This window comes from Streptomyces sp. NPDC002669, assembly GCF_042889165.1.
In the GTDB taxonomy this organism is placed as follows: Bacteria; Actinomycetota; Actinomycetes; order Streptomycetales; family Streptomycetaceae; genus Streptomyces.
In genome coordinates this window covers 1-94521 of record NZ_JBIAQQ010000033.1, presented here as the reverse complement: position 1 = coordinate 94521, position 94521 = coordinate 1, and the positions used below count along the sequence as shown (strand labels likewise).

73 protein-coding genes, 2 pseudogenes and 1 riboswitch are annotated in these 94521 nt (G+C 72.1%); of the genes and pseudogenes, 30 read left to right on the top strand and 45 right to left on the bottom strand.

The window, feature by feature from the left end; all coding sequences use genetic code 11:
• Positions 1–397: 397 nt before the first annotated feature.
• Both ACFYW1_RS34050 and ACFYW1_RS34045 read left to right on the top strand, forming a co-directional pair.
• On the top strand, positions 398–1843 hold the full coding sequence (locus ACFYW1_RS34050) for a glyceraldehyde-3-phosphate dehydrogenase (RefSeq protein ID WP_389002196.1): 1446 nt from the start codon (positions 398–400) through the stop codon (positions 1841–1843).
• A 208-nt stretch (positions 1844–2051) separates the two neighbouring features.
• Positions 2052–3416 carry a protein kinase gene (locus ACFYW1_RS34045; RefSeq protein WP_389002193.1) on the top strand — a complete coding sequence of 455 codons (1365 nt, stop codon included), beginning with the start codon at positions 2052–2054 and terminating at the stop codon, positions 3414–3416.
• A gap of 25 nt (positions 3417–3441) precedes the next feature.
• Here ACFYW1_RS34045 and ACFYW1_RS34040 read toward each other — a convergent pair whose 3' ends face one another.
• The gene (locus ACFYW1_RS34040; RefSeq protein ID WP_389002190.1) at positions 3442–4068 is read right to left on the bottom strand and encodes a TetR/AcrR family transcriptional regulator; all 627 of its coding nucleotides are present in this window, start codon (positions 4066–4068) and stop codon (positions 3442–3444) included.
• A 139-nt stretch (positions 4069–4207) separates the two neighbouring features.
• Between ACFYW1_RS34040 and ACFYW1_RS34035 the strand changes: the two genes are divergently transcribed.
• On the top strand, positions 4208–5686 hold the full coding sequence (locus ACFYW1_RS34035) for an amidase (protein WP_389002187.1): 1479 nt from the start codon (positions 4208–4210) through the stop codon (positions 5684–5686).
• Between the two features lie 36 nt (positions 5687–5722).
• Here ACFYW1_RS34035 and ACFYW1_RS34030 read toward each other — a convergent pair whose 3' ends face one another.
• On the bottom strand, positions 5723–7357 hold the full coding sequence (locus ACFYW1_RS34030; protein ID WP_389002184.1) for a beta-N-acetylhexosaminidase: 1635 nt from the start codon (positions 7355–7357) through the stop codon (positions 5723–5725).
• A gap of 205 nt (positions 7358–7562) precedes the next feature.
• Positions 7563–8714: an ROK family protein gene (locus ACFYW1_RS34025; protein ID WP_389002181.1), complete on the bottom strand. Its 1152-nt coding sequence runs from the start codon at positions 8712–8714 to the stop codon at positions 7563–7565.
• 80 nt (positions 8715–8794) lie between these two features.
• On the opposite strand from ACFYW1_RS34025, the gene ACFYW1_RS34020 reads away from it, so the two are divergent.
• The 5 genes from ACFYW1_RS34020 (at position 8795) to ACFYW1_RS34000 (ending at position 15314) form a co-directional block, all read left to right on the top strand.
• A complete protein-coding gene (locus ACFYW1_RS34020) occupies positions 8795–10045 on the top strand; it encodes a Gfo/Idh/MocA family protein (RefSeq protein ID WP_385597430.1) in 1251 nt (416 codons plus the stop codon).
• 70 nt (positions 10046–10115) lie between these two features.
• Entirely contained in the window at positions 10116–11378 is a 1263-nt protein-coding gene (locus ACFYW1_RS34015; protein ID WP_385597433.1) for an ABC transporter substrate-binding protein, read from the top strand.
• Between the two features lie 4 nt (positions 11379–11382).
• The gene (locus ACFYW1_RS34010) at positions 11383–12339 is read left to right on the top strand and encodes a carbohydrate ABC transporter permease (protein ID WP_389002176.1); all 957 of its coding nucleotides are present in this window, start codon (positions 11383–11385) and stop codon (positions 12337–12339) included.
• Entirely contained in the window at positions 12336–13202 is an 867-nt protein-coding gene (locus ACFYW1_RS34005; RefSeq protein ID WP_385597439.1) for a carbohydrate ABC transporter permease, read from the top strand. Before ACFYW1_RS34010 ends, ACFYW1_RS34005 begins: the two co-directional genes overlap by 4 nt.
• 42 nt (positions 13203–13244) lie before the next feature.
• Positions 13245–15314, top strand: a complete 2070-nt coding sequence (locus tag ACFYW1_RS34000; protein WP_389002173.1) for a right-handed parallel beta-helix repeat-containing protein — start codon at positions 13245–13247, stop codon at positions 15312–15314.
• Positions 15315–15418: 104 nt separating this feature from the next.
• On the opposite strand, the gene ACFYW1_RS33995 is transcribed toward ACFYW1_RS34000, so the two are convergent.
• Together ACFYW1_RS33995 and ACFYW1_RS33990 are read right to left on the bottom strand one after the other, a co-directional pair.
• Positions 15419–17062, bottom strand: coding sequence for an amidohydrolase (locus ACFYW1_RS33995; RefSeq protein WP_389002170.1), 1644 nt, complete (start codon positions 17060–17062; stop codon positions 15419–15421).
• Between the two features lie 110 nt (positions 17063–17172).
• Positions 17173–18597 (bottom strand): purine-cytosine permease family protein, encoded by a 1425-nt coding sequence (locus ACFYW1_RS33990; RefSeq protein WP_389002167.1) that lies wholly within the window; start codon positions 18595–18597, stop codon positions 17173–17175.
• Between the two features lie 165 nt (positions 18598–18762).
• Between ACFYW1_RS33990 and ACFYW1_RS33985 the strand changes: the two genes are divergently transcribed.
• The 3 genes from ACFYW1_RS33985 to ACFYW1_RS33975 all read left to right on the top strand — a co-directional run bounded on the left by ACFYW1_RS33985 (position 18763) and on the right by ACFYW1_RS33975 (position 22120).
• Positions 18763–19368, top strand: a complete 606-nt coding sequence (locus ACFYW1_RS33985; protein ID WP_389002164.1) for a TetR/AcrR family transcriptional regulator — start codon at positions 18763–18765, stop codon at positions 19366–19368.
• Between the two features lie 284 nt (positions 19369–19652).
• A complete protein-coding gene (locus tag ACFYW1_RS33980; protein WP_389002161.1) occupies positions 19653–20111 on the top strand; it encodes a hypothetical protein in 459 nt (152 codons plus the stop codon).
• 122 nt (positions 20112–20233) lie between these two features.
• Positions 20234–22120, top strand: coding sequence for a serine/threonine-protein kinase (locus ACFYW1_RS33975; RefSeq protein ID WP_389002158.1), 1887 nt, complete (start codon positions 20234–20236; stop codon positions 22118–22120).
• 86 nt (positions 22121–22206) lie between these two features.
• Here ACFYW1_RS33975 and ACFYW1_RS33970 read toward each other — a convergent pair whose 3' ends face one another.
• From ACFYW1_RS33970 to cynR, 7 genes are all read right to left on the bottom strand, one after another.
• Positions 22207–23409, bottom strand: coding sequence for a cytochrome P450 (locus ACFYW1_RS33970; protein WP_389002155.1), 1203 nt, complete (start codon positions 23407–23409; stop codon positions 22207–22209).
• Positions 23410–23479: 70 nt separating this feature from the next.
• Positions 23480–24535: an MDR family NADP-dependent oxidoreductase gene (locus ACFYW1_RS33965; RefSeq protein ID WP_389002152.1), complete on the bottom strand. Its 1056-nt coding sequence runs from the start codon at positions 24533–24535 to the stop codon at positions 23480–23482.
• Positions 24532–26256 (bottom strand): phytoene desaturase family protein, encoded by a 1725-nt coding sequence (locus ACFYW1_RS33960; RefSeq protein ID WP_389002149.1) that lies wholly within the window; start codon positions 26254–26256, stop codon positions 24532–24534. The genes ACFYW1_RS33965 and ACFYW1_RS33960 overlap by 4 nt, the downstream gene beginning before the upstream one ends.
• 46 nt (positions 26257–26302) lie before the next feature.
• Complete coding sequence (locus tag ACFYW1_RS33955) at positions 26303–27985, bottom strand: phytoene desaturase family protein (RefSeq protein WP_389002146.1); 1683 nt, start codon at positions 27983–27985, stop codon at positions 26303–26305.
• Positions 27975–37427, bottom strand: coding sequence for an amino acid adenylation domain-containing protein (locus tag ACFYW1_RS33950; protein WP_389002143.1), 9453 nt, complete (start codon positions 37425–37427; stop codon positions 27975–27977). The genes ACFYW1_RS33955 and ACFYW1_RS33950 overlap by 11 nt, the downstream gene beginning before the upstream one ends.
• A gap of 177 nt (positions 37428–37604) precedes the next feature.
• Positions 37605–38546, bottom strand: a complete 942-nt coding sequence (locus ACFYW1_RS33945) for a sterol desaturase family protein (protein ID WP_389002140.1) — start codon at positions 38544–38546, stop codon at positions 37605–37607.
• Positions 38547–39002: 456 nt separating this feature from the next.
• Positions 39003–39905, bottom strand: a complete 903-nt coding sequence (cynR, locus tag ACFYW1_RS33940) for a transcriptional regulator CynR (protein ID WP_389002137.1) — start codon at positions 39903–39905, stop codon at positions 39003–39005.
• Positions 39906–40027: 122 nt separating this feature from the next.
• Between cynR and ACFYW1_RS33935 the strand changes: the two genes are divergently transcribed.
• The 3 genes from ACFYW1_RS33935 (at position 40028) to ACFYW1_RS33925 (ending at position 41807) form a co-directional block, all read left to right on the top strand.
• Entirely contained in the window at positions 40028–40633 is a 606-nt protein-coding gene (locus ACFYW1_RS33935; RefSeq protein WP_389002134.1) for a carbonic anhydrase, read from the top strand.
• A gap of 100 nt (positions 40634–40733) precedes the next feature.
• On the top strand, positions 40734–41204 hold the full coding sequence (cynS, locus tag ACFYW1_RS33930; RefSeq protein ID WP_389002131.1) for a cyanase: 471 nt from the start codon (positions 40734–40736) through the stop codon (positions 41202–41204).
• A 105-nt stretch (positions 41205–41309) separates the two neighbouring features.
• Positions 41310–41807, top strand: coding sequence for a nucleoside deaminase (locus tag ACFYW1_RS33925; RefSeq protein ID WP_389002128.1), 498 nt, complete (start codon positions 41310–41312; stop codon positions 41805–41807).
• A 28-nt stretch (positions 41808–41835) separates the two neighbouring features.
• Here the strand turns inward: ACFYW1_RS33925 and ACFYW1_RS33920 are convergent, their stop codons facing one another.
• Positions 41836–43332, bottom strand: a complete 1497-nt coding sequence (locus ACFYW1_RS33920) for a glutamate synthase subunit beta (RefSeq protein ID WP_389002125.1) — start codon at positions 43330–43332, stop codon at positions 41836–41838.
• A gap of 253 nt (positions 43333–43585) precedes the next feature.
• Between ACFYW1_RS33920 and ACFYW1_RS33915 the strand changes: the two genes are divergently transcribed.
• Both ACFYW1_RS33915 and ACFYW1_RS33910 read left to right on the top strand, forming a co-directional pair.
• On the top strand, positions 43586–44176 hold the full coding sequence (locus ACFYW1_RS33915; RefSeq protein ID WP_389002122.1) for a lytic polysaccharide monooxygenase: 591 nt from the start codon (positions 43586–43588) through the stop codon (positions 44174–44176).
• A gap of 278 nt (positions 44177–44454) precedes the next feature.
• Positions 44455–44673, top strand: a pseudogene (locus tag ACFYW1_RS33910) (substrate-binding domain-containing protein); the annotation flags it as partial.
• A 68-nt stretch (positions 44674–44741) separates the two neighbouring features.
• Here the strand turns inward: ACFYW1_RS33910 and ACFYW1_RS33905 are convergent.
• From ACFYW1_RS33905 to ACFYW1_RS33890, 4 genes are all read right to left on the bottom strand, one after another.
• On the bottom strand, positions 44742–45614 hold the full coding sequence (locus tag ACFYW1_RS33905; protein ID WP_389002119.1) for an EamA family transporter: 873 nt from the start codon (positions 45612–45614) through the stop codon (positions 44742–44744).
• Between the two features lie 161 nt (positions 45615–45775).
• Entirely contained in the window at positions 45776–46429 is a 654-nt protein-coding gene (locus ACFYW1_RS33900; RefSeq protein WP_389002116.1) for an HD domain-containing protein, read from the bottom strand.
• A gap of 72 nt (positions 46430–46501) precedes the next feature.
• On the bottom strand, positions 46502–47566 hold the full coding sequence (locus ACFYW1_RS33895; protein ID WP_389002113.1) for an NAD(+)/NADH kinase: 1065 nt from the start codon (positions 47564–47566) through the stop codon (positions 46502–46504).
• Positions 47567–47692: 126 nt separating this feature from the next.
• Positions 47693–49090 (bottom strand): APC family permease, encoded by a 1398-nt coding sequence (locus tag ACFYW1_RS33890; RefSeq protein ID WP_389002110.1) that lies wholly within the window; start codon positions 49088–49090, stop codon positions 47693–47695.
• 347 nt (positions 49091–49437) lie between these two features.
• Here ACFYW1_RS33890 and ACFYW1_RS33885 point away from each other — a divergent pair, with 347 nt between their 5' ends.
• The gene (locus ACFYW1_RS33885; RefSeq protein ID WP_389002107.1) at positions 49438–49740 is read left to right on the top strand and encodes a hypothetical protein; all 303 of its coding nucleotides are present in this window, start codon (positions 49438–49440) and stop codon (positions 49738–49740) included.
• 135 nt (positions 49741–49875) lie between these two features.
• On the opposite strand, the gene ACFYW1_RS33880 is transcribed toward ACFYW1_RS33885, so the two are convergent.
• Positions 49876–50466, bottom strand: a complete 591-nt coding sequence (locus tag ACFYW1_RS33880) for a TetR/AcrR family transcriptional regulator (protein WP_389002104.1) — start codon at positions 50464–50466, stop codon at positions 49876–49878.
• A 95-nt stretch (positions 50467–50561) separates the two neighbouring features.
• Here ACFYW1_RS33880 and ACFYW1_RS33875 point away from each other — a divergent pair, with 95 nt between their 5' ends.
• Complete coding sequence (locus tag ACFYW1_RS33875; RefSeq protein WP_389002101.1) at positions 50562–51719, top strand: FAD-dependent monooxygenase; 1158 nt, start codon at positions 50562–50564, stop codon at positions 51717–51719.
• Positions 51720–51731: 12 nt separating this feature from the next.
• On the opposite strand, the gene ACFYW1_RS33870 is transcribed toward ACFYW1_RS33875, so the two are convergent.
• The 3 genes from ACFYW1_RS33870 to ACFYW1_RS33860 all read right to left on the bottom strand — a co-directional run bounded on the left by ACFYW1_RS33870 (position 51732) and on the right by ACFYW1_RS33860 (position 54072).
• Positions 51732–52223, bottom strand: coding sequence for a transglycosylase SLT domain-containing protein (locus ACFYW1_RS33870; protein WP_389002098.1), 492 nt, complete (start codon positions 52221–52223; stop codon positions 51732–51734).
• Positions 52224–52227: 4 nt separating this feature from the next.
• Positions 52228–52414, bottom strand: a riboswitch (cyclic di-AMP (ydaO/yuaA leader).
• A gap of 366 nt (positions 52415–52780) precedes the next feature.
• Entirely contained in the window at positions 52781–53452 is a 672-nt protein-coding gene (locus tag ACFYW1_RS33865) for a DUF305 domain-containing protein (protein WP_389002095.1), read from the bottom strand.
• A 98-nt stretch (positions 53453–53550) separates the two neighbouring features.
• Complete coding sequence (locus tag ACFYW1_RS33860; RefSeq protein WP_389002092.1) at positions 53551–54072, bottom strand: hypothetical protein; 522 nt, start codon at positions 54070–54072, stop codon at positions 53551–53553.
• Positions 54073–54193: 121 nt separating this feature from the next.
• Here ACFYW1_RS33860 and ACFYW1_RS33855 point away from each other — a divergent pair, with 121 nt between their 5' ends.
• Positions 54194–55456: an APC family permease gene (locus tag ACFYW1_RS33855; RefSeq protein WP_389002089.1), complete on the top strand. Its 1263-nt coding sequence runs from the start codon at positions 54194–54196 to the stop codon at positions 55454–55456.
• A gap of 47 nt (positions 55457–55503) precedes the next feature.
• Here ACFYW1_RS33855 and ACFYW1_RS33850 read toward each other — a convergent pair whose 3' ends face one another.
• Together ACFYW1_RS33850 and ACFYW1_RS33845 are read right to left on the bottom strand one after the other, a co-directional pair.
• Positions 55504–56055, bottom strand: a complete 552-nt coding sequence (locus ACFYW1_RS33850; RefSeq protein ID WP_389002086.1) for a DinB family protein — start codon at positions 56053–56055, stop codon at positions 55504–55506.
• A gap of 82 nt (positions 56056–56137) precedes the next feature.
• Positions 56138–58138, bottom strand: coding sequence for a heavy metal translocating P-type ATPase (locus ACFYW1_RS33845; RefSeq protein WP_389002083.1), 2001 nt, complete (start codon positions 58136–58138; stop codon positions 56138–56140).
• A gap of 102 nt (positions 58139–58240) precedes the next feature.
• On the opposite strand from ACFYW1_RS33845, the gene ACFYW1_RS33840 reads away from it, so the two are divergent.
• Positions 58241–58645, top strand: coding sequence for an ArsR/SmtB family transcription factor (locus ACFYW1_RS33840; RefSeq protein WP_389002080.1), 405 nt, complete (start codon positions 58241–58243; stop codon positions 58643–58645).
• Positions 58646–58681: 36 nt separating this feature from the next.
• On the opposite strand, the gene ACFYW1_RS33835 is transcribed toward ACFYW1_RS33840, so the two are convergent.
• The gene (locus ACFYW1_RS33835) at positions 58682–59506 is read right to left on the bottom strand and encodes an alpha/beta fold hydrolase (protein ID WP_389002077.1); all 825 of its coding nucleotides are present in this window, start codon (positions 59504–59506) and stop codon (positions 58682–58684) included.
• A 57-nt stretch (positions 59507–59563) separates the two neighbouring features.
• On the opposite strand from ACFYW1_RS33835, the gene ACFYW1_RS33830 reads away from it, so the two are divergent.
• The 3 genes from ACFYW1_RS33830 (at position 59564) to glpK (ending at position 62656) form a co-directional block, all read left to right on the top strand.
• Positions 59564–60043: a MarR family winged helix-turn-helix transcriptional regulator gene (locus ACFYW1_RS33830; RefSeq protein WP_389002074.1), complete on the top strand. Its 480-nt coding sequence runs from the start codon at positions 59564–59566 to the stop codon at positions 60041–60043.
• A gap of 168 nt (positions 60044–60211) precedes the next feature.
• A complete protein-coding gene (locus tag ACFYW1_RS33825) occupies positions 60212–61057 on the top strand; it encodes an MIP/aquaporin family protein (protein ID WP_389002071.1) in 846 nt (281 codons plus the stop codon).
• Positions 61058–61138: 81 nt separating this feature from the next.
• Positions 61139–62656 (top strand): glycerol kinase GlpK, encoded by a 1518-nt coding sequence (gene glpK / locus ACFYW1_RS33820; RefSeq protein ID WP_389002068.1) that lies wholly within the window; start codon positions 61139–61141, stop codon positions 62654–62656.
• Positions 62657–62716: 60 nt separating this feature from the next.
• On the opposite strand, the gene ACFYW1_RS33815 is transcribed toward glpK, so the two are convergent.
• The 7 genes from ACFYW1_RS33815 to ACFYW1_RS33785 are packed head-to-tail and all read right to left on the bottom strand — an operon-like array spanning position 62717 to position 74400.
• Positions 62717–64990: a M20/M25/M40 family metallo-hydrolase gene (locus tag ACFYW1_RS33815; RefSeq protein ID WP_389002065.1), complete on the bottom strand. Its 2274-nt coding sequence runs from the start codon at positions 64988–64990 to the stop codon at positions 62717–62719.
• Positions 64987–66741 (bottom strand): amino acid adenylation domain-containing protein, encoded by a 1755-nt coding sequence (locus ACFYW1_RS33810; RefSeq protein ID WP_389002062.1) that lies wholly within the window; start codon positions 66739–66741, stop codon positions 64987–64989. Before ACFYW1_RS33810 ends, ACFYW1_RS33815 begins: the two co-directional genes overlap by 4 nt.
• The gene (locus ACFYW1_RS33805; RefSeq protein WP_389002059.1) at positions 66738–70034 is read right to left on the bottom strand and encodes an amino acid adenylation domain-containing protein; all 3297 of its coding nucleotides are present in this window, start codon (positions 70032–70034) and stop codon (positions 66738–66740) included. The genes ACFYW1_RS33810 and ACFYW1_RS33805 overlap by 4 nt, the downstream gene beginning before the upstream one ends.
• Complete coding sequence (locus ACFYW1_RS33800; protein ID WP_389002056.1) at positions 70031–70846, bottom strand: class I SAM-dependent methyltransferase; 816 nt, start codon at positions 70844–70846, stop codon at positions 70031–70033. The genes ACFYW1_RS33805 and ACFYW1_RS33800 overlap by 4 nt, the downstream gene beginning before the upstream one ends.
• 9 nt (positions 70847–70855) lie before the next feature.
• A complete protein-coding gene (locus tag ACFYW1_RS33795) occupies positions 70856–71929 on the bottom strand; it encodes an ornithine cyclodeaminase family protein (RefSeq protein ID WP_389002053.1) in 1074 nt (357 codons plus the stop codon).
• A gap of 51 nt (positions 71930–71980) precedes the next feature.
• Complete coding sequence (locus tag ACFYW1_RS33790; RefSeq protein ID WP_389002048.1) at positions 71981–73207, bottom strand: MFS transporter; 1227 nt, start codon at positions 73205–73207, stop codon at positions 71981–71983.
• 2 nt (positions 73208–73209) lie between these two features.
• The gene (locus ACFYW1_RS33785; RefSeq protein WP_389002045.1) at positions 73210–74400 is read right to left on the bottom strand and encodes a pyridoxal-phosphate dependent enzyme; all 1191 of its coding nucleotides are present in this window, start codon (positions 74398–74400) and stop codon (positions 73210–73212) included.
• A 352-nt stretch (positions 74401–74752) separates the two neighbouring features.
• On the opposite strand from ACFYW1_RS33785, the gene ACFYW1_RS33780 reads away from it, so the two are divergent.
• Both ACFYW1_RS33780 and ACFYW1_RS33775 read left to right on the top strand, forming a co-directional pair.
• Positions 74753–76786 (top strand): transglycosylase domain-containing protein, encoded by a 2034-nt coding sequence (locus tag ACFYW1_RS33780; RefSeq protein ID WP_389002042.1) that lies wholly within the window; start codon positions 74753–74755, stop codon positions 76784–76786.
• Entirely contained in the window at positions 76783–78084 is a 1302-nt protein-coding gene (locus tag ACFYW1_RS33775; RefSeq protein WP_389002039.1) for a hypothetical protein, read from the top strand. The genes ACFYW1_RS33780 and ACFYW1_RS33775 overlap by 4 nt, the downstream gene beginning before the upstream one ends.
• Positions 78085–78132: 48 nt before the next feature.
• Here ACFYW1_RS33775 and ACFYW1_RS33770 read toward each other — a convergent pair whose 3' ends face one another.
• Positions 78133–78684: a TetR/AcrR family transcriptional regulator gene (locus tag ACFYW1_RS33770; protein ID WP_389002036.1), complete on the bottom strand. Its 552-nt coding sequence runs from the start codon at positions 78682–78684 to the stop codon at positions 78133–78135.
• 97 nt (positions 78685–78781) lie between these two features.
• Here ACFYW1_RS33770 and ACFYW1_RS33765 point away from each other — a divergent pair, with 97 nt between their 5' ends.
• Both ACFYW1_RS33765 and ACFYW1_RS33760 read left to right on the top strand, forming a co-directional pair.
• Positions 78782–79432, top strand: a complete 651-nt coding sequence (locus tag ACFYW1_RS33765; protein WP_389002033.1) for an FMN-dependent NADH-azoreductase — start codon at positions 78782–78784, stop codon at positions 79430–79432.
• On the top strand, positions 79429–79749 hold the full coding sequence (locus ACFYW1_RS33760) for a DMT family transporter (protein ID WP_389002030.1): 321 nt from the start codon (positions 79429–79431) through the stop codon (positions 79747–79749). Before ACFYW1_RS33765 ends, ACFYW1_RS33760 begins: the two co-directional genes overlap by 4 nt.
• Before the next feature lie 99 nt (positions 79750–79848).
• On the opposite strand, the gene ACFYW1_RS33755 is transcribed toward ACFYW1_RS33760, so the two are convergent.
• The 10 genes from ACFYW1_RS33755 to ACFYW1_RS33710 all read right to left on the bottom strand — a co-directional run bounded on the left by ACFYW1_RS33755 (position 79849) and on the right by ACFYW1_RS33710 (position 89967).
• Entirely contained in the window at positions 79849–80043 is a 195-nt protein-coding gene (locus ACFYW1_RS33755) for a hypothetical protein (RefSeq protein WP_389002028.1), read from the bottom strand.
• A 150-nt stretch (positions 80044–80193) separates the two neighbouring features.
• Positions 80194–81093: a phosphatidylinositol-specific phospholipase C/glycerophosphodiester phosphodiesterase family protein gene (locus ACFYW1_RS33750; protein WP_389002025.1), complete on the bottom strand. Its 900-nt coding sequence runs from the start codon at positions 81091–81093 to the stop codon at positions 80194–80196.
• 299 nt (positions 81094–81392) lie between these two features.
• Positions 81393–82085, bottom strand: a complete 693-nt coding sequence (locus ACFYW1_RS33745; RefSeq protein ID WP_389002022.1) for an ABC transporter ATP-binding protein — start codon at positions 82083–82085, stop codon at positions 81393–81395.
• Positions 82078–82995 carry an ABC transporter ATP-binding protein gene (locus ACFYW1_RS33740; protein ID WP_389002202.1) on the bottom strand — a complete coding sequence of 306 codons (918 nt, stop codon included), beginning with the start codon at positions 82993–82995 and terminating at the stop codon, positions 82078–82080. The genes ACFYW1_RS33745 and ACFYW1_RS33740 overlap by 8 nt, the downstream gene beginning before the upstream one ends.
• A 62-nt stretch (positions 82996–83057) precedes the next feature.
• On the bottom strand, positions 83058–83927 hold the full coding sequence (locus ACFYW1_RS33735) for an ABC transporter permease (protein ID WP_389002019.1): 870 nt from the start codon (positions 83925–83927) through the stop codon (positions 83058–83060).
• A complete protein-coding gene (locus ACFYW1_RS33730; RefSeq protein WP_389002199.1) occupies positions 83920–84885 on the bottom strand; it encodes an ABC transporter permease in 966 nt (321 codons plus the stop codon). The genes ACFYW1_RS33735 and ACFYW1_RS33730 overlap by 8 nt, the downstream gene beginning before the upstream one ends.
• A 23-nt stretch (positions 84886–84908) precedes the next feature.
• A complete protein-coding gene (locus ACFYW1_RS33725; protein ID WP_389002016.1) occupies positions 84909–86513 on the bottom strand; it encodes an ABC transporter substrate-binding protein in 1605 nt (534 codons plus the stop codon).
• A gap of 171 nt (positions 86514–86684) precedes the next feature.
• Positions 86685–87818: an acyl-CoA dehydrogenase family protein gene (locus tag ACFYW1_RS33720; protein ID WP_389002013.1), complete on the bottom strand. Its 1134-nt coding sequence runs from the start codon at positions 87816–87818 to the stop codon at positions 86685–86687.
• Positions 87815–89002: an acyl-CoA dehydrogenase family protein gene (locus ACFYW1_RS33715; protein WP_389002010.1), complete on the bottom strand. Its 1188-nt coding sequence runs from the start codon at positions 89000–89002 to the stop codon at positions 87815–87817. The genes ACFYW1_RS33720 and ACFYW1_RS33715 overlap by 4 nt, the downstream gene beginning before the upstream one ends.
• Complete coding sequence (locus ACFYW1_RS33710; RefSeq protein ID WP_389002007.1) at positions 88999–89967, bottom strand: NADPH:quinone oxidoreductase family protein; 969 nt, start codon at positions 89965–89967, stop codon at positions 88999–89001. The genes ACFYW1_RS33715 and ACFYW1_RS33710 overlap by 4 nt, the downstream gene beginning before the upstream one ends.
• A gap of 819 nt (positions 89968–90786) precedes the next feature.
• Here ACFYW1_RS33710 and ACFYW1_RS33705 point away from each other — a divergent pair.
• Positions 90787–90939, top strand: coding sequence for a hypothetical protein (locus ACFYW1_RS33705; protein WP_389002004.1), 153 nt, complete (start codon positions 90787–90789; stop codon positions 90937–90939).
• A 40-nt stretch (positions 90940–90979) separates the two neighbouring features.
• Here ACFYW1_RS33705 and ACFYW1_RS33700 read toward each other — a convergent pair whose 3' ends face one another.
• On the bottom strand, positions 90980–91315 hold the full coding sequence (locus ACFYW1_RS33700; RefSeq protein ID WP_389002001.1) for a hypothetical protein: 336 nt from the start codon (positions 91313–91315) through the stop codon (positions 90980–90982).
• Positions 91316–91559: 244 nt separating this feature from the next.
• Positions 91560–92085: pseudogene (locus ACFYW1_RS33695) on the bottom strand (AMP-binding protein); the annotation flags it as partial.
• 539 nt (positions 92086–92624) lie between these two features.
• On the opposite strand from ACFYW1_RS33695, the gene ACFYW1_RS33690 reads away from it, so the two are divergent.
• Positions 92625–93383, top strand: a complete 759-nt coding sequence (locus ACFYW1_RS33690; protein WP_389001998.1) for a sulfite exporter TauE/SafE family protein — start codon at positions 92625–92627, stop codon at positions 93381–93383.
• An 81-nt stretch (positions 93384–93464) separates the two neighbouring features.
• Here the strand turns inward: ACFYW1_RS33690 and ACFYW1_RS33685 are convergent, their stop codons facing one another.
• The gene (locus tag ACFYW1_RS33685; protein ID WP_389001995.1) at positions 93465–93743 is read right to left on the bottom strand and encodes a metal-sensitive transcriptional regulator; all 279 of its coding nucleotides are present in this window, start codon (positions 93741–93743) and stop codon (positions 93465–93467) included.
• Between the two features lie 97 nt (positions 93744–93840).
• Here ACFYW1_RS33685 and ACFYW1_RS33680 point away from each other — a divergent pair, with 97 nt between their 5' ends.
• Positions 93841–94413, top strand: a complete 573-nt coding sequence (locus ACFYW1_RS33680) for a rhodanese-like domain-containing protein (RefSeq protein ID WP_389001992.1) — start codon at positions 93841–93843, stop codon at positions 94411–94413.
• Positions 94414–94521 lie beyond the last annotated feature (108 nt).

The following is a 94521-nucleotide window of genomic DNA, read 5'->3' as shown; positions in this document are numbered from 1 at the left end:
GTGTCCGGCCGGTCCGGCGGTTTCCGCGATGACAGCCATGGTTAGCGGCGGTCCCGGCGGCGGTCAACGATGTGACGTACTACCCGAATACGGAGCAATGTCCGAAATAGGGGTTTTGGTGGCTCTTCGGAGCCTTCGGAGAGGGCTCATCGCTACTAAGCACCTTGGTATGTGATCCAGCTCCTATGGGTGGCATCACATCCGGGAGGCCGATTCGGGGGCATTCGAGCCCCTTTCACGGCACCCCTCCGGCACCCCTGACACCTGCCGCCCCGCGCGTCCCGCCCGGCGGGCACCCCCGGACGCACCCCCGGTGCGACCCGGAACGGGGCCACCTGGATGATCAAAGCGCCGTGTGGTTACCATATGAGCGCCGCCTAGCTCGAAAGATAAACCTGTGACTGTCAATGACGACTCGTTCACCAGCTGGAAAAACCGCGAGGAGATCGCGGAGTCGATGATCCCGATCATCGGGAAACTTCACCGGGAGCGGGACGTGACAGTCCTGCTGCACAGCCGCTCCCTGGTGAACAAGTCGGTGGTCAGCATCCTCAAGACCCACCGATTCGCCCGGCAGATCGCCGGTGAGGAGCTCTCGGTCACCGACACCCTGCCGTTCCTGCAGGCCCTCACCACCCTCGACCTCGGCCCCTCCCAGATCGACATCGGCATGCTCGCCGCGACGTACGGGGCCGACGACCGCGGTCTGTCGGTGGCGGAGTTCACCGCCGAGGCCGTCTCCGGTGCCACCGGCGCCAACAAGATCGAGCGCCGCGAGGGACGCGACGTCGTCCTGTACGGCTTCGGCCGCATCGGCCGCCTCGTGGCCCGTCTGCTGATCGAGAAGGCCGGTTCCGGCAACGGCCTGCGGCTGCGTGCCATCGTCGTCCGCGGTGGTGGCGACCAGGACCTCGTCAAGCGCGCCTCGCTGCTGCGGCGCGACTCGATCCACGGCCAGTTCAACGGCACGATCACCGTCGACGAGGCGAACAGCACGATCGTCGCCAACGGCAACGTGATCAAGGTGATCTACGCCAACGACCCGTCGGAGGTCGACTACACGGCGTACGGCATCAAGGACGCCATCCTCATCGACAACACCGGCAAGTGGCGCGACCGCGAGGGCCTCTCCAAGCACCTGCGCCCCGGTATCGACAAGGTCGTCCTGACGGCTCCGGGCAAGGGCGACGTCCCGAACATCGTGCACGGTGTCAACCACCACACGATCAAGCCGGACGAGCAGGTCCTGTCCTGCGCCTCCTGCACCACCAACGCGATCGTCCCGCCCCTGAAGGCCATGGACGACGAGTTCGGTGTCCTGCGCGGTCACGTGGAGACGGTCCACTCGTTCACGAACGACCAGAACCTGCTGGACAACTACCACAAGGCCGACCGTCGCGGCCGCTCCGCGCCGCTCAACATGGTGATCACCGAGACCGGTGCCGCCTCCGCCGTCGCCAAGGCCCTGCCGGACCTGAAGGCGCCGATCACGGGCAGCTCGATCCGCGTCCCCGTCCCGGACGTCTCGATCGCGATCCTCAGCCTGCGCCTGGGCCGTGAGACCACCCGCGAGGAGGTCCTCGAGTACCTCCGCGACGTCTCGCTGAACTCGCCGCTGAAGCGCCAGATCGACTTCACCACCGCCCCCGACGCCGTGTCCATGGACTTCGTCGGCTCGCGCCACGCGTCGATCGTCGACGCCGGCGCCACCAAGGTCGACGCCGACAACGCGATCCTCTACCTGTGGTACGACAACGAGTTCGGCTACTCGTGCCAGGTCATCCGCGTCGTCCAGCACGTCTCCGGCGTGGAGTACCCGACCTACCCGGCCCCGGCGGTCTGATCCCGTCGCCCGGGGGCGCGCTCCGATGCGCGGCACCCAGGGAGGAGCACCGGCAAGTGCCCCGTATCCGTCCGGCACACGACGGGTACGGGGCACTGTCGGTATCCGCCGGCGGCGGGCCGGGGGATCATGCGACGGTGAGGAAGCCCGCACGGAGGGGCCGGCCGTCCGCCGGGCCCCACGATCCCCGCCGAGGAGACACCGCCCGATGACGCCTCCCGCCACTGTCACTCTCTCGCTCGTCAAGGGCCGTCTCGACCCCGCGGAGTACGTGTTCGACGAGCGGACCACCTGTGTGCTCGGCCGCGGCAAGGACTGCTCGCCGCGGCTGCCGGACGACGACCACCACAGCACGGTCTCCCGCCACCACTGTCTGCTCGACATCAACCCGCCGGACATACGCGTCCGCGACTTCGGCAGCCTCAACGGCACCTACGTCAACGGCCGGAAGATCGGTCAGCGCGAGAAGCACCAGACCCCGCAGGAGGGTGCCGCACGGGTGTTCCCGGAGTACGACCTGGTCGACGGCGACGAAATCCGGCTCGGGGACACCGTCCTGCGGGTCGCTGTCCGGGTGCCGCGCACACGGTCGCTCCCCGAGTGCGTGAAGTGCGGGCGTCCGGTGGGCGGGACGGGGCACCGGCCGGGCGACCACCTGTGCGAGGACTGCCGGTCCGAGCCGTCGGGCGCGATCCGGCACCTCCTGGACCTCGCCCGCGGCGGACGTCGCGAACTCGCCCCCATCGCCGGGTACACGGTGCTACGGGAGCTGGGCCGGGGAGGAATGGGGGCGGTGTACCTGGCCCGCCACGAGTCCGCGGGGAAGGAGGTGGCGCTGAAGGTGATGCTGCCGAAGGTGGCGGCGAACGCCGACGCGCGGGCCCGTTTCCTGCGCGAGGCGGAGCTCACGGGGGCGTTGCGGCATCCGAACATCGCCGCGCTGTACGACTCCGGTTTCGCCGACGGCATGTTCTACCTCACCACCGAGTTCTGCACCGGCGGCAGTCTGGACCACCTGTTGCGGCGAAAAGGGGGCCGGCTCCCGGCGGCGGAGGCCGTCCGCTTCGCCGTCCAGGTGCTGGAAGGGCTGGAACACGCCCACGGGCAGGGTGTGGTGCACCGCGACCTCAGTCCCTCCAACATCCTGCTGCACGTGAACGCGGACGGTTCCACGACGGCGAAGGTCTGTGACTTCGGCATCGCCAAGGCCTTCGACGGGGCGGGGCTCAGCGGTCTCACCCGCACCGGCGCAACCGCGGGGAAGCCGCATTTCATGCCCCGTCAGCAGGTCGTGAACTTCAAGAAGGCGCCTCCGGCCGTGGACGTGTGGGCCCTGGCCGCCTGCCTCTACCAGTTGCTGACCGGGCGCACCCCGCGGGACTTCCCGCGCGACAAGGACCCGTGGCAGGTCGTCCTGCAGTCGCCCGCCGTCCCGGTCCGGCGTCGGGAGCCGGGCCTGCCGGCCGCCCTCGCCGAGGTCGTCGACGAGGCGTTGCGCGAGCAGCCGGAGATCGGCTTCCGCAACGCCGCGGATCTGCGGGAGGCCCTCCTTTCGGCGGCGCCCCGGGGGTGAACCGGTCGGGGCGCGGCGGCGCCGTTCATGACGGTCCGGCCGCCCGGAGGCCTTCGAGGGTGTCCCGCATTCCCCGTACCAGTGCGGCCAGGCCGGTCTCGAAGGCCAGTTCGCGGTAGTCGGGGGGAGCGTTCAGCAGGGGTTCCAGCCCCGGTACGCGTCCTTTCCCGGCCGGCAGCCCGGCCCGGGGCGAGGCGTCGAGGTCGAGGGCCGAGCCGATGACGAAGTACTCGACGGAGCGCACCACCGGCAGCAGGTGTTCCTCCGGCCATCCGGCGGCGCGCAGGACGGCGAACGCCCGCGCGTAGCCTTCGAGCACCGGCAGGGCGCGGACCGGTCTGGAGGCGATCAGCGGCACCGCACGCGGATGCGCGGCGAAGGCGGCGCGGCAGGTTCGGGCCCACCGGTCCATCACGTCCGTCCAGGGCCGGTCGTCGGCGACGAGTTCCATCTCCCCGACGATGAGTTCGTGGATCCCGTCGACGATCTCGTCGCGCCCCGAGACGTAGTTGTACAGCGACGGTCCCTTGACGCCGAGCCGCGCGGCGACGCGCGTGGCCGAGAGCGCCTCGGGACCTTCCTCGTCGACCAGTGCGAGCGCGGTCCGCATGATGCCCTCGCGGGTCACCAGTTGGCGCGGCGGCCTGCCCATCCCCTGCTCCTCCCTCACCGTTGGCCGTCCGCCGGTGCGCGTCGGGGCCGTCGCCGGCCGCCGGGGCTTGGCAGCGGGCACCGGCCAGTGTACGTTTCGGTCGCGTAAAACTACGACCTATAGTTTTATGGAGGCTGTGATGGACTACCCCGAGTACCGGGCCCAGGACGCGGTGGGCCTTGCGGAGCTGGTCGCCCGCCGCGAGGTCTCGCCGACGGAACTGCTCGATGCGGCCGTGGCCCGCGCCGAGGCGGTCGACGGCAGGCTCAACGCGATCGTCCGGCCGATGCACGACCTGGCCCGGGAGCGGGCGAAGGAGCCCCTGACCGGGCCGTTCGCCGGAGTTCCGTTCCTGATCAAGGACTTGTCTCAGGACTACGCCGGACTGCCGACCGGCAGCGGGAACCGTGCCCTGCGCCGCCTCCCCGTCGAGCGGCACAGCGAGGTGGTCGGCCGGTGGCTGGACGCCGGGCTGGTGATCTTCGGCAAGACCAACACCCCCGAGTTCGGCGCGAAGGGCATCACCGAGCCGGAGGCGAACGGCCCCACCCGCAATCCCTGGGACCTCGGCCGCACCCCGGGCGGCTCGTCCGGAGGGACGGCGGCGGCCGTGGCGGCGGGCATCGTGCCCGTGGCCGGCGCCAACGACGGCGGCGGGTCCATCCGCATCCCGGCCGCGTGCTGCGGCCTGTTCGGCCTGAAACCGGGACGCGGCCTGGTACCGGCCGGGCCCGCGGTCGCCGAGCACCTGCACGGTGCCGCGACCGACGGCGTCATCTCGCGCAGCGTCCGCGACAGCGCGGCGATGCTCGACGTGCTGACCGCGCGCCCCGACCCCGCCGGGCCGTACCTGCACGCCCGCCCCGAGCTGCCCTACGCCGAACTCGCCCGCCGACCGCGGAAGCTGAGGATCGGCTTCACCACCCGCTCCCCCATCGACACCGAGGTCGATCCGCAGGCGGTCGCCGCGGTCGAGGACGCCACCGCCCTGCTCCGCGGCCTGGGTCACGACGTCGAGCCCGTCGAACCGCGGATCGACCAGCGGCAGCTCGCCCTCGACTTCCTGGCCATGTGGACCACTCAACTCGCCCACACCGTCGACGGGATACGCGACGCCACCGGCGCCGGACCGGAGGACTTCGAGCTCGACACCCACCTCCTGGCCGCCGCCGGCCGCGGTCTGAAGGCCCCGGCCTACTACGCCGCCCACGACCGCTGGAACATCTACAGCCGGCAGCTCGCCGCCTTCCACGCCGACTACGACCTGCTCCTCACCCCGACCCTGGCCCGGCCGCCCGTCCGGATCGGGGAGTTGGACACCCCGCGCCCGGTGCGCGTCGCGGCCCGGTTCCTGATGCGCCTCGGACTGCTGGGCGCCCTGGCCGGGACCGGGGCGTGGGAGCGGGCGGTGATCGCCAACCTCTCGGCGACCCCGTACACCCAGCTGGCGAACATCACCGGCCGTCCGGCGATGAGCGTCCCCACCCACCGCACTCCCGAGGGGCTGCCCCTCGGGATCCAGTTCGTCGGCCCGCTGGGCGGCGAGGGGACCCTCCTCGCCCTCGCCGCCCAGATCGAGGCCGAGCGTCCCTGGGCGCACCTGGAACCGCCGCTCTGAGCACCGGAAACGCGCACGAGCGCGCCGGGCGGCGGCTCAGGTACGGATGGCCGCCACCCGTCGGTTCATGTGTTCCTCGCGCTCGGCCCTGGTCGCGGGCGCGCCCACGAGACCGGGGCGCGTCTGCCAGGGCAGCGGACCCGTCCGCGCCCGGTACTCCACGCCGATCGCGTCGAGCCGGGGCAGGTGCGCCCCGTACAGCCGGGTGCGGAACTCGTCGAAGTCGCGGCGGCCGGGCCCGCACCACAGCGCCTCGGCGACCGCGCACAGGCGCGGGAAGGCGTAGTAGTCCACCATGCGGGGCGTGTCCACGTGCTCGGTCCACAAATTGGCCTGCCCGCCGAGCACCCGCGCCGCCTGTTCCCCGCTCAGCCCGGCCGGGACCGGGTCGAAGGCGTAGGCGTCCTCCAGCGTCACGGGGACGGATACCGGGATCGGCTCGTCGGGGTGCTCCGACTGGCGGTAGTCGAGATAGACCTGGTCGTCCGGGCAGGACACCACGTCGTAGCCCCGGCGTGCGGCGGTGACGGCACCGGTCATCCCGCGCCAGGAGGCCACCACGGCTCCCGGCGGGAGTTCCCCCTCCAGGATCTCGTCCCAGCCGAACACCCGCCGTCCGCGCTCGGCGACATGGGCGGCGACGCGGGCGACGAACCACGCCTGCAGGGCGTTCTCGTCGGCCAGTCCGCGCTCGGCCATGAGCTGTCGGGTGCGCGGGTCGTTCCGCCACTGCTCCTTGGGGCACTCGTCGCCGCCCACACCGATGAAGGTGCCGGGGAAGAGGGCCATCACCTCGTCGAACACCTCGCGGAAGAAGTCGATCGTGGACTCCTCCGTGTTCAGGACGTGGGGGCTGACGCCCCAGCGCGTCATGACCTCCACCGGTTCCCCCGTCACGCCCAGTTCGGGGTAGGCCGCGACGGCCGCCTGGGAGTGGCCGGGGACGTCGATCTCCGGTACGACCGTGATGCCGTGCTCCGCCGCCCTGGCGACGATCTCGCGGATGTCGTCCTGGGTGTAGAAGCCGCCGTGCGGCCGGTCCTCGGTCAGGTCGTCGATCGTGGAACCCAGTTGGGACGTCCTGCGCCAGCCGCCGGTCCCGGTGAGCCGCGGGCGGCTCAGGATCTCCACGCGCCAGCCCTGGTCGTCGGTGAGGTGGAGGTGGAGGGTGTTGAGGCGGTGCATCGCCATCAGTTCGATGAAGCGCAGCACCTCCCGCTTGGGCAGGAAGTGCCTGGCCACGTCCAGCATGACACCGCGCCAGCGGAAGTGCGGCGCGTCCTCGACGACCGCCCCGGGCACGGCCCACCGCTCGTCGGTGATCCGGGCGCGGCGATAAATCCGGGGCGGCAGCAGTTGCAGCAGCGTCTGGCAGCCGTGGAGGACCCCGCCCGGGTCCCCGCCCTCGATACGGACGCCGGTGGGGCCGGACTCCAGGCGGTACGCCTCGGCCCCCAGTTCCGGGCGCAGCGTCAGGACGATGCCCGGCCCGGACTCCTCCTCGGTGACCGGCAGGGGCAGTCCGGTCGCGGGGCGGAGGGCCGACTGCAGCCAGACGGCGGCCGTGGCGAGGGGGGCGGGGGCCGTGATCGCGGTGGCCCGGTCGAGGAGGAATTCCCCCGGGGCGGTACGGGCCGTGACGGGCCGGGGCAGCACGGTGGGGGACGTCACTTCCGCTGTTCTCCTTCTCGGTTTCTCGGCATCCCGGCGTCTCGGCTTCCCGGCTTCCCGGCTTCCCGGCCGGGGCGGCATCGCGAGCGACACGGACCTCACATATACAAATTGTTTTATTAAGACCGGGCGGTCGCGCGGGGCCGGCCCGGAGCCGTTCCGGGCCGAGCGACCGCACCGGGCCGGTGGAGCGTTCCGGACCGGGTCAGGACGACGGACGGGGCAGCTGCGTGTCGACGTCGTACAGCCGGGCGTCCACGTGGTCGAGGGCGAGCCGTACGGCCCCCAGCACCACGGCCCGGTCGGAGAGGGAGGAGACCGCGAGCGCCGGGGGTTCCAGGCACAGCGGGTCGAGGTGGCGCCGCAGCGGTTCCAGCAGGACGTCGCCGGAGCGGGAGACCCCGCCGCCGATCACGACGAGCTCCGGGTCCAGGGCCAGGACCAGGGCGGCGATGCCCTCGGCGAGGTCGTGGGCGTACTGCTCGACGGCCCAGCGGGCGGCCGGTTCGCCGGTGCGGGCCCGGGCGAAGACGTACTCGGCCGCCTCCTGGGGCAGGACGTCCGGCGGCATCTTCGGATAGCCGGTCAGATGCGTGGTGGCCCGGTGCCAGCCCACCAGGGGCAGTGCCCCTATCTCACCGGCCGCTCCCCCGCGCCCCCGGTGCACCCGGCCGCCGATCAGCAGGCCGGCGCCGGTCCGCACCCCGGACAGTACGAAGGCCACGTCGTCCACGCCCCTGGCCTCGCCGATCCAGCCCTCGGTGAGCGCGGCCAGATTGCAGTCGTTCTCCACCAGGACCGGGCAGTCGAAGTCGGCACCCATCTCACCGGCGAGGTCCAGGCCGTCCCACTCGGGCAGGCCGACGCAGCGCTTGACCCGGCCGTCGCGGCCGACCACGCCCGTGGTGCCGACACAGACGGCGGCGAGCCCCTCCCGCCCGACGTCGGCCGACTCCAGCGCGCCCGCGGCGGTCGCGCGCACGGCGGCCAGGCGCTCTGCACGCCCCGCGTCCGCGCTCACCCGTTCGGTGCGGGTGGCCACCACGGTGCCGTCGAGATCGGCGACGGCCGCCCTGATGCTGTACGAACCGATGTCGATCCCGAGCACGTGGGCGCCGGTGGAGTGGAAGCTGAACAGCCTGGCCGGACGGCCCATGTGACCGGGCTGCGGCGGCAGTTCCTTCAGCCAGCCCGATCCGATCAGCTCCTCCGTCAGGCTCTCCACCGTCGGGCGGGACAGGCCCGTGCGCCTGGTCACCTCGGTGAGGCTCAGCGGACCCTGGCCACGCAGGGCGCGGAGCGTCGTGACCAGGTTGATACGCCGCAGCCGTGAGGTGTCGCCTCCGGAAACCGTCACCGTCAACTCCCTTGACAGACTCTGTGCACGAGAAATAAAAACAGCTTGCATTAGTAAGTCGCAAGCCCGAGGGGGTATTTGTGGTCACTGTCGCCATCATCGGGGCGGGGCTGCGCGGCATGAGTTACGCCCGTCGCGCCCTGGAGACCGGTCTGGCACGTGTCGTGGCCGTGGCCGAGCCCGATCCGGAGCGCAGGCGGAACATGGCCGCAACGCACGACGTGCCGCCCGAGAACGTCTTCGCCGACTGGCGGGAACTGCTCGCCCGGGACCGGCTGGCCGACGCGGCGGTGATCTCGACGCAGGACAGCATGCACCGGGAACCGGCGGTGCGGGCGGCGGAGCTGGGATACCACCTGCTCCTGGAGAAGCCGATGGCGCAGACCGAGGAGGAGGCCGCCGCGATCTCCGAGGCCGCCGAGCGCAACGGCGTCCTGCTCGCCGTCTGCCACGTCATGCGTTACACCCCCTACACCATCAGGCTCAGGGAGCTCATGGGTGAGGGCCGGATCGGCGAGGTGATGAACATCCAGCACCTGGAGCAGGTCGGCTGGTGGCATCAGGCGCACTCGTTCGTGCGGGGCAACTGGCGCAGCCAGGACGAGTCCGGTCCGATGCTGATGACCAAGGCGTGCCACGACCTCGACTGGATCGTCCACGTCAAGGGGGCGCTGCCCACGCGGGTCTCCTCGTTCGGCAACCTGGTGCACTTCCGGCCCGGGAACCGGCCCGACGGGGCGGCCGACCGGTGCGTGGAGTGCCCGGTGGAGTCCACCTGCCCGTACTCCGCCAAGCGCATCTACCTCGACTGCCTGGGGGACGCGGAGAAGGAGTTCTGGCCGCTGTCCGCGGTCACCTCCGACCACACGGAGCGGGGCGTGCTGGCGGCACTGCGCGAGGGCCCGTACGGCCGGTGCGCGTACGCCTGCGACAACGACGTGGTGGACACCCAGGTGGTGACCATGGAGTTCGCCGACGGCACCTCGGCCACCTGCACGGTCACCGCGTTCGCGGCCCTGGAGCACCGCAAGACCCGGATCTTCGGCACCCGCGGCTCCATCGAGGGCGACGGGGTCGTCCTGCGCGTGCACGACTTCGTGACCGACGAGGTCACCGTCATCGACACCGGTGCGTGCGAGGACCCCACGGCCGCCACCGGGCACGGCGGCGGCGACGCGGCCCTGTTCGACGCCTTCGTCGACGCCATCGCCAAGGACGCCCCCTCCCTGGTGCTCACCGACGGCGCCGAGAGCCTGGCCACGCACCGCGTGGTCTGGGCCGCCGAGCGGGCCCGTCGCACCGGCACCGTCGTCGCGCTCCCGCCGGCCTGAACCCCGACCGGCGCGACCCGCCCACGGTCTCCCCGCAGCCACCCGTCCCCCTCATGAAAGGCACACCCCCGTGCGCAAGTTGACAGCCCTGCTCACCGTCGGAGCTCTCGCCCTGAGCGTAGGCGCCTGCGGCAAGAAGAACGGTTCCGCCTCCTCGGACAAGGAACTCGTCTACACCTCCTCCTGGGGTGCCGACGAGCCGCAGGGCAAGATCATCAAGTCCCTGGCCGACGACTTCACCGAGGCGACCGGCATCGAGGTGGATCTGAAGTTCGTCGGCCGCAAGGGCACCGACACCCTCCCCACCGAGATGAACGCGGGCCAGGGACCGGACCTGTTCGACACCTCCACCGACAGCGTCGGCCCCTTCGTGGCCCAGAACCTCGCCGCCCCGCTCGACGACGTCCTGGCCATGAAGGTGCCGGGCGAGGGCAAGCCGGTGCGGGACGTGCTGCCGCACTCCGTCCAGCAGGCGTCGAGCGCCGAGGACCACGTGCGCTTCATCGCCCACACCGTGATCTCCACGGCGGTGTGGTACGACGCGTCGAAGCACCCGGGCCTCGCCCCCAGGACGTGGAAGGAGTTCATCGCCTACCTCGACGAGGCGAAGAAGGAGGGCCGCACACCGCTCGGCCAGGACGGCACCGTCAACTTCTACAACGCGTACTGGTTCTACTCGGCCCTGGTCCGCTCCGAGGGCGCCGGCAGCCTCGGAGCCCTGGCGAAGGACCCGGCGGCCTGGGACCGGCCGGCGGTGCTGGAGGCGGCCCGGAAGGTGGAGCAGCTGGCCGACGGCGGCTACTTCCAGAAGGACTTCATGGCCACCAAGTACCCGGCCGCGCAGGACGCCTGGGCCCAGGGCACGTACGACCTGAACCTCAACGGCACCTGGCTGGCCGCCGAGACCGGGGCGAAGCTGGCCGAGGGCACCGAGGTCGCCTCGTTCCAGCTGCCGGCCGGCGGCAAGGACTCCGTGGAGGTCGGCGCGCTCGGCTGGGGCGTCAACGCCAAGGGCCGCAACACCGAGGCGGCCAAGAAGTTCCTCGCGTTCGCGCTGCAGAAGAAGTACGGGGAGAAGATCTCCACGGTCGCGCACAACATCCCCGCGCGCCCGGACGTCCCCGCCCCCGACTACCTGGCGGGCGTCCAGAAGGACGTCGCCGGGGCGAAGCACACCCACCGGACCTACGACGACATGGCCTCGGACAAGAACTGGTGGAACAACGTCTTCCTGCCGCTGGACGACCAGTTGCTCTCCGGGAAGATCGACGCGGAGACCTTCGTGCGGGACGGCAAGAAGAAGGTCACCGACTACCTCGCGGACAAGGGCTGATCCGGTGGGAACGGCAACGCTCACCCCGCCCGCGGAGGCAGCCCGGCCCGCTACGGGCAAGCGGCCGGGACAACGGGTGCGGCCGGCGCGCGAACGGGCCTTCTGGCCCTTCCTGCTGCCCGCGCTGATCGCCTACTCCGCGCTCTTCGTCCTGCCGTCGCTGTTCGGCGTCTGGGTCAGCTTCAACAAGTGGGCGGGCCCCGGCTCCGCGATGACGTGGCACGGTCTGGGCAACTACCTGGAGCTGGCACGCAGCGAGGCGTTCCGCACCTCCTTCGTCAACACCTTCGTGCTGGCCTTCGGGGGCGGGGTCCTCGTCTTCGGCTTCACCTTCCTGTCCATGATGGTGCTGCGGCAGGCCAGGGGGCGCGCGTTCATCCGGTCCGTGATCTTCCTGCCGATGATCGTCTCGGTGATCGCGGTCGGGGTCGCGATCGGCTTCCTCCTCAACCCCGACGGCGCGGTCAACACGGTCCTGGGCTGGATCGGCGTCGAGGGCCGGCCGTGGCTGGGCCCGGACATGGTGTTCAAGTGCATCGTGGCCGGTCTCGTCTGGTCGAGCACGGGCTTCTACGTGGCGCTGATGATGTCGGCCGCCGACTCCGTCCCGCCCCACCTGTACGAGGACGCCACGCTGGTCGGCGCCACCAAGTGGGAGCAGTTCCGGCACATCACACTGCCGCTGACCTGGGACGTGTTCGCCGTGTCGGCCGTGCTGTGGGTGGTCAACAGCCTGAAGGTGTTCGAGATCGTGATCGCCTTCACCACGGCGGGCACCCCGGCCAGCCCCCCGGTCCAGGCCCGCACCGTGGCGGTCCAGCAGTACGCCAGCGTGGCCGGCAACGGCGTGCCCGAACTGGGCTCGGGCGCCGCCATGGGCGTCGTGATCCTGATCGTCACGGCGGTCCTCATCGTACTGACCCGGCGTGTCACCCGCCGCGAACGTGTGGAGCTGTCATGAGGCGCCTGTTCGGCGACATCCTGGTGCCGCGTGCGACGACCGTCGCGCTCTGGGCCTGGGTCGTCTTCAACCTCGCGCTGGTCGCCTGGGTCGGCCTCCAGTCGCTCAAGGACCCCGGGCAGGTCTGGCTCTCGCCGTTCGCGCTGCCGGACAGTCTCGAATGGGGCAACTACTCCGCCGCGTGGAAGGCGGCCGGTTTCTCCGCCGCCGCGCTCAACAGCACCGTCCTGACGGTGGTCGGGGCCCTGCTGATCGTCGCACTGTCGGCCCCCGCCGCGTACGTCCTGGCCCGCTCCGACCGGCGCGCCGCGGGCCGGCTCACCGGGTACTTCGCAATGGGGCTGAGCATCCCGGTCCAGACGATCGTGATCCCCATCGTCGTGATCAAGCTGTCCGTGTCCACCTTCATGATCGACTGGGTGACCGGCTGGTGGGACAACCGCATCACGCTCCTGGTATTCCAGGTGGTGCTGTCGCTCCCGTTCGCCGTGTTCGTCCTCACCGGCTACATGCGCTCGCTGCCGCACGAGATCGAGGAGGCCGCCGAGCTGGACGGCGCGGGCCCGCTGCGCGCCTTCGTCCAGGTCGTGCTGCCGGTGGCCAGGCCGGGCGTGACGACCGTGCTGGTCCTCAACGTCATCGGGCTGTGGAACGAGACGCTGCTCGCCCTGTTGATCACCCCCACCCCTGAGGAGCGCACGCTGCCCGCGGCCCTCCTCAGCCTCTACGGCTCCATGCAGTACAGCTCCGACTGGGGCGCCCTGTTCGCCGGAATCGTGATCCTGGTCTATCCCATGATCGTGCTCTACCTCTGGCTGGGCCGCCGCATCGTCGAGGGCATGACTGCGGGAATCGGCAAGTGACGCAGATACAGAGACCGGCAATCCATCCGGAAGGACCGAGCCTTGCGTACTTCGCGTACACCGCACGTCCCGGGTGCCCCGCGCACCCGGCGCAGGAGCCTCATAGGAGTGCTCCTGGCCGCTCTCGTGCTCCCGCTCCCCGCGGTGGCGGCGGGGCCCGCGCAGGCGGCCCCCGCCCCGCACCGCGACCGGGCGGTGGGCACCACGTACTACGTGGACGCCGCATCCGGCAACGACGACGCGTCGGGCCGGAACGAGGCGGCCGCCTGGAAGTCCCTGGCCAGGGCCAGCCAATTGACGCTGGGCCCCGGTGACCGGCTGCTGTTCAGGGCCGGTCAGCGGTGGAAGGGCCGGCTCGACGTACGGGGCGCGGGCGCGGTGGGCAACCCCGCGTTCATCGGCTCGTACGGCAGCGGCGCAAAGCCGCTGATCGAGGGCGGCGGCACGACCGACGTCGCGGTCAGACTCGACAACGTCCACGACCTCACCCTCGACGGGCTGGAGGTGACCAACTGGAGCGACAGCACCACTCCCCGCTCCGGTGTGAACCTGTTCGCCAAGGACGCGGGCAAGCTGTCCAACATCACCCTGCGCAACCTGAACATCCATGACGTCGACGGCCCCGGCGGCAGCACCGTCAGCTCGGCGGGACTGCTGATCTCCATCCGCGGCAACCGGACACCCACGTACTTCGACAACCTGGTGGTGGAGAAGAACGAGGTCAGCAAGGTCCGTTCGTACGGGATCATCAACTGGTCCACCTGGTCCCGGCGCAACGGCATGACCAGCCTGTACCCGGTGGAGACCGGCATCCCCGACAGCGAGGTCGTCACCTGGACGCCCAGCACGAACGTCAGGATCCGCGACAACTACGTCCACGACGTGACGGCCGGCGGCATCACCCCCATGCACACCAGGGGGGCCGTCGTCGAGGGCAACCGCGTCCACAGGGCCGCCACCGGCCGGCTCAACCTCAAGGGCGGCAACGTCGGCATCTGGTGGCAGGGCAACGACGACCTGCTCGTGCAGCGCAACGAGGTGTCGGGCACCGGCTTCAACGGGCCGGGCACCGACGGCCACGGCTTCGACGCGGACGCCGACAACAACCGCAGTGTCGTCCAGTACAACTACAGCCACGACAACGACGGCGGGTTCTTCATCACCGTCTCCTTCAAGGGCGCGCCGACCAAGGACACCGTGGTCAGGTACAACCTGAGCAAGGACGACGGCTACGAGGTCTTCAGCCTCTCCACCGAGACGTCGGGCACCGACATCCACAACAACACGGTCTGCGCGAGCGGCCGGGTCGTCACCGTCCACCCGCCCTACACCGGGGCCGGCGACTATCCGCTCGGCAGGATCGTGCACATCTACAACAACGCGAGCGGCATCGAGATCCGCAACAACATCTTCTACAACCGGACCACCGCCGGCTACGACACCGCCAACAACACCGTCTACGACTCCAACCTCTACTGGGGCACCGACGCGCCCGTCGCCCCCTCCGGCGACATCAACGCGATCAAGGCCGACCCGAAGCTGGTCTCCGTCGGCACCGACCCGGCGGGCTACATGCTCCGGGCCGACTCCCCCGCGAGGGGACGCGGCGCGGCGGTGGCGCAGGGGCTGAAGGACTACTTCGGCAACCCGGTCCCGGGCACCGCTCCCGACCGCGGCTTCCACCAGTTCACCGGGGCGCCGTACCTCCCGGTCGTCACCACCTCGTACGCCACGCTCGGCAACAGCCATCCCTACCGGATGGCCGACGGGAACACCTCGACCGCCTGGAGCAGCGTGGCCGAAGGGATCGCCTTCCCCGGCACCATCGACGTGGACTACCGGCAGCCCGTCAGCATCGGTTCCGTCACCCTGCACACCGCCTTCGCCACCGGCCAGGGCATCAAGCAGGTCGACGTGCAGACGTGGAACGGCTCGTCATGGGTGACGCAGGCGGCCGGGCAGCAACTGGCCTGGTCCGGCAACACCTCGGCCGTCGAGCAGCGCACGATCACCCTGCCGCAGCGGGTGACGACCGAGCGCCTGCGCCTGACGGTCCGTGACGCCCACCTCCAGTGGGGCAACTTCGCGGTCTACGAGATCCGGGCCGCCTGACCGGCGGGGCGGTCCGCGCGGCTCCCCCGGGCCGTGCGGACCACCCCGCCCCCGACCGCCCGCCCCGCCCCGTCTCCCCGCCGGCGGGGAGACGGGGCGGGCGGTCAGACCTCGTGCTCGACGACGCCCGCGACCACGACGGTCAGGGCGACGGTGCCGGGGATGTCCTCGGGATCGGCGCGCAGGATGTCGCGGGAGAGGACCACGAAGTCGGCGGCCTTGCCCACGGTGAGCGAACCGCGTTCGTCCTCCAGGAAGTTGGCGTACGCCGAGCCCATCGTGTAGCCGTGGACGGCGGCCTCCACGCTGATCGTCTCCTGCAGCATCCAGGGCTCGCCCCCGCCCAGCGGGCGCCGGGTGACGGCGGTGTGGATGCCGATCATCGGGTCCATCTCGGCCACGTTCCAGTCGCTGGAGAGGGCGAGGACGGCCCCGGCCGCGTGCAGGCTGCGCAGGGGCCATGCCTTGTGCCAGCGGTCGGCCCCGACGTTCCGCGCCCAGTCCTTGCCGGGGCCAGCGACCTCCGGGGCGCTGTGCCGGGGCTGCATGCACGCGACCACGCCCAGTTCGGCGAAGCGCGGGGTGTCCTCGGGGTCGAGGCATTCGACGTGGACGATCTGGTGGCGGGCGTCCCGGGGCCCGTTGACGGCGCGGGCGTGTTCGACGGCGTCGAGCACGGTGCGGATGCCGCGGTCGCCGGTGGCGTGGACGAAGCACTGGAAGCCGCGGGCGTCCAGCTTCGCCAGCAGGCCCGCGAACTCCTCGGGCGGGTAGAAGGTCTCGCCCCGGTGGTGGCGGCAGCCCGCGTAGGGTTCGAGGAGGGCCGCGGTGCGCGGCTCGACGACGTCGTCGATGTAGAGCTTGAGCGGTCCGACCCGGACGCGGTCGTCGTCGTGGCGACGGGCGGCGGCCGCGAAGTCGTCGAGGTCGGCGTCCGTGGTGCCGCGCGGGTGGAAGAGCGCGGCGACGATCCGGGACCTGAGCCGGCCCTCGGCGCGTGCCCGGTCGAAGAGGGCGAGGTCGTCGAGCGAGTTCTGGGGTTCGACGACCGTGGTGATGCCGAAGCCGATGGCGTCGTCCAGGGACTTGGCGAGGCGCCCGTACTGCCGGTCGGGCGAGGCCCACGGCAGGCCCAGTTCCCGCAGGGCGCGGTGGCCGTCGCGGGAGAGCCCCCTGACCGCGAAGTCCTTGATGAAGCCGGTGGGTTCGCCGGTGGCGGGGTCGGTGACGGCCCGCCCGAAGGGCAGGTGGGTGTGGTCGCGGTCGATGCCGAGCCGGCGCAGGCCGGCGGTGTTGACCCAGGCGGTGTGCACGTCGTAGCTCAGGACGAAGGCGGGCACGTCGTTGGTGGCCGGGTCGAGGTCGGCGGCGGCCGGCATCCGGCCGTCCGGGATCGCCGAGTAGTCGAAGGCCTCGGCCTCGATCCACTCGGCGTCGGGGTGGGCGGCGTGCCAGGCGCGGACGCGGGCGTGGACCTCGTCCAGGGTGCGGGCGCCGGACAGCTGGACGCAGGCGTCGTCGGAGCCGAGCCGGACGTGGTTGTGGGCGTCGATGAAGCCGGGGAGGACCAGTTTCCCGCCCGCGTCGATCACCCGGGTGTCCGGGCCGGTCCACGCCCCGGCATCCGTGTCGGGTCCGAGCCAGGCGATGCGGCCGTCCACCACCGCCAGGGCCTGTGCCTCGGGAAGGGCCGGGTCGACGGTGTGGATGCGGGCGTTGCGCAGGACGAGGTGTGCGGGGACGGCCATGTGAGGTGGCTCCTCCTGGTGCGGTGGTGCTGTCGGATCGGTGGTGCGTGGGGAGGCGGACGGACTCCGCCGCCCGGTCGGTGCGGGTCTTCGGGGCGGGAGACGGCCGTTCAGGCCGTTTCGGGGCGGGCGGTGTGCGGTGCGACGGTGCGGCGGGCGAGCGGCCAGTAGACGAGCCCCGAGACGACGGAGCCGAGCAGGGTCAGGTCGGCGCCGCCCAGCGGGGCGACCAGCGGTCCGGTCCACAGCTCGGAATCGCAGGTGAGGGCGGCGAAGAGCATGCCGGCGAGCAGCGCGGCCAGACCGGCGGGGTGGTAGCCGGACCGGTACCAGTAGGCGCCGTCCGGCCCGGCGTGCAGCGACGGTGCGTCGTAGCGGCAGCGGCGCATCAGCATGTCCGTGAGGAACACACCGCCCCAGGGTGCGAACACGATGATCAGCAGGGAGAGGAAGGACAGCAGCGAGCTGGTGAAGTCGGCGAGGAAGAGCGCGCAGAGCGAGCCCGCCGCGGTGACGGCCGCGCTGATGACGATGGCCTTGGAGCGGCTCCAGGGGACGCCGAGGACCTGGAGGTTCAGGCTCGACGAGTAGAGCGTGACGATCGAGTTGGTGACCGAGCCGCCGAGGACGAGGGCCAGGAAGAGCGTCTGGAACCATCCCGGCAGCAGCCGCTCGGTGCCCGCCACCGCGTCGGTCATGTCCGTCCGGGTCGCCGCGGCCACCCCGGCCACTCCCAGGGCGACCGACGAGATGAAGCCGCCGAGGGCTCCGTACCAGGTCAGCGACTTCATCGAGGTCGTCCTGGGGAGGTAGCGGGTGTAGTCGGCGGGCATCGGGACGTACGAGAACGGACCGGCCAGCATCACGACGAGGGCCAGGCTCCATCCGGACGCCCCGGGCTGCGCGGCGCCCCCGCCCGTGTCGGCGCCGGGCAGCAGGAACACCAGGAGCGCGGCGAAACCGACGGCGAGGACGTACGCGATCCAGCGTTCGGCGAACTGGACGGTGGCGTGGCCCCACAGGGCGACGGCGAAGGTCAGCGTGAGCGTGACCAGCAGGGCGAGGGCCCGTCCGGTGCGGCCGGACTCCCAGCCCAGGTCGGCGAAGAACGCTTCGAGGGCGAGGGTGCCGACTACGGTGTTGAGGATGGTGTAGCCGATGCTGACCACCCAGTTGAGCATCCCGGCGGGCCAGTTTCCCCGTACGCCGAAGGGGGCCCGGGAGATCACCAGGGTGGCGGTGCCGGTACGGACCCCGCTCAGTCCCGCGGCGCTGATGGCGAAGAACGCCAGTCCGCCGATGACGACGACGCCGGTGGCCTGCCAGAAGGACAGGCCGAAGGCGACGGCCAGGGCTCCGTTGATGACGTAGGTGAAGGTGAGGTTGGACCCGAACCAGAGCCAGAACAGGTCCTTCGCGCTCCCGTGCCGGTCCTCGTCGGGGATCGGGTCGATCCCGTGCGTCTCGACCTGGAAGACCTGGTCGGCGGCGTCCGGCGCGCCGGGCGCTCTCGCGGCCGTGTCCTGGTGCGTCATGCGCTCTGCCCCTCGTCCATGCGTGCTCCGGGGAATCGGAACAGTACTTTGAATGGCGTTCTAATTTAGAACGGCATTCAAGATGTGGTTCCGGGAGCCCGTCAAGACCTCCGCCGAAATCGGCCGCTAAGGTCGTCACCTGGCCGACCCGAGAGGAGACGTGGCGTGGCGGCGACGGCGCGACGGCGTGACGGGCACCTGGCCCGGGAGCGCATGCTGGAGGAGGCGATGACGGCCATCGCCGAGGACGGTCTGGCCGCACTCACCATGTCGGCGCTGGCCAAGCGCCTCGGCACCAGCGGCGGCCACATCCTCTACTACTTCGGCAGCAAGGACCGGCTGCTCCTGGAGGTGCTGCGCTGGAGCGAGGACGCGCTCGCCGAGGAGCGCCGGGAACTGCTGTCCGGCCCGGCCGACCCGGAGCGGGCGCTGGAACTCTTCCTGGCGCTGTACCTTCCCCGCGGGCCGCGCGATCCCCGCTGGACGCTGTGGATCGAACTGTGGGCGCGCACGGCGTCGAACGAACCGCTGCGGCAGGCCCAGGCCGAGATCGACCGCGGCTGGCAGGAGGATCTGGCGGCGCTCCTCGCCGAGGGAGCGCGCCGGGGCCGCTTCGCCGCGGACCTCGACACGGCGGCGCGCGCCTCCGAACTCCTCGCCCTGCTCGACGGGTTGAGCACCCGGGTCGTCCTGGGCCAGCACGGCGCGGACCGCGGGAGCGCACTCCGCACGGCCCTGTCGGCGACCGCGCGGCTGGTGGAACGCGACTGAACCGGCCCCGGGGCCGCGAAGGTACGCACCGGCACCGCCGCCACGCCACACCCGGCACCCCCGCCTCCACCGATCGGGCGCCATTCATAACCGTTTCGCCCTTTTATCACCCATACGGGTGGTGCATCCCCGGGTGGGGCCCTATGGTCGATTCAGGAACGACGGCTGGAAGAAGGGGGCCGCGACCGACGGCTGCTCCTGCCGGGCGGTCCCGGAGCACACGGGGCCCCTAGGGCACGCACGACGACGGCGCGGTCCCGAAGCGAGGCGGCCGAGGAGCCGACATGCAAAGACGCAAGCTCAGGACAGGTCTCATGCTGTGTGCCGCCACAGCCCTCGCGGCTGCCGCGCCGGTACCGGCTTCCGCGGCGACCTCCCCCGCCGCGGCCTCCACCAGCCCGTCCGCACGCGTGGTGGCCGTCGACTGCACCTGGAACCCGCAGGTGCGCCCCGGCGACTTCCTGCTCGCCTGCGGGGACGGCAACAACCGGCTCGTCGACATCCACTGGTACTCCTGGGGTCCGACGTCCGCCGTGGGCCGTGCGCTCGATGTGGTGAACGACTGTCAGCCCTATTGCGCCGCAGGCAAGTTCCACTCCTATCCGGTCGTCGTGCGACTGGATCACCCCCGAGCGTGGCAGAAACACCCGGAGCTGAAGCAGTTCACCCAGCTCGAACTCGTCTACACCGACGGCACTCCGGCCCAAACCGGCCGGGTCGTGACGCACCAGCTCTGGGACTGACCCCTCCCCTGCGCCTCCCGCCCTCCCGCGATGGTTGCCCACCGCACCGGAACACGCTTCGACGGCCCGTCCTTGTATAGGGTGCCGTTCGATATCGGTGTTCCACAGGGGAGACGTAAGTGATGAGTGGTCAGCAACCGGCCTCTGGAGGCACCCCCCAGGTCTTCCAGCCGCTCGCCGGAGACGACCCGACCACGATCGCCGGATACCGGTTGGCGGCCAGACTGGGCGCCGGCGGCATGGGCAAGGTGTATCTGTCGTACACGCCGGGCGGACGACCCGTCGCGATCAAGGTGATCCGTCCCGAATTCGGGGAGGACGCCGAGTTCCGCCGCCGGTTCGCCCAGGAGGTGCGGTCCGCGCAGCGTGTGCAGGGCCTGTTCACGGCGCCGGTCATCGACGCCTCCACCGATGCCGCGCAGCCGTGGCTGGCCACCGCGTACGTGCCGGGCCCGTCGCTCGCCGACGCCGTCGTCGCGCACGGGGCACTGCCCGTCGAGACAGTGGTACTGCTGATCGCGGGCATGGCCGAGGCGCTGCACGTCATCCACGGGGCGGGCATCGTGCACCGCGACCTCAAGCCGTCCAACGTGCTGCTCGCGGCCGACGGTCCCCGGGTCATCGACTTCGGCATCGCCCACGCCGCCGACGCGACCTCGCTCACCGGCAGCGGCGTCACCATCGGCACGCCCTCGTTCATGGCGCCGGAGCAGGCCGCCGGGAGCCGGGTGACCCCGGCCACCGACGTCTTCGCGCTCGGCCAGGTCGCGGTGTACGCGGTGACGGGGTCTCCCGCCTTCGGCGAGGGCACCTCGCACGGCGTGCTCTACCGGATCGTCCACGAGGAGCCCGACCTCGGCCGCGTCCCGGAGCGGCTGAAGGAGCTGGTCAGCCGCTGTCTCGACAAGGATCCCGCGGCCAGGCCGTCGATCGCCGAGGTCATCGAGCTGTGCCGGTCCGCGAACGCGGAGACGGTGCTGCGTCGCCCCGAGGACTGGCTGCCCGCCCCGGTCAGCGCCGACATCACGGTGCGCACGGCTGCTCCCGCTCCGGTCCAGACCCCGCCGCCCCCGGCCTCGGCACCGTCCGTGGCCCACCCGCCCACCGCTCCCGCCGCTCCCCCGGCCCACCCGCCGACCGCGCCCGCAGCGGCGGCAGCCGCCCATCAGCCCACCGCGCCCGCCACGCCGGCACCTCCCGCCGGCGCCCCGACACAGGGGTACGTCCCGCCCGTGGCGCACCAGCAGCCCCATCCGCAGCCCCCGTACCCCACGCCCGCTCCGTCCCAGGTCAACGCCTACGCCCCGACCCAGATGGGCGCACCCGCGCAGACGTACCCCGGCCATCCCGGCCATCCCGGGAACGGCATGCCTCCCGCGCCGCAGCCCGCGAAGGGCGGCAAGCGGGGGCTGCTCATCGCCGTCGCCGCGGTGCTGGTCCTGGCCGTCGTGGGCGGCGGCACCGCGTACACGCTGCTCAAGAACAAGGACAAGGACAAGGAGACACAGAGCGGCTCCGCCCCGAGCAAGTCGGGCACCCCGGGCAAGGGGGCCGGCGCGGGCGGCGGGTCCGGGTCCGGTTCCGATTCCGGGCAGGCCGCCGAGCAACAGCCGAAGGTCGCGGACTACAACGGCATCAACCTCACGGCCGGCTACCACCTGACGCTCGGCGACGACCCCGTCCGCCCCCAGAAGGGCGAGGACAGCGGGTACGAGCTCTCCTACGACACCGGCGGGTACCTCGACGCCGAGACCACGGGCGGAAGCCTGGTGCTGCTCGACCCGGGGCAGGAGGGGTCGCTCGAGACCTGCCGTGCGGAGACCCGGTTCACCGAGACCGTCTATCTGGAGAAGATCTCGACGGGCCGGCAGCTCTGCGTCACGACGGGTACGGGGCACCTCGGCCTCGTGACCGTCAAGGGGCTTTCCGGCGAGGACTCGCCCAGCACGTACATGACGCTGGACCTGAAGGTCTGGCGCAACGCCGCCGTCAGCGGCTCGGGAAGCTGACCACGGCCCGCGCGGCGTTCTCACGTCCGGGGCGTGCCCCGGACGTGAGAACGCCGCTCCCCCGTTCCGTCACCCGGTGACCGCGCTCACCAGGTGACCTCGATCCGCCGGGGGCTGCGGGAGGTGGTGCCCCGATTCCACTCGACCGCGTCGGCCGGCCCGGCCAGCCGCATCCGGGGGAAACGGGCGGCCAGCCGGTGCAGGGCCAGCTGGAGTTCCGTCCGGGCCAGCCAGGCCCCCAGGCAGTAGTGGGCCCCGGCGCCGAACGACAGGGTGGGCGCCGCCAGCGGGGCGAAGAGGTCGTCGAACGGCCGGGGCGGGAACACGGCGGGATCGCGATTGGCCATGCCGCAGTCGGCGAGCACCACCGAACCCGCCGGGATCATCACGCCGCCGACCCTCGTGTCGGCGGCGGCGTATCGTGCGGTCCCCCGGTCGTCGCCGAGCGGTACCAGGTGCAGCAGCCGCTCCGCCAGCGCCTCGGCGGCCTGTTCGTCGGAGCCGAGGCGGGACCAGGTCCCCGGCCGTTCGCCGAGCAGGTAGAGCAGCGAGTTGCCGAGCATCGTCATCGTGCTGTCGTGGCCGCCGACGACCAGTCCGCACACCAGGTCCACGAGCTGGCCCTCCGGGATGCCGCCCTCCTCGTCGGCGGCCAGGACCAGCACACTGGTGAGGTCGTCGCCCGGCTCCTTCCTGCGCTCGGCCAGCAGCGCCGCGCCGAAGGCGGCGAACTCGGCGAGCGCCTCGCGCATCTCCTCCTCGGGATGGGAGCCGTCCGAGAAGGCGTACAGGGTCCAGTGGCGCAGCCGGTCCCGCGCCCCGGTGTCGAGGCCCATCAGTCTGCTGATCACCGCGACCGGCAGCGGCAGGGTGAAACCGGACACCAGGTCCACGGGGCGCGCCCGGTCGGTGAGTTCGTCCAGGCACTCCTCCACGATCTCCGCGATCCAGGGCCGCCAGCGGGCCACGGCCCTCGGGGTGAACGCTCGCCGCAGGGTACGGCGCAGACGCAGATGGTCCTCGCCGTCCTGGTTGAACATCAGGTCGAGGCTGCTGACCAGGCCGGTCTCGCCGGACAGGGACGGGGCGTCCGGCGAGTGCAGCGCCGCGCGTCCGAACCTGCTGTCGGTCAGTACCTTCCGTACGTCGGCGTACCGGCTCACCAGCCAGGCCGAGGTCCCGTCGGGCAGTTCGACGGGGCGGGGCGGGCCGGGCGGGTCGAACACGAGGCGGTGCAACGGGAGCGTGGGCGGGCCGGTGCGCGTGCGGGAGTCGGCGGGGCAGGACACGAAACCTCCTGGCTTGCACGGGAACGACGGTCTGCGGTGAGTGGACGGGAGGGGGTGTTCCGGGCCCGGGTCAGAGCTCGACGAGCACCTTGCCCCGGCTGGCCCCGGTGTCCTGGTAGAGGCTGCGGTAGGCGTCCGGGATGTTGTCGAAGCCGTGGTGGAGGGTGTGCCCGCAGCGCACCTCGCCCCGTCGCACCAGGCCGCCGAGTTCGTCGTGGAGCGCCCGCCAGTTCTGTTCGGTGAACCATTCCAGCGAGAAGATCCCGCGTACGTGGGTGCGCGGGAACATGATGTGCGGGAGCAGTCGCGGCCCCGTGAAGTCCCGGCCCACCTGGGTGGCCCACTGCCAGCACACGGCCACCTGGCTGCCGACGTTGAGCATGGAGAACACGGCGTCGGTGACGGTGCCGCCCAGGTTGTCGAAGTACTTGTCGACCCCGTCCGGCGCCGCCCACAGGAGTGCGTCGCACACCGCGTCGTAGCTGTCCCCGTGGCGGTAGACGACGACCGCGTCGAATCCCAGCTCCTCCAGGTAGTCCGCCTTCTCCGTCGTCGAGGTGGTGCCGACCACCCTGGCACCGGACAGTTTGGCCAGCTGGCCGACCAGCGAGCCGACGGAGCCGGAGGCGCCGCTGACCACGACGGTGTCCCCGGGGCGGACCGACATGAACTTGGTGAGGGTGCCCCAGGCCGTCATCCCGGGACCGCCCATGACGCTCAGCGCGGTGGGCAGCGGCAGCGCCTCGTCGAACCAGCCGGGGTCCAGCCGCCGGTAGGCCGGGAAGACCATGGGGAACGTCCCGGTCTGCCAAGGTGTGGCGGCGCCGTTGCTGACGAGGTGGGTGCGCCAGCCGCCGAAGCCCTGCACCAGGTCACCGGGCCGGTGGGCGGCCAGCGGCCCCGCCTCCAGCACCTCCATGATCGAGTCGGCCCCCATGTGCGCCCCGAGCGGGGTGTCCAGCGCGATGCCCTGGAGATAGGGGTCGACCGATACGTAGCGGGTCCTCAACAGCATTTCGTCGGGGGCGAGTTCGGTGTCGATCTCCTCCTCCACCTGCCCGTAGACCCGCCCGATGTCGGGGACGCCCTCGATGTGCTCGCGCACCACCCATTTCCTGGCCCTCATCCTGTTCCCTTCTTCTCCGCGAGGACCGGACGGCCCTCGGTGGCGGACCGCGCGGCCTGCCGGGGGCCCACCGGAACGACCAGGTGGGTGGGGGGCGGCCCGCTCTCGTCGACGGACGCGGTGAACGTCCGGCCGTCGTCCCGGCAGACGAACTGCATGACGTGCCGGCCGGCCGCCGCCGCGCGGATCAGGCCGCCCGTGGTCGCCCATACGCCGGACTGGTAGAAGTTCCGCAGTCCCGGCAGGCCGGGGCCGTGTTTCTTGATGAGCTTCTCCAGCGTCTCGCCGCTCTCCACGAAGGGCTGCCAGCCGAGCACCGTGCCGTCGTAGTTGCCCGTGTAGCGGACCTGGGTGAGCGGGCTGGACACGTCGCGCACGGCGATCGCGTCCGTGATGCCGGGGTGCTGCCGTTCCAGGAACGCGACGAGTGCCTCGCGGGCGCGGCGCTTGGCCGCGTAGTAGCCGCGACCGTGGCGCACCGGCAGGGTGTGCAGTTCCTGTCCGCCGCGGCTCCGGGTCACCTGTTCCGGTCCCTCGTCCAGGGCGCGCCAGGGGGCGATGTCGCAGAAGTAGGTGACGTAGGCGATGCTCGTTCCGCCCGGGGAGAGTTCCGGGTAGTGCCTGCTGCGGAACTGGACGTTGACACTGGGATGCCTGATACCGGTCAGTTCGGCGGCTTCCGCCTCGTCGAGCAGATAGGTGGTGCAGGGGTCGGCGTCGGGGAAGTCGCGGCGCAGGCCGAGGAAGAGGGTGAAGTAGCCGGGGAACACCATGCCGGGCTGTTTGATGGTCCGGGTGTAGAGGTGGCGGTACGCCTCGTTGAGGTAGCGCCCCTTGAGCAGGTCCATCATCGTGGTGCGTCCGTCGCAGGCCGAGACGACGATGTCGGCGCGCAGTTCGCGCCCGTCGCTGAGCCGTACCCCCACGGCCCGGTCGTCCTCGACGAGCACCTCCTCGACCTTGGCGTTGTACGTCACCTCGCCGCCGAGTCCGAGGTAGCGCCGCTCGATCGACCGGGCCAGTCCGAGCGATCCGCCCTCGGGGACGCCCGCGGAGAGGTTGGCGTGCGAGGCGAGCTGGAAGTGGAACGGCAGTACGGGGAAGGCCGGGTGCTTCTCGTACAGGATGAAGTTGAACGCCTCGCGCAGCAGGGGGTCCTTGAACCTGGCCGAGTAGTCGGTCATCAGGGTGCTGATGGTCTTGCGCACGACGTTGAAGTACGGGATGAACGAGGCCAGCATGCGCCAGCGTTCCAGCGGCGGCATCAGTCCGACGGGTTTGAGGAACGGGTAGACGGCGAGGCATCTGCGGAAGGCGCGCAGCTGTTTGCAGAAGTCGCGGACGAGACCGGCGTCGGCGGGCGAGATCTCCGTGAGGTGGGCCTGGAGCCGGTCGGGGTCGGAGTAGAAGTACACGGACCGGCCGCACCGGCCGCGCACGACGTTGAACACGTCGAAGTGCCGCACCTCCTTGCCCTGCAGCGCGCCGAGCTCCAGCCAGATCTGGTGCATCTCGTTGCCGGGGCCGCTGCCCAGGAGCCAGCTGACGCAGGGGTCCAGGGTGAAGTCGCCGCGGTCCCAGGCCGTGCAGCAGCCGCCGGGCAGTTCGTGCATCTCCAGGACGTGGGTCCGGTAGCCGTTCATCCGGGCGTAGCAGCCGGTGGACAGGCCACCGAGCCCCGCGCCGATGATGATCATCGACTCGCGTTCGGATCGCGGCATGGATGTGTTCTCCTCGGTGGTCATGTGCGAAGGTCCCCCGCGCGGCTCATGTGTGGATGTCCCCGCGTGCGGACCATTTGTCGAGCTGGGGCAGCCGGCCCAGCTTTCCGGGGTGCCAGGGTTCGGTCGCCGGGCTCTCCGACGCCGTGAATCCGCGCCCCAGCTCGTCGCAGAGGTACTGGACGACGAAGCGGCCGGTGGAGGCGGCCCGGATCAGGCCGCCCATGCCGACCCACTGGCCCGCCATGGAGAATCCGCGCAGGCCGGGCAGGCGCATGCGGTCCTTGCCGACCAGCTTGGCCGCGATGTCGTCGGCGTCGGAGAACGCCTTCCAGGCCAGGATGGAGCCGTCGTGGTTGCCGGTGTAGCGCCGGGTCGTCGCCGGGGTGGCGATGTCGACCAGTTCGATGCGCTCGCCGGTGCCCGGCATTCGGCGTTCCAGGAACTCCCTCACGAATTCGGCGACTTGGCGTTTCCTGGCCCGGTAGTCCTTGCGGTCGGCGGCGCGCAGGTCCTTCCAGTACTCGAAGTCGCTGAAGTAGGTGCAGTGGATGACCGATCTTCCGGGCGGGGCGAATCCGTCCGAGTAGTCGGAGCGCAGCTGGACCACCACGCTGCCCTGGAGGGCGCCGGGCAGTCGCGCGGCGTCCTCGGGCGGGAGCAGGTAGGTGGTGCTGTGGGCGCGGTCGGGTCCCAGATCGCCCTCGATGCCGACGAAGGCCGAGACCACGGCGGGGAACAGGGTGCCGGGGCGGTGCAGCAGTTCGTTGTACAGCTTGTCGATCCGCGGCCCGGTGTAGCGGCCCTGGAGCAGGCCGTGGATCGTGGTGTGGCCGTCGCAGGCCGAGACGACGTGGTCGGCGTAGTACTTCCTGCCGTTGCGCAGTTCGATCCCGACGGCGCGTCCGTCCTCGACCAGGATCCGTTCGACCCGTGCCCGGTAGCTGATCTCCCCGCCGAGTCCGGTGTAGCGTTCCTCGATCGACCGGGCCAGGCCGAGTGAACCCCCTTGGGGGAAACCGGCGTTGTGGTGGTGGGCGCCTGCCATGTTGAACAAATACGGCAGGAGTGGGAAGCCCTCGGGGTCCTGGAAGAAGATGTTGCGGAACGCCCGGCGCAGTAGCGGGTCCTGGAAGCGGTCGGCGAATTCGTGCATCGGTGTCGCGGCCGTGCGCCAGAACAGGCGGAAGGCGGGCAGGACGGTGCGCAGCATCGACGCCCGCTCGCGCACGGTGCGCAGTGCGGGGGCGGTCAGGAACGGGTACAGCTCGATGTCGAGGAACCGGCGCAGGTCGCGGCAGAACGAGCGGATCGGCCGGGCGTCGGCGGGCGAGAGTTCGAGCAGATGCCGCTCCAGGCGGTCCGGGTCGTTGTAGAAGACCACCTCCCGCCCGGTCTCGTCGACGACCCGGTTGAACATCTCGAAGTTGGTGATGCTCTTGCCGTCGAGCGCCCCCAGTTCGCGCCACACCTGGTTGGCCTCGTTGCCGGCGGCGGTGCCGATCAGCCATTCGATGCAGTAGTCGAAGATGTAGCCGTCGCGCGACCAGGCCGTGCAGCAGCCGCCGGGCAGTACGTGTTTCTCGAAGATGCGGGACCGCATCCCGTTCATCTGCGCGTAGCACCCGGTGGACATCCCGGCGACGCCCGCGCCGATCACGATGACGCGGGGACTGTCGCCCTTCCCCCCTTCCCGGGTGCTCCACGGGTCGGCCGTCTCAACGGACATCGCTCGCGCCCTCCCGGATGATGCCGCGCACCAGCTCGGCGTTGCGGGCCACGTGCTTGGGGTCGAGCATGTCGGCGTGGATGCCCGAACCGCGCAGCACGGCCGTCGCCGTGGTCGAGCTGCCGTGCCAGGTGCCGCGTGCGCCGGCGGCGTAGAGATCCGTCTTCTCCTCGTCCGTGACGACGCTGACGGTCGCGGCCACCTCGCCGAGGTTCGGTGTGCGCCCGCAGAAGGCCAGGTATTCCGCGGCGTGGTCGAGGGTCTCGCGGGCCACGGCTTCCGATCCGGTGTGTTTGCGCAGGTGGTCGGCGAGTTCGGCCTCGAAGACCTCGATGTGTTCGTGACCGGGTTCGTAGGTTTCGAGGATCCGGTACGAGTCCAGCACGATCACGTGGGCGACCTCGCGTCCGCGGCCCTCCAGTTCCTTGGCCACCTCGAAGGCGAGGTTCCCGCCGAGCGAGTAGCCGAGCAGCACGCACTTCCCCTCGGGCCGGTGGGACTCGACGAGGTCTGCGTAGCGGACCACCTTGTCCGTGCCGGGGACGTAGTTGAAGGCGATGAGCCGGTACTCGGGGAGCCGGTGCGCGAACTCCCGGTAGACGAGGCCGTGGCCGCCCGCGGGCGGGAAGCAGAACACGGTGGGTTCCCGGTCGCTGTTGAAGCTCAGGCAGGGCAGGTCGTCGAAGTCGCCACCGGTGGCGAGGCGTTCCACGGTCGCGGCCATGCCATGCAGGGTGGTGACCCGGTACAGCAGGCTGACGGGGATGCCGACGCCGAATTCCTTGCGCAGCCGGTGGATGAGCTCGATCAGTTTGATCGAGCTGCCCCCGACCTCGAAGAACTCATGGGCCAGGCCGACCCGTTCCAGGCCGAGCATTTCCTTCCAGTGCCGGGCCATGCTCACTTCGAACGGTGTGCTGAGCGTCTCCTCGGGTTCGTCGTCGGCGTCGGGCCGGGGTTCGGGCAGGGCGGCGAGGTCGACCTTTCCGTTGGCGGTCAGCGGCAGCCTCGGCAGGGCGGTGAAGTGGGCGGGAACCATGTGGGCGGGCAGGAGGTCGGCGAGGTGCCGGCGCAGCGCGCGCCGGTCCAGTTCCGTGCCCGGTGCCGGTACGCAGTAGGCGCAGAGCATTTCCTCGCCCCGGGCGTCGGGGCGCACCGTGACGACCGCGCCGGCCAGTGCGGGCCATTGGGCGAGATGTGCCTCGATCTCGCCGATCTCGATCCGGTGGCCGCGGAGCTTGACCTGGCCGTCGATGCGACCGAGCAGGTGGATCCGGCCCTCGGCGTCCCAGCGGGCCGCGTCGCCGCTGCGGTAGAGGCGTTCGGGGGCCGCACCGGGTTCCCGGCTCAGGGTGCGGGTGACGAAGCGGTCGGCGGTCAGTTCCGGGTCGCCGGCGTAGCCGAGGGCGACGCCGTCGCCGCCGATCCACAGTTCGCCGGGCACGCCGGGCGGTACGGGTTCGCCGTGGCGGTCGAGCACGTGCAGCGTGCTGTTGCCCAGGGGCCGTCCGACGGGCACCGTCCGTCCGGGTTCCAGGTCGTCGAGGGGGCCTTCGAAGAAGGCGCTGTCGATGGTGGCCTCGGTGACCCCGTAGGAGTTGAGCAGCCGGGTGTCCGGCCCGCACAGCGCGCGCAGCCGCCGGTACTCCCCCGCCTTCCACACGTCGGAGCCGACGATCAGCAGGCGCATGAAGTCCAGTCGCCGTCCCTCGCGTTCGCAGTGGTCCATGAGGCCGCGCACGACGGCGGGCACGAACTCGGCGCAATCGACGTGTTCCTCGCGCATGGTGGTGTACAGGCGCTCGGTGTCGAAGAGCAGGTCGCGGTCGACCAGGACCAGGCTGCCGCCCGAGCACAGCGCGCGCACCACGTCGCCGGTGAAGACGTCGAAGGACGGGGCGGCCATCTGGAGGTGCACCCGCGCGTCGTGGCCCAGCCGGTACTCCTGGTGCCAGGCCCGGTAGGCCGAGGCGAGGCTCCGGTGGCTCACCTGCACGGCCTTGGGGAGGCCGGTCGAGCCGGAGGTGTTGATGATGTACGCGGGCGTGTCGAGGCACGCCTCGTCGTCGGCGGGCCGTGTGGTTCTCGGCCCGTCCTCCCCGAGGGGTGCCTCGTGCAGTTCCCGCAGTGTGAGGGTCCGGGCCGGGAGTCCTGCCATCCGGTTCCGGCAGGTGTCGTCCTCGACGACGACGAGGGTGACGTCCGCGCCGCGTACCGTGTGGGCGAGGCGGTCGGCCGGGTGGTCGGGCGGCACCGGGAGGTACGCGGCACCGGTCTTGAGCACCGCGAGCAGGGCGACGACGAGGTCCGGCGACTTCTCCAGGCAGAGCGCCACCACGGAGCCGCTGCCCGTGCCGAGTCCTCGCAATCGGCGGGCCAGCTCCCCGGACCTGCGGTCCAGTTCCGCGTACCGCATCCGGTGGGGCGCACCGTGGCGGGTCGGAACGGTGAGGGCGACGGCGTCCGGGCGGGCGGCGGCGACCTCGCCGAACAGCCGGTGCACCGGGCGCGGGCGGTCCACCCCCGGCCGGCGTGCCGCGGCGTTTCGGGCACCGCTCCATTCGCCGACCAGCAGCTCGCGCTCCCGGGATTCGAGCATCTCCAGTCGGCTGGTGGGACGGTCGGCCGGTGCCGTGGTCATGCTGTCGAGCAGGGTGGTGTAGTGCGCCGCCATCCGCCGCATGGTCTCGGGCAGGAACAGGTCGGTGTTGTACTTCAGCACGCAGTGGAAGCGGTGGTCCGCCTCGTCCTCGTACACGGAGAGCGTGACATCGAACTGGCCTTCTTCTTCGGGGAGTTCGATGTACTGGAGCCGGTAGCCGTACTTCTCGGTGGCGACCTTGTGGGTGAGCAGGATGAACATCGCCTGGAAGACCGCGGAGCGGCTCGGGTCGTGCTGGAGTCCGAGCTTGTCCACCAGCAGGACGAACGGGTACTCCTGGTTGTCCAGTCCGCCCAGCACGGTGGTCCGCACCTGTTGCAGCAGCTGGGCGGTCGTCGGGTCGCCCGACAGGTCCGCGTGCAGTGGGAGCGGGTTGACGAAGTAGCCGTAGACGGAGGCGAAGTCCTGCTCGGTCCGGCCGGTCACCGGGCTGCCCACGATGACCTGGTCCTGGCCCGAGTAGCGTTGCAGCAGCAGGTAGTAGGCGCTCAGCAGCACCATGAACGGGGTCACGTCGTGCTCGCGGGCCAGTTCGTGCACCCGGGCGCTGAGAACGGTGTCCAGGACGAAGAACTCCGACGCCCCGTTGTGCGTCTGCACGGCGGGCCGGGGTTTGTCGACGGGCAGTTCCAGGGTCGGCACCTGGGCCGGCAGGTGGGAGCGCCAGTAGTCGAGCATGCGCGGGGCCGCGGGGCCGGCCAGGAAGCGGTTCTGGGCGTTGAGGAAGTCGAGGTAGCGCGCGGTGACGGGCGGCAGCGAGGGTGCCTGTCCCTGGCGCAGCCCTTCGTACACCGCGAGGAGTTCCTCGATGAAGGTGAACGTCGAGATCGCGTCGGAGACGATGTGGTGGACCGCTTTCATGATCACCCAGCGGTCTCGGCCGCGCTTGAAGAGACGGAAGCGGAACAGCCGGTCGTGCTCCAGGTCGTAGGGCCTGCGGTACTCGGCCACGATCGTGCTGTGGATGTCCTCCCACTCCTGGTCCTGCACGTCGAACAGCGCGACGTCCGGTTCGGTGTCCGAGGAGACCTGTTGCAGCGGGACGCCGTCCACCGTGAGGAAGTTGGTCCGCAGAGCGGGATGGCGGATGACCATGCAGTGGACGGCCTCGAACATCAGGTCGGGGTCGAGCTCGACCCGGACCTCGACGGCGCCGCCGATGTTGTACGCGTAGCCGTCGGGGTTGAGCTGCCGGAGGAACCACAGGGCCTTCTGGTTCTGCGTCAGCGGGTGGCGCAGTTCGTCCTCGAACACCTCCACCTCGCTCGCGCCGTCCCCGCCCGCCTCGTGGGCCACCGCCTCGGCGAGGCCGTCGTGGAGCTGCTGGATCAGTTCGCCGACGGGGGTGCCGCTGAGCAGTGCCACCACGGGCGGGGCGACGCCGAGTTCGGAACCGAGCCGGGCGCGCAGCTCCATCGCCAGCAGAGAGTCGAGCCCCAGTGCGTTGAGCCCTGCCTGCGGGTCGATCCGTTCCGGTCCGGTCCGCAGCACCGAGGCGGTCAGGGTGGTGAACCGTCCGGCCACCAGGGCCAGGCGTTCCGGCCCGTCCGCCGCGCGGAAGAGATCGAGGATGCCCTCGCCCGCCCCGTCGGTCTTCCCTGCCGGGGCCGTCCGCGCCAGCTCGGTCACCAGCGCGGGCGGCGTCGCGTACCAGGCCAGGAACACCGGCCAGTCCACGACCGTCGCGACGAGCAGCTGGGGCCGGTCCTGGCCGATGACGCGTTCCAGGACCGCCATGCCGACGTCGGGGGCGAGTGAGCTCATCCCCCGGCTGTGGAGGTAGTGCCCGACCAGTCCCAGTTCCTCGATCATGCCGGTGGCCCACGGCCCCCAGTCCAGGCTCAGTCCCGGCAGGCCGAGCGCCCGGCGGTGCTGGGCCAGCGCGTCCAGGAACGCGTTCCCCGCGGCGTAGTTGGTCTGGCCCGCCGTGGTCAGCAGCGAGGCGATCGAGGCGAACAGGACGAAGTGGTCCAGCGGTTCGTCGCGCAGATGACGGTGCAGCAGGTACGCGCCGAGGGCCTTGGGGTCGTGGGCGTCGGCGAACGTCTGCCGGTCCATGTCCGCGACGAGGGTGTCACGGACCTGGCCCGCGAGGTGGAACACCCCGCGGACCGGCAGCGGGTCGGTGCTGCGGTGGGTCTCCAGCCAGGAAGTGAACGCGGCCTCGTCGGTGATGTCGAGCGGGGCCAGGACGACCCGGGCCCCGAGTGCCTCCAGTTCCCTGACGAAGGCCGCGGCACGGCCCGGGGCGCCGGTGGGGTCCAGGTCGCGCCAGGCGGAACGCTCCGGCAGCGCGGTGCGCCCGATCAGGATCAGGCTGCGCGCCCCGCGTCGCACGAGCGTCCGGCAGAGCAGTCGGCCGAGCGCTCCGAAGGCGCCGGTGACGAGGTAGTTGGCATCGGTGCGCAACCGCAGCGGGAGGGGGTGGGTGAGCCCTTCGGCCTGCCGGATCCTGCTGGTGAGGCGGTTCGCGCCGCGCAGCGCGATCTCCTCCTCGTCGTCGCTCAGCAGTTCCCGCAGCAGGGCCCGCGCCTCGGCGCGGTGCCCGTCCTCGCCCCGCGTGCCGGGGTCCAGGTCGATCAGCTTGCCGCGGTGGGAGGTCAGTTCCTGGTGCCTGAGCACCCGGCCGACGCCCCAGGCGGGTGCTCCCAGGGGTTCCACCGTCTCGCCGGGTTCCACGGGCTGCGCGCCGCGGGTCACGATGTGCAGCCGGCCCGTCGCACCGCGGCGGAGCAGCGTCCGGGCGAGTGCGATCAGTGAGTACGCGCCGGTCCCGCTGTGCCGTACGAGGTCCTGCGGAGTGGCGTCGTCGAGGTGCGGCAGGTCGAGGTTCCACAGGTGGACGACGGTGCCCACGGGCGTCGTGCCCTCCTCGCCGTCGGCCAGGTCGGCGAGGAGCCGCTCCAGGTCGGCGGCGGAGTCCGGGGCGACGGTGAACTCCCGTCCGTCGTCGCCCTTCCGGTACGCGTCTCCCGGACGGACCAGGCGGCAGCGTTCGCCGCGCTCGGTGAGCAGGGCGCTCAGGGCGTCGCCGACGCCCCGGCCGTCGGCGAAGACCAGCCAGTCGCCGTCGGTGGGCGCCTCGTCGACGCCGGTCGCGGACGGGGCCGCGTTCCCGTCACCGTTCCCGTCTTCGGTCCGGTCCGGTGCGAAGGGCCTGTCGATCCAGACGGTTTCGGCGAGCCAGGAGTCGATCGTGCCGAGGCCGACCGCGGTGGACGCCTTCTCCACGTCGGCGGCGCGGAAGCCGTGGATGGTGCCGAGGGGTTCACCGTCGTCCGTGTGGACGGTCATGTCACCGACGAGTTCGTCCGCGTCCTCGCGGGTCACCGTCGCGTGCACCCAGATCGGCCGGTCCCCCACCGGGGCCAGGCACATCTCGTCGATCGACAGGGGCAGGCGGATGCCGGAGGGCGGTCCGTCCGCCGTCTCCCCGGCCCCGTCGTCGGCGAGCCGGGTCGCCAGCAGCGACTGGAAGCAGGCGTCGAGCAGCACGGGGTGGATGTGGTGTCCGGCCGCGTCGTCGCCGATCGCCGCCGGCGGGCGGAGCCGGGCGAGCACTTCGCCGGAGCCGATCCACACCTCCTCGATGGCCCGGAACGCGGGGCCGTAGTGGTAGCCCAGGGCGGCCAGTGCCGTGTAGCAGTCCTCACCGCTCAGCCTGCGCAAGGCGCGTGCCCGCAGGGCCTCGGTGTCGGCCGGGGGTCCGGCGGGGCGCGGTTGTCCGGAGCGCACGACGCCACCGGCGTGCACCGCCCGGTCGCTCTCGTCCTGTCCGGCCGACGCGATCGTGAACGCCGCGTTCTGCGACGAGAGGGTCAGGCGCACGTCCCGGGCCTCGCCCTCGGGCAGGAACAGGGCCTTGCGGAACTCGATGTCCGTCAGCACGGCGTGGGTGCCGCCGGTCAGGGAGCGGACGGCCTGGGTGGCCATTTCCAGGTACCCGGCCGCCGGGAAGACCACCGTGGACTGGATGCGGTGGTCGTCGAGGTAGGGCAGTCGCTCGGTGTCCAGGGTCGCGTGCCAGGTGGGTTCGGTGTCCGTCGTGCGACGGCCCAGCAGGGGGTGGTCCACCCGGCCGAGGCGGACCTGGGCGACCGGTGCGGGCTCCGTCCAGTAGCGGTCGCGCCGCCACGGGTACCGGGGCAGGGTCACCGGACTTCCCGCCGGGTGGAGGGTGTCCCAGGCGATGGGGACGCCGAGGTTGTGGAGTTCGGCCAGTGAGGTGGCGAACCGTTCCGGTTCGTTCTCCTGGCGGCGGATCGAGGGCAGGGTCCGGACGGTCGTCCCCCGGTCCTCCAGGCACTCCCGGATGGAGTGGGCGAGCACCGGGTGCGGGCCGATCTCCAGGAACAGCCCGTATCCGTCGTCGGCGAGCCGGTCGACGGCGGCGCGGAAGCGCACCCGGTCGCGGACGTTCTTCCACCAGTAGGCCGCGTCCAGTTCGGTGCCGTGCGCCGTGCCCTCCTGTCCGGTCAGGTAGACCGGTACCGTCGCCGCCCGGGGGGTGATCCCGTCCAGCGAGGCCAGCAGCTCGTCCTTGATCGATTCCATGCCCGCGCTGTGGTAAGGCACCTGCACCGTCAGGAACTTGGCGAAAACCTGCTCCGCTTCCAGCTCCCGGGCCAGTTCGGCCAGTGCGTCCCGGTCCCCGGCCAGGGTGACCGCCGACGGGCTGTTGACCGCCGCCACGGACACCCGGTCCCCGTACGCGGCCACCCGGCGCTGGGCCTGCGCCTCGGGCAGGCTCACGGCGAGCATGGTGCCCGTTCCCGTCAGTTTCTGCTGGAGCCGGCTGCGGTGCAGCACGATCCTGACCGCGTCCTCCAGGGTGTAGACCCCCGCCTCGTAGAAGGCGGCGGCCTCACCGGTGCTGTGGCCGACCACTGCGTCGGGCCGCACGCCGTAGTGGCGCCACATGGCCGCCAGTCCCACCTGTACGGCGAAGTTGGCGGGTTGTGCGAGCCAGGTCTCGCCCATGCGCGAACCGGACTCGTCGGCGTTCATCTCCTCGATCAGGGACCAGCCCGCGATCGAGCGGATGATCCGGTCGCAGCGGGCGACCGTGTCCCGGAACACCTCGTCGCCCTCGAACAACTGGCGTCCCATCCCCCACCACTGCGGTCCCATTCCGGTGAAGACCCAGACCAGGCCGCGTTGTTCGGCGTCGAGCCGTCTGCCGTGGGTGATGCCGGGGCGCGGTTCCCCGGCAAGGAACGCGGCAAGCCTCTCGTCCAGTTCGGCCCGCGAGGAGTACACGACGGAGAGCCGCGACTCCAGGTGCTGGCGGCGCCGGGCCAGGGTGTGGCCGAGGTCGGACAGCGACACCTCGGTGCCGTTCTCCCCCGCCAGTTCGCGACGGATCCCGGCCGCCACCTCCGGCAGCGCCTCCGGGGTGCGGGCGGTCAGCGGAAGGATGTTCCAGACCCGCGCGTCGGGTTCGCCCGGCCGCGCGTCCCGTACGGGCGCCTCCTCCAGGACGACGTGCGCGTTGGTGCCGCCGAAGCCGAACGAGTTCACCCCGGCCCGTGCGGGACCCTCGTGCTCGGGCCACCGGGTCGGCTCGACCGGGATGCGGTACGGGGACGTGGCCTGGTCGATGGCGGGGTTGACCCGGTCCAGGTTGATGTGGGGCGGGATGAGGCGGTGCTTGAGGCAGAGCACGGTCTTGATCAGCCCGGCGATGCCCGCCGCCGATTCGGTGTGACCGATGTTCGCCTTGACCGAGCCCACGTAGCAGGCGGCGTCCGGCCTGCGGCCCTCGGCCAGTGCCCGGCTCAGGGCGTTCGCCTCGATGGGGTCGCCGACGGGGGTGGAGGTGCCGTGCGCCTCCACGTACTGGAGGTCGCCGGGCGTGATGCCGGCCTCGCCGCAGACGCGCCGGATGAGGGAGACCTGGGCGTCCGCGTTGGGCACGGTGATGCCGTTGGTCCGGCCGTCCTGGTTGACCCCCGCGCCGAGGATCACCGCGTGGATCGGGTCGCCGTCGCGCAGGGCGTCGTCCAGGCGCTTGAGGGCGACGATCCCGACGCCCTCGGCCCGTACGTAGCCGTTGGCCCCGGCGTCGAACGCGCGCGAGCGGCCGTCGGGGGACAGAAAACCGCCCTTCGTCTCGGCGATGGTGTATTGCGGCGCCATGTGCAGCAGCACCCCGCCGGCCAGTGCGAGGTCGGTCTCCCGCTTGTGGAGGCTCTGGCAGGCGAGGTGCACTGCCACCAGGGAGGAGCTGCACGCGGTGTCGATCGACAGACTGGGGCCGCGGAAGTCGAAGCAGTACGAGAGACGGTTCGAGACCATCGTCATCATGGTGCCGGTGGCGGTGTGCGAGGCCAGCGAGGAGAAGCCGAGGTCGGAGAACTGGAGAATCTTGTAGTCCAGGGTGAACGCCCCGACGAACACTGCGGTGTTGCTGCCGGCGAGTTCCGCCGGACGCTGACCGCCGTCCTCCAGCGCCTCCCAGGCGACCTCCAGCAGTTTGCGCTGCTGGGGATCCATGTGGTCCGCCTCGCGCGGACTGATGCCGAAGAAGGCGGGGTCGAACTCGTCGAAACCGTCGATGTATCCGCCCCGGCCGCCGATCAGCCGTCCGGGTTTCTCCTTGTGTCGGCTGCCGAGCGTTCCGACGTCGTAACGGTTCGGCGGTGTCGCTGTGATGCAGTCCTTGCCCTCCATGAGATTCTGCCAGTACGTACGGGGGTCCGACGCACCGCCGGGCAGGCGGCAACCCATGCCGATGATCGCCACTTTGTCGCTCACAGAGGCACTGTTCACGTCGGGCAAGGTCGTACTCCTCAAGTCATGGCGCCGCTGCACGGCACGGATACGGGAAGAAGGGGCGCGAGAAACGGTGTGGATTTCCGGGCATTGCGAATGCGCGGCCGTGCGGGCTCGTGGAGCCGTGTGGCCGTGCACCGGTGCGGTCCCGGATCCGTGCGGTTTCCCGTGGGAAGGGGTGGTTCAGGAAGAACCGGCCCCGCCCCTCTTCACACGGCGCAGGGGATGGAGAAGGCTGGCGACGATCTCCCCGGTACGGGGGAAGGTTGCTGGGTCGCCGAGTCCGACGGCGACCGGTTCACGGCCGGGCCGCCAGGTGTAGCTGTCGAAGGCGTGGTCCCAGATCGACAGATCGGAACCGTAGTGGCCTGCCTCGGACAGGTCGGTGCTGTGGTGCAACCGGTGCTGCTCGGGGCTGGCGAAAACGTGGTTGAGCCGACCGATGCGTACGTCGATGTTCGCGTGGACGAAATATCCCTGAGCGGCCACGAAAAGCCCGACGACGAATACGGATTCACGGGAGAAACCGACCAGCGCCAGGGCCATCTGGACAAACCCCTGGGCGAGGACGATATCAAGAACATGGTTGACGCCGTTATTGGCGACGTTAACTTTTTCCGGCACGTGATGCACACCGTGGAATCGCCACAGTATCGCATTCGTGTGACCGAGCCGGTGCACCAGATAACTGGCGAGTGAACCGGTCAACAGCGCTCCGGGAATCTCCACCCAGAGATTGAACCTCGGCTCGTCCGGGGATATAAGGGAAATCATCGTGGAGACCAGATATTGCGCGAAGGCACTGGCCACCATCGTCAGTACGAAATAGATGCCGTACCAACGCCACTCCCTGGGGCTGGGATGCCAGGCGCGCCGGTACGGAATCAGGCGTTCGAGAACGGTGAGATACCCGATGACGCCGAGCAGGAAGAGCGGACTCACCCGATCGGGATCCCAGTCGAGACACAGCGCCGTGGCGGCCACCGAGACCGCCCCCACCAGCAGGAGCGGGTATCCCGACACGCGCAGGACCGCGCACGCCGGCGACGGGGGTCCCCCTGCCCCGAGGGCGGCACCGGAATCCGATTCCGGTTCACCGCCGGGCAGCGGCTCACGATTTTCCACTCACAGCACCTTTACGAAAGGAACCAGCACAGAAGGGCGCGGACCGGGAAGGAGGCGGCCTTCGCCGCCCCGGGGCATGCCGGAACAGCGCGTCGGCCGCCGCCTGTCGCACACGGATGAATCCTGGTCCGCTCGGATGGCGCGAGCCGCCCCACGAGCCCGTGGACCCGAGTGCGACCGCCGGGCGAACCCGCCCTACTAATTTTTCCCCGATCGCCGACCTCAACCGTCGAATTCAAGCCTCCCGCCGACACCCCGAAGCACCCGCGGCAAGAATCATCAATCCATTCGATTCCCCGCGAACGGAGCGGGGTCGACCAGTGAATCGTAAACCATAGAATTCGTCACGAATATTATCGTTAATAATACTGATCTGCTTTTTCTTTTCGGCTTCCGAATTCCCTCGACCCTGCCGGGGCGGCGCCCGCGTCGGGCCGGGGCGCACACGGCACCGCGTCAGGCCGAGGCGTAGCCGCGGGCGCGCACGAGGTCGCGCGCGAGGCGGGTGAAGGCCCGGGCGGCGGCGCTCCGGTAGGCACCTTCGCGCCGCAGGAGGGTGACCGTGCGGGCGGGCAGGGCGGGGTCGAGCGGAACGGGGACGAGCCGGGGGTTGTCGTGGGTGATGGCGTCGGGCAGGACGGTGACCAGCGGGGTGCGTTCGACGATCTCGGTCAGGGCCTGGACGGAGTTGGCCTCCACCACGATCCGCGGCTCGATCCCGTGGGCCGAGAAGTAGGCGTCGATGTGGCCGCGGGTGGCGAAGTCGCCGCTGAGGAGCGCGAGCCGGTGTTCCGCGAGCTCCCGGACCGGCAGCGGCCGGTCACGGTCACCGGCGTGGGGAAGCCCGGTGACGAGGCCGAGGGTCTCGGTGAACAGCTCCGCGGCGCCGATGCCGGGCAGATGCGGCCCGTGGAAGGCGATCCCGAGATCCGTCTCGTCGGCCAGCAGCCCGGCCTCGATGTGGTCCTGGGTCATCTCCCGGAGGGTCAGGGTGATGCCGGGGTGCCTGGCGTGGAGTTCCGCGGTGAGCGGGCCGACGAGGTAGGCGGTGAAGGTGGGGGTCACCGCCAGCCGCAGATGCCCCCGGGACAGGTCGGCCACGTCCATCACGGCGCGCTCGGCGGCCGCCAGGTCACGCAGCGCGCGGCGCGCGTAGTGCACATAGGTCTCGCCCGCGTCGGTGAGCCGTACGGTGCGGCCCGTGCGGTCGAGCAGCTGTACGCCGACGGCGCGCTCCAGTTGCTTGATCTGCTGGGAGAGGGTCGGCTGGGAGATGCGCAGGTCCTCCGCGGCACGGGTGAAGTTGGCGTGTTCGGCGACGGCGAGCAGGTAGCGCAGGTGACGGAGTTCCGGAGCCATGGCAGAACTATAGATGTCATCGATAGCATTCATGGTTATTGCGTCTTGGACGCTATAGGTGCAGGTCGTGCATGGTGGATCTCGTCAGCCTCACCGGCCGGCAGATTCCGAAGGGAGTGACCATGCACGATCTGAGCGAGGGCATCGCGCGTTTCCAGCAGGATGTCTTCCCGGCCAAGGCGGAGCTCTTCGCCCGCCTGGCCGGCACCCATCGGCCCACGACGCTGTTCATCGGCTGCTCCGATGCCCGTGTGGTGCCGGAGCTGATCACGCAGAGCGAACCGGGAGAGCTGTTCGTCATCCGCACGGCGGGCAACCTCGTCCCCGCCCACACTCCCGGACCGGACGGTGTGGCGGCCAGCATCGAGTACGCAATCGCCGTCCTCGGCGTCACGGACATCGTGGTGTGCGGGCACTCCGCCTGCGGAGCGATGACCGCCCTGGCCGAGCGCCACGACCTCAGCGACGCACCCGCGATCGCCGGCTGGCTGCGTCACGCGGACGCCTCCGTGGCCCGCACCACCGCCGTCGAGTCGGGGGCCGCGAAGGTGGCGGCGCTGGTGCGCGAGAACGTGCTCAGCCAGCTGGCGAACCTGTCCACCCACCCCTCGGTGGCGCGTGCCACGGCCTCCGGCTCGCTCACCCTGCACGGCTGGGTCTACGACATCGCCACCGGCACCGTCGACCGGCTCGGCACCGTCGGCCGGCCCGCGGCCCTCACGGCCTGACCCCGCCCCCGCACACGGCTCCCGTCATGGAGCCGCACCCCCGAACCCGCCGTTCCGTCCCGTTCCGGCGAACGGCACACCCCGAAAGGAAAACCCTCCCATGGTGCACGCACAGTTCGACGCCACCGCCCGCCAGGACCTCGCCGCCAAGGCCGTCGCGGCCAAGACGCGCAAGGACGTGTCGTGGCAGCAGATCGCCGACGCCGCGGAACTGTCGGTCGCCTTCGTCACCGCCGCCGTGCTCGGTCAGCACGCGCTCCCCGAGGCATCGGCCGTGGCCGTCGCCGAGCTGCTGGGTCTGGACGAGGACGACGCGGCGCTGCTGCAGACCATCCCGACCCGTGGCTCCATCCCCGGCGGCATCCCCACCGACCCGACGATCTACCGCTTCTACGAGATGCTCCAGGTCTACGGCACCACGCTGAAGGCCCTGGTCCACGAGCAGTTCGGGGACGGCATCATCAGCGCGATCAATTTCAAGCTGGACGTCAAGAAGGTCGCCGACCCCGAGGGCGGCGAGCGCGCGGTGATCACCCTGGACGGCAAGTACCTGCCGACCAGGCCCTTCTGATCCGGCCCGTCCGACAGACAACGGGGCGGTCCGCGCCGACGACGTCGCCGGGCCGCCCCGCCCTCACCGGGCGCCTTCGCGCCCGTTCTCCCGGAAGGAAATCCCGTGGACTTCGCACAGCGCACCATCGGTCTCGCCCGGCGCAACGTCGACGAGGGCGGCCGGCCGTTCGCGACCGTCATCGTCAAGGACGGCAGGGTCCTGGCCGAGTCGGCGAACAAGGTCGCCCAGAGCGGCGATCCGACCGCGCACGCCGAGATCCTCGCCATCCGCGAGGCGTGCCGGAAACTGGGCACCGAGCACCTGACCGGCACCACCATCTACGTACTGGCCCATCCCTGCCCGATGTGCCTCGGTTCCCTCTACTACTGCTCGCCCGACGAGGTCGTCTTCCTCACCACCCGCGAGGAGTACGAGCCCCACTACGTGGACGACCGCAAGTATTTCGAACTCGACAACTTCTACGAAGAGTTCGCCAAGAACTGGGACGAGCGGCGCCTCCCGATGCGCCACGAGCCGCACGAGGCCGCGGTCGACGTCTACCGGGCGTGGCAGGAACGCAACGGCGGCGAGCGCCGCGTGGCGGGCGCCCCGACGGCCTGAGCCACCGGCCACCCGACCGTTCGCACAGTCAGGCGGTCAGGGGCCGGTCCGCCGGGGCGATGGGCGCCGGCAGCACCGTGGAGCCGCTCAGATAGCGGTCCGCGGCGGCAGCGGCGGACCGTCCCTCCGCGATGGCCCACACCACGAGGGACTGACCGCGCCCCGCGTCCCCGGCGATGAAGACCCCGTCCGCCACGGCGCCGGGCGTCGTCGTCGGCCCGGCCGCGAAGCCCGCGTCCCGGGCGAAGTTGCCCCGGTCGTCCAGGGTGAGGCCGAGCTGCCGCATCAGTCCCGTGCCGCGTTCGGGGCCGTGGAAGCCGAGGGCGAGCAGGACCAGGTCCGCCGGGATGCCGCATTCGGTACCCGGAAGTGGTCTCCTGGTTCCTCGCTCCACCTCCGCCAGGCGCAGCGCGCACACCCGGCCGGTCCGGTCCCCCTCGAAGCCGAGGGTGGCCGAGGAGAAGACCCGGGGGTCCGCACCGTCCCGTCCCCGGGCCTCCTCGTGGGCGTGGGACACCCGGTAGACCTTCGGGCGCACGGGCCAGGGCTCGGTGTCCCGCCGGTTCTCCCCCGGCTCCGGGTTGATGTCCAACTGCACCACGGACGCGGCCCCTTGGCGCAGGGCGGTGCCCATGCAGTCCGAGCCGGTGTCCCCGCCGCCGATGATGACCACGTGTCTGCCCTCGGCGGTGACGCCCGGCGAGGGGTGGTCGCCCTCGGCGATCCGGTTGGCCAGGGTCAGATAGTCCATCGCCTGGTGGACGCCGCCCAGTTCGCGCCCCGGGACGGGCAGTTCCCGCCGCTCCCCCGCGCCCACGGCGACGACGAGCGCGTCGTGCCGTGCGGCGAGTGCGGCGGCGTCGAGGTCGACGCCTATCTCCACCCCCGTACGGAATTCGGTGCCCTCGGCCCGCATCTGCCCGATGCGCCGGTCCAGGCGGTGCTTTTCCATCTTGAAGGCGGGGATGCCGTAGCGCAGCAGCCCGCCGACGCGGTCGGCGCGCTCGTAGACGGTGACGGTGTGGCCGGTGCGGGTGAGCTGTTGCGCCGCGGCCAGACCGGCGGGGCCGGAGCCGACGACGGCGACGGTCCTTCCGCTGAGCCGGGCGGGCGGGCACGGCGCGGCGTATCCGCGTTCCCAGATCTGGTCGGCTATCGCCTGCTCGACGTTCTTGATGGTCACCGGGGCCGCGTCGATGGTGAGCACACAGGCGTCCTCGCACGGTGCGGGGCAGAGCCGTCCCGTGAACTCCGGGAAGTTGTTCGTCGCGTGCAGCCGCTCGGCGGCCGCCCGCCAGTCCTCCCGTCTCGTGTACGCGTTCCACTCGGGGATGAGGTTTCCCAGGGGGCAGCCGTGGTGGCAGAACGGTATGCCGCAGTCCATGCAGCGTCCGGCCTGCTCCCGGACGAGAGGGAGGAGCGCCTGTCCCGCGTGGACCTCGTTCCAGTCGCCCAGCCGTTCTCGGACCGGCCGTGCCGGGACGGGCCGGCGGGGGAATTCGAGGAAACCGTGCGGGTCGGTCATGGCCGCCTCCATCGCTCACTCGCGGTGTGCAGGCGTTTTTGTCAGCGTACGCCCACTCCGCCGACCGGCACACCGCGCCGGTGGCGCCCCTCCGGTCCGGCCGGGGCGGTTACCGGCGGGTCGCACGACGACGCATGACTGGTATGGACATGACCATTCCCCCTGACTAGTCTCGAAGTTGGTCTAGACCTAGTGGAGTGGAAGTGTGTCCCCCACTCGCCTCTCAGCGCCCACACCTCCCCAGGAGCGAAGCATGCGCAGAAGGATCGCCTCGTTAGTACTCGGTCTCGGGATCACCGGGGCCTCCCTCCTCGTCACCACCGGCAGCGCGCAGAGCCACGGCTACACCGACGCCCCCATCAGCCGTCAGCAGCTGTGCGGCAACGGCACCGTGCGCAACTGCGGCCAGATCCAGTGGGAGCCGCCGAGCGTCGAGGGTCCGAAGGGCTTCCCCGCCCGCGGCCCGGTCGACGGCACCATCTGCGCCGGCGGCATCGGCCGGTTCTCCGAGCTCGACGACCCGCGCGGCGGCAACTGGCCCGCCACCCAGGTCACCGCCGGGCAGAGCTACACCTTCCGCTGGCGCATCTCGGCCCGGCACGCCACGACCGACTTCCGGTACTACATCACCAAGGACGGCTACGACCCCACCAAGCCCCTCACCCGGGCCGACCTGGACCCCCAGCCGTTCCTGACGGTGCCCTTCGGCGGCCGGCTGCCGACGTCCACCGTGACCCATGCCGGGGTCCTGCCGCAGAAGTCGGGCAAGCACCTGATCCTCGGCGTCTGGACGATCGCCGACACCGGCAACGCGTTCTACGCCTGCTCCGACGTCACCTTCTGAGCCCGGTCCACACTCGCGCGATCCTCTGTCCGGGGCGGGCCCGCCCCGGACAGAGGATCGCCGACGTACGGGGTGCGGACGTTCGGGCCGACGGGCAGTACCGGGCATCGCCGCGTGCCCGGTGCTCGCCCGTCGTCCCGCTTCCCGGCCGGCCGCGCCGGTCGCGGACGCTCCAGGGCACGGGCGGCCGACACCGCCGCCACGGGGCGCGAGGAGGGGCCGTTGGCCTCGCTCGCCGAGGCCGGGCCGGCTCCCGCGGCCGACACCCTCCGGGGTGACTGGAGCCGTACCCGGAAGGCTGCCGCCTGATCGATTCCGGCACCCGGTGCGGCGCCCTCTTCCGCGGCAACGACCAGAGCGCGCTCGGCGCGGAACCGGCCCTGCTGGAGTCGGGCAGGCGGATCCCGGACGAGGTCGCGCTGGTCGGCGTGGACAACGGGGAGCAGGTGATCAGCGACCGGCACACCCGCCATCTCACCACCATCGACATGGGATTGGCCGCGCCGGGCGGCGCGGCGACGGCCGGGCAGCGGCCCGGGGCCCGAGCAGGGCCCGGCTCCTGTGGTCATTCGGCGGCGGCGAGCCGGGACTGCGGTCCGAGGGTGACGAGCGCGATCCCGCCGCAGCACACCGCCAGGAGCAGCAGCTCGGCGGGCGAGGGGGCGGGCGCGGTGCCCAGCGCCCAGTCGCCCAGTCGCACGGTGAAGGGGACGGCCAGCTGCACGGCGGCCGTGAAGACCGGTCCGCGGAGCAGGATGAGCCGGTGCTGCACGAGGTAGGCGGGCGCGTAGACGGCCGCGCCCAGCACGACGATGCCGCCGGTCGCGGCGGGTGTCGGGGGGCGGGCGATCAGCGCGGGCAGGGCCATCGGGAGCAGCAGACAGGTGGCGGCCGCGAGCAGCACGGGCAGCACGGCGAGCGGCGGCAGCCCCGACAGCCGTTCCTTGTACAGGAAGCCGTACACGGCGAAGGCCGCGGTCGCCGCCGCCACGAGCAGCAGCCCCGCCCCGTCCACGTCGCCCGCGTCCGCGCCGAGCGCCGCGTACCCGGCCGCCGCCGCGCAGGCCAGCACCGCCCCCGCCGCCTTGCGCGGCCCGGACCGTTCGGCGAAGAACAGTGCGCCGACCGCCACCGAGGCGCACGGCATCAGCGCGACGACGAGGTTGGTGAGCGAGGTACCGATGCGCGGGATGGCGAGGAGGGTCCCTGCCGCGTACCCGGCGAATCCGAGCAGGCCCAGCAGCCAGACGGTGCCCGGCCGGGCGGCGGCCCTGCGCAGGTCGGCCCGGCCGTCCGCGGTGGCGGCGGCGACGGCGGTGAGGACCGCGCAGCACACGGCGGTCCGGCCCACGGCGACGATCAGCGGATCGGTCCCGGTGACCAGGGCGCCGGAGAGCAGCCAGGTGCCGGAGAGCAGCAGGACGAGGACGGCCGGCATCGCGTGACCCTTCCGTGGGTGGCGGGGAACGCGGCGTGGTGGGGGCCGAACTCACCGGCCCCGCACGGCCGTTCCTCCGCGCCGTCCGTCGCTTTCCTGTAGGCGCCAACTATAACGACGGGTGTCGGCCTCGTCCGGGTCGCGCGGTCCGCCCGTCCCGGTCACTCCGGCCAGGCGGAATGCAGGATGGTGTCCACGAAGTTGCCGCGTTCGAACCCGGGTGTGTACCGCTCCAGGACATCGGCCTTCACATTGCCGAACGTGGTATCCGGCTTGCCTTCGATTCCCTCGGTGAAGGCCCTGAGGATGCGCCGTTTGAAGTCGGGCCGGGGGTGGAGTGCGACGATCGCGGCCCGGTCCGCCTCGTCGAGGTCGTCGTACCCGATGCCCAGCACGTCGTACTCCACACCGGCCGTCACCAGCGCCACCTCGGGTTCCATGAACGACGGAATGCCCGGTGTCGTGTGGAGCGCGATGGCCGTCCAGACGCGCCGGACGCTGTCCTCGGGCACCCCGTGCCCCTGCAGGAACCGTCGCGCCTCGTCGGCGCCGTCCACCTCGAACCGTCGCCCGCTGTCGCGGAACTCCTCGCCGAGGCCGAGGTCGTGGAACATGGCCGCGACGTAGAGCAGCTCCGGGTCGAAGCTCAGCCCGCCCCGGCGGCCCCGCAGTCCGCCGAAGAAGTAGACGCGGCGGGAGTGGTGGTAGATCAGGTCGTCGGTCGTGTCGCGCACCAGCTGGGTCGCGGCCGAGGCCAGTGCGGTGTCGGGAACCGGCACGGCGGTGAAGGCGGAGGGATCGGTGCTGTCGGGCATGAGAACTCCTTGGTCGTACGGCTTCGTCGTACGGCGGTTTCGGCCTCGCGGGCCCGGTTCGCCGGGCGGTCCTCAGTCCCTGGCCGCCGGGGAGAGATGGAGCTGGGCCAGGTCGTGCGGGACCGGTCCGTCGGGGCGGAAGAGCGGTGCGCTCTCGCCGTCGGCGGCCGTGGCCGGGGCGTCGGTGAGGCGCAGGCGGGCACGCAGCCGTCCGTAGAAGTCGTTCGGGCCGAGCCTGACGACTCGCAGGCGGCGCGGTGCCGCGTACACGCCGAGCCAGTCCCCGGCGACCAGTACGCCGCGCAGCTGGCCGTCGATGGTCACCGCGGCCTGTCCCGAGTGGGGCAGGACCCGTACGGCGACCGGTTCGTCGGCCGCGGCGACCACGGTGCGGTCGAAGGTCATGTGTGCCGCCACGGGAGTGAAGAGGACGGCGTCCATGCGCGGCGAGACCACCGGGCCGCCCGCGGCGAAGCTGTACGCGGTCGAGCCGGTGGGGGTGGCCATGATGACCGCGTCGGCGGAGTACGAGGCGAGGAGCCGGCCGCCGATGTAGACGCCGAGGCTCACCTGCCGGTCGCGTGCGAGCTTCTCCACGACGACGTCGTTGAGCGCGGTGACGTCCAGTGCCACGCCCCAGCCCTCCGCCGTGGCCTCCTCGACGGGAGCGATCTGCGGAGGCGGCAGCACGGGGCGCTGTCCGTAGGCCATCAGGGCATCGACGTCCGGGGGCACTTCGAGCACCCGGGAGGCCCGCATGGTCAGGGTCATGCGCTGCTCGATCTCCGCCCGGTCGCGGTGGACGGCGTCGAGCGCCCGGACGACCTCCCCGGCGGGCACCTCGGTGAGGAAGCCGACCCGGCCCAGGTCGATCCCGAGGACGGCACCGCCGTTCTTGGCGGCGATCCTGGCGCCGCGCAGGAACGTCCCGTCGCCGCCGAGCGTCACGACGAGATCGGGGTTGCCCGCGACCTCGGCCTCCTCGCGTCCGCCGCGTCTGCGCGTGTCGTCGCGCCACACGTCGATGTCCGTGCACGGGACGCCCTCGCGGGCGCACCAGTCGCGTACGACTTCCGATGCGACGACGGCTTCGGGACGGCCCTGGTGAACGACGACTCCGACCCGCTCGACACTCATCCCGCCACGCCTCCCGTGTTCCGACGACGTCCTCTCCCCACTGTGCGGGCATCGGGGGGATGCCCGCCCGTCGGCGGGAACTCCTCGCCGACGGCCGGGCACCGCACAGAACGCGTCCGGGGAGGGTCAGACCCGCGCGTCCTCCGGGATGCTGACCGTCCAGTGGGTCTCCTTGCGGGGCCGCAGGTAGAACGCCCAGTAGAGCGTGGCGACCGCGGTGATGCCGCCGGTCCACAGCAGGTACTCGGTCTCCTGCTGGGTCAGGATGTACGCGAGCACGACGATCAGCAGCACGGGGACCGCGGGCCACAGCGGCATGCGCCAGGCCGGTGCCTCGCGGTGCGCGCCCCGGCGGCAGAGCAGGGCCGCGACGGCGACCAGCAGGTACATGGCGGTGACGGAGACGCCGGTGACGCCGTACAGGGTGTCCAGGTTGACGAAGCACAGGGCGGCGCCGGGCACGCCGACGATCAGGGTCGCGACCCAGGGGGAGCCGAACCGGCCGAGCCGGGACAGGGCCCGGTTGACCGGCGCGGGCCATGCCTTGTCGCGGGCGGAGGCGAACAGCACCCGCGAGTTCTGGATGACCATCACGATGCCCGCGTTGATGATGGCGAGGGCGACGCAGAGGCTGACGAAGGTGCCGACGGCGGAGTTGGACCAGGCGGCGACCATGGTGTTGAGGTCGCCGGAGGTCAGCGCCTCCAGGTCCGGTGCGCCCAGGGTGATGGCGATGACGGGGACGAGGATGACGGCCGTGGAGATGGCGAGGGTGGCGAGCACGGTGCGGGCGACGTTGCGCCGCGGGTCCTCCAGCTCCTCGGAGAGGTAGACGGCCGTGGAGAAGCCCTGGGTGATGAAGAGGGCGATCGCGAGTCCGGAGATCACCATCATGGCCGTGACGTTCGACGTGCCGCCGTCCGGCTGGGCGACCGATCCGTGCACCAGCGCGGAGGCGCCGCGCTCGGAGTGCGCGAAGCCGAGCACGGCGACGACGGCCGCCGCGATCACTTCGAGGACGAGGAAGATGCCGGTGATCCACGCGTTGGCACGCAGGTCCAGGAGGCCGGCGAGGGTGGCGAGGAGCATGACCCCGGCGCCCGCGACGGGGGCGGGGATGTGCACGACGGGCGCGAGGTAGTCGGCGGTCCCCATGGCGATGACCGGGGGCACGATCATCACGACCAGCAGCGAGAGCACGAAGACCAGCCACCCCGCCAGCCGTCCCGCCATCGTCGACACCATGGCGTACTCGCCGCCGGCGCTCGGGATGAGGGTGCCGAGCTCCGAGTAGCAGAAGGCGACCGCGATGCAGAGCAGCGAGCCGATGGCGATGGTGAGGGCGGTGTACGTGCCGAGACTGGAGAACAGGTCCGGCACGACCACGAAGAGGGTCGAGGCGGGCGTCACGCAGGAGAGCGTGAGCAGCGTTCCGCCCACGACGCCGATGGAACGCTTGAGCTTCTGTGGGGTGGGGCCGGTCGCTGGGGCGAGCGCCTGGGGAGCGCTGAGCGTGTCGGTCATCGTGCGGTTCCGATCAACAGTGATGGTGTTCGAGCGCGGGAGCGGTATCGCCTCCAGACGAGGACGTGATGAGTGGTTTCGGCGCTCCCAGCGCGACATGCAATCCCGACGAGTTCCGTAGGTCAAGAGCTGTTCACCTTCGGAATTCGTTGCCGTGGAGCATCGATCCGGCGTTTTTGCGCTAACAGCGCTTCTTTTCCCGGGGGTCGGCGGGTACGGGAACCGTAGCCGTGCCGGGAGGATTGTTCCGCCCGTATCCGAATGCCGGAAGGCGTGGGGGCGGCCGGGAACGCGGGGCACGACGGCCGCGGGTCGCGCATCGGCCGTCTTGGTGCCAGCCTGGAGTCATGGCTTGGGCGTCGTGGACGACTCGTAGTGTGTTCTCCGGGCACGGTGGCGTGCTCACGGACGAGGTCGGTGTCCTGTCGGGGGATCTGACCGTTCATACGACCTGGGCGGACGACACGGCCCAGATCACCGTGCAGTACACCGGCGCGATCGACTGGTTCACCATGTCGGGCAGCCCCGTGCCGTGCTGTTCGGAGGAGGACAGCCGGCACCTCCACGAGATGGCGGTGCGGGCGGTCCGGGAGGGCGGCGCGGCGACCGTCCCCGCGTCGCCGGGCAGGGAACCGGGACCGGTCGGATAGCTCTTTCGGGACTGCCCGCGGGCCCACCGTCCCGGACCGCTCCTGGCGGGACACGTCGGCCCGGCCGCCGTACGCCGCGCAGGGCCGGGGTTCCACGGGGCCGGGTTTCGCCGGGAGTTCCCCGGGCCGGGAGTTTTACGGAGCCGAAGGTTCACCGCCCGCTGCGGGCTCCCGCAGGGCGGCGGCGACCAGTCCCGCGATCTCGTCCCCCGGCACGTCGCCGCCGCTCACCAGCCGGTCGAAGACCAGCCCGTCCACGCAGGCCAGCAGGGTGAGGGTGCGCCCCTCGGCGTCCGCCACGCCCCGTGCGTCCAGGAACTCCCGCACGATCTCCCGGGCCGCGTTCCGGCGCGGTACGAGGATCTCGCGCAGTTCCGGATGGCGCACGCTCTCGACCGCGCACGCGTAGCGGGCGAGCGACCGTCGCCGCCCCTCCCCGGTGAGCCGTCCCGCGACGAACGCGGCGAGCCCGTCCGCGAGTTCACCGGGGGTCCGCGGCACCGGGGTCCGCTCCCCCGCCGTTCGCAGCTCCGCCTGGTCCCGTTCGACGAGCCGCCGGACGAGGCCGGTGAGCAGGGCACGGCGGGTGCGGAAGTAGGCCGAGGTGGTGCCCGGGGGAAGGCCCGCCGCCCGGTCCACGGCCCGGTGGGTCAGTCCGCGCATCCCCTCGTCGGCCAGCACCTCGATGGCCGCGTCGGCGAGAACGGTGCGTCGATCGGTACTCATCCCCTCTTTCTACACCTGTAGAGGCGGCGTAGCACTCTCCTTCTACAGGTGTAGAAGACCGAGTGCGTGGCGGTACGGCGCGGAAGAGGGGCGGCATGGGCGGCAGTGCGGTGGTGGTCGGCGGGGGCATCGGCGGGCTGGCCGCCGCGATCGGACTGCGCCGGGCCGGCTGGAGGACGACCGTCGTCGAACGCGGCGCCGGACCGGACGACGCGGGCGCGGGCATCTCCCTGCATGCGAACGGCATCCGCGCACTGGACGCCCTCGGGGTCGGGGCCGCGGTGCGCGCGGCCGCCCGGCCCCAGTACACCGGCGGCACCCGCACCCCGGACGGACGTCTGCTGGCACGCATGGACGGGGCGGCGCTGGAGCGCGAACTGGGCACCCCGATCATGGGCATCCCCCGGGCCGTGCTGCACCGGCTGCTGCGCGCGGCGCTGCCCGCCGGGGTTCTGGTCACCGGGGCCGAGGTGACCTCGGTCGACCGCTCCGACGCCTCCCGGGTCCGGCTCGCCGCGGGCGATGCCGTGCTCGACGCGGATCTGGTCGTGGCCGCCGACGGCGTGAACAGCCGCCTGCGCGCACAGCTCTTCCCCGAGCACCCCGGTCCGGTCCACAGCGGTTCGACGGTGCTGCGCGCCATCACGGAGTCGCCGGTGGAGCTGGACACCGACTTCGAGCTGACCTGGGGCCGGGGGGCCGAGTTCGGCCACATCGTGTTCGCGGACGGCCGGGCCGAGTGGCACGCGGTGTTCAACTCGCCCGCCGGGGTGCGTCATCCGGACCCGCTCGCCGAGGTCCGCCGCCGGTTCGGCGACTGGCACGACCCCGTTCCGGCCCTGCTGGCGGCGACCCGGCCGGGCGCCGTGCTGCACCACGACGTCAACGAGCTGGTCACCCCGCTGCCCTCCTACGCGGTCGGGCGGGTCGCCCTCCTCGGCGACGCCGCCCACGCGATGACCCCGAACCTCGGCCAGGGCGCCTGCCAGGCGCTGGAGGACGCGGTGTCGCTGGCCGCCGCGCTCCGCGCCGGGCCCTGCGTGGAATCGGCGCTCCGCCGTTACGACGCCGAGCGCCGCCCCCGCAGCCAGTCGGTCGCGAGGGCGGCCCGTCGGGCCGGCCGGATGGGGCAGCAGCTGTCGCATCCGGTGGCGGTCGCACTGCGCGACGCGGCGCTGCGGCTGGCCCCGTCGCGGGTCACCGTCCGCGCCGTCCTGCGGCACGCCGACTGGACGCCCCCGCGGCCGGACTGACCGGGCGGTACGTCAGTAGGCCCCGTTGACGTTGTCGATGGAGCCGTACCTGGCGGCGGCGTAGTTGCACGCCGCCGTGATGTTGGCGACCGGGTCGTAGCTGTCCATCGACGTACCGGGCACGTGGTAGGCGCGGAACGTGGGGTCGATGATCTGGAGAAGCCCCTTGGAGGGTGTGCCAGCGGCGGCGTTGGAGTCCCAGTTGTTGATGGCCCGGGGGTTGCCGGAGGACTCGCGCATGATGTTGCGGTGGATGCCCTCGTAGCTGCCGGGGATGCCGTGCCGGGCCATGACGGCCAGCGACTCCTTGATCCAGCCGTCCAGGTCGTTCGTGTACGTCGCGGACTGCGCGACGGCCACGCCGGTGGACTGCGCCGGTGTCGCCGACGCCGTTCCGGCGACGGCGAGCGGGAGCACGAGGGCGGCCACGCCCGTGCCCACGGCGATGAGGCCCCGGACCTGCGGGACGGGCCTGCGACGACGGTACGCGCCCTTTGCGAGCATGGTGAATTCCTCTCCGTCGCCTACGAGGTGAGCTGTCGGGTTCGGGCTGGAGATGCCCGGCCGCACACGTATGCGGCTTCACCCCGAGCCGTTCCGGATACCGGACCGGCGGCTTGCCTGGGTCCCCCGTTCCTGCCGTGCACGAGTGAGTCGGATTGCCGGACGGCGGCAGGATTCGGCGTTCCGTCCGGATTGACGGTGACCGTAGGCGAGAAACACCGAAAGGAACAAGACCTCGAATTCCGCACGCAATTCATTCGCAAGATCGAATGGCAGAGAATTCAGTAACGCACTTCACACCGAACGGCCGAATTCCCTTGCGGGGAAAGGGAACCGGCCCGTGCGGGTCGACATCGCGGGCAGCAGGCGTGATACGCGCCACTTAATCACAAAAGGTGCATTTCCAATGCCATCAAAGCTGGGCAAAAGGTATAGAAACTCCCCTATTGCCCAGCAAGTGAAACGGGGCAGAACGCCCGCGAGTTCACGCGTTCCTCGCCCGGATGAGGAACGCGGGGAGTGCGGCCCCGCTCGGCGGGGCCGCACTCCTTTCGGGATCAGAACCTTTCGAGGATCTTGTTCATCTGCTCGATCTCGGCGGTCTGGGCCGTCACGACGGCCTCGGCGAGCTTCTTCGCCTCGGCGTTGTCGCCCTTCTTCTGCTCGTCCTCGGCCATGGTGACCGCGCCCTGATGGTGGGCGATCATGAGCTGGGCGAACTTCTTGTCGAAGTCCTTGCCCTTGGCCGCCTTCAGGTCGTCCATGTCCTTGTCGGACATCATTCCGGGCATTCCCGCACCGTCCGAGCCGTGATCCATTCCGGGCATGTCACCCATCGGGGCTTCCGGCAGCGGCTTGCCCCACGACTTCAGCCAGCCCTTCATCGTGTTGATCTCGGGGTCCTGGGCCTTCTCGATCGCGGTGGCCAGCTTCTTGATCTCGGTGTCGGCGGCACGGCCGTCGGCCAGCTTCGCCATCTCGATGGCCTGCTGGTGGTGCGGGATCATCTCCTGCGCGAACTTCACGTCCGCGTCGTTGAACGCACCGCCCCCGGCGGCCGGCGCGGAGGCGCTGCCGGATCCGTGGTTCATGCCGGGCATGGACGAGCCGTCGGACTTCGTGTCGTCGGAGGAGCCGCACGCCGTGAGCGCCAGGGCGAGGGCGGCGACGGTACCGGCGGTCGCGAGTACGCGACGGCGACGGACAGCGGGGGACAGGGAAACGCGCATGCTGGGTTCTTTCCAGGTGGACGCGCCACGTCGGTGGCACGCGGAACGAATGGGCCGTCCGACCGGTCCGGCCGCGGTGGGCCCGGACCGGCGGCCCCTCACGTCCGCGCGACACACACCTGGAGCAGCAGGTCCCTGCCGCCGAACGGCGGCCCCCGTCGTTCCGGACCGCGCACGGCCGCGCGGCGCCCGGTGACGCCCCGGGCCGCCAGGCCCACCAGGCCCAGCGCGAGGAGCAGCGGCAGCACCCGGTCGCGGGTCTGGGTGAACACGCACGACTCACCGCTCGCCGAGGACAGGTCCCCGGCCGCCCGGACGGTGCCGCCCCCGTGCCGCGCGGCGGCATGACCGGCCGGCTCCATGGCTGCGGTTGCGTGACCGGCCGTCTCCATGGGCTCGGCGGGCAGCGGGCCGGACGGCTCCCGGGCCGTCGTCATCGCGTCGTGGCAGCCCCCGGCCGCTCCGACCGGGGCGCCGTGCATGAGGAACAGCCCGCACAGGACGGCGCACAGCACGAGCAGCCGGGACGCTCCCGGTGCACGTGTCGGTCCGCGGTCCACGGCTGCCTCGAACTCCTCGGTCGTACGGGTCCTGCGGTACGGGCCCGACGATACCCCCACCGGGTTTGCCCGTCCCACCGCACCCCCTGCCGGACACCTTGCTCGGCTACCGTGCCCCCGGATCGAGCGCCCCGGCCGTCCGCGGACCTCCCGCACGGGGTGACCGGCAGGGAGTGGAACGATGAACGCATCGGCGGGAACAGGCGGGTTGAGGCGCCGTCTGGGCGTGTTCGACGCCGTGGTGATCGGCCTGGGCTCGATGATCGGGGCAGGCGTCTTCGTCGCGCCGGCGCCCGCCGCGGGCGCGGCCGGGTCGGGTCTGCTGATCGGCCTGGGCCTGGCGGCGGTGGTGGCCTACTGCAACGCGACGTCCTCCGCGCGGCTGGCCGCCCGCCACCCGGAGTCCGGCGGCACCTACGTGTACGGGAGGGAGCGCCTCGGCGACTTCTGGGGTCACCTCGCCGGTTGGGGCTTCGTCGTCGGCAAGACGGCTTCCTGCGCGGCGATGTCACTGGTCGTCGGTTCCTACGTGTGGCCCGGCCGGGAGCACGAGGTGGCCGTCGCCGCGGTGGTGGCGCTGACCGCCCTCAACTGCGTCGGTGTGCACAGGTCCGCCCGGCTGACCCGGGTGGTCGTCGCCTTCGTCCTCGCCGTCCTCGCGGCGGTGGTCACCGCCGGGCTCGGCGGCGGCACCGCGGACGCCGGGCGCCTGGCCGTCGGTGCGGACGCCACGGCCGGGGGTGTGCTCCGGGCGGCCGGTCTGCTGTTCTTCGCGTTCGCGGGCTATGCGCGGATCGCCACGCTCGGGGAGGAGGTCCGCGACCCGCGGCGCACCATCCCCCGGGCGATCCCCCTCGCACTGGGCATCGCCCTGTTCGTCTACGCGGCCGTCGCCGTCACCCTGCTCGCCGTCCTGGGCCCCGACCGCCTCGCCCATTCCCCGGCGCCGCTGGCCGAGGCCGCGCGCGCTGCGGGGGCGCCCGGTCTGGTGCCCGTGGTCCGGGCCGGTGCGGCCGTCGCCGCGCTCGGCTCACTGCTCGCGCTCGTCCTGGGCGTTTCACGCACCGTCCTGGCCATGGCCCGTGACCGTCATCTGCCGCACGTCCTGGCCGCGGTGCACCCGCGCTTCGGCGTCCCCCACCGGGCGGAGCTCGTCGTGGGTGCCGTGGTCGCCGTGGTCGCCGCCACCGCGGACGTCCGGGCAGCGATCGGCTTCTCGTCCTTCGGCGTCCTCGTGTACTACGCCGTCGCCAACGCCGCCGCCTGGACGCTCGGCCCCGACGAGGGCCGGCCGCCCCGCGCCGTGCCCGTCATCGGTCTGACGGGCTGTCTGCTGCTCGCCTTCGCGCTGCCGTCGGCGTCGGTCGTCCCCGGTGTCGCGGTGCTGGTGGCCGGGGCCGTGGCGTACGGCGTGCGCGGGGCCCTCGGGCGCGCCCGTCGGTGACGGGCTCCGGCGGGACGGGCCGCCCGCCGGACCGTCGGGCGCGGTCGTCAGCGCGGCGGGTCCTCCCCGACCAGGCCGTCCACCGACTCCCGGATGAGGTCGGCGTGGCCGACGTGCCGGGCGTACTCCTCGATCATGTCGATCAGGATCCGTCGCACGCTGGGCGATTCGCCGCCGGGCGTGGTGTACCGGCCCAGGCTTCCCGGGCCGCCGTCGGCCAGTGCCCCGGCGACCAGGGCGCGGGAGCGGGCCACGGCGTCCTGCCAGAGCGTCAGCAACTCCTCGGGGGTGTCATCGGCTGCCGATGTCCAGTCCCAGTCGGGCCGGGCCTCCCAGTCCACGGCGTCCCACGGCGCTCCCGGTTTCCGCGCGAGCAGCAGCCGGGCGAAATGCGTGTCCTCGACGTGGGCCATGTGCTTGAGCAGCCCGCCCAGGGTGACCGTGGACGAGCCGAGGGTGGCCCGCAGACCGGCCGCGTCCAGCCCTCCGCACTTCCATGCCAGGGTGGCCCGCTGGCGTTCCAGCGAACCGATGAGGGTGGCGGCCTCGTCGCCCGCGAGCGGGGGTTCCGGGAAGACCGATGCGTTGTCATCACTCATGGCGGGCAGGGTACGTTCCCGCACCGACAGTCCGGTGATCCCCGGCCCGCCCGCCCGGTGGCCCACGGTGTTCGGCGGTGGATCAGGCGGTGGCGCCATCGCTCCGGCGAAGGGCGTCCGCCTCGCGGGTCCAGGCAGCGTCGCGCAGCAGGCGCAGGCCGTTGAGTCCGACGAGGACCGTGGAGCCCTCGTGCCCGGCGACGCCCAGCGGGAGCGGCAGCGTGCCCACCAGGTCCCAGATGACGAGTCCGGTGATGAACACGCCCGCGATCACGAGGTTCTGCACCACGAGGCGGCGGCAGCGGCGCGAGAGGGCCACGGCGGTGGGTACGGCGGCGAGTTCGTCGCGGACGACGACGGCGTCGGCGGTCTCCAGGGCGAGGTCGGAACCCGCCCGGCCCATGGCGATGCCCGTGTGGGCCGCGGCCAGCGCCGGGGCGTCGTTGACCCCGTCGCCGACCACGAGCACCTTCCGGCCGGCGCCCTCCAGTTCCTCGACGGCGTGGACCTTGTCCTGGGGCAGCAGGCCGGCCCGGACGTCGTCGATCCCGGCTTCGGCTCCCAGGCGGGCGGCGGCGCGCGGGTTGTCGCCGGTGAGCAGTACCGGCGCGCTGCCGGTGAGGCCGGTGAGGCGTTCGACGGTGGTGCGGGCGTCCGCGCGCAGGCGGTCGGCGATGCCGAGGACGCCGACGGGTGTGCCGTCGAGGACGACGAGCACGGCGGTGCGGCCGTCCTCCTCCAGGCGTGCGGCGAGTTCGGCCGCCTCCTCCTCGTGGCCGGTGGTGGTGACGGGCAGCCGGGCGGGGGCTCCGACGGCGACCGTGCGGCCGTCCACGGTGGCGGTGACGCCGGTGCCGGGTGCCGAGGCGAAGTCCTCGGCGGCGGGCAGGTCGAGCCCCCGGGTCCGGGCGGCTTCGGTGACGGCGCGGGCGAGGGGGTGTTCGCTGGGGTGTTCGGCGGCCGCCGCCAGGGCGAGCAGGGCGTCCTCGGTCAGGCCCGGGCCGGCGAGCGGGCGGATGTCGGTGAGGCGGGGAGTGCCCTCGGTCAGGGTGCCGGTCTTGTCGAGGGCCACGGCGTCGACCTGGCCGAGGCGCTCCATCACCACGGCCGACTTGATCAGCACCCCGTGCCGTCCGGCGTTCGCGATCGCGGAGAGCAGCGGCGGCATGGTGGCCAGGACCACGGCGCACGGCGAGGCGACGATCATGAAGGTCATCGCCCGCAGCAGCGTCGGCTGCAGGGCCGCGCCGAAGGCCAGGGGCAGTGCGAACAGGGCGACGGTGGCCGCCACCATGCCGATCGAGTAGCGCTGCTCGACCTTCTCGATGAACAGCTGGGTGGGCGCCTTCGTGCCGGACGCCTCCTCGACCATGGCGACGATCCGGGCGATCACCGAATCGGACGGGTCGCGTTCCACGGCCACCCGCAGCGCCCCGGTGCCGTTCAGGGTTCCCGCGAAGACCTCGGCGCCCGGTTCCTTGGGCGCCGGCAGCGGTTCGCCGGTGATGGTCGCCTGGTCCACCTCGCTCGTTCCGTCGAGCACCCGGCCGTCGGCCCCGACGCGCTCGCCGGGACGTACCAGGATCACGTCCCCGACCCGCAGTTCCCGCGCGGGAACGGTCTCCTCGGCACCGTCGGCGAGCAGGCGGGTGGCCGTGTCGGGCGCGAGGTCGAGCAGTCCGCGCACCGAGTCCGCCGTCCGGGCGGTGGCGAATGCCTCCAGGGCGCCCGAGGTGGCGAAGATGACGATCAGCAGGGCGCCGTCCAGCACCTGTCCGATCGCGGCCGCGCCGAGGGCGGCGACCACCATCAGCAGGTCCACGTCCAGCGTCTTCTCCCGGAGCGCCTTCAGGCCCTCCCGGCCCGGCTCCCAGCCGCCCGCGGCGTAGGTGAGCGCGTACAGCGGGCCCCAGGTCCACCACGGCGCGCCGAGCAGGTGCAGGGGCAGGGCCGTCAGGAACAGGGCCAGGGCGCCGGCGGCCCAGCGGACCTCGCCCAGGGCCAGGAGGCGGGTGCGGCGGGCGGCGACCGCGTCCCGGACGGGACCGGCGGGCGGGGCCGGACGGGTGAGGGTGAAAGACATGGGCGGTGATCCTCCACGCGAGCGGGCGGAGCGGTTCGACCTCCGCACCATACAGGATCACATGAACACTCATTCATGTATACATCTCCGTAGGATGAGCGCATGGGCCACGGAGCTGACGCGAACACTGCCGCCACCGCGCGCGAGCGCCTCGACGCGGTGGGGGCCACGGATGTGGCGTCCACCCTCCAGGCCCTCGCCACTCCGTCCCGGCTGCGCATCCTCGCCCGCCTCCAGGAGGGCCCCTGCCCCGCGACGGAACTCGCGGACGCGGTCGGCATGGAGCAGTCCGCCTGCTCCCACCAGCTGCGGCTGCTGCGCAACCTCGGCCTGGTCACGGGCGAGCGCCGGGGCCGCTCGGTGATCTACGCCCTGTACGACAACCATGTGGCCGAACTGCTCGACCAGGCCCTCTTCCACGTCGAGCACCTGCGTCTGGGCCTCCACGACGCCCCGTCGCAGGCCGTCGCGGGGGCCGATGACGCGGCACCCTCCCCCGTCGGCTGAGTCCGCGGGCCCCGCCGCCCTCCCCCGCCGTCCGCGTCATCCGGCGGGCACGGCCGCCAGGAAGTCGCGGAGGATCTCGCCGAAGGCGTCCGGCCGTTCCATGTTGGGGTAGTGGGCGGCGCCCTCGACGGTCGCCTCGCGCCCGTCGGCGACCGTTTCCACCAGGCGCCGGGCCATGGCGAGGTGGTCGGCCGAGTCGACGGAGCCGTGGACGGCCAGCACCGGGACCTCGATCCCCGCCGCCCGCGCCCAGGTGCCGGGGACCGGAACGCGCAGGTCCGGCTCGTCGGCCCGGTGCTTGGACAGCGTCCGGAAGGTCATGTCGCGCAGCCGCCGCACGACGGCGCGGTCGACGGCGTCGAGCGTGCGGTGCGGGCCCGCGGCGAAGAGCATGAAGGCGTCGACCCAGCCCTCCACATCGCCCTCGCCCAGGGCGCGGACCTGTGCGGCCAGGACCTCCTTGGACCAGGGGTCGTGGAACTCGGGCTCGCTCGTGGCCGCGCCGCTGACGACCAATGCGCGGACCAGGTCCGGGTGTTCGAGCGCGGTGTCGACCGCGGTGGCCGCGCCCATCGACACCCCGGCCAGGACGGCGGGCCCGGCGTCGAGCCGGCGCAGCAGCGCGGCCAGGTCGTCCGTGTGCCGGAACGGCTCGCTCGCGTTGGACGATCCCCCGTGCCCACGGGCGTCCGGCACGATCACCCGGTGGGTCCGGGCGAGGTCCGGCACCTGGTCGTCCCACATCCCGTGGTCCAGGAAGCCGCCGTGCAGCAGCACCAGCAGCGGGCCGCGCCCGGCGTCGCGGTACACGAGAGGGCCGTCCCCGGTCTCGAAGGAAGTCAGGTCGGAAGCAGCAGTCATGACAACCAAGGTGCCATTCGTCCGACGGCTTGGCAACCAAGGTGTCATGATGGCCGAGTGACCGAATCCGAACGCCCCCTGCCTCCCGAGGAGCTCGCCCGGCGACTCACGGAGGTCTTCGCCCTGGTCGGCCCGCTCTACCGGCGTGTGCAGCGCAAGGTGGAACAGAACGCCCCGATCGAGGGCCTGTCCGTCGGTGTGCGCGCCGTCCTGGACCTGCTGCACGAGAACGGGCCCATGACGGTCCCGCAGATGGGGCGCGCGCAGGCGCTGAGCCGGCAGTTCGTGCAGCGCATGGTCAACGACGCCGCGGCGGCGCGGCTCGTCGAGGCCGTTCCCAACCCGGCCCACCAACGGTCGCCGCTGATCCGCCCGACCGAGGCCGGCCGGGCGGCGATCACCTCCGCGCTCGCCCGCGAGCAGTCCCTGCTGCGCCAGGTGGGCGGGGATCTCACCGATGCCGAAGTGACGGCCTGCGTGCGGGTGCTCGGCAACATGGTGAAGCTCTTCGACCACGTCGACGTGGACTGCCCATAGGGCGTGTTCCGCGCGCCCCGCCCGGGCGGCAACGCCCCGGCCGCACCGCGATCCGGCGCGCACCCCCGGGGGTCGCACCACCGAGTGCGGATTCAATTGCCCCCGTTTACGCTCATATCTGGATCTATGCCGCAGAGGTCGTGAATCGACAGGAAGCGAGATCCCTTCATGGAGCGGCTCAAGCGGTCGGGACTCGTCGGGGAACTCTCCGCGGAGTTCCTCGGCACGATGATCCTCATTCTCTTCGGCTGTGGCGTCGTCGCCCAGGTCGTCGCGGGCGGTGCGCTCACCGACCCGCCGGGCGGCCTCGGCAACCACGACAGCATCGCCTGGGCCTGGGGCCTCGGAGTCACCCTGGGCGTCTACGTGGCGGGCCGGCTGAGCGGGGCCCATCTCAATCCCGCAGTGACCCTCGCGCTCGCCGCCTTCAAGGACTTCCCCTGGAGAAAAGTGGCGCCCTACTCCATCGCCCAGTTCGCAGGCGCGTTCGTCGCGGCGCTGCTGGTGCGCTGGAACTACACGGAGGCACTGGCGAAGGCCGACCCCGGGCACACCCTCAAGACGCAGATCGTGTTCTCCACCCTGCCCGCCAACGGGAACACCGCACTCCCGGTGCACGAGTGGGGGGCCTTCCGGGACCAGGTCATCGGCACGGCGATCCTCGTACTGCTGATCTTCGCCGTCACCGACCTCCTCAACAACCCGCCGGGCGCCAATCTCGGCCCGTTCGTCGTGGGGCTCATCGTGGTGGCCATCGGCATGGCGTTCGGCACCAACGCCGGGTACGCCATCAATCCGGCCCGTGACCTCGGGCCCCGGCTCGCGAGCTTCCTCACCGGCTACGGAGGGGCATGGCGCGACCAGTACGGAAACCTCTACTTCTGGGTGCCGATCGTGGGCCCGCTCATCGGCGGCCTGGTGGGGGCGTTCTTCTACAAGGTCTTCATCACCCGGTTCCTGCCCTCGCCGGAACCGGAGCCGGAGGGGACCCTCCCCGTACCGCCGGAGAAGTGACACCCGGTGAAGAGACGGCACCCGGTGGAGCAGTGACACCCGGCGCCCTCACCGGCCCCGATCCAGGAGAGGAAGCACGCCATGGCGGACTTCATCGGCGCGGTGGACCAAGGCACCACCAGCAGCCGCTTCATGATCTTCGATCACGACGGAAACGAAGTGGCCAAGCACCAGTTGGAGCACGAACAGATCCTGCCCCGCCCCGGTTGGGTGGAGCACGACCCGGTGGAGATCTGGGAGCGCACCAACTCGGTGATGCAGAACGCCCTGCGCGCCGGGGGCCTGAGCGGCACGGACCTCGATGCCATCGGGATCACCAACCAGCGCGAGACGACCGTCGTGTGGGACCCGCGCACCGGCCGCCCGTACTGCAACGCCATCGTGTGGCAGGACACCCGTACCGACGCGATCGCCCAGACCCTGGAGAACGAGGGCCACGGCGAGGTCATCCGGCGCAAGGCGGGGCTCCCCCCGGCCACGTACTTCTCCGGCGGGAAGATCAAGTGGATCCTCGACAACGTCGAGGGGGTCCGCGAGGCGGCGGAGCGGGGACACGCGGTGTTCGGGAACACCGACTGCTGGGTGTTGTGGAACCTCACCGGCGGTCCCGACGGCGGCGTCCACGCCACCGACGTGACCAATGCCAGCCGGACGATGCTGATGAACCTGGAGACGCTCGACTGGGACGACGAGCTGCTGGGCATCTTCGGCATCCCCCGCGCGATGCTCCCGGCCATCAACCCCTCCTCCGACCCGGAGGCGTACGGCTGCGCCCGCACCTCCCGCCCCCTGCGGGCCGCGATCCCGATCACCGGGGTGCTCGGCGACCAGCAGGCGGCCACCGTGGGGCAGGTGTGCTTCGAACCGGGCGAGGCGAAGAACACCTACGGCACCGGCAACTTCCTCGTGCTCAACACCGGCACCGAGCTCATCCGGTCGCGGCACGGCCTCCTCACCACGGTCGCCTACCAGTTCGGGAAGAGCCCGGCGGTCTACGCCCTGGAGGGCTCCATCGCGGTCACCGGCTCCGCGGTGCAGTGGCTGCGGGACCAGATGAAGATCATCTCCAACGCCCGCGAGAGCGAGCACCTCGCCCGGACGGTCGAGGACAACGGCGGGATGTACTTCGTGCCGGCCTTCTCCGGCCTCTTCGCCCCGTACTGGCGCTCCGACGCGCGGGGCGCCATCGTGGGCCTGGCCCGGTACAACACCAACGGCCATCTGGCGCGGGCCACCCTGGAGGCCATCTGCTACCAGAGCCGGGACGTGGTGGAGGCGATGGAGCAGGACTCCGGGGTCCACCTCGACGTGCTCAAGGTCGACGGCGGGGTCACGGCCAACGACCTGTGCATGCAGATCCAGGCCGATGTCCTCGGCGTCCCCGTCAGCCGGCCGGTCGTCGCCGAGACGACCGCGCTCGGTGCCGCCTACGCGGCCGGGCTGGCCACCGGGTTCTGGCAGGACCAGGGCGAGTTGCGCGAGCACTGGCAGGAGTCGAAGCGCTGGGAGCCGCAGTGGAGCGAGGAGCGGCGGGCGGAGGGCTACGCGAACTGGAAGCGGGCCGTGGAGCGCACCCTCGACTGGGTCAGCGTGGGGTGACGGTCCGACGGCGCCGTGCGGGCGGGCCCGGCCGGGTCCGTCCGCACGGCGCGTCCGGGCTCAGCCCCCCGCGCGCAGCCCGGCCAGGAGCTGGTAGACGGTCTCGGTGCCCTGCCGCAGCGCCTCGACCCCGATGTGCTCGTCGGTGCCGTGCATGCGCTTGAGCATGTCCCGGTTCACGGTGAACGGGTACATGCCGTACACGGGCACCCGCTGTTCCCGGAACGGCACGGCGCTGGTGACGGCCTCGAACTGGCAGGGGGTGGCCCGTACCCCCGGATGGGTCCGGCGCACGGCGTCCTGCCAGGCGCGGAAGACGTCCGTGTCGTGGTCGGAGTCGGGCGTGGCCAGATAGCCGCGCAGCCGGTCCAGGGCCTGCTGCTCGCTCTCGCCCGGGTTCCCGACGACGGTCAGCTTCGCCCGGTTGCCGATCAGCGAGCGCAGTTCGGCGACGGTGCGTCCGGGGTCCTCGGCCCCGGGCAGGAAGGCGACCCGGAAGTCCGCGGTCGCGGTGCCCGGCACGATGCTCGGGTAGTAGCCGGACTGCGCCGCGGTGAAGGCGAGCGTGGTCCGCAGCATCGCGTTGTGCAGCTCCGGGGTCTCGCTGAGCCGCACCACCGCCTCGCCCGCCCGGTCCCGCTGCTGCTCCGTGCGGGCGTCGAGCATCTCCCTCAGCGCTTCGGCGAAGGGCCGGTCGGTGGTGGCCTCGGCCAGCTCCGCGAAGTACCGCCGGGACAGCGCGTTGGGGCGGATGTGGGCGCGCCACTCCCCCAGCAGGTCGAGCACCTCGCCCAGCCGGACCACCGCCTGTCCGGTGAACGGCTTGGAGGTGTGGGTGGCGTAGGAGGAGGTCTCCAGGCGCAGCAGCAGGGAGCGTTTGTCGTTGCAGGTGAGCGAGGCGATCATGGGCGTCGTGCCGTCGCGCTGGTTGAGCACCCAGCCGCCCTCGGTGACGACCGCGCCCGCCGCCACCCGGCCGGGGTGTTCGGTGAGGAACCAGCGCACGCCGTAGGGGCCCTGTTCCTCGTCGCAGTCGGACCAGAAGACGATGTCGCGGTCGAAGGCCGTGCCCTCGCGGACGTGGCGCAGCAGGGCGGCGACGAAGGCGGCGTTGACGCCCTTCATGTCGAGCGAGCCGCGGCCGTACAGCTTGCCGTCCTCGATCGCACCGGCGAAGGGGTCGGTCCTCCAGGTGTCGCCGATGGCGGGCACCACGTCGGAGTGGCCGAGCAGGACCAGTGGTTCCTTGCGGGCCGGGCCGCCGGCGGGCACGCGGGCGAAGAAGTGGACGTTGCCCTCCTTCGGGGTGGGCACGATCTCGGTGTCGACGCCGGCGGCCCGGAAGAGGTCCTGGAGCATCCGGGCGAGCGGCAGGGTGACCGCGCCGTCGCCGGGGTTGCTGGTGTTCTGCCGGATCATGGCCACGGCCAGGTCCACGGGGTCGGTGGGGTCGCCGTCGAAGACGGCACCGCCCGTCGTGGTGGCGGTGGCGGCCCGCGCCCCGGACGGCGCCGACGCCACCGCGCCGATTCCCAGCACGGTGCCCGCCACCGCCGTCGCCCCGGCGCCGAGCACCGAGCGGCGTGAGGGTCCGCCTCCCGGCAGGCCGTCCAGGCAGGCGGAGAGGACCGCCGCCGGGTTCTCCCGGTGGGCGTAGTGGCCGCCCTCGACGGACGCCATGGTGCACGTGCCGCGGGTCCACTCGGCCCAGCGGCGCACGGTGACCTCGGGCACGTGCGGGTCCTCGGTGGCCCACACCGCGCGCAGGTCGACCTGCGGCAGGGGGCCCCGGCGGCCGTCGTACCCCGCGGCCAGCCGGAGGTCGGCGATCACCGGCGGCAGCAGCACCTCCTCGAACTCGGGGTCCGCCAGCAGTTCCGGGTCGGTCAGTCCGGTCCCGACGACGAAGGCGCGGGCGTCCTCGACGGTGACGTCGTGGCCGTGGCCGTCGAAGTCACCGGGGCACTGCCCGGCCACCGCGCACAGCCGCGCGACCGGCACCCCGGCGTCGAGGAGCCGGCGGCACGTCTCGTACGCCAGCAGCGCCCCGAGGCTGACGCCGATCAGCACCAGCCGCCGCCCGCCGCGCAGTTCGCGGATCCCGGCCGCCACGGCGTCCGCGTAGGCCGTCATGTCGGTGACGGGTTCCTCGTCGACGCGGCTGCCCCGGCCCGGGGGTGTGACGAGCACGAGGGCGGTGTCCTCGGGGAGGCGGCCGTGCCACGGCGCGAACGAGGAACCGTGGGCACCGGTGGGTGCGAAGCAGACGGCGAGGGTGGTGGCCGGGGTGGACCGCGACCGCTCGTCCGGCATGCTCAGCCAGGGGCCGTTCATATCTGCTCCTCCTGCCGGATCTCGCGGCACAGGGCGGCGATGGCGGTGACGGTGGGCGCGCCGAGGATGCGGCGCAGCGGTACCCGGCGGCCCGCCGTGCCCGCGAGCCGGTTGGCGAGCCGCACGGCGAGCAGGGAGTGGCCCCCGGCGTCGAAGAAGTTCTGGTCCGCCGAGGCGGGCGGTGCGCCGAGCAGTTCCTGCCAGAGGGCGGCGACGGCGGCCTCGGTGTCGTCGGCCGGGGTGAATCCGCTCGTCCGTTCCTGTCCGATGCCGGCCACGAGCGTGCGCAGGGCGGCGCGGTCCAGTTTGCCGTTGGTGTTCAGCGGGAGGTGCGGGAGCTGCTGGACGCGGGCGGGCAGCATGTAGTCGGGCAGCCGGTCGCGCAGGTACGCGCGCAGGGCGGCGGGGTCGGTCTCCTCGTCGGAGGTGAGGCAGGCGACGATGCTCGTCCCGTCGTCCGCGCTCTGCGCGTACGCGCCCGCGTCGGTGACGCCGGGCGCCTTGCGCAGGGTGGCCTCGATCTCCTCCAGTTCGACGCGGTAGCCGCGGATCTTGATCTGGTTGTCGGTGCGGCCGGTGATCTCCAGTGCGGAGTCCGGGAGCAGGCGGCCCCGGTCGCCGGTCCGGTAGTGCGTCGCCCCGGTGTCGTCCGTGACGAACCGGCCGTCGCCGTCGCCGCCGACGTAGCCGAGGGCCAGGGGCGGGCCGGAGACCCAGACCTCGCCGGTCACGCCGGGCGGCAGCCGTCGGCCGAGCCGGTCGCGGACCGAGAGCGAGGCGCCCGCGACGGGGCTGCCGACGGGGACGCGTTCGGCGTCGTCCGGCAGGAGGGCGGTGTCGTAGGCGGCGACGTTGGAGGCGGTCTCCGTCATGCCGTAGAGGTTGAGCAGGGTGGCGTCGGGCCAGACCTCGCGAAAGCGCAGGACGGTGGCCACGGGCAGGGTGTCGGCGCCGCTGGTGACCAGGGCGGGCCGGTGTCCGCCGGGGTGTTTCGCGCTCTCCTCCAGGAGTCCGGCGATCAGTTGCGGGGTCAGGAAGAGGTGGGTGATCCGTTCCTGCTCGACGGCGGCGGCGAACAGCACCGGGTCGAGTAGTTCGTCGGTGCCGAGCACCACGGACGGGACGCCCTTCAGCAGTCCGCCCAGCAGTTCCCAGGGCGAGGCGACCAGGGCGAGGGACTTCTGGACGGCGAGCACCGCGTCGGCGGGGAAGGGGTGGTCCCGCCACATCCACTCCAGCCGGCCGCGGACCGAACGGTGGCTGATGCGCACGCCCTTGGGGTTTCCGGTCGTCCCCGACGTGTAGACGACGTGGAACAGCGCGTCGTCGTCGGGCTCCTGCTCGGGTGCCCGGTGCAGCGGCCCCTCGGTGAGGGGGGCGAGGGTGACGCGGGGGGCGTCCAGGGTGGGGAACCGGTCGAGGCCGGGTTCGGCCAGCACGCAGTGCGGTCCGGTCTCCTCCACCATCCGGCGCTGTCGCCGCACGGGGGTGGCGGGGTCCAGCCCGAGGTAGGCGGCGCCGGTCCTCAGCACGGCGAGGACTCCGGCGACGGCGGCGGGGCCGCGCTGGGCGGCGAGGGCCACCAGCGAGCCGGGGCCGGTGCCCCTGGCGACGAGCCGGGCGGCCAGCCGGCCGCTCCACTCGTCGAGTTCGCGGTAGGTGATGTCGGTGCCGGCGTGGCGCAGGGCCACGGCCCCGGGGCGGGCCTCGACCTGTTCGGCGAAGAGTTCCAGCAGGGTCGGCGGGGTCATCGGTGATCGTCTCCGGGCAGCAGATCGAGGGAACGGACGGTGGTGTGCCCCGCGCGCTCCGGGTCGGTGAGGGCCCGCAGCGCGATCAGGGTGGATTGCAGTACGTTGCGGGCGGCCGGGGCGTCGAGCAGTTCCCGCTGGTAGGCGTACTGCAACAGCAGCCGGTCCGGGCCGTGCGGCTGGACGTAGAGGGCGCAGTCGTACTTGGTGTATCCGGTGTCGAGTTCGACGAAGCGGAAGGTGACGTCCGACGCGGTGGTGACGCGTGCCGGGTACGGCAGCATGTTGAGCATGGTCTGGAAGACCGGGGTCGCCGACGAACTGCGGGTCGCGGCGGGCAGCCGTCGCAGTGTCCAGCCGAAGGGGTGGTCGGCCGCGGCGTACGCCTCGTACACCGTCTCCCGCACCTGTGCGGTGAACTCCTCCAGGGTCGCGGCCGGTTCGACGCGCAGCCGCAGTGGCAGCATGGCGAGCACGAAGGCCGGCACCTCGGCGGTCTCCGGTCGTTCCCGGCCCGCCATCGGGGCGCCGACGATCACCTCGTCGGTGTCGCCGTAGTAGCTCAGGGCGAGCGCGTAGGCGGCCAGCAGCGGGACGAACGCGGTGGCGGACGCGGCCAGCGCGGTGGCGCGCAGCCGCCGGGAGAGGGTCTCGTCGAGGACCGTCTCGGTGATCTCGCCCCGGTAGGTGGGGGCGACGGGCCGCTGTTTCTGCTCGATCCGCAGCACCGGGAGGTCCCCGGAGAGCCGGTCGAGCCAGTACTCCCCCGCCTCGGCCACCTCCTCGGTGGCCAGCAGCTCCGTCAGGTGGTCCAGATAGCGGTCGTACCGGGCGGCGCGTTCGGGGTCGGGTCCGGCGGGAGGCCGTTCGTACAGCTCGGCGAGGCGCTGGAAGAGCACGGTGGCGCCCCAGCCGTCGAGGAGCAGTTCGTGCATGGTGACCAGGAGCCGGTGCTGCCCGTCGGGCAGGCGGAACAGTTCGGTCCGCAGGGCCGGTTCGGTCAGGAGGTCGAAGGGCCGGGCCGCCTCCCGGGCGGCCTCGGCGCGGAACTCGTCCGCGGTGACGTCCCGGGCGCGGTCGGGCAGCGGCACCTCCCAGTGCGGGTAGTGGTGCACCACTTCCTGCCCGTCCGCCCCGTCGGTCTCCCGGAACCGGGCGAGCAGCAGCGGGTTCTCGCCGAGCAGCAGGTGCCAGGCCCGCGCCAGCCGTGCCGGGTCCAGGGGGCCGTCGAGTTCCAGGGACCCCTGGTAGCTGTAGTAGGGGCTGAGCGGGTCGAGCCGCCAGTGGAAGTAGACCCCGGCCTGCTGCGGGGTGAGCGGCCGGGTCCGCGGCCGGTCCCCGGGCGGCCCGGCGGGGGCGCCGGCCGGTTGCCGCTCCTCGCGGCCGAGGGCGGCGAGCGCGGCGGGGCTGCCGTCGCGCAGCACGTCGCGCAGGCTCGCGGCCGATCCCGTCCGGCGCAGCGCCGCGACCAGCCGCATGGCCAGCAGCGAGTCGCCGCCCAGTTCCAGGAACCTGTCGTCCCGGCCGACCCGTCCGGTGCCCAGGAGTTCGGCGACGAGGTCCGCGACGGCGCTCTCCGCCGCGCCGCGCGGCGGGATGTACGGCCGGGTCCCGGGGCGGTCGCGGCGCGGCGGCGCGGGCAGGGCCCGGTGGTCCGTCTTGCCGTTGCGGGTGAGCGGGATGCGGGGCAGGACGACGAAGGTGTGGGGCACCATCGGCGCGGGGAGCCGCTCGGCGAGGTGGGCGCGGAGCACCTGCGGGGGTATCTCCTCGCCGACCGGGGTGACGTAGGCGACCAGGCGCGGCGGGGGTGCGGTCGCCGGGGTGTGGGCGCTCTCCCGGGCGACCAGGGCGCCGGTGTCGTCGGGGGTGTGGACGGTGACGGCGCAGGCGGCGACGGAGGGGTGGGTGCCGAGCACCGCCTCGATCTCGGCGAGTTCCATGCGTACGCCGCCGAGCTTGACCTGCCGGTCGACCCGGCCCAGGTACTCCAACTGGCGGTCCGGCAGCACGCGTACGGCGTCGCCGGTGCGGTAGAGGCGTCCGTCGCCGTCGCCGAAGGGGTCGGTGAAGAAGGCCCGGGCGGTGCGGTCCGGGTCGCCCAGGTAGCCGCGGCCCACGACGATCCCGCCGACGAACAGTTCTCCGGCCTCCCCGTGCTCGCAGGCGTGCCATCGCCCGTCCTCCTCGCGCAGCACGTGGAGTTCGGCGTTCCCGATGGGCGAGCCGATCGGCAGGTGGCGCACTCCGTCGGCGGGCGGGCCGAGCACGGCGTGGGTGACGTCGTCCGAGCACTCGGTGGGGCCGTACGCGTTGAGCAGCCGGACGTCCGGCAGGGTGTCGTGCCACCGCCGGGCCAGGGCGGGCGGCAGTTCCTCGCCGGTGGCGATCATCCAGCGCAGTGCGCCGGGCCGGAGGTCCGAGCCCTCCCGTGCGTCGAGGAGGAAGCGGATCAGGGTGGGCACGGTCTCCAGCACCGTGGTTCCGCGTCCGCGCAGTTCCTCCAGCAGCAGGGCGCCGTCCTGGGCCCGCTCGTCGTCGAAGATCTGCACCCGGCCGCCGACGAGCAGCGGGGCGAGCATCTGCCAGACGGAGATGTCGAAGCCCAGCGGTGCGGTCTGGGCCAGCCGGTCGTCCGCGGTCAGTCCGAGGTCGTCGACCTTGGCCCACAGGTGGTTGAGCATGCCCCGGTGCTCGACGATCGCGGCCTTGGGGCGGCCGGTCGACCCCGAGGTGTAGAGGACGTAGCGGATCTCGTCGGGGGCCACGGGGGTCGTCCGGGTGTACGGGACGTCCGCCGGTTCCGGTGCCGTGACGGGTACTCCGGCGGCGCGGGCGCCCTTGACGATTTCCCCGGTGTCCGCCGGTCCGCCGGTGACCAGGGCGAGGACCGCACCGCTGTCGGCGAGCAGGGACTCGACGCGGGCGGCGGGCCAGCCCGCGTCGACCGGCAGGTAGACGGCGCCGAGCAGTTCCAGTGCGAGGAAGGCCGTGACGACGTCGGTGCCGCGCCGTCCGCCGACGGCGACGATCCGCCCCGGCGCGACGCCCTCGGCCGCCAGCCGTGCGGCGGTGCGGCGCGCGCGGTCCGCCAGCTCGGCGTATCCGACGGCCGTTCGCCCGTCGTCGATCGCGGTCCTGGCCGGGTGCTCGGCGGCGTGCCGTTCGACGTAGGAGTGGACTCCTTCGCCCAGTTCGTACGGTTCGCCGCGGGTCAGTGCCGTGGCGCGGGCGCGTTCGCGCGCGCCTTCCGCCAGCGGGAGCACCGGGTACCGCTCGGGCACGCCGGTCACCGGTCCTCCTTCTTCTCCGCGACGACGAGCAGGTATTCGACGGGCACGCCGGTGCCGCGCTCGTCGGTGGTGTGGAATTCCTCGGTCATCTCGGCCATCTCCGCCCGCAGTTCCTTCCACCGCGAGGGCGGCGAGATGGTGTTCCGGGCCGCGATGCAGGGGCCGAAGCAGTTCTCGAAGAAGGTGACCAGGTCGTCGGCCGTGCCGAACGGGTAGAAGAGTTCGCGGCGTTCGGCCGTGACGGTGAAGCCGGGGCCGAGGAGTTCGCCGAGGTAGTCCGGCGACCCCCACAGCATGGGCTGTCCCTGGTGTCCGTTGGGCGAGGCGAAGTAGGCGGAGAGGATCGCCTGGAAGTGCGCGGTCCAGCTGCGGGCCGTCCAGTTGCACATGCCGATCCGGCCGCCGGGCCGCAGCACCCGGGCCATCTCGCCGGCCGCGGCGGTGTGGTCGGGGGCGAACTGGATGCCGTAGGTGGAGGTCACCAGGTCGAACGAGGCGTCGGCGAAGGGGAGTTCCTGGGCGTCGCCGCGGTGCAGGTCCACCTGGACGCCGGCCTGCGCGAACCGTTCGCGCGCGTCGGGGAAGAACTCGTCGGTGAGGTCCAGCCCGGTGACCACGGAGCCGCACAGGGCGGACAGCAGCGCGACGTTGCCGTTGCCGGTGGCGACGTCGAGGTGGGCGGTGCCCGGGGTGGGGGCGAGCCGGTCGACCAGGTCGACGGCGCCGGGCCGCAGCAGGTCGGCGACGTGCCGGTACTCGCCGTACGACCACATGGTGCGGTTGATCTCCTGGATGTTCGGATCGATCGTCACGGTTCCCCCTCAGAGCGTGAGCCGGGCGCCGAGACCGGCGGCTTCGGCGTGGGCGTGGATGCGGTCGGCCACGGCGACGTCCAGGACCGACATCCCGAACGGGTTGCTGATCACGATCTCGTCCGGGTCGCGGCGGCCCGGGTGTCCTCCGGTGAGCACGTCGCCGAGTGTTCCGTCGACGCGGCGGGCCCCGGGGCGGGCGGTGACTCCTTCCCTGGGGGTGCCGTCGGGGCCGAGCAGGGTGCCCGCCCGGTGCATCCGGCCGAGCAGCCGGCGCGGGTCGTCCCGGACCAGGCTCCAGTCGTCGACGAGCACCGTGCCGGCCGCGAGCACCGCCGCCTCGGTGAGGTCGTCCAGCGAGACGTGGCAGACGAGCGTGCCGGGCCGCAGCCAGTCCGGTTCGATGTAGCCCCGGGTCACGGTGGTGACGGGTACGACGACCTCGGCGTCCCGTACCGCCTCCCGCGGGCCGTCGGCGACCACCGTCTCGACGTCCGCCGCGCCGGGCAGCGAGGCGATGCGGTGGGCGGCGGACTTCGCGCGGTCGGGCGCCACGTCGTACAGCGTGATGCGGCGCAGGGTGGGCACGGTGCGCAGCAGCAGTGCCGCGTGCGCCTGGGCGAGCGCGCCGCAGCCCAGGAGCGCCAGCCGCTGCGGGCGTTCCACCGCGAGGTGGCGCACGGCGAGCGCGGTGACCGCGGCGGTGCGCATCGCGCTGATGTAGGCGGCCTCCATCAGGGCGAGGGGGCGGGCGGTCTCGGGGTCGAGAAGCAGGGTGAAGCCCTGGGCGCGGGGCATTCCGCGTTCCGGGTTGCCGATCGAGGCGTTGATCGTCTTCATCCCGACGACCGGGGGCCGCCCCTCCCCGGTCAGGGCGCCGGGCATGGCCAGCAGTCTGGCCGAGTCGCCCTGCGGGGTGGTCCAGCCGAGGTAGGCCTCCTCGGGGAGGACCGTCTGTCCGGCGGCGTGCAGCCGGAGCGCCTGGGCCACCGCCTCCACGATGTCCACGTCGCGGGCGGCCTCGATGACGTCCGCGCGGGTCAGGTAGCGGAAGTGGCTGTCGGGGTAGTGCTCGAAGTCCATGGCGGGCGGAACTCCTTGGCGAGAGGGGCGGTCGGGGTGGTGCGGGGATGGTCAGTGGCCGGTGCCGTGCGGCTCCCGGAGCATCACGAAGGGGACGAGCGCGCCGAGCAGCAGCACCAGGGCGAGCGCGATCCAGCCGGCCGTGCCCAGGGCGAGGACGACCCCGGTCATCAGCACCGGGCCGGCGACCCGGTTGGCCACGGTGCGGCTGGTGTTGAACAGCACCAGGTACGCGCTGCGCGCCTCTTCCGGCGCCAGGTCGAAGGAGAGGGTCCAGGAGGCGCCGACCTGGAGCAGTTCGGCGAACGTCAGCAGGACCACGGCGGCGGCGAGCACCAGCAGCGCCTCCCGGGTCGCGAGGCCGGGCGCGGCGGCGAAGGCCAGGGCGCCGCCGCCGAGCAGCAGTGCCGCGGCCGCGTACGAGAGCCAGGCCCGGCGCGGTGTGCCGTAGCAGCGGTTGAGCGGGTACTGGAGGGCGATGCACAGCACGGTGTTGACGGCGTAGAGGATGCCGACGTAGCGCTCCGGCACGTCCGTCTCGGTGACGAGCCAGAGCGGGAAGGCCACGTTGAGCACCGGCATCCAGAGCGACACCAGTGCGTTGTACGCGGTGAAGCCCAGCAGGCGCCGGTCCTTCAGCAGCGCCGCCACCCCGGTGCTATGGGTGATCTCCCCGGCCTCCTCGCTCCGTGCGGTGGCGTACACAGCGGCCACCAGCACATAGGCGAGCGCGCCGCCGATCAGCAGCGGCCGGAAGGCCCCGGGGGCGCCGGAGCCCAGGGCGACCCCGGCGATGAGTCCGCCCAGGCTGATGCCGAGGTTGACGACGGTGCGCTGGACGGCCATCACCTTCGCGCGCAGGTTCTGCGGGGTCCGCGCGCCGACGTACGCCTGCACCAGCGGGGGCGAGGACTGTTCGGTGACGGCGACGACGGCGACCACGAGGAGGAAGCTCCACCAGCCGTCGACCCACAGGTAGCCGACGGTGGCCAGGGCGCGCAGCAGCATCACACCGATCAGCACCGGCTTCGGTCCGAAGCGTCCGGCCAGCCGGGCGACGGGCACGGCGGTGGCGACGGCGACGGCACCGCCGATGGTGAGTCCGGTGCCGACGGCCGAGGTGCCGATGTGGGCGACCTTGACGAAGTAGATGGTCGAGACGGCGAGGAACAGTCCCGTTCCGGTCCACTCGATCAGCGTGGCGCCCTGCACCAGCGGCAGGTACTGCCGGTGGCCGTGGTCCGTCCGCCGTCGGTCGAGGGTGGTGCTGGTGCCCATGTTCAGTGCTCCTGGTGCTTTCGGTCGAAGAAGAGACCTTCACTGCGCAGGTGTTCCACAGCGGAGGTGATCTCCTTGGCCACGCCCTGTTCTGTCGCCCAGTCGTCGGAGTAGAGGGTGTCGCGGTACTTGCCGCCGCCGTCGGCGGCCAGGCACACCGAGAGCCGGTCGTCGGGGCCGTCGTCCTCCCGGTCGGTCAGCATGGCGCGCACGGCGCAGCCGCTGGAGCCGCCGAGGGCGAGCCCCACGTCCTCGACGAGGATCCGGCAGACGGCGATCGCCTCGATGTCGTCGACGTGCACGGCGCGGTCGTAGCTGTGCGGCGCGGTCAGGAAGGCGGACGGCCGGCTGGCCCCGATGCCCGGTATCAGGCGGCGTCCCGCGCTGCCCGCGACGGCCAGTGAGCCGCGTACGTCCACGGCGACCGCGGCGACGTCGGGACGGTGCTCGCGCAGGTGCGCGCCGATGCCGGCGAGGGTGCCGCCGGTGGAGACCGGTACGTAGACGGCGCCGAGGTCCGCTCCGGCCTGTCCGGTGAGTTCGGGTCCCGTGACGCGGCGGTGGATGTCGGGGGCGGCCCAGTTCTCGTACTGGTCGGGCCAGCGGTATCCGGGGTTGTCCGCGCACAGTTCGCGCACCCGGCGCAGGCGGCTGAGCAGGTAGCCGCCCCGGCCGTCGGGTTCGTCGACGACGAGGACCCGGGCGCCCCGGTCGGTGAGCATGCGGCGGGTGGTGTGCGGGGTCTTCGGGTCGACCACCGCGAGGAAGTCGCAGCCGAGGCCGGGCAGCATCCGGGCCAGGGCCAGGCCGAGGTTGCCGGAGGTGGATTCCACCACCACCGTGCCCGGGGTGAGCGGTCGTTCGTCGTGCAGCGCCCGCAGCAGTCCGACGGCGCTGCGGTCCTTCACCGATCCGGTGGGGCCGCGCGATTCGAGTTTCAGACCCAGACGTCGCACGCGGCCCCGGTGGGCGACGTCCAGGCGGAGTAAGGGGGTCCGGAAAAGGGCCCGCGCCAGGACGGGTTCGACACGTGACACTGCTTCTCCCTGTACGGGGCGTCGTTGACCATTCCGATGAACCGGCCGGCCGGGCTCGCTGCGCGTTCCAGACCTTATGCGCGAGGTTCCCGGTGCCACCACGGCACCGTTCGCACACCTCAACGCTCTTGGCCAGAAGCTGGCTTGACGCCACATCAGCAGAACTCGCCGGATCGTCCGGGGCCCGGCGCGAACACCGGCGCAGGACGGTTCTCCCGCAGGGGGGCGGCGGGACGGGTCACCGAATTGGCCGGTTCGAGCGCCATGGCGTTCCGCCGCCGCCGAGGACGCGCGAAAGCCGCGCGGGCCCGTCGCCGACGGCGGGAACACGGCACCACGCATCTCCTCTCCCGAGGGCCTGTTATCTTTACGTGACTTCGCGACGCAACTCTCGGTCATGCTTTGGCCTTTGCTGTGGCGGAGTCACGGGGGCGAAACACACGACCACTGCACGTGCACAGGCACCGTCGCGACGCGCTACGGGCCCGGACTGCCATGGCTGGACGGAATGACGCAGCAGAACATGTGGGGCAGGACGAGAGGGGCCGCGCGGGCGGCACTGGCCCCGGGAACGGGGCGCCGCAAGCAGGCGAGGCGTCCGCGCGGCCGCCTGGTGCGCAGGCCGGACTACCCACGTGCGGGCCGTCACGGCTGGCGGCGCTGGGTGCCCTCGTGGCGGCTGGCCCTGGGTTCGTTACTGACCTTCGCCGCGACGCTGGTGACCGTGGTGGGCATCGCCTACGCGCGTACGGAGATCCCCGAGGACCTCAACTCGTTCGCCACCCAGCAGGACACCGTCTACTACTGGGCCGACGGAACCCCCATGGCCCGCACCGGCTGGGTGAGCCGCCAGGAGATGCCCCTGTCGAAGATCCCCGACCACGTGCGGTGGGCCGTGCTCGCGGCGGAGAACGCGAACTTCTACTCCGACCACGGCATATCGGCCCAAGGACTCACCCGCGCGCTGTGGCGCACGCTCGGCGACGGGGACACCCAGGGCGGCTCCACCATCACCCAGCAGTACGTCAAGAACGTCTATCTGACGCAGGACCGCTCCTTCTCGCGGAAGTTCACCGAGATGCTGCTGGCGGTCAAGCTGGACCGCAACATGAGCAAGGACAAGATCCTCCAGGAGTACCTGAACACCAGCTGGTTCGGCCGCGGCACCTACGGTCTCCAGCGTGCCGCGCAGGCGTACTACGGCAAGGAAGTCACCCAACTGAACGCCAGCGAGGGTGCGTTCCTCGCCTCCCTGCTCAAGGGGGCCTCGCTCTACGATCCGGCGGTCAACCCCCGCAACCGCGCACGGGCCGTCGAGCGGTGGCGGTGGACCCTGGACCGCATGGTGGAGATCGGCAGGCTGAGCCGGGCCGAACGCGCGAAGTACACCACCTTCCCCGACCCGAAGCCGCCGCACGGGCTCAGCGGCACGAACGGGCAGAACGGCTACCTCGTCCAGCTCGCCGAGTCGTACGCCAAACGGGCCGGACACATCTCCGACGCGCGCTTCGACCTCGGCGGCTACCAGATCTACACGACGTTCGAGAAGCCCCGGACGGCCGCGCTGGCCCGGTCCGTGCGCGAGGCGCGCGACGCGCTCGACCCGAAGCGGCGCAAGGAGGACCGGCACGCCCGGTTCGGGGCCGCCTCCGTCGCCCCGGACGGCCGCATCCTCGCCGTGTACGGCGGGCCCGACTTCGAGCGCCAGGCCTTCAACGAGTCCAACGCGAGCACCGTCCCGGCCGGTTCGGCCTTCACCCCGTTCGTCTACGCCGCCGGCCTCCAGCACGGAATCACGCGCGAGCGCAACGGTCCGCGCACCACCATCACCCCGTCGACGGTGTACGACGGCGACAACGCCATCCCGGTCACGACCCCCGAGGGCCCCTACTGGGACCGCAGCGGGAAGACGGTCAAGGGCGAGAACGACGGCGACCGCTCCTACGGCCGCATCAGTCTGCACGACGCCATGGCCAAATCCGTGAACTCCCCCTTCCTCCAGCTCGGCATGGACACCGGCCTGAAGCAGGTCCGCAGCACCGCGGAGGCTTCGGGGCTGCTCGCGTCGAGCTTCGGCCCGCCCGTTCCGGCGTTCGCAATGGGCAACTCGACCCCCAGCGCCATCCGCATGGCCGGCGCGTACGGCACGTTCGCGGCCCACGGCCTGCACACCGACCCGTACTCGGTCCGCAGGGTCACCCGCAACGGCACGAAGGTCCGGCTCGATCTGCCGCAGCCCAGGCGCGCCGTCCGGTCCGACGTCGCCGACGAGGTCACCTCGGCACTCACCCGGGCCGACGGCGGGAGGAACGGCGTCGCCGCCGGACCGGTCGCGGTCAAGAACGGCACCACCGGGGACGACACCGCGCGCTGGCGCGTCGGGTACACCCGGGACGCGGCCACCGCCGTCGTCGTGTACCGCATGGACCTGAACCGGAGCCTCGCGCCCCTGCCGCTCAAGGGGCTGGGCGGTGCCTCGGCGGGCGACCGGGACTTCCCGGCCCGGATCTGGAAAACCTACACGGAAGCCATGACGAAGTGACAAGAGCCAGAGCGAAATCCGCCTCCCGCCGCAAACGGGACCGTCTCACCCCCCGCGTCGCCCTGGGAATCGCCGTCTGCCTCGTGGTGGCGGGTTCCGCGGCCCTCGTCCCGCTGCTGTCCGACGACGACGGGGACGACCGGAACCCGGAACGGGACACCCGCACCGTCGCCGCGCCGACCCCCACCAGCCGGGACGTCCGCGACGCCAAGAAGGAGGAGCAGGACGAGAAGTGGGACGGCAAGGTCAGGATCCTGGGGGACGGCTCCACCTCCTACACCGGACCGCAGCCGGGCCGGCTGAAGGCGAAGCGGCTGAAGCCGGGCGAACGCCCGCCCCAGTTCGTGGTGTTCTCCTGGGACGGCGCGCTGGAGGGCGACGACCACATGTTCTCGCGCTTCCGCCGCGTGGCGAAGGAGAGCAACGCGCACATGACGTTCTTCCTCACCGGCATCTACCTGCTCCCGAAGGAGAAGCGGAACCTCTACCGGCCGCCCCGGCACGAGACCGGGGCCGCCGCGATCTCGTACCCGACGCGCGAGCACATCCGCACGACGCTGGAGCAGCTCGGCGGCGCCTGGCGGGAGGGGAACGAGATCGGGTCCCACTTCAACGGCCACTTCTGCGAGAAGAAGGGCGGTGGGGACTGGAACAAGAACGAATGGACCAGCGAGATCAGCCAGTTCTACTCCTTCGTCCAGAACTGGAAGACGAACACCGGCTTCACCGACCTCGATCCGCTGCCGTTCGACCCCACCCGGGAGGTCGTCGGCGGCCGGGCCCCCTGTCTGGAGGGCCAGAAGACCCTGCTGTCCGCCCTCAAGCCCTTCGGCTGGCGCTACGACGCGAGCTCCCCGGGGGACTTCCAGATCTGGCCGTCGAAGAAGAACGGGATCTGGGACCTGCCGTTGCAGATGCTGCCGTTCCCCGGCAAGGACTTCCAGGTGCTGTCCATGGACTTCAACTTCCTCTACAACCAGTCGAAGGGCAGCACCGAGGGCGACCCGTCGAAGTACCGGGCATGGCGCAAGGAGGCCCGCGACTCGTACATCGCGGGCTTCGAGCGGGTGTTCCACGGGAGCCGCGCGCCGATGTTCATCGGGAACCACTTCGAGGACTGGAACGGGGGGATCTACATGGACGCCGTCGAGGACACGATGCGCGAGGTATGCCCCCGCAAGGAGGTCCGCTGCGTCTCCTTCCGCGAGCTGACCGACTGGCTCGACGCCCAGGACCCCGAGGTCCTCGCCCACTGGCGCACACTCGACCCCGGCCAGCCCGCGAGCTGGAAACAGTGACCGACGGGTGCGGCCGGGTGCGATCGCGCCCGGCCGCACCCCTACCGCCTACCCGGCGAGCGTCCGCTGCGCGAGCGTGCGCAGGGCCGACTTGATCTCCTCGACGCCGCGGCCCCGGCCTCGCTGGTACGCGAAGAGCTCGGGCGCCAGGGGGGCCAGCAGGATGTCGACGAGGGCGTCGGGGCCCGCCACCCCCGCCTCCTTGACGAGCATGCGGACATGCGCGTGCCAGAAGCCGTACGCCCCGGTGGCGAACCGCGCGGAACCGGACTCGGCGCCCAGGGTGAGATGGACGTGCTGCTCCAGCAGATCGGTCATCGCGGCGTAGAAAGCGGCCAGCCGCTGCGGGGGCGGGGCCCCCGGCCCCAGGGGCGGCTCCCCGCCCAGCAACTTCTCCTGGAGCGAGCGCTCGTGCTCGTCGAGGAGCGCCGTGGCGATGGACGGGATGTCGGGGTACCGCCGGTAGAGCGTGCCCCGCCCCACGCCGGCCTCACGGGCGATGGCGTCCATCGTCACCTTGCGCGGATCCCCCGCGGCGAAGAGCCGGTTGGCCGCGGCGAGCACCTTGGCACGATTCCTTGCCGCGTCCGCGCGTTCCATGGATCCCACCGTACAGGAATAAGCGGACACGATGTCCGGTTACCCTGGCCGAGACAAGCGGACACAGTGTCCACTTGAAGCTTCCCAGGGGGTACCCATGTCCGTACTGCTGCACATCGCCGCCAGCGCCCGGCGCGACTCCCACAGCCGCGAGCTCGGCGACGCCTTCGCCGATGCCTGGCGGGCCGCGCATCCCGACGGCACGTACGTGCTCCGCGACCTGCGCACCGATCCGGTGCCGCAGATCGACGAGGCATGGACCGAGCTCTGCGACCACGTCCTGCGGCACGGCATCACCGACATCGGCCGGTACGAGGAGGCGGTGCGCACCCCGGCCCAGGCGCGGGCCTGGGAGGTCCTGCGGCCACTGCTGGCCGAACTGGTCGCCGCCGACGTCGTGCTGATCTCGACCCCGATGTACAACTTCTCCGTCCCCGCCTCCCTGAAGGCGTGGATCGACCAGGTGACGTTCCCCCGGATGTCGCTGGCGGGACGCCGCTTCGTGATCGCCTCCGCCCGGGGCGGGGCCTACGGACCGGGCACCCCGCGCGAACCGTACGACCACCAGGAGCGCTACCTGCGGGACTTCCTGTCGGGGCACTTCGCGATCGACGACCCGGTCTTCCTGGCGACCGAACTCGTGAACTCCCGGATCGATCCCGCGCTCGCCGCGCGCCGCGCCCAGCACGACGAGTCGCGCGCGACCGCCCTGGCGGCCGCCCGAGAACTGGGCGGAGGTCCGCGATGAGCTGGCTGCTGCTGGTCCTGGCCGGGCTGGTCGAGGTCGCCTGGTCGCAGAGCATCAAGCCGACCCAGGGCTTCACCCGGCCGCTGCCGACCCTGGTGTGCGCCCTGCTCATGATCGGTGCGGTGTACCTGCTCGCCCGGTCCATGGAGGGACTGCCCGTCGGCACGGCGTACGCGGTGTTCACCGGCATCGGGGCGATCGGGGCCATCACCCTGGGCGTCCTCGTCCATCACGATCCGGTGAGCCCGGGACGGCTGGCCGCAGCCGCCCTGATCGTCGGCGGCGTGGCCCTGGCACGGATGACGGACAGCCCCTAGGGCCTGGGATCAGGCCGGATCGGTGAGGTCCCGCCCCGGGGCCTCCCGTCCGGTCGGCGCAGGGCGCCGGGCCGTCGCCCGGCCCGGGGCCCTGGCCGCTCAGGGCTTGAGACTGCTGACGACGTCGGCCGTGGCCGCCAGGCTGTCCTGGATGGCCGGCGCCATGCTCGTGCTCGCGAGGAAGAACCCGAGCAGGGCGCAGACCAGCGCATGCGAGATCTTCAACCCGCCGTTGCGGAGAAAGATCACCGCGAGGATCAGCAGTAGCAGCACCAGTGAGATCGAAATGGCCATGGCCAACCTCCTCCGCCGCGCCGGAATGCGGCATTCGGCCGCCAGTGTGGCGCAGCGGAGCAGCCGTCCGGACCACCGGCGTGTCCGCCATCCGGGTGTTGACTGAACGTCACGCCCGGGGCGGCGCGTCCGGTGTGCCGCCGGGGCGGGTCACCCCGCGCGGCCGCCCCGGTCGTGGGTGCGCAGGAAACGCTCCAGACCTGTCAGATCATCGGTGTTGAGGTGGTCGACCCCGGCGGCCAGCAGCTCCGCCCAGACCGCCTCCCGCTCCGGTCCCGGCGCGTCGGGAGTGGCCCAGAAACGGACACGCCGGCCCTCGCGGTGGGCCGTGGCGACGAGCGTGCGCAGTTTGTCCCGCTCGGCCGCGGGGAAGGGGCCCGCTCCGATCCAGTCGAAGCCGTCGCTCCAGCTGCTGCTGATGAGCGGGACGAACGAGGCGTCGGCCGCGCCCCCCAGGTCCTCGGGCCGGCCGTCGTAGAAGGCGTGGCGGGTGCGCTGCGCCTCCATCGGGGCGCGGGCGGCGCGGTCGCCGGATATGACGGGCGTGACCGCTCCGGGACGCACCCGGCCGTGGTGGTACGAGGTCAGCATCCGGCGGTAGCCGCGGAGCTGCCGGTCGAGTTCGAGGTAGGCCGCGACCCCGTCGGTCTTGATGTCGATCAGCAGTTGCACGGGTTCGTGGTGGCCGGGGTGGACCGTGCCGTGGTTGGCCCGGACCCTGGCCAGCAGCGGGTCGAGGTAGAGGGAGGCGAGGGTGCGGGCGGGGTCGAGGTCCGCGGGCTCATGGGCGACCAGGAGTTCGCCGTCCACGAGGAAGATGTCGGCCTCGACGCTGGTGAAGCCGTGCGCGAGCGCGTCGTGCAGCGGGCGCGGGTGCAGGTAGTCGTTGTGCGCGTGGGCCCTGCGCAGGGCCCGGGTGCGGGAGGCGTGTGCGGACGGGGCCGGGGGCGTCGCCCCGGATGCGGCGGCCTGCGGCGAGGGCAGTACCGCGCTCGCGGCCGCGGTGGCGAGTGCGGTGGTGACGACGCTTCGGCGGGTCGGGAACGCCATGGGTTCTCCCTGGGGCGACGGACGGGCCGGACGGGTGGACGCGACCGAGTATGCGACGGTGATCACCGCAACGGGCCTGCCGCGCACAAGAGTTGCCCCATCCGTTGCCCGCCCGTCGACCACCGTTCCTCCGGCCCCTCCGTTTTCTCGGCGGAACGTGCCGGACTCGTGCTCCGGGCGGGGGCGACGGGGACGGCGCGCAGCGCCTCACCGGGGGGCGAGGCGCTCGGTGGGGCCGTGCGCCCGGCCGACGGGGCCGGAAGGCGTTCGCCGGGCGGGTCGCGTGTCAGGGCGCGGAGTCACCCGGTGGGGCCCACGGCCTCCTGCGGCACGCCCGGCTCGAAGCACTCCCGCCAGCCGACCGTGCGGTCGCACCAGCGTTCCAGCAGCACCCGGTCGTGGCCGACGGCCAGCAGTCCGGCCCCGGACTCCCGCCGGTAGGACTCGACGACCGCCACCAGCGCGGCGGTCGTCGACGCGTCGAGCATCGCGGTCATCTCGTCGCAGATCAGCCAGCGCGGCCGCAGCACCAGCGCCCTCGCCAGACAGGCGCGTTGCAGCTGCCCGTCGCTCACCTCGTGCGGTCGGCGGCCGAGCAGCTCGTCCGTGAGGCCGACGGAGGGCGCCAGTTCGGCCAGCCGGTCCGGCACCTGCGCGCGACGGCCGGTGGCCCGCAGCGGCTGGGCGATGATCTCGCGCAGGGTGAGCCGGGGGTCGGCGGCGAGCCGGGGCTGCTGGAAGACGACGCCGACGGCGGTGCGCTGCGCGCGCGGGGCGGCGTGCCGCCAGCCGCGTACCGGTTCGCCGTCGAGCACGACCGTGCCCGCGTACGGGCGGTGCAGCAGTGCGGCGACCCTCGCCAGGGTGGACTTGCCGCAGCCGCTCGGGCCCAGCAGTCCGACCGCCTCCCCCACCGCGATGCTCAGCGACGCCTCGCGGAGGACGGGGTCGCGGGGGTCGTATCCGGCGGTGACGCGGGTGAGTTCAAGCACGTTCCGGCTCCTTCTCGTCCACCCGCACACCGTGGTGGCAGGCCAGAGCACCGTCGAACGGGGGCCGTACGGCGCACCGGTCGTCGGCGCGGCCGCAGCGGGCCGCGAACGCGCACCCCTCGGGAAGCGCCCCGAGCTCCGGCGGCATGCCGGGGATCGGTTCGAAGGCACGCTCCGGCAGGGCGTCCAGGAGGCCGCGCGCGTAGGGGTGGCGCGGCCCCGGCTCGCCGAAGAACCGGGCGGCGTCGGCGAGTTCGACGATGCGGCCCGCGTACATCACGGCGACCCGGTCGGCGATCCGCTCGGCCGCCGCGAGGTCGTGGGTGATGAGCAGGAGCGCCCGGTCGCCGTCGGTGTGGCGGCGCAGTTCGTCGACGGTCCGCTCGACGAGGTCGCGGTCGAGTCCGGTGGTGGGTTCGTCGGCGAGGAGCAGCGGCGCGTCGCCGATCAGGGCGAGCGCGGTCGCGGCCCGCTGGGCGAGGCCCCCGGAGAGTTCGTGCGGGTACCGGTCGAGGTGCCCGGCCGGGAACGAGGCGCGGGCGGCGGCCCGTTCGGCGGCCGGGCGCAGGCCGGGCCCGCGGGTGCCGGTCAGTTCGCGCAGGGTCTCCTCGATCTGGGCGCGCACGGTCCGGACCGGGGTGAGGTGGGCGGCGGGGCTCTGCGGGACGAGTCCGATGCGGCGGCCCCGTACCGTGCGGGCGAGGGTCCGTTCGTCGGCGGCGACGAGTTCGGTGCCGTCGCCGAGCAGCGCCGAGCCCGAGGTCCGCGCGTTGCCGGGGAGCAGTCCCAGCAGGGCGGAGGCCAGTACGGACTTGCCGCAGCCGCTCTCGCCGACCAGGGCCAGGCACTCCCCGGCCGCGAGGTCGAAGCGCGCGTCGTCGACGGCGGCGATGTGCCGCCCGCCGCGCATCCGGAAGCGCACGGAGAGGCCGCGGACGGAGAGCACCGGTGTCCGCGGGCGGGAGGGGGTCGTCACAGCATCAGCTCCGATCGGCGGCGCGGGTTGATCCGCTCCCGCCAGGCTCCGGCGAGGCCCGCCAGCGCGAGGGTGGGGACGATCAGGAACAGGCCGGGGAAGAGCGTCGGCCACCAGTCCCCCGCGAGCAGCGAACCGCGGGCCGTCTGCACGAGGTTGCCCAGGCTCGCCTGATGGGTGGGCAGCCCGAGTCCCAGGAAGGACAGCGCGGACTCGTGCCACATGGCGTGCGGCACCATGAGCACCGCGGCGAGGCCGGCCTGCGGGAGCACGGCGGGCAGCAGGTGGCGGACGACGACCCGGCCGCGCGAGGCGCCGCCGGAGATCGCCGCGTCGATGAACGGGCGGGAGCGCAGCGACAGCACCTCGGCACGGACGATCCTGGCGGTCGAGAGCCAGTGGGTGAGGGCGACGGACACGATCACCGGGCCGACGCCGGGCCGGAACATCGCCACGATGAAGATGCCCAGCAGCAGATGCGGCACGGACGAGAAGGTGTCCACGAGGCGCATGACGACGCGGTCGGTCCAGCCGCCGAACGCCGCTGCCAGCGCGCCGACCGCGGTGCCGATGACGGTGGCGGTGAGCCCCGCGACGACACCGACGAGCAGCGAGACCCTCAGCCCGTAGACGCAGCGCAGCAGCAGGTCGCGGCCGACGTCGTCGGTGCCGAACGGGTGCTCCCAGGACGGGGGCCGGAGCTTGGCGGAGAGATCGACGGCCTGTTGGTCGAGCTGGACCAGCGGCGGCACCAGGAGGACCGCGAGCAGTACCGCGCCGACGATCCCGGCGGAAGCGGCCACCCTGATGCGGCGGGTGGTCCGGCGGGTGGTCCGGCGTGCGGAGGCCGGGGCGGTGTCAGCCATCGAAGCCCACCCTCGGGTCGGCGATCGCGTACAGCAGATCGGAGAGCAGGTTGCCGAGCACGACGGCCACGGTGGCGAGCACCGTGAGCGCGGCGAGCAGCGGGAAGTCGACGGAGGTGGCGGCCTGCACGGTGGCGGCGGCGATGCCGGGCCAGCTGAAGACCGTCTCGACGAGCAGGGCGCCGGTGATGAGTTCGGGGACGCGGGAGCCGATGAGGGTGAGCATCGGCAGCATTCCGGAGCGCAGGGCGTGGCCGAGCAGTACCGTGCGCTCGCTCAGCCCGCGGGCGCGGGCACCGCGCACCGGATCCTCGTCGAGCGCGTCCGCGACGCCCTGGCGCACGTAGAGGAAGAACCACGGCAGCTGGGAGATCCCGAGCACGGCGGCGGGGAGCACCAGATGGGTGGCGACCTGCCCGGGGGTGACGGTGTCGCTGGCCGCGTCGGTGAGGCCGCCGGCCGGGAGCACGTCGAGTTCCAGGGCGAAGAGCCAGATGGCGAGCAGTCCGAGCCAGAAGGCCGGGGCGGCTTCGAGGGTGTACGCGGCGGCGCTGACGCACCGGTCGAGCAGGCGGCCGGGCCGGCGGGCGGCCAGCACGCCGAGGACCGTGCCGAGGAGCACGGCGACGGCGAAGGCGGTCGCGGCGAGCAGTACGGACCAGCCCAGGCGTTCGCCGATGACGTCGGCGACCGGCTGGCGCATCACGGCGGAGTCGCCGAGGTCGCCGCCGAGTGCGGAGGTCAGCCAGTTCCACCAGCGGCTGACGAGTGGCTGGTCGACGCCGAGGTTGGCCCGCAGCTGGTCGAGGTTCTCCTGCGAGGCGGTGAGGCCGGCGGTGCCCGCGTACGCCTTGACCGGGTCGAAGGGGGAGGCGGCGGCGACGGCGAAGACGCCGAACGTCACGGCGGCCAGGACGGGGACGGCGAGCAGGGCCCGCCGTCCCGCCATCCTGCCCATCGGCCCCCAGGGGAGGCGGTGCTTCACTTCTTCGGCGTCCAGTCCTCGACGTTCCACCACGGGCCGGAGGCCAGTCCGTGGTCGTGCGGTTCGACCTGGGTGGTGAGGGGGCCGAAGCGGTCCTTCACGACGTAGAGGTGGTCGATGTGGGTGAGGAAGGTGTAGCCGGGGTTCTTCACCAGTTCGCGCTGGACGGTGTCGTAGGCGGCCTTGCGCTCGGCGTCGTCACCGCTTCTGCGGCCCGCTTCGAGGGCCCGGTCCACGGTCTCGTTGTCGTACCACGCCATGTTGTTGAAGCCGTCGCCCGCGAGCGAGGACTTCAGCAGCGTGTACTGGTCGAAGTCGGGGTCGGCGGGCGATCCGCCGCCCGCGAGGACCGCGTCCTGCTTCATCCGGGGCTCGATGACCTCCCAGGTCCCGGCCTGGGTGGTGATGTCGATGCCGGCCTTCTTGGCGTCGGAGGCGTAGGCGAGCGCGTGGTCCTGGCGCAGCTTGTCGCCGGTGAGGTACCAGAGCGGGAAGGCGGCGCGCACTCCGTCCCTGGTACGGATGCCGTCCTTGCCGGGCTTCCATCCGGCGTCGTCGAGGATCTTCTTCGCGGCGGCGAGGTCATGGGGGCGTTCGGTGCCCTTGGTGAACCACGTGCTGTCGGTGGGGACGGGGCCGTAGGCGGGCCTGCCCTCGCCGTTGAGGAGGGAGTCGACCATGGCCTTCCGGTCGACGGCGACGTCGAGGGCGCGCCGGACGGCGATGTCGCCGGTGACCTCGTTGTGGGTGGGCAGGGTCACGGTGCGGTAGTCGTACGTCGTGGCGGCGTACGTCCGGGTGCCGCTGTCGCGGGCGAAGCCCTTGGCCAGGTTGGGCGGCAGGATCGCGCCGTCGAGCTCGCCGGAGCGCAGCCGGGTGGCGCGTACGTCGTCGTCCTTGATGATCGCCATGGTGAACTTCTTCACCTTCGGCGCGCCGCCCCAGTAGTCGGGGTTGGCTTCGAAGGAGATCTTCTCGCCCTTGGACCACTTGGTGAGCAGGTACGGTCCGGTGCCTATGGGGTGGGTGGTGAAGGCGCCGGTGTTGACGTCCTGCCTGCCCGCGACGTGTTCGGGCGCGATGGGCAGGACGGTGCGCTGGGCGAAGGGCGCGTAGGGGTACTTGAGGGTGAAGACGACGGTGTCGTCGCCGGCCGCCTCGACGCTCTTCACCGCGTCGAGTTCGGTGCGGGAGGCGTTGTTGGTCTTCTCGTCGAGGATGGTCCGGTAGGTGAAGACCACGTCCTTCGCGCCGAACGGCTTGCCGTCGCTGAACTTCACCCCCTTGCGGAGCCGGTAGGTGTACGTCAGCCCGTCGTCGCTCACCTCGGGCAGGGCGGTGGCGAGCGCGGGCCGCAGCTTCATGCCGGCGTCGAGGGTGAGCAGCCCGTCGAAGATCTTGGAGTTGCCGTCCTTGCCGTAGCCGAGCAGCGGGCTGAGGCTGTCGGGCTCGTAGGCGATGCCGACCACCGCCGAGTCCCCCGCGCCCGATCCGGAGCCGCCGCCGTCCGGGCCTCCCGGTTGCGAACAGGCCGTCGCGGTCGACAGCAGTACGGTCGCCAGTGCCCCGGCGGCCGCTCCCCGTATCGATCGGGCCTTCATACCCTGCACCCCTTATTGAAGATCAAATATTATTGCGAAGCATTCGCAATTAAACAGCAGGCAAAGGGGTGCCCGGTACCCCGCCCGGCGGCGGAGCAAGGAAGCGGAGGCGCGCCTTCACGCACCTCCGCCCCAAGTCCCCCGCCCCTGCGGGTGATTCCTTCCTGTCCGTTACGGCGCGGGCAGTTCCATGAGTTCGGCGACGGTCTCCCGGTGGTGTCCGGCGCTGCCGTACGCGATCGAGTCGGCCTTGGCGCGCTTGAGGTACAGGTGCGCGGGGTGTTCCCAGGTCATGCCGATGCCGCCGTGCAGCTGGACGCACTCCTCCGCGGCGCGCACGGCGACCTTCGAGCAGTACGCCTGCGCGACGGCCACCGCCAGCGGCGTGTCGGGGCTGCCGGTCGCGAGGGCGTCCGCGGCGTTGCGCGCGGCGGCGCGGGCCGACACGATCTCCAGCCAGAGCTGCGCCATGCGGTGCTTGAGGGCCTGGAACGAGCCGACGGGCCGGTTGAACTGGTGCCGTTCGCGGGTGTGCCGGACGGTCTCGGTCAGGCACCACTCGGCGAGGCCGAGCTGTTCGGAGGCGAGCAGCCCGGCGCCCGCCAGCAGCCCGCGCTCCACGGCCCGTACCGCGGACGCGCCGTCCGCCAGGCGGGTTCCGGCCGCCGAGGCGAGGGTCACGGTGGCGAGCGGGCGGGTGAGGTCGAGCGGTACGAGCGGCTCGACCGCCACTCCCCCGGTGCCGGTCCCCACCGCGTACAGGCCGTCGGTCGTGGGGACCAGCAGCACATCGGCGGCGGGCGCGTCGGCGACGCCCGTCACCGTGCCCTCCAGCGTGTCGTCCGCCACACCGACCGGTCGCGCGGCATCGGGCCGCGCGGCGGAGAACGGCATGGCGAGGACCGCGACCCGGCGGCCCGCGGCGAGATCGCCCAGGAGCGCGGCGGCGGGCCCGTCCTGCGCGTCCAGCGCGAGGAGCGTCTCGGTGGCCACGACCGCGCTGGTCAGATACGGCACGGGGGCGACGCTGCGGCCCAGTTCCTCCAGGACCACCGCGGCCTCGCGATGGGTCGCGCCCTGTCCGCCCAGCCGTTCCGGCACCAGCAGCCCGGCGGTTCCGATGTCGGCGGCGAGGCCCTGCCAGAGACGGGGATCGTACGGTGTGTCGGACTCGACGCGGCCGAGGACCGTCGGCGCGTCGCACCGGTCGGCGAGCAGCGCGCGCACCGCCGCCCGCAGGTCTTCCTCGGTCTCGGAGTACAGCAGGTCGGGTGCCGGGGTCCCCCCGGTCGGTGCCGCAGTCATCGGGCCAGGTCCTTCCAGGCGACGTCCTTGTCGTTGCGCGGCTCGGCGGGCAGGCCGAGGACGCGCTCGGCGACGATGTTGAGCAGCACCTCGCTGGTTCCTCCCTCGATGGAGTTGCCCTTGGAGCGGAGGTAGCGGTAACCGGCGTCGCGTCCGGTGAAGTCGACCAGCTCCGGCCGGCGCATGGTCCAGTCGCCGTACAGCAGCCCTTCGTCGCCGAGGAGTTCGACCTCCAGCCCGCTGATCTCCTGGTTGAGCCGGGCGAAGGAGAGCTTCATGCCGGAGCCCTCGGGCCCCGGCTGTCCGGCGACGAGTTGCTGACGCAGCCGGAGGCCGGTGAGCCTGGCCACCTCGGCCTCGACCCACAGGGTCAGCAGGCGCTGGTGGAGGTCGTGGGTGCGCAGTTCGGGGCGTTCGCGCCAGGTGCGGGCGACCGTGCCGATCATGCCGCCCTCGCGCGGTACGGAGGCACCGCCGATGGAGACCCGCTCGTTCATCAGCGTGGTCTGCGCGACCTTCCAGCCCTCTCCGACGGGGCCGAGGCGCCTGCTGTCCGGGATGCGCACTCCGGTCAGGAAGACCTCGTTGAACTCGGCCTCGCCGGTGATCTGGCGCAGCGGCCTGACCTCGACGCCGGGGTCGGTCATGTCGCAGATGAAGTAGCTGATGCCGCGGTGCTTGGGCAGGTCCGGGTCGGTGCGGGCGATGAGGATCGCCCAGCGGGCCAGGTGGGCGCTGGACGTCCAGACCTTCTGCCCGTCGACCACCCAGTCGTCGCCGTCGCGGACGGCGCGGGTGGCCAGTGCCGCGAGGTCGGAGCCCGCGCCCGGTTCGCTGAAGAGCTGACACCAGACCTCCTCGCCGACCCACAACGGGCGCAGGAAGCGCCGCTTCTGCTCCTCGGTGCCGTAGCCGAGGATGGTGGGGGCGGCCATGCCGAGGCCGATGCCGATCCGGCGCGGGTCGTTGTCGGGGGCGCCCGCGGCGGCGAGTTCGGCGTCCACGACGGACTGCAGCGAGCGCGGCGCGTCGAGGCCGCCGAGGCCCACCGGGTAGTGCACCCAGGCGAGTCCGGCGTCGAAGCGGGCTTTGAGGAAGTCGGTGCGGTCGGTGGCGGCCGGCGGGTGCGCGGCGAGCAGGTCCCGGGTGCGGCGGCGCAGTCCGGCCGCGTCGGGGGCGGTCATCGGGCGGCTCCCGACGGGAGGACGACGATCCGGCCGGTGCTGGTGCCGTCGGCGACGCGCTGGACGGCCTTCGCGGCCCCGGCCAGCTCGACCCGCTCGCTGATCAGCGGCTTGACGGTGCCCTGTGCCGCGAGCCGGGTCAGCTCGTCGTGGCAGGCACGGACCGCGGCCGGGTCCTTGGTGTTGTACAGGCCCCAGTGGAGGCCGAGGACCGAGTAGTTCTTGACCAGGGCGTGATTCAGCGCCGGGGTGGGGATGACGCCGCTGGCGAAGCCGACGACGACCACCCGGCCCTCGAAGGCGACGCACTTGACGGACTTGGCGTACGCGTCGCCGCCGACCGGGTCGTACACCACGTCGGCGCCCCGTCCGCCGGTGGCCTCCTTGACGGCGGCAACGATGTCCTGGGTGTGCCGGTCGACGACCAGATCGCAGCCGAGGTCCGCGGCGATCCTCGCCTTCTCCGCGCCGCCGACGACACCGATGACGGTGGCGCCCGCGGCCTTGCCGAGCTGCACGGCCGCACTGCCGACGCCACCGGCCGCCGCGTGGACCAGGAGGGTCTCGCCGGCCCGGAGGTTCGCCCTGCGGTGCAGGCCGAACCAGCCGGTCTGGTAACCGATGTGCAGGGCGGCGGCCTCGGCGTCGTCCAGCGCCTCGGGCGCGGGCAACAGAGCCGCCTCGTCCGCGACGACGTACTCGGCGAACCCGCCGTCCGGCAGCGCGGGAGTGGCGAGCACCCGTCGCCCGTCCGGCGTCCTGCCGCAGACCTCCACGCCGGGCGTGAAGGGCAGCGGCGGACGTACCTGGTACTGGCCTCGGCAGAGCAGCGCGTCGGGGAAGTTGACGTTCGCCGCGAGCACCTCGATGAGCACCTGACCGTCGCCGGGGGCGGGCCGGTCGGTCTCCTCCAGTCTCATCACCTCGCTCGGCTCGCCGTTTCGGTGCACTCGCCATGCCTGCATGAGGGGCCTCCACAACACTGTCGGCATTACCACTGCTCCGGCGCATACTAAGCGGTCGCTTGCCTCCATGGGAACAACCCACGGGATCCACCCCGCCCACGGAGCTCAGCCCCGACCGGCCACCCCCACCTCGGCGATCCGCGACGCAGTTCCAGCCGGTGCGACTGCTGCCGTCGAGCCGAGCGGCACGGTGAGGGCACATACGCCGACGTCCCGGACGGCCCGGGGGCCGGGGCTTGTCGGATCAGTACCTCGGCGTCGACGCCGCAGCAGACGGAGGGCCGAACCAGAGGACGTACGCGAACTCCACGTACCGCCGCACGGCCCGGTCGGCCGAGCAGACGTCACGCCACTTCGCGCGGAGGTATGCGTCGCCCTTGGGTAAGTACGTACAGATGTCCTCCTGGGAACGACGAGGACACGCGGGCACCAAGCAACCTCTCGGCATGCCGTTCGCGTTGCGACCCTCGTAGGAACGATGACGACAAGGGCCTCCCGACCTGGTCCTACGCCTGCGACCCACGGTGCGAGTTGCGCCCCCGCCCAAGGACGACGAAGACAGAAATCCCGCGGCTGCCACACGCTCGCTGGACTATGGATCGCGGCCCCTCACAGGGGTGATGAGCACGCCTCTACGAGGGGTCTCAACCAGATGGCGAGGCGGTCTGCCGGGCCTGCGTCCTGGTTCCTCATCGTCCCTGCGAGAGGTTGCAACGCGGCTGCCGCGCCGGGGCCGCCTTGTGCGAGCGGGTGGGGCGCGCCCTGGTCGGTCGTCTCGCGAAGGTGGTCGGGCCGTCGGGCCCGACCACGTTCGCGGAGGTGTCCTGGAACGCCCCGTACTACGCGCGCCCGGGCTTCCGTGCGCTCGCCGGGGCGGACCTCACCGACGGGCTGCGGGAGATCCTCGCCGCGGAAGCGGCCCCCGGCCTCGGTCGTCGGCCGCGCGTGTGCATGAAGCGCGGTGCCACGTGAGCCGAGCCCCGGCCGGGGGCGGAGGTCGTCCCGTCCCGTCTCAGTAGCCCTGGTTGTTCGGGGGGTACGGGGGCTGGCCGCCGTAGCCCGGGGTGGCGGCGGTCGCGGCTGGCGGGGCAGCAGGGGTGCGGCCGGCGCCGATGGCCACGGAGGCGGAGGCGACCAACAGGCCGACACCGGCGAGGGAGATAGTGATGCCGGTGTTCTCCGCGCCGTTGGACCAGGTGTAGTTGTCCGGGCCGTCGCTCGAACACCGCTGCGTGGTCTTGGAGCCGCCGTCGGGCCCGCAGATCCACTCCAGACTGTGTTCCTTCCTGGCCTTCTCCTCGTCCTCCTCGACGAAACCGTAGAGGAGCAGGCCCAAGCCAGCGATCATGAAGAGGACTTGGAGGGTTCTGGCAACTGGATGCATGGGATGTACTCGCCTCACTGGGGCCGTTTGCGGACAGGGCGGGTTCGCCGCGCCCGTAACGGCACGCACCGGCAATCCGGTGCGCACTCCCCCGTGCCATGCTTCCCCCGGCCCGTATCCTGACTCAACGGCCCTGTTCGAGCAAGGCACTACAGCCGAGTCACGCCACGAGGGCTCACCGATGAAGGGCTCGCCGCCGAGAGACTCGTCAACTCCCTTGCCACTCGCGCAGTTCGACCTTGCGGACCTTGCCGCCGGCGGTGAGCGGGAAGGGCGTCATGAGCTCCAGCCGGCGCGGCACCTTGTGGTGCGCCAGGGACCCCGGCAGTGGGTGGCGGTCCGTCGGTGTGTCGGCCGGGTCGCGCGGGACGACGCGGGCAAGGGCCTTTTCGCCGTGGCGTTCGCCGGGGAATCCGAAGGCCCGCACGTCCGCGATCTCGCCGCGCGGCAGGGTGACCCCGGTCGACGGATCGACGGGGCGACGGCCTTGATCTCCAGGTGCGGCAGCCCCGTCCGACGGTGCCGGTCCGCCGCCGTGCCAGGCCGTCGTCGCGCCGGGTCCGGGTGGACACCGGCGAGACCTCGGTCATCCCGTGGATGATGGCCGTTTCCGTCATGTGCATCTCGGCGACGGCCCGCTTCATGACCTCGGTCGGGCACGGCGATCCGATCATGGTGCCGGTGCGGAGCGTGGCGAGGCCGTGCGAGGCGAAGTCGGGCAGCCCCAGTTCGGCCCGACCGCGCCGAGCAACGCGTTGACCATCCGCACCCGGTACGCATCCGGACCACCGAGCCGGGCCGTCTCCCACGCGCAGCCCTCCGCAGCACCCTCCCGCCATACGACCCCAGCGCGGCCATCGCCGCGGCAACCCGCTCCACCGTCGCCGGAGGCCGTACTCGATCACGTCGTCGGGGTGCGCGACCACGGCGAGGGCGCGCCGCCGGTTCGTGGGCATGGAGGTGGGCCGCTCCGCCCTGTCCCCAGACCGGCCGTCCGTGATCCGGCCTGCGCCGCGTTCCGTCGGCGCCCCCCGGCGTAGCGCACGTCTCACCGAGGCCATGGATACCCCCCGGGGTATTGATGTTAATCTGGAGCAGAGATACCCCCCGGGGTAAAGCACCACAGAAGGAGCCGTGTCGTGTTCTTCGTCGACCCCGTCGAGACAGCGGGCCCCGGCGACCGCCGCCATCCGGATGACGGGCGGCCGGCCTTCCGGGCGCCCGGCGGGAACCCGTCCGCGCACGACCGGTGCGGGGCGGCGGGCCGCGTCTCATGACCGCGCTCATAGTGGCCCTGGTCGCCGGGGCGGTGGTCGGGCTGGCGCTCGGCGGGCTGGGCGGCGGCGGAAGTGTGCTCGCCGTTCCCGCGCTGATCTACCTGCTCGGTTTCACCCCGGCCGAGGCCACCACCGCCGGGCTGCTCATCGTCATCGTGACCTCCCTCACCGCACTGGTCGCCCACGCCCGGGAGGGCCGGGTCCGCTGGCGCACGGGAGGGCTCTTCGCGGCGGCCGGGATCGTTCCGGCCGCGGTCACCGGGGCCCTGTCGATGCGGATCCCGTCCGGGGTGCTGACCGCGGGGTTCGCCGTGCTCGCGGTGGTCGCCGCGACCCGGATGCTCCGCCCGCGGGCCGAACCGGCAAAGGCCGGGGAGGGTGCGGCTCCCGCGCCCGCCGGACGGGTCGCGGGGACGGGGGCCGGGCTCGGCGCGGTGACCGGCTTCCTCGGCGTGGGAGGCGGGTTCCTCGTGGTGCCCGCGCTGGTCACCGTGGTCGCCGTTCCGATGGCCTCGGCGGTCGGCACCAGCCTGCTGGTCATCACGGTGAACTCCGTGGCCGCGCTGGCCACCCGGCTCGCCACGCCCACCGCGCTGCACTGGGCGACGATCGCCCCGTTCACGGCGGCGGCGGTGCTCGGCGCCTGGGACGGGAAGCGGCTCGCCGCGAAAGTGTCCACGGCCGCCCTGCAACGGATCTTCGGCGCGGTACTGCTGGCCGTGGCCGTGTTCATGCTCATCGACTCCGTGGCATGAGTCACGAGCCGGCCACACCGACCCGCCCCGACCTCACCGGCCGGGGCGGGTCGGCCCATGACCGCACCGGCCGGAGCCCGATCAGGCCAGGGAGAGAAAGAGCTTCTCCAGTCTGGACCGCATCTGCTCACGGTCCTCGGGGCCGTGAGCACCGTCGGCCATGCAGTGCTGCAGCCCCGTCGCGATGATCGCGAACCCGGCCCGGTCGAGTGCCCGGGACACGGCCGCCATCTGCGTGATCACGTCCTCGCAGTCCCGGCCCTCCTCGATCATCTTGATGATTCCGGCGAGCTGGCCCTGCGCACGGCGAAGGCGATTGAGGACCGACTTCAGTTCGTCGGCCGCCATGTCAAGTTCCACTTCATCCTCCTGATACCCCAAGGGGTATTCTAGCCCGACCGGGGAAGGAAGGACCGCGTCCCTCCCGAGCCCCGGTGGACGAAAGGAAAAACTGCTCGTGACCAGCCCCGCTTCCCTCTCCCCCGCCCAGGCCGCGGCCCGCCTCGCGGAGTTCACCGTCATCGACGTGCGGGCTCCGGGCGAGTACGCCTCCGGGCACGTCCCCGGCGCGCTGAACATCCCGCTGGACCGCCTCCCGGAGGCCGTGCCCGCGCTGAAGTCCGCCGCGGCCCGCGGCTCGCTGCTCATGGTGTGTGCCTCCGGTGTGCGCTCCACCCGGGCCTGGGACATCCTCGCCGCGGCCGACATCGATGCCCTGACCCTGTCCGGCGGCACTTCGGCCTGGGAGCGCGAGGGCCGTGCGCTCGACCGTCCCGCCGGGGCCCGCGCGACCTGGCCGATGGAGCGCCAGGTGCGGCTCGCCGCCGGTTCGCTCGTGGTGGCCGGGCTGCTCGCCGGGGCGCGTTTCCCGGCCGCGCGGTGGATCTCCGCCGGCGTCGGCTCCGGCCTGGTGTTCTCCGCCGTGACCAACACCTGCGGCATGGCGGCGGCCCTGTCGCGGCTGCCGTACAACCGTGTGCCGCGCGCGGCCACCGATCTGGACGCGACGCTGGCCGCCCTCCAGCGCTGAACCCCTGCGCGCAGGGGACGCCACGGCCCGGGCGGAACGGTGGGGGGGGGGGGGCGGGCCCCCGGGGAGCACCCCCACCAGTCCCGGCGGCCACCCCCGAACCCCCCC

Bases quoted from the DNA above. Each gene is read 5' to 3' on its own strand.
- ACFYW1_RS34045 (WP_389002193.1), top strand. From the start codon at position 2,052: ATGACGCCTCCCGCCACTGTCACTCTCTCGCTCGTCAAGGGCCGTCTC.
- ACFYW1_RS34040 (WP_389002190.1), bottom strand. From the start codon at position 4,068: ATGGGCAGGCCGCCGCGCCAACTGGTGACCCGCGAGGGCATCATGCGG.
- ACFYW1_RS34035 (WP_389002187.1), top strand. From the start codon at position 4,208: ATGGACTACCCCGAGTACCGGGCCCAGGACGCGGTGGGCCTTGCGGAG.
- ACFYW1_RS34005 (WP_385597439.1), top strand. From the start codon at position 12,336: ATGAGGCGCCTGTTCGGCGACATCCTGGTGCCGCGTGCGACGACCGTC.
- ACFYW1_RS33995 (WP_389002170.1), bottom strand. From the start codon at position 17,062: ATGGCCGTCCCCGCACACCTCGTCCTGCGCAACGCCCGCATCCACACC.
- ACFYW1_RS33990 (WP_389002167.1), bottom strand. From the start codon at position 18,597: ATGACGCACCAGGACACGGCCGCGAGAGCGCCCGGCGCGCCGGACGCC.
- ACFYW1_RS33980 (WP_389002161.1), top strand. From the start codon at position 19,653: ATGCAAAGACGCAAGCTCAGGACAGGTCTCATGCTGTGTGCCGCCACA.
- ACFYW1_RS33975 (WP_389002158.1), top strand. From the start codon at position 20,234: ATGAGTGGTCAGCAACCGGCCTCTGGAGGCACCCCCCAGGTCTTCCAG.
- ACFYW1_RS33965 (WP_389002152.1), bottom strand. From the start codon at position 24,535: ATGAGGGCCAGGAAATGGGTGGTGCGCGAGCACATCGAGGGCGTCCCC.
- ACFYW1_RS33960 (WP_389002149.1), bottom strand. From the start codon at position 26,256: ATGCCGCGATCCGAACGCGAGTCGATGATCATCATCGGCGCGGGGCTC.
- ACFYW1_RS33955 (WP_389002146.1), bottom strand. From the start codon at position 27,985: ATGTCCGTTGAGACGGCCGACCCGTGGAGCACCCGGGAAGGGGGGAAG.
- cynR (WP_389002137.1), bottom strand. From the start codon at position 39,905: ATGGCTCCGGAACTCCGTCACCTGCGCTACCTGCTCGCCGTCGCCGAA.
- ACFYW1_RS33935 (WP_389002134.1), top strand. From the start codon at position 40,028: ATGCACGATCTGAGCGAGGGCATCGCGCGTTTCCAGCAGGATGTCTTC.
- cynS (WP_389002131.1), top strand. From the start codon at position 40,734: ATGGTGCACGCACAGTTCGACGCCACCGCCCGCCAGGACCTCGCCGCC.
- ACFYW1_RS33920 (WP_389002125.1), bottom strand. From the start codon at position 43,332: ATGACCGACCCGCACGGTTTCCTCGAATTCCCCCGCCGGCCCGTCCCG.
- ACFYW1_RS33915 (WP_389002122.1), top strand. From the start codon at position 43,586: ATGCGCAGAAGGATCGCCTCGTTAGTACTCGGTCTCGGGATCACCGGG.
- ACFYW1_RS33905 (WP_389002119.1), bottom strand. From the start codon at position 45,614: ATGCCGGCCGTCCTCGTCCTGCTGCTCTCCGGCACCTGGCTGCTCTCC.
- ACFYW1_RS33900 (WP_389002116.1), bottom strand. From the start codon at position 46,429: ATGCCCGACAGCACCGATCCCTCCGCCTTCACCGCCGTGCCGGTTCCC.
- ACFYW1_RS33895 (WP_389002113.1), bottom strand. From the start codon at position 47,566: ATGAGTGTCGAGCGGGTCGGAGTCGTCGTTCACCAGGGCCGTCCCGAA.
- ACFYW1_RS33890 (WP_389002110.1), bottom strand. From the start codon at position 49,090: ATGACCGACACGCTCAGCGCTCCCCAGGCGCTCGCCCCAGCGACCGGC.
- ACFYW1_RS33885 (WP_389002107.1), top strand. From the start codon at position 49,438: ATGGCTTGGGCGTCGTGGACGACTCGTAGTGTGTTCTCCGGGCACGGT.
- ACFYW1_RS33880 (WP_389002104.1), bottom strand. From the start codon at position 50,466: ATGAGTACCGATCGACGCACCGTTCTCGCCGACGCGGCCATCGAGGTG.
- ACFYW1_RS33875 (WP_389002101.1), top strand. From the start codon at position 50,562: ATGGGCGGCAGTGCGGTGGTGGTCGGCGGGGGCATCGGCGGGCTGGCC.
- ACFYW1_RS33870 (WP_389002098.1), bottom strand. From the start codon at position 52,223: ATGCTCGCAAAGGGCGCGTACCGTCGTCGCAGGCCCGTCCCGCAGGTC.
- ACFYW1_RS33865 (WP_389002095.1), bottom strand. From the start codon at position 53,452: ATGCGCGTTTCCCTGTCCCCCGCTGTCCGTCGCCGTCGCGTACTCGCG.
- ACFYW1_RS33855 (WP_389002089.1), top strand. From the start codon at position 54,194: ATGAACGCATCGGCGGGAACAGGCGGGTTGAGGCGCCGTCTGGGCGTG.
- ACFYW1_RS33850 (WP_389002086.1), bottom strand. From the start codon at position 56,055: ATGAGTGATGACAACGCATCGGTCTTCCCGGAACCCCCGCTCGCGGGC.
- ACFYW1_RS33845 (WP_389002083.1), bottom strand. From the start codon at position 58,138: ATGTCTTTCACCCTCACCCGTCCGGCCCCGCCCGCCGGTCCCGTCCGG.
- ACFYW1_RS33840 (WP_389002080.1), top strand. From the start codon at position 58,241: ATGGGCCACGGAGCTGACGCGAACACTGCCGCCACCGCGCGCGAGCGC.
- ACFYW1_RS33835 (WP_389002077.1), bottom strand. From the start codon at position 59,506: ATGACTGCTGCTTCCGACCTGACTTCCTTCGAGACCGGGGACGGCCCT.
- ACFYW1_RS33825 (WP_389002071.1), top strand. From the start codon at position 60,212: ATGGAGCGGCTCAAGCGGTCGGGACTCGTCGGGGAACTCTCCGCGGAG.
- glpK (WP_389002068.1), top strand. From the start codon at position 61,139: ATGGCGGACTTCATCGGCGCGGTGGACCAAGGCACCACCAGCAGCCGC.
- ACFYW1_RS33815 (WP_389002065.1), bottom strand. From the start codon at position 64,990: ATGAACGGCCCCTGGCTGAGCATGCCGGACGAGCGGTCGCGGTCCACC.
- ACFYW1_RS33810 (WP_389002062.1), bottom strand. From the start codon at position 66,741: ATGACCCCGCCGACCCTGCTGGAACTCTTCGCCGAACAGGTCGAGGCC.
- ACFYW1_RS33795 (WP_389002053.1), bottom strand. From the start codon at position 71,929: ATGGACTTCGAGCACTACCCCGACAGCCACTTCCGCTACCTGACCCGC.
- ACFYW1_RS33790 (WP_389002048.1), bottom strand. From the start codon at position 73,207: ATGGGCACCAGCACCACCCTCGACCGACGGCGGACGGACCACGGCCAC.
- ACFYW1_RS33785 (WP_389002045.1), bottom strand. From the start codon at position 74,400: ATGTGGCGTCAAGCCAGCTTCTGGCCAAGAGCGTTGAGGTGTGCGAAC.
- ACFYW1_RS33780 (WP_389002042.1), top strand. From the start codon at position 74,753: ATGACGCAGCAGAACATGTGGGGCAGGACGAGAGGGGCCGCGCGGGCG.
- ACFYW1_RS33770 (WP_389002036.1), bottom strand. From the start codon at position 78,684: ATGGAACGCGCGGACGCGGCAAGGAATCGTGCCAAGGTGCTCGCCGCG.
- ACFYW1_RS33765 (WP_389002033.1), top strand. From the start codon at position 78,782: ATGTCCGTACTGCTGCACATCGCCGCCAGCGCCCGGCGCGACTCCCAC.
- ACFYW1_RS33760 (WP_389002030.1), top strand. From the start codon at position 79,429: ATGAGCTGGCTGCTGCTGGTCCTGGCCGGGCTGGTCGAGGTCGCCTGG.
- ACFYW1_RS33755 (WP_389002028.1), bottom strand. From the start codon at position 80,043: ATGGCCATTTCGATCTCACTGGTGCTGCTACTGCTGATCCTCGCGGTG.
- ACFYW1_RS33750 (WP_389002025.1), bottom strand. From the start codon at position 81,093: ATGGCGTTCCCGACCCGCCGAAGCGTCGTCACCACCGCACTCGCCACC.
- ACFYW1_RS33740 (WP_389002202.1), bottom strand. From the start codon at position 82,995: ATGCGCGGCGGGCGGCACATCGCCGCCGTCGACGACGCGCGCTTCGAC.
- ACFYW1_RS33735 (WP_389002019.1), bottom strand. From the start codon at position 83,927: ATGGCTGACACCGCCCCGGCCTCCGCACGCCGGACCACCCGCCGGACC.
- ACFYW1_RS33730 (WP_389002199.1), bottom strand. From the start codon at position 84,885: ATGGGCAGGATGGCGGGACGGCGGGCCCTGCTCGCCGTCCCCGTCCTG.
- ACFYW1_RS33725 (WP_389002016.1), bottom strand. From the start codon at position 86,513: ATGAAGGCCCGATCGATACGGGGAGCGGCCGCCGGGGCACTGGCGACC.
- ACFYW1_RS33720 (WP_389002013.1), bottom strand. From the start codon at position 87,818: ATGACTGCGGCACCGACCGGGGGGACCCCGGCACCCGACCTGCTGTAC.
- ACFYW1_RS33715 (WP_389002010.1), bottom strand. From the start codon at position 89,002: ATGACCGCCCCCGACGCGGCCGGACTGCGCCGCCGCACCCGGGACCTG.
- ACFYW1_RS33710 (WP_389002007.1), bottom strand. From the start codon at position 89,967: ATGCAGGCATGGCGAGTGCACCGAAACGGCGAGCCGAGCGAGGTGATG.
- ACFYW1_RS33700 (WP_389002001.1), bottom strand. From the start codon at position 91,315: ATGATCGCTGGCTTGGGCCTGCTCCTCTACGGTTTCGTCGAGGAGGAC.
- ACFYW1_RS33690 (WP_389001998.1), top strand. From the start codon at position 92,625: ATGACCGCGCTCATAGTGGCCCTGGTCGCCGGGGCGGTGGTCGGGCTG.